The organism is Paenibacillus sp. J22P51 (genome assembly GCF_059692215.1).
This window is the reverse complement of the sequence record NZ_JCAUAZ010000004.1, coordinates 1-115,343: the sequence shown is the minus strand read 5'-3', so window position 1 is coordinate 115,343 and position 115,343 is coordinate 1. Positions and strand designations below refer to the sequence as shown.

The following is a 115,343-nucleotide window of genomic DNA, read 5'->3' as shown; positions in this document are numbered from 1 at the left end:
AATCACTGCGGACACTACTCCAATACTCAATAGAATCAATAAGCTTCGTTTCATAATATGGATCATTCTCCTCCTGAAAACACTCTCTCGAAATTATATACCATAATTCCGATGCGTTTACTACGTAATTAAAATAATAACCCTACAGGTAACTGGAGGGTCAAGCATTTTATTTCCTTTTATGCGACTATTAAAGAGAAACAGACACAATTTCATACGCTGCGTATACGGAGCGCACCTGCGAATCATTCGCCCAAGCTTTGGCCGGCTGAGTTTGATCCAACAAAAATGTGAAATTAATAAAAGCGATAAGACAACAATCATTGAAATTGTTGTCTTATCGCTTTTATTAGGTCCACGCAGCAACCCTTGGTAGATCGCGTTTTTTTGAGTACGAATACTACAGGAAATATTAACAAATCCTATAATAAACAGAAAAAGAAGGAGAACTAAATGAAAGAAGTTTTTCTCGCCTTTCTGGCAGGAGCGATAGTTGGTGTTATCTTCAAGTTGTTTCGCCTTCCGTTGCCAGCACCACCAGTATTTTCTGCTGTTATGGGTGTGATGGGTGTTTATGTAGGAGGTAAACTCATGGAATGGTTAATCCGGCATTATACATAGGGCAAACGAAATCAGGCGGCCATGGCCACAGACGTCACTGGTCAGTACGCCCCGCATACTTGGTGAGATATATCCTGACCTCTTAGCAAATGCCCTTTGAAGGGAGCTCCCATCATTAAAACGGCCGATTAACTATGCTGCCCATTAACTGAGCGAAGAAGGGCTACCAGCGGCAGCCCTTTCGGTGTTGAACTCTCGTTCTTCCGTTAGCTTAAAGCTTAAGTTTGATTTGCTCCATTTACTTTCTGCGCACTAAGTACAAAACTAATGATTGCTGTAACGCTACACACATATGGGATTAGAGAATACCCCCAATTAGATATAACATAACCTCCAATCATTGAACCAATGGTGATACCAATATAAAGTGCTGTATTATTCCAAGCCATAATAATTCCACGTTCTTTTGGATATTCCACTGCTAATCGTGCTTGGTATGATGTAAATCCTGCGTATCCAAAAAAAGCCCATAAAAACAGAAAGAAATAAATCCAGTCTCCAGATGAGAAGAATATCCCTATAGAAATGAGTATTAAAGTCAAGAAAACTAGCGTTATCTGCGAAATTTTTCTTTCTCCGAATTTATCTGTTAGTTGCCCACTTGTAAGACTTCCTAAAACAGCACCGACACCATAAAAAGTAATAGCTAATGCAATTTCAGATGATGAGAATTTATTTGCGGAATAAAGAGCGGCACCTAAATAAATATAAAGGGCATACATCGAAATCGCCCAAATGGTGGTAACACTAACGGAACTAAGTATTCTTAGTAGATTGCCTTGCAATAAAGAATTTCTCGTTGATTTGCATTTAGGAATAGATGTCAATGTTTTGAAATTCACTACCGACAATATTGCTCCAAGAAGAGCCATAACAATAAAAACGGAACGCCATCCAAGAAAATGCTCTAATAACGTTCCAAATGGAGCCCCTGCCCAAAGTGCCGTTAAGTGTCCTGAAACAACAATCGAAAGCCATGTTCCTCTTCGATTAGGTGGCGCAATATCTCCTATGATTGCGTATATCAATGGAGTAATTGAAGCAACAGATAATCCAGCTAAAATACGACTAACAATTAGCCAAATAAATGAAGGAGCAAAAGCGGTTACGGCGTTAGAAAAAGCGAATAGTAACAAGCCAAACGTAATAAAAGCTTTCCGTCCCTTTTTATCTGAAAGCCATCCAAAGAAAGGAGCCGAAGAAGCATATGTAACCGCAAAAACGGTTACCATCCATCCAGTCATCGCGGAACTAACCTTATATTCTTCCGAAATGAAAGGCAATAACGGCGAGACCACAAATAAGTCAGTTCCCATTAGAAATAATGTTACCCAACCAACACCTATAATTACGCTCGCTCGCATCGCCATTACCTCCCTTCTTGGAATTACTTTTATTAGTTTATTCTTCATGAAAAGGGTTAGTCATTAGCACGCTTTATAGGGATATTCATGTCGCAAAAAAAGCGACAAGAATATCCCTACAAATGCAAAAAAACCTTGCTTTATCAAGGTTTCGTTGTAGGTAATTTCATGTCGTCATCATAAACGTCACCACATTACTCGCGAACATGCTAATAAAACATTTGATTATCCAGATCCATATGATCTATGTCAAACTTGGTTTGATCATCCATCTGCATTCTTAAATCAATTCGCATAAAAGGAATTCCTTGTTTCCTGCATTCTTCCACAAATTCCTTCAACGCTACCAACATATATATCGGCGCATATGGATTCGCACCAAATGTCTGTCCACTATCGTGCAGTACGATAATGTCGTTGCTTTGCAGCCTCGCGAATAGCTTCTTCTTAAGTCTTTCATTGCCCCCGCTGCAACTCCAGTCGCCAACCATTAGGGACCATAATACGAGTCGAAATTGTTTCATGTGCAGAAAGTCAAACACATTAATAATTCCCCATGGCGGTCGATAATGGATGGGTGTCACGCCAATAATTTTCTCGATGACCGTTACGGTATCATATAATTGCTTTCTCACCTTCTTCGGGGTCAGTAGGGCATTTGTCCAATGCATATAATTATGAATGCCGATCAAATGTCCTTCTGTATGTATCCTTCTGATGAGTTCAGGGTATTTCTCTGCTTTAGAGCCAAGTACAAAAAAAGTCGCTTGAATGCCATGTATTTGTAAAATATCTAAGAGTTGCGGTGTGAATACTGGATCTGGACCATCATCAAACGTCAGCGCAATCCCCGTTGCTCTCTTCCCCTTACGGTAGGCGCCAAATCCACCTAGTCGAACAATGACTGTAGGTATGATTGTATAGATTAGAAGTCCAATAAGTATCGACCATACGATATGCGATCCATAATGGCTGTCGTGTAGATGTATCATCATCTGTGGCCCTCCCAATTTACTTCTAAATCGACAATGTGATCGATTCCCTAGCCAATCTATGCGTAATATCACTGACGATATAAGCAGCTGCTTGACTTCGTTGCATGTCTGCCATACGATTTCTTATCTCTTCATACAGACTTGGACGTTGAAATAAATAATCCATATTCGAGACTAATTCCTCTAGACTATTCGAAATTGAAGCCAGCCCCCGACATGAGAGGTATAAAGCATTCTCTTTTTCCTGCCCTGCATGCGGCTTATAAATGAAAAGTGGCAGCCGAAGGACAATTGCCTCCGTGATTGTTAATCCTCCCGCTTTCGTTATGATACAGACTGCCTTTGACATCCATTCGTGTACGTTGTCCACATATCCCAAAATGCAGATGCTAGGGTTCGTTGCAAACATTTCAAGAAGCCTCTGACGTAATTTCTCATTATGACCACAAATAACAATGATACGGAATTGAGCAAACATAGTTAAAGCACTAAGCATATCCTCCATATAGCTATTTACGCTGTTATCGGTTGCCATAATGAGAATGAGCCTTCCTTTGCGACCTCGAGCCATTAAGCTTTCCGTTGCAAATTCTTGACGAATTGGAATACCGCTTACCTCAACCCGCTCCTTGTTAACGCCATTAAATACGATTTGCTGTTTTAATTCCTCTGTTGCTACATAATATTTATCGACATTCGGATGCAGCCAACTCGCATGCAAAGCGTAATCCGTAAGTACGGTGAAGTTCTGAACCCCCATCGAGCTGCATACTTCCGGGGCCGCCCCAAAGGGGAACGTACTAACAACCACATCAGGTTGCTCCTGCTGAATGAGCTCTTTTAATTTCCTTTGACCTAAATAGGCCATCGATTTCTGAAAAAGCGCAGTCTGCTTCGTCTCACGAGTTAAATAATAACACCAGCCATAATAATCAAGACCAAAGCGTGAACCTCTCACACTAGTATTAATCAGTGTAGTCGTAATTAAATTAATGAACGGGTGTCCCTCTTTCATGAGGTTAACGATTCTCACATGATCTATTCCTTGCTCTAAGAATTGCTGATACAAGGCTTTGGAAGCCTGCAGATGACCATTCCCGTAGCTAGCCGTAAGAATTAATACACGAGGATTAGCGTTCATGTAAGTGGTAACCACCTTTCATCACCAACATCTCAGTAGAGCACTCCTTATTTCATCGCAGTTTCGCGTGAGTCTTTTCGACTCCACACTTTAGATTCTATCGCTTCATATAAGTGAATAATTGCTTCTAAACACTTCTTTGCCCATGTTGAGCGAATAAAAAGCTGATGAACAGCAGCCGCGGCAATCATGCCAATTCCGGCACCAGCTAGTACATCTAATGGATAATGAACACCGGTCCATACGCGTGAGAACGCGATACAGGCAGCTAAGAGCAGCCACACGGTTCCTTCTTTTCGGCGAAATAACCAAATAGATGTTGCAATCACAAATGCTCCAACGGCATGATCACTTGGAAATGAGGCATTAGCTGGGTGTGCAATCAATTGCAACACGGAATGAGTCACGAAGGGACGATCGCGGTAGAAATAATGCCCAATCAACCCACTGCAGCTTAATGCAATAGAAGCAGATAGGAGTGATTCTGCAACCATTTGCCGCTTGATCGCATGCCTTGTAAGCCAGTACACAAAAACGCCTACGTAAAACACATATTCGGCATAGGAAGCAAATATACGCATTATGGGATTAAGAACGGACAAGGTGTGCCCAAGCTCATTAATCTGTTGAAACCATTGATAATCCAAATCTAACATACGAACAATCATCCTCTTTCGTTACTGAATGTCTCTTACAAGCTTTACAGTAACTTTACTTGATGAAAATGAGAGGAAGATGAGAAACTAGGCATCCATTATAGGGTGTAGAGGGAAAGTCAGTTGTACACGGGTACCTTCACCTTCCACACTTGATATCGAAAGGCTTCCCTGGTAATTGAGAACGAGTTGCTTCGCTATCGCGAGACCAAGTCCCGTGCCTGCAATCTCACGATTTCTTGCTTTATCAACCCGGTAGAAACGATCAAATACGAAAGGTAAATCAGCTTCAGGAATCCCGATGCCATGATCTTGTACAATGATTTGCACCTCATTTTTCAGGCGGATCCCCTCAATGATGACCCGCTTCGTTAAACTTGAGTATTTCACTGCGTTATCCAAAATGATCATCAGCATTTGCTCCACATGCAACGGATTCATGAGCAGCATGACGTCACTAATGGTTTCCGTTTTCTCAATAAATTCGAATTCAGCATTCATGACTTCAAATCGTTTCAACGTCTCATGAATGAGCGGCTCCAATTGGATAGGTGTGATGCTATTACTTATAAAGTTGGCTTCTACTTTCGTTAAGCTTAATAACTCTTGAACCAGCTTTTTCAAACGCCTAACTTCTTGAAGTGAAGCTTCCAAGGACTCATCAAGAACAGCAGGGTCGGATTTCCCCCATCGATTTAATAATGACAAATGGCCTTCCACGATCGTAATCGGTGTCCTCAACTCATGTGAGGCATCTTCTACAAATTGTTTTTGCTGAAGAAAAGAAAATTCAAGTTGACTCATCAATTCATTAAATAGCTTGGCTAAGCTAGATAACTCATCTCCATTTTGAATATCGGTAACACGTTCGGAAAGTCCTTTCTCTTTCACGCTGCGAATCGTTGACGCCAGTGCGCGTATCGGCCGCATAAACTGCCTAGAAATGGCTAAACCACTGAGCACGCTTATAAAAACCGCTAAAATCCCACCGATCAACATCACCCATAACAAGGTCTCACTGAAATGATCGAAAGTTTCTAAGTTACTCGCTAGCTCTATGGTTCCAACGAAACTCCCTGCGACTAACGGACTCCGGTAAATGAGAATATGATCCTCTTTGTGCGTCGTCACATCGTAAAGCTCTGGAACAATCACTGACTTCGGCACCACCCAGTTCACCCCAAAATGGTTCGCAACGGTTACTAACGGCTTGCCCTCCTTGTCGAGAATACGCACCAATTGGTTTTTACTCGTCATTTTCTCGATATAGAGTTGGCTATCCGCAATTTGCAAGTCGTTGGTTGCAGCTAATTTATCCTGGAAATAGTCTTGGAACTGTACCATATTGACTTGCATTTTATCTTCCTCTTGTTTCATCATCCACTGCTTCAGTACTAAATATTGCGCAAAATTATAGGAGGCAAATAGCAGGAAGATCAGCAAAGCAGCTCCCAACATGAGCTTCCATTTGATAGGAAGAATTTGAATTGATCTCGTTAAACGTCCTCTCATCGCATCACGTATCCTATTCCCCGTACGGTTTGAATACAGCTATTCTCACCCGTATGATCTAATTTGTTTCGCAAGTATCTGACATAAACATCGACCACATTCGTTTCCACGAGTGAATCAAATCCCCAGACTTGATCCAACAGCATATCTCGTGTCAGGACAAGATGGTGATTTTTCATAAACATCACTAATAAATCGAACTCCCTTTTTGTCAGTTCCACGAGCTGTTTATCTTTGTAGACTAACCTAGCATCCAGATCCACCCTTATATGTTGAAAAGCAAGCTGTGCATGCTGTGCATTTCCTTCCAGCTCCAAACGTCGAAAAACAGCCCTAATACGCGCTAATAGCTCCTCAATGGCAAAAGGCTTCGGAATATAATCATCAGCCCCGCTATCTAATCCGGATACACGATCTTCCACGCTATCTCTTGCTGTAAGCATTAGAATTGGTGTCTTCTTGGCCGCGCGAATACGTCGACAGACTTCAATTCCGTTTATTTGGGGCAGCATAACATCCAGGAGGATCAGATCCCAATCTTCCTGAAGAGCTAGTTCTAGACCGCTTTTCCCGTCATAAGCTGCTTTCACTACAAACGCTTCGTGTTCGAGTTCCAATTGAATAAAACGGACAAGATTTTTTTCATCCTCTATAAGCAATATGCGCTTCATCGGCGGCATCTCCCCACATGTGCAAATTGAACTTGGAATGGCTATACTATATCAACTATACAGATTGTTCATGAGATTAGCATGAGAAAACCGAAACCAGCAACAGATAAAAAAGAAATCGAACCTACCACTTTCATCAAGCATAAGATGCATTGACTATAGGTTATTGATCTATGCAGAAAAGAGTTGGTAATCATGACAAGCAAAATACTCGTCATCGAAGATGAAGAGAAAATAGCAAGGCTTCTGCAATTAGAGCTCTTATATGCTGGATATTCTGTCGAGTTATCCTTAGATGGTTTAGACGGGTTAAAGAAAGCATTGAACGACGTGTGGGATCTCATTCTTCTTGATATTCTCTTACCTGGAATAAACGGTTTTGAATTCATAAATCGCTTCCGTAAAGTGAATAGAGAAACGCCAATTATTGTATTAACTGCTTGCAGCAACCATACTGATATTGTGAATGGACTTGACCTTGGTGGCCAGGACTATGTCACTAAACCTTTTCACATGGATGAGCTATTAGCTCGTATTCGCGCATGCATGCGTTACCATAATCGACCAAGAGAATCCAATAACCCTCATAACAAAAATGAGCCGCTCATCTATTCTCTGAAAGAAACTGTCGTGAATCTCAGAACGAGAGAGGTTCATAGTAACGGCGTTAAGGTTGATTTAACACCTAAGGAATTTCAACTACTCATTTATTTGATTGAGCATCCGAATGAAATTCTCAGTCGCGAGCAGATCATGAACGATGTATGGGGATATACGTTTCTGAGAAATTCTAATCTGGTAGATGTCTATATCCGATATGTTCGCAAAAAGCTAACTACCTCTTTTCCGACGATTCGAACAATCCGCGGCGTTGGTTACATTTTGGAGCTTTAGCTGCATGAAAATTAAAACGAAAGCCACTTTGTTGTCCTTCGTTTGGTTGATCTGTATTTTGTTGCCGCTCATCTTTATTATTTACTATTTTTATGCTCAATTCGAGAAAGATGAAGAGATGGAAATCCTGCAACATACGGCAGATGAAATAATCAAACACGTACCTCCCTTAGATTTGCTTCATGAGGATCTTACAAGCATTGTTTTAAGCAATTATCTTTCGACTCATACGATGATTCGCGCCATTGACAAGACATCAACAGTAAGAAACCAAGCTTCAAACCACTTTGAATTATTAGCTATCTCTCCGCAATACTCCGATACACAGGAATCTTATTTAGATACCTCTCATGAGGAAAAGGTAATGATTGTTCGAACACCTATTCGAAATGGTACAGAAATTATTGGAACCTTGGAGATCATAGCAGAGCCTATTGAGTTAGAACAAAGCTTATATCGCTTAATCATCATCATCTGTTACGTTGCTATTGGGGCTATACTTATTTCGATCTCGGGTAGTTTTTTATTGTCTAGACTACTATTCTTACCCCTTTCACGGATGATTAAAATTATGAAAGAAATTGAAACAAGTCTTGAGATTAGAAAACTGCCCCTAAATCGAAAATCAAAGGATGAGCTTTATCAGTTATCTGAGACATTTAATCATATGATGGAACGCATCGAGACTAGTATGCAGAAACAGCGACAGTTTACTTCTGATGCTTCGCATGAATTCAAGACCTCACTTACGATTATTGAAGGATATACATCACTCATTCGGAGATGGGGCTTCGAGAATTGTGACCTTCATAGGGAAGCTCTGGATGCCATTCATCAAGAGAGTTCTCGAATGAGGCAAGTTACGTATCAATTGCTCGAATTGGCTGCATTAGAACATGACACGAAGCTCACGATTAGCGACTTTGATCTCGTATCTCTTTGTGAAGAGACGATTCAGCTACTACAGCCACTCTCAACCAAAGAGATCTCCCTATTTCCTACGGGTAAAAATCTACCAATAGAAGCCGATCGAATACAAATCAAACAAGTGTTGTTAATTACCTTGGATAATGCATTGAAATATGCGAACCAGCGGATTGACATTCACCTTGAAAAACTGACCTCATATCTATCCATCAGAGTTGTTGATGATGGTATCGGGATTCCATCCGAAGAATTGCCTTTCATCTTCGAGCGATTCTATCGTGTTGACCGTTCTAGAAGCCGGCAAACAGGCGGTTCTGGACTAGGTTTAGCCATAGCGAAGTCGATCATCGATCTCCACCATGGAACCATCCAAATGAATAGCGATCCGGATGGGGGAACTGAAGTCATGATTTCCCTACCAATAAGGAAACCCTACAACTTATGAAGTTGAAGGGTTTCCTTTTTTGACCTAATCTTCTTTACTTCAAGATGATTGGGTTGATTCAATACATACTTTGCATATTTCATCGGTGTTTCATACGTCCTATAAATCGTTTCGTTCATCTTTGCCTTTTTGAATGAATAGCGCTGATCTCGTCCATTGATCTCTATTAATTTAATGGCGCCTTGACGATCGACGCCGATATCCAACCCGACGTCCGCCAATTGAGGCAATTTCCCACTCAAGTGAGTCATTATTTCCAATGAAGCATCGCGGATAGCTGCTTTCATGTCAACATGCTCAAATCCACTCGCCTGAAATAGCTCATCTACCTTTTTGACCCTGCCGCCTTTGGCTACATTCGTTACATGACGCCCGACTGCAGCAACCCTACCGATCATGCCAATAATTTGCCAACTACCTGTGCTCCCGCGTTGTACGGTTACACGCAAATCATAAGGTCTGCCGTTGTATGTTGCTACCGGAATGGCTTCTTGAATCATGTATTTTTGCTTACCCACATATCTCGTGATATAGGCAACCGCTTTTTTACTCGATACCAATCGGGGTCTGCCCTTTTTCCAATAAAACAACCAATTCCCGCTCTTATGCTTCTTCAGTTTCATGATGCCTTCGCCTACACTATTATTCGTTGGCTTGATATATAAGGAGGCATAATTCTGCATGGCATGTTGTAATTGCTCGTGAGAATATTTCATTGAAAATGGCAGATAGGCTCGTAGCCTTGGATTCTGAATCATTAATTTATAGATCACATACTTATCATATCGATTTTGTCGATTGAATAAGAAACTTGTTTGCGATAAACGATGGAGTTGTTCATTCTGTTTGGAAGCAAAAGTAATGACGCGGTTATGGGTTACTTTAGGAATCGGCCGCCGTTCTAATCTGTACTTCTTTTTACTGTAAGTAAAACCAACAGCTGATCTTTTCCCTATTTGATCTAATGACATATAAAAGAGCTTCAGACCAAGCTGCTTCGCCGCTCTATTATAGAGAGAAAGCCGCTCGTTGCCTGTTCTTCTGCTGGGGATTCCTTTAAATGTTTGTCGATCCAATAAGACACCGACGGTATTAAGCATAGGTACACCACCATTCAGATATTCACTTGGTACAGTATATTGCCAAATATCTGAGCCATCACGGTAACTACCTACATAGATAGATTAGAATGTTATCATAAACAGGATTCACCGGAGTTACCCGATCGTCCTTTGGCGTTTCTTTGTTGAGTCAATGATTTTATGCTCATGAAACTCTCATCGTTTTCTAATAAACCATTCTCAGGCCGTGTGAGCCCTGTATTTAAGAGCTAGTTAGTAATCCTTAGGAGGTTTCAGGTGTGTTAAGGTTATCTCAGGCCAAGTGAAAGCCTAATACACGATCCTTAAGGAGGATATCCAATCATGAATACTATGAAAACGAATCGCCTGAAAAAGTCGCTATTAGGAATTACACTTAGTGTTTCCTTATTTGCTTCTATGACTGTCATGACCGCTCCACAAGCGGCTCACGCTGCTACAACGAATACGCTGTCCGCGGCATCAACCTCTGCATCTACCAAAGCCGACAGCATCATTAGCTTGGGTAAAAGATATCTTGGTGTTCATTATAAGTTCGGCTCTCAGAAAGGAACTACACGCACATTTGACTGTTCTTCCTTTACGCAATATGTCTATGGCCAGTATGGGATTACGTTGCCACGTTCTTCTAAAGAGCAGTCACAAGTAGGTAGTTACGTACCTAGGAATCAACTAAAGCCAGGAGATCTAGTCTTCTTCTATTCACCTATTCATCATGTTGGTATTTATATCGGGAATGGCAAGGTTATGCATACGTACGGCAGCCCTGGTGTAACCATCACGGATATGAACTCCGGTTGGTGGAGCACGCATTACAAGACGGCCCGCCGTGTAATTAAATAAAGTTAGCCTTGATAGCAAGACCTCCTTCACTTCATAAGTGAGGGAGGTCTTTTTGTCATGCATCATAATAGATTCTTCGCTTCATGATCTCTACACTTTCCGGGAATGATAAGAATATGCTCTAAGATGAAGGCCTTTTCCATTTCAGTTAAATTCGAACCATGAATAAGTGCTGCTACTCTTTCTTCAAGATCGTGTATCGTATGCAGAAAAACATCCAGTTCATCCAATGGATCTCTCATCCCAACACATCCTTTCCCGTTCATTTTTATAATGGCTTCCTACACTAAACGCGAAAACGATAACCTGCTCCCCATACGGTTTCAATATATTGCGAGTTGGACGGCTCGATTTCAATCTTTTCTCTTATTTTACGAATATGCACCGTCACGGTTTGGGAATCTCCCACGGCATCCATGCCCCAGATACGTTCAAAAAGGTGATCTTTACTAAACACACGATCCGGATTCATCGCAAGGAAATGCAGCAAGTCGAATTCCTTGGTAGTTAGATTGATTTCTTGCTCGTGAACAAATACGCGGCGTGATCCATTATCAATGAGCAGTCCATGAATGCGGATCTCATCCTTATATTCCTTGGTCCCTATTAAGCGATCATATCTTGATAAGTGGGCTTTAACTCTGGCGACCAGCTCTACGGGCTTAAACGGCTTTGTAATATAGTCATCCGCACCAAGTCCAAGGCCACGGATCATATCGATATCCTCTTTCTTGGCGGTGACCATCAAGATCGGGATTTGATGCTTTTCACGGAGTTGCTTGCATACCTCGAACCCGTTGATCAATGGCAGCATCACGTCAAGTATGATCAGGTCATATTCCCCGCCTAGCCCCAGCTGCAAGCCTTTCTCCCCATCCATCGCGATATCGACCTTATAGCCGCTGACTTCTAAATAATCTTTCTCGAGCTGTGCAATAAGTTCCTCATCTTCAACAATTAGAATTTGTTTCAATCTGATCCACCATCTTTGAGCCTTCTAAGCGGCAATTTTATAGTAATACAAGTTCCTTCATCCTTCACACTGCGCGCCTCAATCGTTCCCCCATGCCCTTCAATCATTTGCTTCGAAATCGCGAGCCCAAGCCCGCTTCCACCTTGTTGACTGTTACGAGAGGGGTCTGCTCGATAAAACCGATCAAAGATATGAGGCAATGCTTCTGCATCAACGCCGATGCCGTTATCCGTTATTTCGATCCTGACGTGATCCCCTGCTAATTCCGCATGCAAAGTAATGAATTTCTCCGTTTTGTTCAAATATTTCAGTGAATTATCCAAAATATTTGCGAATACGCGTTTAATTTTATCCCGGTCTAGCGAGACCAGAACTTGTTCCTGTAGGGTAATTTCCGACATATAGTGAACGCCTTTTTTACCAAGCTCAAAATCTAATTCATCTGACCAGTCTAATAAAAAAGAGGCGAAATCTACGATTTCAAAGTTAAAAGGCACACGCTTCAAATCCAATTTAGAATATAAAAATAATTCATCAATTAAGTGATCCATCTCTTCCGCTTTGGCAGAAATGATTTCAATGTATTTCTGCTTCTTATCTGGTGTATCCGCAATCCCATCTCCTAATCCATCCACATAACCCCTAATGGCAGTAAGCGGCGTACGAATGTCATGCGAGATGTTAGAGATAAGCTCTTTGCGATTTTCTTCATATTGAATCTGGGTTTGGATAGATTCTTTCAATTGTTTCCGCATTTGTTCAAAAGCAATGCTTAATTGCCCAATTTCATCTTTATTCTTGATGTGGACTTGAAAATCAAGGTCCCCAGCCTGAATCCGTTTCATGGCATTCTTTAGTTTGCGAAGGGGATTAACGATACTTCTGGAGACATAAATCGTTAGAAGCGTATGGGTGAGAATCAGAATAATAAACAATGTTAGAAAAAGAATAGGAAAAAACTTTTGGGTAAAGTTAACTAGAGGACTAACCGTCGTGACAATGAACATACTGCTGGGCTGCTGCCCATTATCCAGAAAATCAAATGAATTCACTTCCAATAAGTCCTTGCCATAACGCTTAGCATCTTCATGCTCCGGACGACCAGGGTGCTTAAATTCGGGCAATTGTAAGAGAATATCCGAGTTATTTATAGACGGGGATACAAATATAAGCGTATTGCCCTTGCGAACGATCAAGTTTGCATGATTGGTTTGAAGATCTTGATCAAGCTCATCTAGATAGCTCAAATCTGTCAGGATATTCGGGTTTTTCTCAGAAGTTCGCTTCAATTCTTTAAATGTATGTTCCACGTTCTGATTTTCAAATAGCCCAACACCTGTCCGTAATTGATCACGTATGCCCTGGAAATCACCGCGAAAAACGAGAACAAGCAAGGCAGCCGTAATGATCATCATAACGAGTGGAACGAGCAGCATGGCCGCATAGGATAGCAATAATCTCAGCCGAATGGACATGTTTGGATTCCCCGCATTAGACTTCTTTTTTATCGAATTTATAGTAACCAATTGCCAAAAATAATAACCAACTCGACAGTAAGAACAGCAATGACGTCACTAATCGACCTGTTGGAACAGTCTGACTGAGCCATAACACGTGCCAATCCGTATAGGAAAATGGTGAGAAAGCAGATACAGAGCTTAATAGGAATGGTGCTATTTTCGCTGCCGCGTACAAGACGATGGAGAAGACCATAAAGCTGCTTGCGCTTTTAAAGAACTGGGCAACAAAGATAAACACGGCCGACAAGGCAAACATCGAGACAAACGCTGCTAGATAAGCAATGATGATGTGGAAGGTATCCGTGAAACTAGCTGATGTTCCTGTAAAAAGGTTGCAAATGAAGGTTACGATGCCAAGAATAATCAGAATGCCAGCTATACCTGATCCTAACGCAGCGATTTTCGTGCCATAGACTTGATAGCGTGAATTCGGTCGAAGTAAGGCAAGCTTTAATGTTTTGGCCGCTATTTCATTCGGGAATAAATCGCCTACCATGGTGAAAATAAACAGTGGAATCCACAAGCTTGTATAAATGGTCAGCATTTGTATCGGAAAGGTCTGGCTCACGGCAATAAGCCCTAGAATAGGCTGTAGGGCATGGAGCGAAAGGGCAAGCAAGATAGGCAGTAAAGCTGAAAGTACGACAAACAGCACAATTTTCTTTCGATAAAACATTAAGTAAAGTTCGTTTAAGTAACCAGCGCGCCAACTATGCACAATCAAGCCCCTCCTTTTCCTCCGATAGCTCCAGCTCATCAATGTAGAATTGCTCTAACGATTGATTGCTTTGCAATAGTTCGGATACGTATCCTTCTTTTTTCAATTGTCCTTCAACGACAATCCCTACGCGGTTGCACAACTGTTCCAACTCATGAATCATATGGCTCGAAATGATAAATGACGTACCCTTCTCTGAGGAAAGTTGTTTAATTAACTTTCGGAACATCACCGTGCCTTCAATATCCAAGCCATTGGTTGGTTCATCTAGGATGACCAGCTTCGGCTCTGGGAGAATCGCTGCAGCAAGTGCTAACTTCTGCTTCATGCCCGTTGAGAAGCCCTTAATTTTCTCTTTGCGAACCTTGAACAAGCCAACTCGTTCCAAAACTTCTTCCATGCGAGCGCGTGTGACTTTGGGGTAGAAGCGCGCAACAAGCTCTAAATACTGCCAGGCACTAAGGAATTCATGGAAATCAGCAGATTCAATCATACTGCCAACCTGCTGCATGCCTTGTGCGAAATTGTCTGCAAGGTTGCTATTAAACAGAGTAATCGTGCCCTGATCTGGGCGAATGAGTCCCGTGATTAGCTTAAGAAACGTGGTTTTACCAGCGCCATTGGGCCCGAGTAAACCATAAACATCCCCTTCATGTAACTGAAGATTCATATCTCGAATTCCCCGATCGTTCCGGTATACCTTACTCAAATGAGATGTCTCTAAAATCGTGTTCATTAAGTTTCCCCTTCCTATGGAGATAGGCAGATAGGTTAGCATACTAACCTATCTGCTTGATGATATGACTATTTCCGATTAATCATTAGCGTCATGTTCTTTTCCATGTCTATCATGTTTCACCGTTTGAACGGTTTTGCCAGTCAGATCAATCGTATCCGGTGTTGTGTTGTTATAATTGGATAGATCTGCTTGCAAATGAAGTGTAACTTGATGTGCAACACCGCTATCATCTTTACCAGAAACCGTTAGATCCGCTTCTTGATGGGAGATATAATTCGCAGCATTAACGGTTGCTTTAATGGATACACTTTCAAGTTTAATATCTTGAGTCAACTGGGGCGCAGCATTTTTCAAGAAATCTTCATTGAAAGGGAATTCGTTCGCGTCCGTGCCATTCGCTTCTTTTTCGCTATCGTGTTCATCCTTGGTTGCTTCTTTCAGAGCGATTGGTGCCAGCGCATTAACAACCGTAGGGATTTGAGCATTCGTCAATTGAACCGAGATATCCTTGGATCCATCAGCTTTCGTGTCAACAGCTACAAAGTCCTTCAAATTCCCAACGAGTGCATCAATCACCGTCTCAACTTGTTGAGGAATCTCCGATTCGTTCACAGATTTCTCCTCTTTGTGTCGCTTCTCCATTTCTTGGTTTACGAAGTACACATCACTTGCATCAGACTTAAGTACGGTTTGATTACTTTGCTTATAGAAGCTGAGCGACTGGTCTGTTCCATTGGCTGTCACTTTCGCAGTACCGCTTGCCGTTTCCGAATCCAAGCTAAGCTTGAAATTGCCGCTTGCATTTGCAAGCACTTTGCCATTGTCTTGCAAGGAAGCTGCCGCTTGAACCGCTACGTTTTGAATCGTTTTCGTATTCTTAAGTGCTGACTTATATGCGTCATAACCCGATGTACTTGCTAATGCACTAAATCCCGTTGTTACCATGACAATAGAGCTAATGCCAACAGCGCTACCTAACAAAATCCACTTCTTTTTCATGTTATCCTCCTAATAGTTGGTATGATGGGCTTACACCTAAAGGATAGACAAGAGAAATGAAGTGCTTATGAACCAATTCTTAAATCTTTCTTAACTCTGGGCGTTGCTAACGATTCAAAGAAATGCATGAATCAAAAATAGAATAGCAAAGATAAGTCCGAACCGCATATGCCATCTCCGATCAAGTCTTCGGTAACGAAACACCCCCGCGATAGGTACTGGTAATAAAGCAACACCAGCCACAAGACCGCTCATATGGGCAAAGTCTAACTTGAACTCATAAAGAAAAGCTCCAATGATATGCAGTACGATAAGTCCGATTGCAAGAATAGCGAGCGGAGAATGCCATTTCCTAGTGATTCCAGACAGGAAAATCGCACCTTCTTTTAAGCGTGAGCCATGCTTCATCCATCGTTTTTGGAGCAATGTTTTCAAAATATAATAAGCCAATACAACAAACAAAATGATTCTTGCTTGAGATCCATAATTTTTATATAGACCCTTGAATGCGCGATCGTGCCATTGTGTAGATGATAAATGAAACATGTTCCATAAGCCGTAAATAACAAAGACAAGTGTAATTGCGCAACTTAATAACACCCACTTTTTATCTTTTGTCCATAATGTCCTCAATATCTGTTCCGTCCCCTCTTTCAAATATTTCAGTGCCATGAGGAACAAACGCATCCTCATAATCTGTTATAAACATTACGTGATAAAGATGAGAAAAGAATGAGAAGCATAGACAACTAACACATAGGTCATCACGTTGAATTATTACAAAAAAATAATTTTGCTACTAGACGCCACTCCAAGTCACTCAACCTTATTTGAATATGATAACGGGTATGATCCAAGCCAATTCCCAAGTAAAGGTGCTGTGTTGACAATGAGTCGTACTAGAACAGTAGGAAGTAAATGGGTAAAAACGAAAGTTCTTTTACGCAATAAAGAACTTCGCAAATTTGTTCCGGAAACAAGGATCTACAGTCGGAACAACCTACTCCAGATGTTAATCAAATATAAGATGGTTTATGTGAAGCCCGACCATGGTACTGCCGGTAATGGCATTATCCGAGTGGTGAAAAGTGATAAATACCACTTTCAAGCCGGTAAAGTTGCTAATTCATTTGGAACGTTTCAAAGCTTATTCGCTGCTCTGAACAAAGCCAAGTTAAAACGATCTTATCTAGTTCAACAAGGCATTCATCTTCTAACCCATCACAAGCGAATATTCGATATACGTATTATGGTGCAAAAAAACCAGATGAAAACTTGGGAAACTACTGGTTATATCGGTCGTGTCGCGCATCCAAAAAAAATAGTGACGAACTTTCATAATAGCGGGAAGCCATTACCCTTAGAATTGCTGCTTAGTTCCTATGTAAATGGACAGAAGAAAAAGGATTATATCCATAACCTGCGAAAATTAGGGTATCGAATTGCTAAGCATTATCAGACGAGTTATCCGGGATTCAAAGAGATTGGTATCGACATTGGCATCGATAAAAAATTGAAACCATGGGTACTAGAAGTTAATACATCACCGGATCCCTTTATTTTCAACCAATTACATGATAAAAAGATGTTCTTCAAAGCTCTGCATTACGCGCGAGCAAACGGACGGTTCTTACGTCTGCGACGTAAGTAAACGAAAGAAACTCCAATCCATCTTAAACATGGAGTTGGAGTTTCTTTCGTTTACTTTAAATTAAGACGAATCTAAGAATTTGGCGAATGAAAAGAAATCTAAAAACGATAAAACCTCTCGCGTTCATGAATTTAATTCTTATTCTAGTTAACCCTCTTGCCACGACTCGTGCATTAAAAACGGTTGTTGTTCCATTGGCGTTTCTGTAAACAATCCCATAAAACTGGTTGACCAAAAGCATCATATATCAACTCCTTTCCAATGAGTTAATATATAGTATTCTTTTGATTCATAGATGCGAGGGCTAGTTTCATAGATTAATGAATTCTCATCAGCCTCTCATTTGAAGCGAGTACACTAAGCAAGTCAATGGGTATAACAAATCTTGAAAAAAGGGGATCACAAATGAAAACGATGCAATCGAATGAAATAAAACGTATGTTAAGTAAAGTCCCAGAGGTCACCATTTATTTTTGGATCATAAAAATCTTATGTACCACAGTCGGAGAAACTGCTGCTGATTTCCTCAACGTAAATCTCAATTTTGGATTAACGGGTACGTCCATTGTAACGGGTGTCTTATTGCTTGCTGCCATGTACTTTCAGTTTAAGTCTAAGAAATATATGCCAAGCATCTATTGGTTGACAGTATTCTTAATCAGCATCTTCGGTACACTTGTTACCGATAATTTGACAGACAACTTAGGGATTCCCCTTGAGGTGAGTACGATCGTTTTCAGTTCAGTCTTGATATTGACCTTTGTCTTATGGTACGCCAATGAGAAAACACTCTCTATCCACTCCATATTTACGAAGAGAAGGGAAGCCTTTTATTGGTTAACCATCCTGTTCACATTTGCACTGGGAACGGCAGCTGGAGACCTCATGGCAGAAAGCCTGGGACTTGGTTATGTTGTAACAGGCGCTATCGTTTGTGCGGTTATTGCCATCATGACTGTCGCGTGGCGACTCGGGCTTGATGCTGTGCTAGCCTTCTGGATTGCTTATATCATGACGCGTCCATTGGGTGCTTCCATAGGGGATTTCCTATCACAAACACAAGATAATGGTGGGTTAGGTTTAGGCGCTACGGTAACAAGCGCTATATTCATTGTTGCGATCCTGTTATTAGTCATTTACCTTTCTGTCACTAAGCGAGATTTGATACCGACATCAACAACGTCAGCAACATCAACAAAGAAAACAACTGAGCCCAAACGATCGACCGTTATGTGGCAAGTTGTCGTGGTGGTAGCTGTACTGGTGCTCGCGGCAGGAACAGGCTATTCTGTGCGGCATAGTAGTCTCCAAGATGCCTTACCGTCAGGGTCTTCGTCTAGCTCCGTCACGCAAGCTTTCCCACAAGATGACATTTCGAGTTTCCGTAAAATTACGGAAGATACATTAAGTCTTGTTCAGGCAGGAAATCCTTCCGCTGCAAAGACACGCGTTAGTGATCTGGAGACCGCTTGGGACAAAGCGGAGGCTCGGCTTAAACCAATAAACAAAACGAAGTGGAATAGCGTTGACACTGCCATAGATAAAGTTTTACGACAAGTACGTGCTGTACATCCAGATGCTATTGCATGTAAAGCGTCGCTGGAGGCGTTGATATCCGTACTTAACTAATTTACTGATGCCGACTTGAATGAAACATAAAAAGAAACGAAAGACTACTGTCTCTCGTTTCTTCTTTTTATGCTTATATACGATCTAACTTCAGGCCATGCTTGTCAAAAATCCTCTTCATGACCTCAATGGCTTCCTCTTCATCCGGTCCATGAATATCCAATTTATACGCTTGATTATTAAAGAGCGTAACGCTCAGACCCAGAATGCTTTTCACATCAATAAACCTCGTGCCCACCTGAATGACAATACTGGATTGAAACTGATTCGCCGCTTGATTGATTTCTACAATAGCTTTTGTTTCCAAACCACCCATACGAATCCCTCCACTTTAGTTCCATCGTTGGCATCCGTTTCGGTAGGACTATTCCGCCTGGCGAAACTCACGCGGTATCCGTCGCGCTGTCCCTGTTTGAATAGCCGCACGGATGACGGCTTCACGAATCCGTCTAACTACTTCTTGATTAAACACACTTGGAATGATATATAACTTGTTCAATTCCTGCGGCGTGACAACCGATGCAATCGCGGCGGAAGCGGCCAGCTTCATTTCTTCATTGATCGTGGTGGCTTGGCAGTCCAAGGCTGCACGGAATATACCCGGAAAGCAAAGCACATTGTTAATCTGATTCGGGAAATCCGAGCGCCCTGTAGCAACGACACCTACAATGTCCTCGATTTCATCGGGATGAATTTCCGGCGTTGGATTCGCCATCACGAATACCACAGGCTTAGCCGCCATCCGCTCAACATCAACACGCTTCAGCAAACCACCGGCGGACAGGCCGATGAACACATCTGCCCCTTCGATGACGTCATGCAGGGTACCTGAGCGCAGGTTAGGATTCGTCCGCTCCGCGTATTCCTTCCAATGCGGGTTTGCATAGTCGTTCGTGCGTACCAAAGCGCCTTCCCGATCAACCCCGATCAGTTCCTTCACGCCTGCAGCCAGCAAAATATTGGAGCAAGCCATTCCCGCTGCGCCAATCCCGCAGACAACAACTTTGGCCTCACTGATCTGTTTGCCGACTACTTTCAGCGCGTTGATGAGCCCCGCGTATAAGACCACTGCCGTACCATGTTGGTCGTCATGGAATACGGGGATGTCCAGCTCCTTGCGCAGCCTCTCTTCAATTTCAAAACATCGTGGGGAGGCGATGTCCTCCAGATTAATACCGCCGAACCCTGGTGCCATATGCTTGATAGTCGCGATGATTTCTTCGGTACTTTGCGTGCTTAAACAAATTGGAAAGGCATCGACATCTGCAAACTGCTTGAACAACATGGCCTTGCCTTCCATGACAGGCATCGCCGCATAGGGGCCGATGTTTCCAAGTCCGAGCACGGCACTGCCGTCGGAAACAACAGCGACCGTATTTCGCTTGATCGTCAGCTTGTAGGCGTTATCCTCATTTTCATGGATAGCCATACAGACCCTGGCAACATCCGGCGTGTATACACGGGACAGATCGTCCCTGTTCTGGATCGGTGATTTGGGCTTCATCTCAATTTTGCCGCCGAGATGAAGCAGGAATGTGCGATCAGACACATGAACGAGTCGCACGCCAGCGAGATCCTTCATCCTAGCGACAATACTGTCCAGCTGGGACTGTTCGGGAGCGGATACGGTAATGTCTCGTACCGTCCAGTTCGCACCGGTTTGAATAACGTCAATCGCGATAACATCCCCGCCACTTTCGGTAATTAACGTTATTAATTGACCGAAATGGATTTGCTCAGTCAGCAATTCCAGACGTAAAATAATACTTTTGCCACCCATCGTATTTTTCATATTCATTACCCTTCCTCATTCACAAGTACATTTTTACCTCTAAGTTTCATTATCAGCGGAATGGTAATCCAGATCAGACCGATGATGAGAAATACAAGCGAAACCGGCTTTTGCAGGAAGATCATGAAATCGCCATTAGATATGGTAAGTGCTCTACGCATGTTGTTTTCCATCATTGGCCCCAAAATAAGACCAAGCACGAGTGGTGCTAGCGGATAATCGTTCTTAGACAAGAAATATCCCACAAGACCACAGCCCATAATGAGCATTAAATCAAACGTCGAATACTGTACGGCATACACTCCGAAAACGGAAAAGACGATAATTAACGGAATTAAATACTTAGAAGGTGTTTCAATCACTTTGGCAAACACTTTAACCAGCGGCATATTAAGAATCAGCAGCATGAGATTACCGACGAACATACTTGCAATGACGCCCCATGCTAACTGTGGGTGATCTTGGAATAGCAAAGGACCTGGCTGGACATTGTACATAATGAAAGCACCCATCAGAATAGCTGTCGTTCCAGAAGATGGGATCCCCAATGTCAAAAGCGGAATCATCGCGCCACCCGATGCAGCGTTATTCGCAGCCTCCGGTGAAGCCACCCCTTCAATCGCTCCCTTACCGAATTTCTCCGGATTTTTGCTTATCTTCTTCTCTACGATATATGCGAAGAACGAAGCAAGAATAGCGCCCGCGCCAGGAAGTAAGCCGATGAAAAAACCAAGCACAGAACCGCGCGCAATAGGTGCCGCACTGTCCTTCATATCTTGTTTTGTCGGTAGAATGCGATTGATTTTGGCAATCTCGCCATCGTTTCCTTCGCGCTGAAGGATCGTTTTGAATACTTCGCCGACAGCAAATGTACCCACAGCCACAGTCAGGAATTCCAAGCCCTGATATAACTCAGGAATGCCAAAGGTGAATCGCTCCACGCCTGACACATTATCGATACCGATTGTCGCTAACAATAGACCAAAGGCCGTCATCATGAGCGCCTTCACCATTGATTTCCCAGCAAGTCCGCTAATCGCGAGCAAGCCGAGCACCATCAAGGAGAAATATTCAGCGGGTCCGAACTTGATTGCGACTGCCGACAAAGGACGAGCCAAGAAGATGAGACCGATCAGTGAAATAATGCCCGCAGCGAAGGAACCGATTGCTGAAATCGCAAGCGCAGCCCCTGCTCTACCCTGTTTGGCCATTTGATAGCCATCCAGTGTTGTGACGACAGAAGACGACTCGCCTGGCGTGTTCAACAGAATCGACGTGGTGGAGCCTCCGTACATCGCCCCATAATACACCCCTGCCAGTAAAATGATGGAGCTCGTAGCGGCTTCTTCTGGACCTAAGCCAGCTGTCATGGTTGCCGTGATCGGAATCAAGAGAGCTACACCGCTCATCGGACCAATTCCAGGAAGAACACCAACCACCGTACCAATCAATACGCCCAAAAATACAAAAATAACATTATGCCACTGCATTGCCGTGCCTAAACCGTGCATTACATAATCCAAAGTGCTCATCTTATGCCCCCCCTAACCATGTTGGAAATCCGGGAAGCGAACCATCCAGCAGATTCACATATAAGTAATACACGCCATAAGAGAAGCATGCTGCAATCAGCAAGGAAACCCATACTCTACCCTTTTGCATCGTTTGAAATCCAATCATTAGGAACAGGAACGTGGAGATCACGAACCCGATATCTTCAAGGAAATAGGCATATAACACAGCCGCGATGAAAATAATGAGAAATCGTTTGTAATCCAAATTTTCTTTGCCCTTCTCAGCACGCTGCTTACGGAACGTCTCATAAATAAGACGCAAACTCATCAGAGACAGGAACGAGCCCAAAATCATAGGAAAAATATTAGCACCTACATTACTACCGTACGCACTTGTTGAAATACCTAAAGAACCAATCACAAAGGCAAGGCCAATGGCGAAAAATGCGATGCCTGCATAACGATCAAACGTTGTATTCATTTCTCTGCCTCCTACCCTAAGGGCAAGGGAGAAGAGGTCATCTTCTCCCTTGTCTCGTTAGGTTTTATTTCTGCATACCAAGCGCTGTCAGCATGTCTTTCAATTGTGTTTCTTGCTGGCCCAAGAAAGTTTTGAAATCATCTGCTTTCTTATAATCCGACTCCCAGCTGTTCGCTTGCATTTCTTTTTTCCAAGCATCCGAATCTACCATTTTCTTAATCGTATCTTCCCAGTATTTTTTGGCGTCTGCTGACATGTCCTTCGGTCCGAAGAAACCGCGCCAAATCAGGAATTCTGCATCAACGCCTTGTTCCTTCATGGTCGGAACATCTTTCAGACTGCCACCTAGACGGGCAGGTGCTGCAACAGCAAGTATGCGGATTTTACCGGCTTTCACGTACTGATCTAAGGAAGAAGCATCTGTACCTAAGACATCAGCATTACCGCCAAGCAATGCAGTTACGGCTTCACCGCCACCGTCATAGGACACGTATTTCACTTTTTTCGGGTCAATACCATATTTAAATGCAGGTAGAATCGATACCAAGTGATCCATGGAACCAGGCGCCGAACCGCCCGCAACCGTTAGCTTCGTAGGATCTGCTTTCATATCATCGAGTAAAGATTTCAGATCTTTATATTTCGAATTGGCTGCTACGGCGACAGCACCGTAGTCTTTCGTCAATTGTGCTAGCGGCGTCGTATCATTGTATCCGTAAGGTGTGTTTCCTTCTTTTTTCAAGTGATTAATGAGAATTGGCGGTGAACTCACGAACAGCTTATAGTTATCTTTGATATCTTTAGTCGCGTATTCCGCCATAAATACAGTACCGCCGCCGCCTGGTTTGTTTTCAACTGAAACGGGCTTATCGACTGCTTTTGTTTCCGTTAATACTTTAGCGATGGTACGTGCAGTCATATCCCAGCCGCCGCCAGCACCAGATGGAGCGATAATGCTAAGTGCTTTTTCTGGATAATTGGATTTCGCAGCTGCTGGAGCTGATGACGATGATGACGATGATGGTTTCGCTGAATTGTTCCCGCAAGCGGCCAAACTAACTGCAAGCAAGCTAATAGCTGTTACTTTCCAAGACGCTGAAAAAAGTTGTTTTATCAAATGAAACCCCTCCATGTTTGGTTTTGATTTATCTTGTATCCGCTTTCTTTAAAGCGTTTTCAGAATAACACCCACTTGTGCCTATTGGGAAGTTTATGGCGATTAGTTGTAATAACGGCGTTTTGACCATTTTGTTCATATTGTTCACGGATCTGGAGACCCTATAATCATCAAAATGAGAACGCTTTATGTTACAATACCAAACACATACATTCTTCTAAATTAATCAAAAATGGGAGGCCTGCGTGGGAAATGAGGCTTCATACCAAGCTTATCCTCATTATTTGTTCGTTCCTTTCCATCGTCATCATCAGTTTGGGCAGTATATTTTATTACATGATGACCACAGCACTAGAGGATCAAATCGGGACTCGTGCCTTAAAGGTGGCTGAAACCGTTGCTAATATGTCTGATATTCGTATGGCTTTTCAAACTTCAGATCCGTCCAAGATCATCCAGCCTCTCGTCGAAAAGGTACGAGATCAAATCGATGCCGAGTATATCGTTGTGGGGAACCGCGAAGGCATTCGCTACTCACACCCGCTTCCTGAACGAATTGGGCAGGAAATGGTCGGCGGGGACAACGGTCCTGTTCTTGCAGGCCAATCGATCATCTCCAAAGCCATTGGCTCACTCGGCCCTTCACTTCGCGGTAAAGCGCCTCTTTTTGATGATCAAGGCAATGTCATCGGCATTGTGTCCGTCGGATTTCTTACGAAAGATATCAATTCGATTACCTACGCTTATCAATCGCGAATCGAGCTAATTTCCCTCATTGTCCTTGTCGTTGGCCTGATCGGTTCCGTCCTTATCGCACGTAACGTCCGAAGCTCCATACATGGACTTGAACCTAAGGAAATCGGTGAGCTGTATACCGAGAAACAAGCCATTTTGCAAACAATCCGTGAGGGAATTATCGCGGTAAACCGAGAAGGCATCATCACGATGGCAAATCGCTATGCTTTGCAGCTTATGCAGCTGCCTCTAAGTGCTAAAATCACGGGCAGACACATTGAAGATGTGATCCCAAACACGCGATTGCATGAAGTGGTACGTACGGGCGAAGCCGAGTTCGACCATGAAATGCTCATCGGCGATCATGATGTCATCGTCAATCGCGTACCGATTGTTAGCCGGAAACACGGTGTCACTGGCGCCGTTTCAAGCTTTCGAAGTAAATCCGAACTCTACCGATTGGCCGAGGAGCTATCTCAGGTGAAACGCTTCGCCGAAGCGCTGCGTGCACAGACGCATGAGTTCTCTAACAAGCTATATGTCATCTCTGGACTCATCCAGCTGGAATCGTATCAAGAAGCTGTCGATCTCATCTCCAAGGAATCGGATGTGCACCAGAACTGGGTGCAATTCATCATGACCGAAATCCCAGATCCCATGATCGGCGGGCTGTTGATTGGCAAATTCAATCATGCACAGGAGCTGAAGCTAACTTTTGAAATCGACCGCGAAAGCTCTTTTCGAGATATCCCTGCGGAAATCGATCGGAATTTACTTGTCACCATCATCGGCAACTTGATTGACAATGCCATGGAAGCGGTTCTGGCAGTTGAGGTACAGCAAACGCCGTATGTAAAATTATTTTTAACCGATCTTGGCGAGGATTTGATTATCGAATGCGAGGACTGCGGCGTCGGTATTCCTGACGAAGTAGGTAACGCCGTATTTGAGAAAGGATTCTCAACCAAAGCAGGAGAACATCGTGGCATCGGTTTAGCCTTAGTCCAGCACGCTGTACATAAGCTTAATGGGTATATCACTTTCCATAAAAATCCGGAATGCGGTACCCTTTTCACTGTTGCTATACCGAAACATTCCATATCCACAGAAAGGAGTTCAACCGCTGATGATGGAACACCAACAACCGACCATTGAAGTTTTAATCATCGAAGATGATGTGAAAATCGCCGAAATTAATCGAAGGTTTATTGAAAAAGTAGACGGCTTTCACGTTGTCGGTATTGCTACAGACGAAGTTCAAGCCAAGGAACAGCTAGACATTTTACGGCCAAATTTAGTTCTGCTGGATATTTATATTCCTGGCTCCAATGGATTGGACATGCTCTCTTATATTCGTCAACATTTTCGAGATACCGACGTCATTATGATCACGGCAGCCAAAGAAGTCGAAGCAATACGGGAGGCTGTCCGCAGCGGAGCGTTCGATTATATTATGAAACCGCTTATCTTCAATCGGTTGCAGGAAACGCTCCTGCGTTATCTGGATTTTCATCGTGAGCTGAATCGTCTAAACCTCAGTGGCTCTATTAATCAAAGCGATGTCGATCGCCTTATTTCGGTAACGGGGAAGAAGGATTCCCGCCCTGAGATTTCCTATCTCCCTAAGGGCATCGACAAATTAACGCTAGTCAAAATCGTACAAGCGATCTCTGCCGCTACAAACGGCATGTCTGCGGATCAAATCGCCAAAGAAATAGGCGTAAGTCGTTCGACTGGACGTCGTTATCTGGAGCATTTGGTCTCCTCTGGCGAAGTATTCGCCGATCTGACCTATGGCGTCGTTGGGCGCCCCGAGAGGGTTTATCGCAAACGGGAATCGTGATGCCTTCTCCTGAATCCGAAAAAAAACCTGCACAAGATGTGCAGGTCAAATCGTAAGATCATCTTCATAGGATATCGCCTTCCTTTTCTTCAATAGAATTCATGAAAAGCTGCCTCGATGATTACATCCCAGCAAAATCCGATATCCGGTCCAAAATAGTGATTACTTCCGCATAGGTCACATCCCTTTTTGGCGAGAAAATCCGGTCCTCTGTTCCCGTCATGAACCCAAAATAGCAGCTCCGCTCGACGTTAGTCAAATAAACATCGCCGATTTCCTTTCCGTCTTGAAACGTAGAGTCGTAAATCGTGGAAGCATTTTTGAACGATACGCCGCAGCTCATCATGGCAACAGAAGCGATTTCTTCCCTTGTGATCGTTTCATTTGGGCGGAAGCTGCCCTTATGAAGCGCCATCATGCCTTTTTCAATGACCGCCGCCACTACGTTGTAGTCTGGTTCCGAGTTATCCATATCTGCGATGACGAGCTTGTTTATAGGCGTTGTTAACTTCCACATTCTCGCCAACATTCGGGCAATTTCCATTCGCGTAATCAGTCCTTCTGGATCAATCGCGACATCCTGATTAATAAACCCTTTGGAAGCAATCCGGCTGACAGCTGATGCAATCGGACTTTTCTCCGGAAGCCAGACAGCGGAAACAGTTGCCAGCACTTTGTAAGGCATGCTTATTTTCACCGCTCCCTGTCCATCCGCAGCACTTACCTTGACAAACTTGCCGATCGCATCCTCTGGAACCATATACGTCGGTCCAACTGAAACGGGACTGTAGTTATCGTCTTTTACATCTGCCATCAACCAGGTATACGTCAGCTTGTCTGCATCACCACCGATCAGAAGAGCTGATGCGCTCACGGTAGCACCGGGAGCAGGAACACCCAGAATCCTCGCTTCCGTCGGTCGTGGATATGCTTCTTCATTGATGGTCACGTTCTCCAACACGACATCTTTACCCCAGTTCAACGCACGGATTGGGTTTATCACGTTCGTAATTTCAATATTTCTCAAGACAAGCCCGGTAATTGGCACCTCTTCAAATGCTTCGAGAAAAATTCCATACTGCCCGCCATTGCCTTTTACATTTTCCATCACTATATTTTTAAACGCAGGGAGGTGCTCCCCATCCCTTCCTTCCGCATAAAACATCGTACCATGGATCGTCGCCTGATTGACCGTTTCGATAACAGAGTTTCGCAAGTAAACATTCTCAATCTTACCGCCTCTTCTAGCGTTCGTTTTCAGACGGAGCGGATACGTAAGATTCTGGCTGTCAAAATGGTTACCATCGGCAAATACATTCTTGATCCCGCCACTCATCTCGCTTCCTAATGCGATACCGCCGTGACCATCGGCAAACGTGTTGTTTCGGATCAAGATATTTTGGCAGGGTGTATTTAGTGTTCTGCCATCCAGGTCTCGGCCGGATTTGAGCGAAATGCAGTCATCCCCGGAATCAAACACATTGTTTTCTATTAAGATATAGTTGCAGCTTTCTGGGTCGACACCGTCGTTGTTTGCGCCATGAGAGCGAAGTGTCATTCCACGAACGATCACATTCGTACACAGAACAGGATTCACTTGCCACATGGGGGAATTGATCAGCGTTACACCTTCAAGCAGTACATTTTCGCAATAGATGGGTTGAATAAAATTCGGGCGCAGGTAACAGCCATCCCCAAATACCCGCTTCTCTACTGGAACACCTGCATTGTTCATATCCCTTAACTGGTTGCTTGCTTTCTCCTGCAGGCTAACTTTGCTTTCCGACCAGGTATGCTCAATCTGATGCTTCCAGTTCCACCACACATCGGCGCTTGCTTGCCCGTCTAATGTCCCTTTACCAGTAAGTGCAATATGACTTGCACGGTAGGCATAAATAAGTGCGCGATAGTTATAGGCAGGGGAAGCTTCCCAATGGCCATAGGCGACTGGATAATGAAGTTCATTAATTTCAGTCGTGAACTTCAGTACAGTGTTTTCATCCTCCAAGTGAAGATTCACATTGCTTAAAAGCTCGATGGAACCGATCAGATACGTCCCCTTAGGTACGTTGACGGTTCCCCCGCCATGTTCATGCGTATGTCTTATCGCCTTTTCAAAGGCTGGCGTATCCAATGTAATCCCATCGGATTTTGCGCCAAAATCCATCACACTCACTTTATAATCAGAAAATACGGGATCGTGAATACGGCTCAAAATCTCTTCCGCCATATCCCATGTCATAACGGATGCGGATGCTCTCGCGCTGCTTTGATGTACTTCCATAACTAACCCTCCTGATTTTTAAAGCGCATTCATTAAAGTGAAGACGCACTTCTCCTTAGATCGTTTTTTGTGATACAGGCCTTCGTTGTACCGATTCGGGGGATTTACATAATAATTGCCCGAACAAGGAAGCGAGCAGTTGTTGAAAAAGCATACACATAATAACAGGCATTGCGACGGGTGGCGGAAAAAACGAAATGGCCAGCACTGCGCCAGCGCTATTATTTCTCATCCCGCTATTAAACACCATGGTAACCATGATATCTCGGTCCCACTTTAGCCATCTGGCGATCAGCCAACCAATGACATATCCAGATGAAGCCATGACGACAATCACACAAGCTGTCAGGGCCAACTTACTGTCAATTTTAGTAAAATAAGGTGCCACCGCAGCACTGTTAATAGCAATGGTGAAAGCCAACCCTATTTTGGAGAAAGGCGATAAGGGGCGTCCCCATTTCTCCTTCACCTTTCCTTGCGAAAGTTGATTTAGGAGCATCCCCAATAAGGATGGAAGGACGATCATAAAGAAAAGGCCTTTCATCATACCAAACACATCCATCTTCACTTGTACGCCGAGAAATGCCTCCATCGTAAAGGGCACGAGAAATGGCGATAATAGTGTATCAATCAAAATGACCGATAACGTTAGCGCAATATTCCCCTTATAAATGGAAACCCACATGAAACTTACGACACCAGTAGGAATGACTACCATTAGAATTAGCCCAGTTCTAAGATAAACATCATCATGAAAAAATAAATTGCCGATGATCCATGCAACAGCAGGCATCAGCACATGCAGAGCAAGCATCGAGACGAAGATTGGGAACGGCTGAATTAACACTCTTTTTAAATCTTTGAAGTTCATACTTAAGCTGCCTGTAAATGTCATAAAACCGAAAATCCATGGTACTACGTAAGTAAAGGACTTTAACCATACTGTCAAAATAATTCCTAGAATAACACTCGTAGGAGTAATCAGCGGAAGCCATTTCTCCAGGCTCTTGTTTAAATTATGCAGCATTGGTTTCTCCCCCAACAAGACTTTAAAGCTCTGATAGCTTAACCTCGCTATAGGCCATAAGCAGTGGCGCTACACCGTGTCCATTATTACTCACGATGATTTCGTTCTCCGTATAATACTTAAATGTCCCATCACGAACCTTGCCCGTATCAGGGTTAGTGCCAAGTCCTGCACTTCTGCAGATCCCACCAAGCAGCACTTCTCCATTCTCCTCACGGAGATATTGCCGGACAGTGCCATCAAATGCAGACTTCCCGCGCTCGGCGTATTCTTTGGCAAGATAGCCAAGTCGCGAACCTTTCAACAAGGCATAAGCAAGCATCAAAGTTCCGCTAGATTCTAAGTAATTTCCTGATCTATCTCCCATATCAACGATCTGATACCACATGCCCTCGCTATGCTGGTATGGCAGCATACCTTCTAGTGTTTCTTGCAATGTCACTTTTAGCGGTTCGCTGTCAGCAGGTTCATCTTCCAGAAGCTCAAGCACGTCCACCAAGGCCATCACAAACCAGCCCACAGCACGTCCCCAGACATTCGGAGACATACCAGTCGTTTTGTCGCACCAAAACATGGTTCTGCTCTCGTCGTACGCATGGTAGTATAAGCGATTCTCTTCATTAAAAATAAACCTTTTGACGTTTGAAAATTGATTTATTGTATCGGAATAGTCCTTCTTTTCCTCAAACTCCTTTATATAACGCACATAAAACGGTTGCCCCATGTAAAGGCCATCCAGCCAAATTTGATTCGGATAATTTTCTTTATGCCAGAAGCTTCCGGACTTTGTTCTTGGATAGGTCTTCAATTGCTCATAGATCAAATCAAGCACATTCTTATATCTGGGATCGTTCTCTCTTTTGTACAAGTCAAAAAGAATGGTCGCTGGTCTGATTTGATCAATACTATAATAGCTCACATCTATGGCAGGAATACGGCCACCCTCATCATAAAGACGATCAATGAAGCTTTTGACGAACTGGTAATACGCTTCTTTACCTGATTGTTTATAGCTGTCCATATACGATTTGAGAATACAGTTCTCAATATAATGCCATCGCAAGGAAAACCATTTTCCTTCACTTTCTAAATATTGGTCTCTTAGTTGATCCAGCATTTGATACTTCATACGATTCTCTCCCGAATGGTTAACATGGTTAACTTAGCTGTCACGATATTGACCAGGTGTCATCCCTGTAAGCTTTCGAAATGTCCGGATAAAGCCAGTGGAACTAGCATAGTTAAGTCGTTCCGCAATTTCCGAAATTTTCATATTCGTCTCTTTCAGCCATTTCTTCGCCATGTTAACCCGATAGTTAGTTAAATAATCAATAAAAGTAACACCTATCTCCTTCTTAAAAACACGGCTGACATAAACAGGATGATATTTGAGCTGCCCGGCACACGATTCAAGGGTTATATCCTGCTCGAATCCTTCGTGAATCATTTCAAGCATTTGATGCGCGAGGTTGATATATTGCGAATCTGCGCGTCCTTTGAAGAAGGCAAGTGCAGGCGGCAGCAAATCCATCTTAAACCAAGACGTAATCTCTTGTACCGTGTTCAGCTTCATGAAAGAATGGAGCACGGACTTCGTATCGATTAAGCCTTCCAACTTACCGCCTTGCTGCTGGACTAAGCCATGAATCTCCGTGATCAGTTCAATCATCACGAATTGAAAATCGTTAAATCTGATATCTCTTTCCATAATCGACACAACGTATTGATCAAAATGTTCAAAGGTAGAGGTTGCATCACCCGTTTTTAATGCGTTTACTAAATAATCTTCCAAGTAATTCAGGGATGCTGCCAGATGCTTGCTGTTTTCTTGAACCGATTCGATATCCTCATAGTGAATGATGATATCGTTCCCTAGTCGGATCCTTCTCTTCAGCGCTTGCAAAGCCTCCGCATGCGCATTCATAGCATCCGTATACCGAGAAAACACCCGACTGATCCCGATGCTGACTTTCAGCTGAAGGAGTTCGTGAACCTTTGATTTAATTTGCTCTGCTGCCAGATGAAAACTCTTTTGCAGTTCCTGAGGATCTTCGACATCACCCGTAAGTAGGGATACCTGTGACTGATCCAGCAATAATGAACCAAGCAAACGATTAGCTGGCAAAAGCTCACTGACGATGTTATGGATAGCAAATAGCAGCAATTCCTTATCGCTTTCCATGTATCTCGTATCCTGAAGGGAATCGATCTGCAGCGCAATCACACCCATGGGCTTCCCTTTTTCCGCGAAGCCGTAAGTATCACACTTGAAAGCAAATTCGCTCTCAGTAACTTGTCCCATGAACAGTTTCAATAGGAAAAACTCTTTCATCTGTCCCGTTTGACCTTGAAGCTGCTGTTGAAGCTGCTTCCGTGTTCGAAATAAAGCATTAAATCTATCCTCGATATAGGCAAATTCATCTTTCTTGCGAGACTCCGTGGTTTCACCACCGAACTGCTCCATCGTCTGAAACAACCGGCGGATCGGAGAATACATCCGTCTGCTCCCATAAAATGCGGCAGTTGCAATAACAAGGAAGACGATCAAGCAGACATTTATTGTAACGAGTGCAATCTTCTTGGATTCCATCGTCACTTGATCAATGGAAACGACGGAAGCATAGATCCAATTATTCGACGATACTCTGTAATTCACAGCCGTATTTTTTCCTTCATAATAACCGTTTGCATCTGCGACTGTTTTCAAAGGCTCCAGGACTGAATCTGAAAGGTAGTCTGCACTCGCATTACTTAAGAACGGGATGTGTTCGCGATTCAGTACGTAGATATCTCCCAACTGCTTCGTTTGCGCTAACCCTTTTTCCATTTCTTTCTTCGACATTTCTATGATTAATAAAGCCTTCGGGGCTGTCGAGGGAGCGATCATCGGGAGTTTTACCACCATCCGAATTCCCTTCTCGTCAGCTAGCCAGAATAAATTTTTAGCATTCTTTGAGTAATCGTTCAAAAGCTCTTTATCCGAATAATCCTCCGTACCGGTAAAGCCTAGATTGCTGATCATCCAATCCTTTTCCAGGTTAATGAGATGAGTGTCAGCCACTCCCGATAAAGAGTGCAAGTTATATAAACCTTTAGCAAGGTTTGTGATTGTTTGGAAATCATCCTGTGTCAAAGCATTATAGAGGTTGAGTTCTACAAGCGGTGAATTTAAATATTGCACAGCGCCCATTTCTACACTTTTCAATACTTGCTCAATTCTCATCTGATTCTGCAGCAAAATTTGGGCATTGCTTTCTTTAACCTTTTTCTCTATATCCTGGGAGGAAATGTGATAGGAAATCATTCCGATTGTCGTGACTGGAATGGCAACCAGCAACATAGCGAATAGGATCATGCGATATAAATAGGTGGGCAAATTAATTCCTCACTTCTGTTTACTTTCGTATCAATGACCCTAATTATATCAAAACCAGCCGTCCGGTGTTAATTGGCGGACGGCTGCTTGCATGATTACTTCTTGGTTTGCGAGGTGCGGTCCTGAAGTTGATGAACGGAAACGTTCCCCCAGCTTAAATCTTCCACGCGATATTTGTTGATCTGATCCCAGTCAAGCTCCATACCTAGACCAGGTAAGTCGCGGCCTGGAACAAGCAGATATCCGTTCTCGTATTGAACTGGATTTTTAACAATATCGCCAATATACAATTCAGGTCCTGTCGGATCTGACGTATAGTTCAAATTCACAAGTGAGCTTCCCAGATGTGCCATAGCAGCTGTACCTACAGACAGTTCCTGGGTTGTGCCTATCAAGCACGATTTCCCAGCGACTTCTGCCGCCGCCGCCGCTTTCCTAGCAGCGGTTATTCCACCGATAAAAATAGGAGATATGTTAAAAATATCGACAGAATCATGCTTAATCATTTCGGATTGCTGACGGAAGCTCCACACGTGCTCGCTTACTGGGTATTCCGTGTTCATTCGGTAATGATGAAGTCCCTCGAAATCATTCTGAACAGCTGGACTCTCCACCATTTGGAAATCGTATTGCGACAATCGCTTCGTGGCCTTCAACGCGGATTTCCAATCTAACAGATGACTGAAGTCCAGCGATTTAATCGTTACTTTCGATCCGAATTCCTTTTTCACGCCATCCAAAAATGCTTCATCGGCATCCAAGTTTTTTCCAACATAAAGTCGAAATGTATCAAAACCTTTACTAAGTCTCTCGCGAACAATTGCCAGATTTTCTTCTACCTCTTCCATGAAACGATGTCTGAAAATCGGGTAGCAGACTTTAATTTTCTCTTTGATTCTTCCGCCAATAAATTCAGCTACGGAGATTCCGAGCGATTTTGCGCAAAGATCGTGTAAAGCCGCATCAATCCCGTTACGGATAAAATTACCCTTTTCATAATAAAACATCGTTTCTGGGAAATTGCTGAGCAGCTCCTTATTTAGCAATGAGATATCAAATGGGCTCTGGCCTAGCAAGATGGACTTGAGCACCACAGCCATGTCCTGAATGTCTAATGAATAATGAGGAAGATGAGAGAAGTCCGACATTTCACCAATACCTGTTAATCCGTTATCAGCGTCAATCTCTACGATGACATGCTTGCAAACAAACCCTGTATTTCGTGGCATTGCGATAACCGTAAGTCTAAGATCTGAAATTTTCATGATGTTAGCAGCCCCCATGCTCTTAGTAAGTTCGTTACTTCCTTCTTATCCGATTCATTCAAAGGATCAACAGGTTCGCGAGTAACACCTGCACGTAGCCCCAACTGTTCCATCGCTTCCTTCACAGCGACCACATTGTTACCGGCATTATATTTGGCACGCAAGTTCTCGAAAGGCAGAACATCTTCCCACAGCTTCCATACGGTAGGCCAGTCTTGGTCCCGCAATGCTTGCAGCATCCCTTTCGAAATACTAGGATTCACATTGATTAAGCCTGATGTAAATCCCTTTGCGCCTGCATTGTAGAAGTAAGGCGCCCACTTTTCAGCCGTGCCGCAAATCCAGGCGATGTTGTACGCTGCGCTGATTTTGCGTACAGTTTCGGTAAAACGAGGCAGATCGTTGATGGCATACTTCACACCCACGCATTTATCCAGCGGTGCCAGACTATACAAAATATCGTCCGAAACATGAGCATCTTTCAAATAAAGAATGGACGGAATATCCAGGCTTTCAATCACATTACGGTAATAGGACACCGCACCTGGCGTCGTGATGTAGGGATGAATGGGCTGATGGATCATCACACAATCCGCACCAACCTGCCCGGCATGCTTACCAAGCTCTACCGCAGTTTCAACGGAATATCCGATGCCTGCCATGACAATAGCGCGATGATTTACGATCTCAACGACCCGTTTGGTCACTTCCTTTGCTTCTTCCAGCGTTAACGCATAGAATTCGCCAGTGTTTCCGCAAGGCACAATCACTTCGGTACCATTGTCCAGCAAGAACTCAATATTCGCTTCCAGTCCTTCCCAGTCAATCCGGCGCGTCTCTTCATCAAAAGGTGTAATATTGATAGCTGAAATCGTTTCCAGCCTTTTACTGAATGCAGCATAATCCATCTGGGTTCTCTTCCTTTCGTTTCACTCCAACTACTATGGTGTAACCACTACCGTTTTGACCTGTGTGAAAAACTCGATGGCCGCTCTTCCTTGTTCACGAGAATACGAACTGGAAAGCTTCATACCGCCAAAAGGAGCCTGCGGTTCAACACCGGCAGTTTCACCGTTTACCTTAATCAAGCCTGCCTCGATACGGTTTACAAAGTGATGAATATGCTTTTGATTTTGTGTGAAAACTGCAGCAGCCAATCCATAACGAACACTGTTAGCAAGATCAATCGCATGGTCGAGATGATCGGCCTCATTAATCACTAAGACTGGACCGAAAATTTCCTCTTGAGCCAGTGTAGATTGCGGGTCTACATTATCTAGAATCGTAGGCTCAATATAGTACCCTTTGGCAAATTCGCCTTCCGTCTTCGCTTTACCACCAGCAAGAACTTGGGCTCCTTCCCGGATACCGTTTTGGATAAAGTTAAGAATCGACTCATATTGACGCTTAGATACAACAGGTCCAAGATAACAATCGTTTTTCAGCGGATTAGACAACTTAATACGGTTCGCCCGCTCAATTAACAATGAGGTCAATTGTTCCTTCACCGACTTCTCAACAATCACGCGGCTAGTAGCCGTACACTTCTGACCCGCAGATCGCATAGCAGCGCTAATGATGACATCTGCCGCTCTTTCCAGATCGGCATCCGCAAGTACAATTGTCGCGTTTTTCCCGCCCATCTCCAATTGATATTTCGCATGACGGGACGACGCGGCTTGCGAAACTTGTTTGCCTACGCTATCCGAGCCCGTGAATGAAATTCCTGTCACATCAGGATGATCTAGAATTCGCTGTCCGACAACGGATCCTGAGCCGCTTACAAGCTGGACGACGCCTTTCGGCAAGCCGCTCTCTTCCAAAAGCTGCATGAGTTTGGAAGCCGTTATAGTGGAATGTTCTGCAGGCTTCCATACGACTGTATTTCCGAATATTAAAGCTGGCGCCATCTTCCATACAGGAATGGCAACAGGAAAATTCCATGGAGTAATAAGACCAACGACGCCAAGCGGTACACGCGTCGTGTATAAGTGGGATACCCCATCTGTGGATGGCAATACCTCGCCGATGCTACGAAGTCCTTCGCCTGCGTAATAGCGGAACAGCACGACAGCACGATTAACTTCACCTCTTGCTTCGCCAATCGGTTTACCCATCTCAGCAGTGAGAAGCTGTGCCAGCTCCTCAAGATGATCCTCAATCTTTTGCGCTGCTTTAAACAAATAATTTGCTCTTTGTGTTCCTGACAAACTAGACCAACTCGGAAGCGCTTGCTTTGCACTCACTACAGCTAGATCAACATCTTCCGCGCTCAATTGAATGCTGCGTCCTACTAACAACTCCGTATTTAGGGGACTGTAATGATCTTTAGAAGGGCGGCTGCCGGGTTCTACCCAGCAGCCATTGATGTAAGCCGTTTTTTCGATGACATTTACATTTGTAAGCATGTTCTCACTCCGTCTCTCAGTCTCTATATTGAATGAACTCTCTATTTCTTCAGCTTGTTGTATTCTGCCGTATATTCAGCAATAACCTTCTCGCCGCCAGCTTTCATCCATTTATCGAGTTCTGTCTGCCAGCCAGCATCATCGATTTTACCCATAATATATTTGGTTTGGGCGTCTCGAATCATATTATCAAGCTCTCCGCCTTTTTCAGCGTAGGTCTTCGAATTAAACGTCAGGGCCACATTCGGAACAACACTTTTCAAGTTTTCTTGAGCGATCTTCGAGCCTTTCGCTTGAAGATCGGTTTGCTTCAATGGAAGACCTTTTCCTGCTGTTTCAAATGACGGCAAGCTGTCACGGTATGGTTTCACTTCAAGGTTGAACGTTGTCAAATCCTTAATTTGACCTTTACCATCATCTGTCTTGGTAAAATGTTTGCCTTCAATACCTCTCGTCAGCAACGTTGACATCTCAGCATCTAACATCTTATCGAAGAAGCCTAATAGACGCTTCAGCTCCGCTTCTGTCTTAACGCTTGATTTAGGGAAAAGGAAGAAGCCGTTGTTCCCAGACTCAGCTGGCACTTTAAGTCCAGTTGGTCCTTCGAAAGGCACGACATCTACAACTGCAGTCGGCGTAGACTTCAGAACGTTGTCAGAAGAGAGCGCTGCCGCTGTTGCTACCGTGTTAACACGGATGCCGACTTTACCCGCATTCCATTTATTATCGGAATCAGCTGTTTGCACGATGGAGAAATCCTGATTAATTAATTTTTCCGAATACAATCTTTTCAACAACTTCAATGAATCCATATAAGGCTTCGTCATAAATTCAGCAACGATTTTCCCATTCTCCACACCCCATTTGTTAGGTGCGCCATTCGGAACAGAAAGACGAGTCATGAAGCTGCTGCTAAGAACTGGATCATTATAGTTTTTATCTAGGAAGAATCCGTAAGTATCCGCTTGACCGTTCTTATCTGGATCTTTTTCTGCTACGGTTTTCGCCATATTGTACCAATCATCAAGCGTAACTGGCGGCTTCAATCCGAGGGTACCAAAGAAGTCTTTACGGTAAATGATACCGGCACGTCCAATATCACGGTATAACGGCAGTCCATACAATTTGCCATCCACTTTAATGTTGTCGTAATACATCGGACTAAGCTCAGATAGATTCTTGTAATCCTTCAATAGCGGACCAATTTCCCAGAACAACCCAGACTGAATGGCATTAAGTGTCGAAGCGTTAGCTTTCACTTTAAAGGCTTTCGGCATTTCGTTAGAAGCAATCATGATGTTCTTTTTATCTTCAAAGGCAGCATCTGGAATCCATTGAATATCGATTTTGGCATTCGTGTATTTCTCTATGGCCTGCTCAATATCACTGCCTTTTTTAGGCGCTTCCCCAACCTGAGGCGTTGCGATGGTCACCTCTAGAGGCGTGTTATCCACCGCCGTTTTCTCCTCTTTCTTCGAGTCTGTCGCGTTTCCACATCCAGCAAGTGTACCTGTTGTCAATGCGATGGAGCAAAGTAGAGCCATATACCGTTTTTTCATCTTTCTTACCCCTCCATAATTATGAATAATATGGTACATATGCAAAGATAAACCTTAGTAGGTTATCCCTTTACCGAACCTAATAAAACGCCTTTTGCGAAATGCTTCTGTAAGAACGGATATACGAGAACAATTGGTATTGTCGCGACCACAATGGAAGCCATCCGAATCGTTTGGGGCAAATAATCCGTCGGATCGGACTGTGAGGTCGAATCTCCAATTTTATCTTGAGACATGAGAACAATTTGCCTAAGCACAACCTGTACCGGCCATTTCTCAGAATCGTTGATATAAATAACTGCATGGAAGAACGTATTCCAATGTCCCACCGCGTAAAACAGTCCAAAAGTCGCCATAGCTGGCATGGACAAAGGCAGCACGATTCTGAATAAAGTACCGATATCGTTACAGCCATCAATTCTCGCAGCATCTTCCAAACCATCTGGAATTTGCTGAAAAAAGTTTTTCAGAACGACTAAGTTAAACGCACTGATGGCTGTTGGTATCATAAGAGACCAATATGAATTGATCAGGCCGACCGATTTAACGACAAAGTAGGTCGGGATCATACCGCCACTGAAAAGCATCGTAATGAGAATCAGTAACATAAAGGTCTTACGCCCACGTAATGTGGCCCGAGCCAATGGATACGCTGTAAACGAAGTGAGTATAAGATTGATCAATGTTCCTAAAACGGTTACATAAATCGATACTCCGATACTTCTAATCATGGTGTCTGTTGAAAAAATATATTTATACGCGCTAAGCGTAAATTTGGTAGGTATCAAAAGCAATCCGCCCTTGACAACCTCCGAAGGAGCTGCAAACGATACCGAAACAATATAGACAAACGGTATAATAGTGATCAAGGAAATGAGGGTTAATAACGCATAGTTAACCCAATCGAATACTTTATTGCTTAATGTCTTGTCATTCGTTGGCATTGTTTATCTCCACCTCCTAGTAAACGCCTTCTTCGCCAAATTTCTTCGCTAGTCTGTTCGCGCCGAGGACAAGTACCAGCCCCACTAATGATTTGAACAAACCAACTGCTGCACTGTAACTATATTGAGCCTGTGTCAAACCCTTCAGATACACATAGGTATCGAACACTTCGCCCACTTCACGGTTCATAGAGTTCAGCATAAGGAAGATATGCTCAAAGCCTGTATCAAGGAAGCTGCCCAATCTTAGAATAAACAGAATCACAATCGTGCTGCGGATAGCAGGAATCGTAATATGCCAGAGTTGACGCCAGCGACCAGCCCCATCCATCCGAGCAGCCTCATACAATTGCAAATCGACGCCAGATAAAGCGGCTAAGAAGATAATCGTCCCCCAACCTGCCTCTTTCCAAATCGATTGCGCAATAATCATGGGTCTAAACCATTCTTCGCTTAGCATAAATGAAATTTTCTCAAACCCGAACTGCGCTAGCAATTCATTAACGATGCCACCCTCTGTTGTAAATAGCACATAAAATATACCCACCGCGACTACCCACGAAATGAAATGCGGCAAATAGAGCAGTGTTTGGACGATTCGTTTGAACATCTCTCTTCGCGCTTCATTTATCATGAGAGCTAATAGGATCGGAAGCGGAAAAAAGAAGACTAAATTATAGATGGCTAACAATAAAGTGTTTCGAAATAGTGACCAGAATTGAGGCTCCATAAAAAAACGTTCAAAATGTTTAAAGCCAACCCATGGACTGTTTATAAATCCGACAAAGGGCTTATAGTCCTGAAAAGCCATGACCAGACCAAGCATCGGCACATATTTGAATACGACGAAATACAAGATCCCGGGAAACAAAAGTAGATACATCCATCGATCTCTTATGAGATCTCGTACTAGCTGTGATCGTTTAAATGAGCTTAATCGAGCTCTTTGCATTTGTGCTTCTAAGGGTTGCGGCACTCGACTTCCTCCTGACTGATATGTTATTGGCTTCCCATGTATAATAAGTTATCAAATGAATAACAGGCTATCGTACTCATTTAACTTCTTTTATTCGAAGTATGAAAACCCTTACAGGACGGGGGTTTAGCGGATGCGAGATCTTCAAGTTATCATTCTTTGCTGTAATAGTAATAATTTAGCTGCTATCTTCATTCCGTTATATCGCACGAAAAAGCCCATAGTTATCATCCGAAAATTCTAGTTGATAACTGTGGGCTTTCTGTCTCAATTTAATACATCTTCCTGTAGCCGCGGCAACAAAAGAAAAAAACCTTGATTTAACAAGGTTTTTCAAAAATTACACTATGATGATACATTAACTAGGTATTATCTTACGTTTGGCGTGCTACCTGTAATGACCTGTTTTTGTTTAGACCAAGCGTCCGCGCGGTTGAAGTATGAATTTCGTGGACCAGCTCTGGGTTTTTCATTAGTGACACGCCGTAAGAAGGAATCATTTCTTTTATTTTCGGTTCCCACGCTTTGATATGTTGCGGGAAGCATTTTTTTACTAACTCAAGCATAACGGAAACGGCAGTAGAAGCACCTGGAGAAGCGCCGAGCAAAGCAGCTAATGAGCCATCAGCGGCACTAATAACTTCCGTACCAAATTGAAGCGTCCCTTTTCCGGCAGCGGTATCCTTGATAACTTGTACACGTTGACCCGCTACGACTAGATCCCAATCCTCGCTTTTGGCATTTGGTATAAACTCGCGTAACTCTTCCATGCGCTTTTCTTTCGATAACATGACTTGCTCGATCAGGTATTTGGTCAATGACATGTTTTTAGCACCTGCCGATAACATCGTCACGAGATTATTCGGTTTGACGGATGTGACCAAATCAAACATTGAACCGGTCTTTAGAAACTTTGGTGAGAAGCCGGCAAACGGTCCAAATAGCAACGATTTTTTGTTATCGATAAATCTTGTGTCAAGATGCGGAACTGACATTGGTGGAGCTCCAAGCTTAGCTTTACCGTATACTTTAGCATGATGCTGTGCGATAACATCCGGATTTTTACACACCATAAATATTCCGCTTACCGGGAATCCGCCAATATTTCTCCCTTCGGGAATGCCGGATTTTTGCAGTAAATGCAGACTTCCGCCTCCGCCTCCGATAAAGACGAATTTGGCAGTATGACGCTCGACCATACCTCTGTCGTTCCGTACCTTCAATTCCCAAGAGCCGTCGTAAGTACGTTTAATATTATCAACACTATGTCTGTATTTAATATCGACATTTTTACTCTTTAAGTGGTCAAACAAGATGCGCGTTAAAGCACCAAAGTTGACATCCGTGCCTGCGTCGATTTTGGTTGCCGCGATAGGTTCATTCGCTGGTCGGCCTTCTATAATAAGCGGAATCCATTCCATCAATTTGCGAGGGTCATCGGAAAATTCCATCCCTTGAAACAGAGAATTCGTTGACATCGCTTCATAACGTTTCTTTAAAAACGATACATTCTTCTCCCCCTGTACCATACTCATATGAGGCAACGGCATGATAAAGTCCTGTGGATTACGGATTAGCTTGCTGTCTACAAGATAAGACCAAAATTGCATGGAATCCTGGAACTGTTCATTGATTTGAATAGCTTTGCTAATATCTACAGATCCATCTGGTTTTTCGACAGTGTAGTTAAGCTCGCACAGTGCCGCATGTCCTGTTCCTGCATTATTCCACTCGTTAGAGCTTTCCTCTCCTGCAGTTTCGAGCTTCTCAAACACTGTAATTTCCCATTCCGGTACTAATTCTTTCAGAAGTGTCCCTAATGTCGCACTCATGATTCCTGCACCAATTAAGATGACGTCTGTTTTAGTTTCTCTGTTGCTCATTATTACCATCCTTATACCCTAAAATTTGCAGAAAGGATGTAGGCGCCACTCCTTAGGCGCTACAGCAAGCCAGGGCGCGACCTAGTCATACACCTTTCTGGATCCATGATAAAACACTCGATTAAAATATTTATTTACTATTATATGATAGTTATAAGCTATACGACAAGAAGTGCGTAGAAGAAGTCTTACCGGATAGTCCTTATGGCGTGGAAATCACTCGCGGGAATGAGATAATGTCCTTGTCAGAATATGTGGAGACTATTATGGCGAGGAGGACTGGAGACTACATGAGATGGCGGGAATGCACAATAAAGGAAACAAACACCTTACTTATTAGCAATAAAAGTATTCCCAAATTCATTAAAAATAATAGCTAGTTCATTCGCGAATGTGGCTATACTAACAAATGGGTATCCCGACCTATCCATTCACCCACCTATTTGATTACACCTAGAAATTGGAGCTATCTTGATAATGAATTCTAAATTAAAAGTCACCATTTTTCTTATTTTGAGCATACTCACATTAATTAGCTTTAGCGTGGTGGCCTCCATGTTAAAGGGGCAGTGGATCGCAGCTTTTGACAGTGGTATCATCTCATATATTCAAGGGCTGGAAACGCCATGGTTAACTTCCATGATGAGGTTGTTTACATACATTGGTTCGTCGCCAGTTGTCATTGTCATTTTCCTTGGCAGCTTGTTTATTCAAATTAAATTCCTGCATCACCGCAAAGAATTAATTCTGTTTGGAATTCTACTTATCGGCACCGTAGGTTTGAATCAGCTTCTTAAAATCATCTTTCAGAGAGAGCGCCCCTCCCTCCATAGGTTAATTCAAGAGACGGGATACAGCTTTCCAAGTGGTCATTCCATGGCAGCCTTTGCCTTATATGCTTCACTAGCGTTTCTACTTTGGAGACACCTTCCCTCAAAGTTTGGCAGGACCGTGGTCATTTTGAGCAGCATAAGTATGATTCTTCTCATTGGTATTAGCCGGATCTACCTCGGTGTCCATTATCCTAGTGATGTTGTAGGTGCCTATTTGGCAAGTGGATTTTGGTTCACGTTCATCGTTTGGCTATTTCAATGGTATATGGAGTATCGCTATAACAAAAATAAGGCAAGTAGTAGTTAAAATTCTTCACCTCCCCCTTTCTAATACAAGTATTTTATGTCATCATCCAGTAAGCCTCATAAACACGGATTAGTCACTTCTAACGTGACTAATCCGTGTTTTTTACCTATAAAGTAAAAAAATGGTTCGTCTTTACCTTTCTTTATTATATTCGACAAAAGACCGCATTTATCGCTATATACAGGTAATTTTTACCTGCTCTATAATAGTTAAATAGTAGTAGATGGAATGGGTACTGAAGTACAGATAAACATGAAAATCGAAAAGGGCAAATCATCGGAAACGATGAGACGCAAAGCCATGGCCTAACGCATGCCAATTCGGATGCTATGGTTGACAGGTTGCCGAATTTGAAGGGATGATCCTTTATTCGGGATGATCCTTTTTTTTATGCCGGGACAATAGTAGGAGGGATCTCTTATGCATAATTCGCTATCGGAAAGTTATAATTTCGTGCTTGTTCTGCTTTCGTTCGTTATTGCGCTGCTTGCCTCGTTTACGGCTTTGAATCTAGCTCGGAAAGTATCCACTTCGGAAGGATGGCACCAGAAGAGCTGGATTATATGTAGTTCCCTCGTGATGGGTGTAGGCATATGGTCCATGCATTTCATCGGGATGCTAGCTTTTCATTTGCCCAGTGGCGTGACCTATGATATTTCGATTGTCAGTATCTCCATTCTTGTAGCGGTTGGAGGTGCACTGGTCGGACTTGTGGTCGCCTTCCAAGCGAGCTCTATCCGTTCGAGGTTCCTTATTGGCGGTACATTCATGGGGTTAGCAATTAGCGGCATGCATTATATCGGTATGGCCTCGTTACTACAAGTGACTACTCACTATAAGCTCGTACCGTTCACGTTATCGATTGTGATCGCCATACTAGCATCCATCACGGCGCTTTACTTCTTTTTCAAACGGAACCATCACCGACTCTTCATTAGTAGTCTTATTATGGGTATAGCGATTACAGGTATGCACTATATGGGCATGTCATCCGCTGTGATGACGTTTCCTCCGGTAACACTTCCGCATAGTGCCAATGCTGTGAATATGGACTTCATTATCGTGGCTATGTATGTGGCATTTGGAACGCTGCTCATCTTTGCCATCAGTTTTATTAGCTCGCTCTCTGTGGATCGACGATTGGCGGAACAGATTGCGCTTAAAGCTTCTATATTAGAATCAGCCATCGATTGTATCTTCATGTTCAAATCTCAGGGCTGGATCATTGAATTCAATCCTGCAGCAGAAGCCATATTCGGCTACGCGCGCAAAGAAGCGCTGAAACGTACGTTATTCGATCTCCTCTTTCCTTTCGATCAAGACGGACAAGATGCTGCTTTGTTATATCAACTGTTAAGTCAGAAGGCCGATTCCGTCATTGGCAGACGCTTTGAAATTATCGCGTACCGATCAGACCGCAGCAAGTTTCCGGCCGAAATTATCATTACGGATATCATTTATGGGGGGAAAACGATTTATACGGCCTACCTCAGGGACTTAACGGAAAAAAGGAAATCAGAAGAACTCATTCATCAGTTAGCGTACTTCGATCATTTAACTGGATTGCCTAATCGCAATCAATTCAATGAGCTGTTCCAGCATACTTTAGCTCACGCCCAACAGCACCATGAGACCTTAGGCGTTATGTTTCTGGATATTTATCGGTTCAAATGGATTAATGATTCCTTCGGTCATCTGGTTGGGGATCACACCTTGCATAAATTTGCTGATTTACTCTCTAGTTGCTTACCCGAGAATGGGACCGTCTCTAGATTAAGCGGCGATGAATTTATCATCTTGCTTCCCCAAGGGAATCAACAAACGATTAGAGAGCAAGCCCAGAACATCATCGCTTTGTTGGAGATTCCTTTTAACATGGATATTGGGGATATTTATGTCTCTACGAATATTGGTATTTCGATGTATCCCTACGATGGCGATACACAAGAGCTTTTGCTCAAGCATGCAGACCAAGCCATGTATGCCGCCAAGGATCTGGGGCGAAACAATTACCAATTCTTTCAACAAGGTATGCACATGAAATTCCCCCAGAAAATTGTCTTGGAACAATATTTGCAAGGTTAACCTCCTCCGCTGATTATTCTCCCCCCTTTCAGGGCACGCTAAGCCGCATGGTAATGTAAGGGAATTGGGGGAATTCGCATGATCGAACAAATCCGTGCTGAGTTGAACAATCCAGCTGACCTATTCTATGACACCCTCGACAATGGCTATATGCAAATGGAAGTGAGCTACTTCCCTTCTCTCTGCGATCAGGCTTTAATTAAGAATGGATTGACCATTCCTTACTCTTATTGCTTTAACCCCGAAGAATTCGAACGTAATCTTCACGCGAATCCTGCCTTCGGTAAAGTGGATCAATCCGAGCATTGGACACCCTTGTTACTCAAAGGTACTGTTCTCTTTCAAATTGAAGATCAGGTCTACCGCTTCGACGTGCAGCGAAAGTTTCAGGACAAGCCCGACACCGTTCAGGTAGAAGTTGCGATTCAAGGGCCTCAAAGCGCCCTTACCGAAGATTTGGATTTAAACATAAGCCTCGTTCGTATGCGCTATAATGCGCCCTCCCTTTGCGTAGAAAAGCACATGATTGGACAAATTTCGAAAACGCGTATTACCGTTCTTTATGATAAGAATCTTGTCAATGAAGATGTACTTGGACTATTAAATGAGCGAATTTCCAACATACAAATCAAAATTCTCCAAGCCGCCGGCCAGCTCATGCAGGCGCTTTCGGGACGGAGGCATCGTTTCTTCCCTATCATCCTCCAAACAGAGCGGCCGGATCGTATCGCAGCTAATCTTGAACGAGGAAAAATCGCCCTGCTTCAAGATGGAAGCCGCTTCGGACTCGTGCTTCCTGTTCGGCTCTTCGATTTCCTGCATGCCATGGATGATGATTATGAATCGTATTGGATGAGCAAGTGCCTAGTCCTGCTCCGCTACATCGCCATGGTTTTAACGATTACGCTGCCTGCTCTTTATATTGCGATTATCTCCTATAATCCTGAAGTGCTGCGTGTCCAATTGACACTTTCGATCGCAGGAAGCCGTGTCGTCGTCCCCTATCCGTCGTTCATCGAAGTCTTCATCATGCTATTTATGATAGAAGCCTTGAACGAGGCTAGTCTCAGGCTGCCGCGATATGTTGGCTCCACCGCAACAACGGTTGGGGGCCTCATTCTGGGTCAAGCGATCCAACAAGCTGGATTAGTCAGCAGTATTATGATTATTGTGACCTCCGTGGTCGCGATTTCTAATTTCGTTATTCCAAATAACGGCTTTGGCTACTCCGTCCGATTCATTAAGTACTTTTTCGTAATTGCCTCGATTTTCTATGGGTTGCTTGGTGTCGTCGTTCTTGGCTTCATCTTAATTTCCTATTGGTGCAGCCTTAGAAGCTTTGGCCAACCTTATTTGGCCTTATATATCCCCAAACTTGAGGCGAAAGCACACCATAACAACCTTAGAAAGGGGTCAAAGTAAGTCATGTCGCGGTATACCTACTATCATGTGCTCTATGTCGGCATGATTAATATCATGATGTTTGTCCCCTCTTTGCTGATCCGAGATCGGTTCAATGGTGCCGTTTCGGGCATGCTTGTCGCGATGGTTATTGGCTCCATTCTCTCGCTTGGTACTATGTCTTGCTTTGAGCGGTTTCCTGGACTCGGCTTTCCAGAGATCTGTGATCGGTATACCCCCCGTTGGTTTACCCAAGCCAACATATTATTTGCTGCACTGTGTCTTTGGCTGCCAGCTGGAATTATCGTTATTTATGCTTACTCCGAGACGGTCCGTATGTTCTTTTACCCAGACGTCAATCCCTATCTGAATTTGTTTCTCATGACAACTGCGGCAGTTTGGGCATGCAGCCGATCCACACGCTCTGTCCAATTCATTCATGAAATCATGGTCATCCTCAGCTCTCCCTTGCTCATTTTGTTTATCATGAAAGCTACTTTCAATGAAAATATTAACTGGGATGCTATTCGTTATGTGGCTGGATATATCAGTAAGCCGCCGTCTTTCATGGTGGTTGCTGCTTCTACCTTTTTATTCTCTGGCTACCTCAGCCTCCTCATTTTCAATCGGCTATATACGGTAGGGTTTAAATTCCGTTTTCGCTGGATTGTCCCTGTATTCGGTGTTTCCTTTTTAATCATTACTTTCTTTGTACCCATCGGCTTTCATGGTACGGTAGGGGTTGAAGACTACGTTTACCTCTGGAGTATGACAGCGGATTCCATGCTGACGGAATATGGATTTATTAACCGTGTTTTGTTCGTCTTTCTACTCCTATTCACAGGGTTGTCTCTTCTGTTCGTCATGAATACATGGCACACGACGATCATGCTGATCCGATACTCCATCAATGGCTCGACCGAAGTTGAAGAAGACCCTGTCCCATGGATAAATGTATGGATCGGGTTAGGCATCGGCTCAGTTGCCTTCCTATTCATGCGCCTCGTCAATCTGGAGCGAAGTCAGTATTTTTCCGAATATTGGTTAGTGTTGCGATTTCTCCTGGAAATCTATTTCCTATTTCTGATGCTCTATTTCGTAAGGAAGCAAAAAAAGGAACATGTAAACTTATGAAATCATTTCTCACCTGCCTAACCGTTATCCTAATCAGTGCTTTTCTTAGCGGATGCAGCTTTAAGGACATTGACAAACGCTTCTTTGTCGTCGCCATGGGCATCGATTCGACCGGCAAAGCAGATAAGCCGTATCTCGTCACGCTGCGGCTTGCTATCCCCGCCTCCAAGTTGGGAGAAGGCTTGGCAGAAAGCCAGATCGAGTATCAGGAAGCCAAGAGCATCGCGGAAGCCGTTAGAAACCTCAAAGCACATGTGGATAAAGAGCTTGATTTCGGGCATTGCCGGATGTTCTTATTTGGGGATAGCTTAGCGAAGGAGTCCTTGGAAGAGCCTTTGAATTGGCTTTCGCGAAGACGCGACATTCAATTGATCGCTTATATGGCCATCGCAGAACCTAATGCACGTAAATTACTTGAGGCGAACCCAACAACAGAGAGACTCGCTGGAAACTCTTTTTTCCTCACCTTTGGCAAAGAAGGAACGGTATCTCCCTACACGGTAACCGAGCTTCTGTTTGACACCTTCCGGCGTTTCAAAGAAAAAGGGTTGGATCCCTATTTTCCAATCATTAGCTTTGACGGTGATTCATACGTCGTCGAGCAACTTGCTTTACTTAATAAAACCAAACAGCGTATCGTCCTCAACCCGCAGGAGACTCAACTCTATAATATGAGTGCGAATGAGTTCAGCAAGTCGGGGATCGCTACCACTTATAATGGGCAGCCGCTGGCCTTCTATGTTGCGCGAGTCTCCCGGCACATCTCCGTTACGAAAGAGGCTACCCCCGTCGTCAAGCTGATACTCAATCTCACAGGTTTGGTTGAGCAAGGCACCTTGGGATTGAACATTCATGAGGTACAGCCGTTGCTTGAACAGCAAGTAAACCAAACATTAGAGACCCTCCTATACAAAATCAGGGATGCCAAGGTGGACCCGTATGGATTCGGCCTTCACTATTTGGGACAGTATTTTGGGAAAGAAAAAGACTGGACGTTTTGGCAATCCGTTTATCCGGAGGTTAAATTCGAGGTGGAAACGCATGTTAAAATCGAAAGTACGGGATTGGTGCATTGAGAAAACCGAGATCCCCGTCGCCTGCAGGGCCTCTGCTTCTCTCGAGTTAGTCGATTTTTTCGACTAACTCCACCTGCAGGGCCTCTGCTTCTCTCGAGTTAGTCGATTTTTTCGACTAACTCCACCTGCAAGGCCCTGCTTCTCTCGAGTTAGTCGATTTTTTCGACTAACTCCACCTGCAAGGCCCTGCTTCTCTCGAGTTAGTCGATTTTTTCGACTAACTCCACCTGCAGGGCCTCTGCCTCTCTCGAATTAGTCGATTTTTTCGACTAACTCCACCTGCAGAGCCTCTGCTTCTCTCGAGTTAGTCGATTTTTTCGACTAACTTCACCTGCAGGGCCTCTGCTTCTCTCGAGTTAGTCGATTTTTTCGACTAACTTCACAAAAAAAGGCCTTCCCTCAGCTAATCGCGTTGTGGGAGGCCCCTCTGTGTATTCATATATATTTGATCAAAATACTTTCCACATGCTCCAAATGCTCGCGCATCGCCCCAGACGCCAGCACTGGATCTCCGCTGCATATCGCTTCGTAGATGACCTTATGCTCCTTCAAAAGCTGAACCGCCACTGCCTGATTCGCATACAGTTCCGCACGGCGGATATCGCGAATCATCATTTCCATCGCATTGCGGATAGAGTCGCACGTCTGCACCATAATTGCGTTATGTGTCGCTTGCACGAGCAGCTCATGGAAGGCAAGATCGGTTCTTTCCCCCTCCGCATCATTACCTACGGAGCTCTCCATGTCTTGCATGATGCGCTCCAACTGAGCTAAATCTTCGGGCGTTCGTTTCTTCGCTGCAATGGATGCGATCGAAATCTCCAAAGATTGCCTCACTTCCATGAGCTCCAAGAGTGTTGTCCGATTCATGCGAAGCGATGTCCACTCTGGCAGGGTAACCTCAGTAGGTGCTTGCCTTATGACACGACACGCGCCTCCTTGCCGAATCTCGATGAGGCCCATCGCCTTCAGAGCGCTGAGCGCTTCCCGTGTCGTGGAACGTCCGACACCGAAGCGCTCGGACAGCTCTTTGGTGGAAGGGAGCTTATCCCCCATCTTCAATTGTCCCTGTACGATCATATCTTTAATCTGCTGGGCGATCTCATCATAGTGATTCTGTTTCTGCAGCTTCGTAACTTCCATATGAGTACCTCTTCTATCCGATAAGTAGCACGTGTACAATCCCTGGACCATGAACACCAATCGTCAAATCGTTCTCAATGTCCGCCGAACGGCTAGGTCCCGAGATGAAGTGAATACCGGCTGGCAGGTCTTTCCTTGCTATCTGATCGAGTGGGGCGAGAATTTCGCCTAATCTCGTTTTCAATCGTTCAACAGGCAGCAAAACGATCAATGCCGTTGGGAGCAGGCTCACCGATCTGCCCTTTTCTTTCGATGATAACACAGTTAGCGAGCCCGTGTAAGCCGCAGCATGGTCAGCAATGACAATGCCTAGATCAGCATTTGCTGCGCTAGCCTTCCAGTTGGTGTCCTCATCCGTGTTCCAGATTGCGAGGTCGACTTCCGGGAGCGCTTCTTTCAGCTCAAGCGCATGAAGCTCAGCCTGATCCTGGTGGATAACACGCTTGATGCTTAGTGTGTTGACGAGTTCTTGGATGGTTGCTTTCGCTGCCTCCATCGAAGGGACCTTAACCACATGCCCGCCTGCGGCATGGAAGTTCGCCGTGAAGTTCTCGATGCGTTCTTCTGGGGACCAATTGAACGCTTTCCAGCTATCCGAAGCGCCTTGGAAAGGATGCGCAGGCTTCGAAGTTACTCGCGCACGCCCTAGCTTCTGGGCGATGCCTTGGATGAAACGTTCCTGCTCGGCTAGGGACTGCTGATCCAGCTCATTTAACTTCTCCTGCCATTCCGGCGTGATGTCTCGTTTACCCATGATGATGTCCTCCCTTTTTGCCCCGTGCTGCCAATGCCTCAGCCATTCTTGCTTGGATAGCCGGATCGGCCTCCGTAAGTCCATGGCGAATTTCTTGCTCGAGTGTTTTCCAACCGTCCCGGAAAGATGCCTTCGGAAGGCTCGGCGTTACGCGATAGGAGTTCCACCCTTTGAGCGGGCCGACCTTCAGACGGATGCCACCGTCGCGAACGACCAGCTTTTGGCCGATTCTGCCCAGCTTGAGGACGGCGTTGAAACGCTTCGCATTTCCCATCACCGCAGCAAAGCCCTTCATACCTGCGGCCTCGACTTTGTCGCCGTGGCCTGCCTCGACCTTACGCCTGCGCAGTGACACAAGCATGTCGTGCAGTGGAATCTTCACCGGGCACGCTTCATAGCAGGCCCCGCAAAGACTTGAAGCGTTGGCGATATCGTCCCATTCCGCGACGTTTTTCTTGAGCGCAGGTGTGAGCACTGCGCCGATCGGACCGCTGTACGTGCCTCCGTAGGCATGACCGCCGATATGGCGGTACACTGGGCACGCGTTCAAACATGCGCCGCAACGGATGCAGTTGAGCAGCTCCTGGAACTCAGGGTCGCCGAGCTGCTGCGAGCGCCCGTTGTCTACGATGATGATATGCATCTCTTCCGGCCCATCAGCGTCCACATCTCTTCTCGGGCCTGTGATGCCGGACATATACACGGTCAGTTTTTGCCCCGTTGCTGAACGAGGAAGCAGCGTTGCCATGACCTCGAGGTCAGCCCACGTAGGGATAATCCTCTCCATCCCCATGAGCGTGATTTGCGTCTTGGGCACCGTCGTTACCATGCGGGCGTTGCCTTCATTTTCGAACAAGACCATCGATCCGCTCTCTGCAATGGCAAAATTACAACCCGTCATCCCAATATCCGCTTCTAGGAATTTCTCTCTTAATTTCTTTCTAACATAGCCAGCAAGAATCGTCGTATCCGGGGCCAAAGTCTCTCCTGCATCTTTTGATAATAGCTCGGCGATTTGATATCTATTTTTATGAATAGCTGGAATAATAATATGGGACGGTGTTTCGTCCGCTAGTTGAATAATATATTCGCCCAGATCGGTCTCAATCGCTTCAACGCCAATGGAGGCCAACGCTTTGTTCAAATGCAGTTCCTCGGTCACCATCGACTTGGATTTGACAACCGATTTGGCCGCCTTCGCTTCTGCGATCTGAAGTGACAGCTGTACGGCTTCGATATCCGTTTCTGCAAAATGCACATGAACCCCGTTCGCTCTCGCATTGTTCGCAAACGTCGTTAAGTAATAGTCCAAATGTGCGATCGTATGCAGACGAATCTGTCTGCCGCGTTCACGCCAATCGTCCCAGTTCCCATGATCGGCCGCCGCCTTCATCTTGCCGCCGCGCAGCCGCTCCGTCGTAAACTTAACGGCTTTGCGCAGAAACTCGTCATTTAACGCGATATCTGCCCGTTCTTTAACCGTTGATGATTTCCCCGTCGTGTGACTCATGCCCGCTTCACCCCTTCATATAGCAGCTCAGCTAGATGCATAACTCTCACCGGCTCGTTTCGATAGCGCAAATTCCCCGCAATATTCATCAGGCAAGCCAAATCCAGTCCGACCAGCACCTCAGCCTCGGTTTCCTTCACATGATCGACTTTCTCCTGCACCATCGCACCGGAAATATCGGCCATTTTCACCGAAAACGTCCCCCCAAATCCACAGCAATCATCGGCAAATGGCAGCGGTACCAGCTCCAGATCTTTCACACTTTGCAAAAGGGCAAGCGGCTCCTCCTTCACGCCGAGCAGCCTGCTTCCATGGCAGGACGGGTGATATGTGACTTTATGTGGAAAAACAGCACCCAAGTCCGTGATATTGAGGACACTTACAAGGAACTGTGTAAATTCGTAAGTTTTGTTCTGAAGCTGCGTGGCTTTCTCCAACCACTCCGGCTCATCCTTAAACAAATTCGCGTAGTGATGAATCATATACGTGCAAGAGCCCGAAGGCGAAATCACAAAATCACTATCATCAAATGCGGTCAGCAGCGTCTTCGCTGTTGCTCTCGCCTCATCCCAGTAGCCGCTGTTATAAGCAGGCTGCCCGCAGCACGTTTGCACCGTCGGTAATTCTAATAGAACTCCGTAATGCCCGAGTAAGCGCGCAATCGCTTCGCCCACCTTGGGATATAATGCATCACTTAGACACGTAATAAATAAGGAAACCTTCATGAGAAGCCCCACTTTCTTTCATAAACTTATCAGGTTGTCAGACAAGTTGAGTTTAACATAAAAACCCACGTCTTGAGAAGGGGTAAATGGGGGGTATGTGAAATAAACTTTACTACGCTTGTCTAGCATAATCGCTCCTTGCTGAGACAATCCCTAATACGCCTGTCATTGAGCAGATGTTACAAGGTACCTTTAACGCATTGCCTGTATGTCCCCCATGATTAAGTTGTGAATTCCTGCGATTATGCAGGCTTTTAGTTGGAAATTTCTCGCATTAGTCGAAAAAGCCTGCGAAATCTCCCACATCAAGCTAGAGATACGGAACGTCGGTACGCTATTTCGCCTGAAAAGGGTGTTTTCACGCGCGATGCGGAACCTAGGGACGCTATTTCCGTGTTGGGCACTGTATTTTCGCTCGAAATAGTAAAATAGCGCCCTCTCGTTCCCTTAGCACACCAGAATGCTCCAAAATCACAAAATAGCGTCCTCTCGTTCCGCTTAACGATTCGTATGCGCAAAATCGCTCGACTTGATGATGAGTGCCGCAGGTTATTGCGGCACTTTTGTTTATTTACAACATTCATTTTCCGAACAGTGAAGCAACTGCCTGCGGCAAACTGCTCCTTTATCATTATCATTGAACTCTCGTTCTCCGTTATAAATTATTGAACTACAAACTCTTCAAAATATTATTAGTTTCTAAATCACCAATAAGTTTTCTTACCTCCAGCCAATTGTTTGCGCGATAAACCAAGTCTGTGTTAACGGATACATTATATGGCTGCTCAAATAAAATTACTGGCATATTTCTACGGGAGAACTCATTGGCATAATGAGGAGCATCATCAATCAGCACATCTACTCTGGACTTCATGCATTCATCAAGCTTATTCTCAGTAAATGTTATGGTATGGTATTTAACCCCATAATGCTCTAGCCAACCTATAGTAACATCTCGAAACAGTAGAGGGCGAGCAGTGATAATTGATATTTGATGATAATTTGACAGTTCACCTAGTGCTTCTATTGCCATTGGAAAAGGTATTGAATTCCAATGAATGTCATGACCATATGTATGGTAAATTTCTTCTCGTTCTGAATTGTCCCACCCGTAAAGTCGATAAAAATAAAAATCGTTGACATCTTTGGGGGTGAACGATAAACCAGAGGCTTGATTATAATAATGCAAATATGATGAAGTGGCATCAAGAATTGTATTGTCTAAATCTACTCCAATATGCAGAACAACCCCTGCCTTTCTTTAGTCTTTAATGGTTAATAATACCTATCAACCCTAATCCTCGTCGTATAGGTACACTAAAATAAAAAATCCCCAATTTATGGGGATCCCTAATTTTTAATGCAACGAAATTTACTACTCTCCCTGGGCATGTGAAAATTCCAGAAAAATCGTTAAGCTTTCTTTATTATGTAAAATCCATATTGTTCGATTTCATCAAGTGCCTTACGTCCAAAAGACTCTATTAGCTCATCTGCTCGGATTTTGGTTCCCCCTAGTTTGAGCCCGTCCCAGCGTACAATTCTACCGTCCGTAACCAAAAAATAATCATCCATACGATAACCTCCCAAATTGAAATTTTGGAAATCTCTGTGCGTTAGCATACGCAGAGTATGAATCTGCCTATCCGTATTTTAGCATACTCTCCAAGTGAAACAAAAAGAGCTTTCACTGGCCCTATACTCTTTTAGGAAATCAATTTCAATCCCTTAATGCAGGTAATGTTATGGTGAACGTAGTACCAATGCCAACCTTGCTATCCAGTTGGATAGTTCCATCATGACTTTCAATGATTTGAAAGCAAACCATCAGACCAATACCTGTCCCTTTTTCTTTCGTTGTATAAAAAGGTTCACCAATCTTGTTCATGATCTCGGTTGGAATACCACTTCCTTGATCAATAACCAGAACTTGAATAGTATCTCTAACTTCCTTGATTTCAATAACAATACTCCCACCATTTTTCATCGCGTCAATTGCGTTTTTTATCAAATTGATAAAGACTTGCTTAATCTTCGTGTCTTCACAGCTTATGTATAGCTCCTTGCTATTCGATTGTACAATTATTTCAATATTCTCCATGTTTGCTTGGGGAGTAAGTAATATTTTCACTTCACTGATGATTTGAATAAGGTTATGAGTTCTACGATTATCAGAGTGAGGCTTAGCTAAGGTTAATAGTTCGCTTGCTATTTGCTCGATTCGAGAAAGCTCTTCATCTATAATCCTATAGTACATTTCTTTTCGTTCATCCGTTTTCTTTAACATTGTAAAAAAGCCCTTAATTGCAGTAAGCGGATTTCGTAATTCATGGGCAATACCTGCGGCAAGCTCACCTGCAACATTCAACTTCTCCGAACGGATGATTAGATTTTCATTTTCTTTCTCATGAGTAATATCTACAAAGGAATGAAGAATTGCTGTCTCACCTTCAAATATCATATCAATCGATTGAACTAGGTAGTATATTTTCTTGCCATTATTAACACTACATTGATGTTGTTGGACCTTCCTGTTATCTGAAACAACCGCTTCCTTATCATACTTTTCAAAAAATTTATGCAGATGATTCTCTTCTACAATATTCCGATTGGCAATCGGGAATTGTTTCTGTGCTACACTGTTCAGGAAAAGAATACTGGCATTCCTCCTAATGATGACAGGAATGGGCATTTGATCAATAATGGTTCGAACCTTTTGCTCACTTTGTACAATCAATTTATTCTCAACGGTTAATTGATCGTTTCGATCTCTTAGTTCCTTATTTTGCTTTTCTAGCCTTCGTAATCTCTCCAACTCTTCGCCAGATGGAAATTTAAAATGTTCTCTATTATACAGAGGTGATAAACAATACTCACTGTCTGTCATAAAGTAATTATGCGTCTTCATTAACTCGTTCTGGATATAGGCAGGTGTGGTCAAGCCATTATAAACACAGACTGAAATCAAGCCAGTTAGAGCAATGAAATTATCACTATTGCATTCAAACGCTCGAAGATTTTCTAAAAGAAAATCATGCTCCAGCGAAGGAACTTGTCCCCAAGTACGTATTTTATATCTTTTTTCAAAATACGGTTGAAGCAGCTCTATTAACATCCCGGCCCTATCAGCATCAAATTGATCTCCCACAAGATATGATTGCGTACTATCCGCAAAGATTAGGTTCTGGAAGTCATTGTCCGTAAAACCTTTTGATTTCAATTCAACCTTAACTTTATCAATCAATTCTACAGTATCAACGAATAAGATAACTTCATTCTTTGCTAACCCCTCAATGATAAAGCTGACTGCATTACATATATATCTATCGATTTCATTAAAGACGTAGAGAATATGAGCACCAGTTCCTTGTATTAAATAATGATTTGTTAATTTAGTTATTGTATGTAAATCATGCATGCATGTTCCCCTCACTACCGTTTGACTGTATTTATCTTGGCAAGTGTCCAGCTCTCTGTTTAATAAAATCTGGTTATAATTCTAATAGCTCTAATTCAGTACCTTATTAAGATTAGGGTTTAATCCCATTAGTAAGCTATTCCAAAGTTATTCTATAGTCACTACATAAATCCTTCAATCCCCGCAATTCGGGGAATCAAGAAAAAGAGGCTGTCCTCAAAAAAGTAGATGAATCTACTTTTTAAGGACAGCCATATTTATTTCCCACGTCTCACCGAAATCTGTCCGCCCTCCGCCATCCCCTGCGAACAGAGGAAGGGAAAGGCAGGCGTTATTTAAGTGAAGCTATTTTGGCGAAATTGGATTGAATGCCGAAGAAACGGAACGTAGGTCCTCTATTCGACCTGAAATCGAGGGATTGCGCTTATTTGAGCCGAAATAAGGGCTCTGAGTTCCGCAACTCGGCGAAAAGGGGCATTTTCGCGGGAATAAGGGATCTCAGTTCCGTTCCAGACGGAACATTACGTTCCTGCGACAGCACCTTCTAGGTGCTGCACGCTCGCACGCTTACGCACTACCCCTTCCGCTGCCACACCGGGAAGCGAAGCATCATCTTCGTTCCTTGTCCCAGCACGCTAGCTGGTGTGATTTCACCGCCGTGCTTGCTCACGATCCACTTCGCGATCGCGAGGCCCAAGCCCGTGCCTCCGGTGCTGCGCGTCCGCGACTTGTCACCGTGATAGAAACGGTCGAAGATATGCGGCAGGTCCTCTGCCGAAATCCCGACTCCCGTGTCTTCCACCACCAGTTCAACATCGTGCCCCCTCTTACGAGCAATAACGCGAATCGTTCCATCCGCTGGGGTGAACTTCATGCTGTTGTCGAGCAGAATGACCAGCAGCTGGTGGATCCGTTCGACATCCCCCATAAGCTCAATCCCACTTTCTACATCGGATTCCAGCTTCTGTTGCTTCAGCTCAGCTAACGGTTCGAACTTCTGCACAACTTCGCGGATTACTTCAGTCAGCGGCAAAGGTTTCAGCATGATTTCCTCTTGATTGGAATCCGCTCTGGCCAGCGTTAGCAGCTGTTCCGTTAATCTTCCCATCCGTTTCGATTCCTCAAGCACCACAGATAACGGCTCGCTCATGTTCAGGATGGATTGATCTGGATGGCGAAAGGCGAGCTCCACATTCGCTCGAATGATGGATAACGGCATGCGCAGCTCATGGGAGGCATCCGCAACGAACTGCTGCTGTTTATCCCAGGATTGCTTGATCGGCCGCAGCGCTTGGTTGGCAAGATACATACCAGCCAACACCGTTATAGCGCCACCTACCACAATCCCGATTAAAATAAGCTCAAACAATTGCTTCAACATATTCTGCTCAGAGTCGATGAGGCTTATGGCTTGAATCGACACAATCTTCGTTGAAGCCTCGGTGAAAATCGAAGAGGGCGTGACGGTATCTATTCCCTTCGCCAGGGAAATATCATTCAACACCTTCAGATTCATCATTTTCGGCTGCTCATAATGAACGGCATAAATACGATAAGAATGATTAGCCATGTTAACTGTTTGAGGCATTTGGATGGATCTATAGGGCTTGAAGGCATCGACCTCTTTGTTCATCCCTGCCCCGGCTAGAATCGGATATGAGTTCCCTTGATCATCCCACAGTACCAAAAACACGCGAGGATCGATCCCTTGGATCTGAATTAATGTCTTCTTAGTCTTTCCATCTGCAGGCTCGTTAGGCAACAACATTTGAGATTTGGCATAGAAAAACTGTGTATCCTGCTGGGCTCTCTGCTGTAACGATTCATCAACTTTGGCATACAATTGATGCCGCAATTCGGTATAGACGATCATGCCCAGACAGACAATGATGACGAAGAAAACAACCGCGTTCAACGCCGTCAGACGAATTCGGGTCTTTTTGAACATGCGGCATTCTCCTTTAAAATATATCCAACATTCCGAATCGTATGGATCATGTGATCATAATCGAAAGGCTTCAATTTTTTGCGCAAATAGTAGACATAGACATCCACTACATTTGACCCTACGTCCGAATCAAGTCCCCAGACGCGAAGACAGATTTGTTCCCTAGTCAAAATTTGGCCCCGATTCCGCAGCAAATATTCGAGCAGCTCGAATTCCTTCAACGTAAGCTCCAAAGCATGCCCAGCAATCGCAGCTTCCTTCGTTCTCCCTTGCAGTACAAGCTGATCATAGGCAAGACGATCTTCCGTCTCGATCCCCCCGCGTCTGCGCAGCAGCGCACGGACTCTTGCTAGTAATTCCGGTACTCCGAATGGCTTCGTCATATAATCATCCGCACCTGAATCGAGTCCCTTTACCATATCCTCAACGCTATCTCTTGCCGTGAGGAACAAGATGGGCGTCAGAACTTGCTTAGCCCGCAAGCTATGCACAATTTTGACACCATCCATCCCAGGCAGCATCCGATCAAGCACGACCAAATCATAGATACCTTGCTCCGCCAAATAGCAGCCCTCTTCGCCGCAGTCTGTCGCATCCACTTGGTAGCCTTCTTCCTCCAGCAAGGTTCGTATCGTTTGCAGCAAAGGCAACTCGTCTTCCACAACGAGTACTTTCATCGACTTTCCTCCCCATTGTTGCACCGCAACCACTCTATTGGCTTCAGTATAAAGGGATGAGATGAACGCTAGCTTAAAAGAAGCTTAGGCTAGTCTGTAAATATGAACCAATCCAGCTCTTTGGTTGCGATTAATTTTTTCTGTCCATTTTGAAATTGGTGGTAGACGTTCAATTGATACGTTTTCATATCACCGATTTGATAAATTTTATCTTTATTCGTGTACGTAATCGTCGCGTCGTGGAAGCCCACTTGAAGTGATTTGTTCGGATCGGTCCCATCCAACTCATACGTTTGGCTCACGATAATTTCTTTCCCACTCTCACTCAATTCGTCTCTCAGCTCAACAATCAACGAATGATCCTTCATATTTGCTTCCACCAGTGTGTCTCTTTTCAAATCATAATCGAAATCAAGCATGACGGTTCCTTGTGCAAAATTAATCTGTGTCCCGATATGGCTTAACGTAATCGTGTAAGGGTAGACGTCCAGCTCAGCGAAGCCATTGAGCGGCTCTTCGATCTCAGTTGGCAATTGAAAAATAGCGGCGTTAACGTAACCCGCCTCGTCATCAGTGGTTCCTCCTTTATCCGATACTGCGCCTTGGAAGGTTACGGCATCGCCTAGAATAAGCTGCAGCGCTCCCGTTTTATACCCCTTCGGGATCGTTGCGTAGATATAGATGAGAGCTTTGCCCCCGGGAATCACCTTGTTGGTCATCTCGGTCATCTGGGCCGGGAAAACCGTACCGTCTTCCGCCTTAAATTGCGCAACCTGCTTCCGCAGATCCGTGAACCGTTTCTCCAGGTTTTCGACACTCAACTGAACCGTAAATAAATCGGCACCTTCTCCTTGGAACGTTTGGGTAGAACGCACAGAATAAGCAGCGCTTTGCCCAATATCAGCAAGCTTTCTTGTCTCATTGGCGGGAATCACCTTCATCCCCATAAGCTCTTTATTATGATGAAACGTGAGCAAATCACTCACCTGGTTGTCCGAAGCCTTTTCTTGTAAAACGAGATTCAAGTCCTTAAAATCGCTCGTATACGGTATTTTTCCCGCTAGCTGTAGATTGATCTCTTTGCCTGGCTGAAGGCTAATGACACGGTCTATCCGAATTAAGCTTGCCTCGACAGTAACAGCATCATCAAGTTCAAAAAAACCTTTCAGATCCGGAATAGGCAGCGCCTGACTCCCATTATTCGTTAACGTGATGTTCGCTGCCAAAATGTCTTGATCCTCCCAGGGCAATCGCTGCAAGGATTTCAAACGTGCGGTATAGGTACCTGACTTATTGGAGAATTCGTAGTCGTTTCCCAGCGAAACCTCAACTTCCATAGCTTCCGGCACTTCGAAAAAAGCGACCGGCAGCTGGATGCTGCTTTTACCATCACTTCCACTCGTCGTCTCTGTAATGACAAGCTGCCAACCCTCCGCTCCCGCTTCCCTAGGAATAGACCCGCTGAGGAGCCCTTCTTTTTCAGCCAAAGGTTGCAGCTCTGTACCTTTAACCAATTTAGTCGCTTGCAGCGGATACATGTGCCCTTGGGCGGTGCGAATGAAATAGCTCAGATCTGGCAGCTTGATGCTGCCTGTCCCCTTATTTTCAATTTCGAAATAAATCGACGGCAAATAGAAATCGTCATTTCTACTAATGGAAGTACGTTGGATGTTCGCGTAGAATGGCGTACCTTCGATACGAACCGAACGTTTCGCTCCCACTGGCGTCAACACACTATAATCCTCCGAAGGTGACATCTGACCCACCACTCGCTCAAAGCCAGACACCGAGAAATCCAGCTGAACGAGCTTAATGACGAGGTCCTGAAGCTCGGTTGCAGCGTTCACTTTTGCATAGAAGCTATACGTTTCGCTAGTACCTGGTGCGATCCGGTTCGTATCGCCGCTCTGCGCTAACTGGTTGACTGTAAAGGAACTGCCAGCCTGGGACTGCAGACGCACCCAATAATTCTTAAAAGACAGTTCGCTCACACCGCCGTTATGGACATTTACTGTGAAGGTGACCATCCCGTCCTGATCGCCAGGCAGCAGCATGAGGTCTTTTACTTCCATGTAGCTCGCCTCGCCAATTGAGGCCTTCCCTAGTGATGTAGAGCCTACTACACGCTCCTCTGCAGGCTCCCCGGAAGAAGACGAAGCAACCCCAGCATCGGCCGAGGCCGAAACGGGGGAAGCTGCGCTGCCTAGGAGGAAGAACAGAAGCAAATACAACATTTGATGGTGACGAATCGTCATGATGAGTACATCCTCCTTGGATGATGGGTACTAAATGAATTACTCCTGTAAATACGTGCTAACCTTGTTTTGAATGACCTTCGCGACTTCCTCAGCCGACTTCTGACCTTGGAAGAATGAGGCAGTCTCTTCTGCGACGATCGTCGTGATTTTCATATCACTTTCCGCGTAAACACTAACGTTGTTCAGCACCTTCTCCATAGCGGTGACATCCTGCTCTGTAGCTGGCTCCACAGCCATCGCCTTACCATTAATCATGAGCTTCATGCTTTTACCAGCGCCGCCTTTGCCGCCTGTACCCAATGCTTTCAAGAAGTCGATTTGCGCCTTAGCTCCGTTCTTGTTAACCGCAATCCCCGTCAACTCCCTAGCTGATTGCATCTCATCGGACAGCAAATACTTCACGAATTCCCAAGCTTCCTTCTTGTTGGCTGACTTGCTATTAATCGCGAGTGGCAACGACGATGTGAACTGCGTTCCTTTGGCTTCGTTCTCGGAAGGCAGATTATAGTACCCCCCCTTGCCATCGAAATTCATTTTCGGCATCGTATACATATCCAAGTACATCAGTACGTTCCTTTTAGGCTGGAAAACAACATTGTTAGGATCCGAGTTGTCCGTGAGAATCAACTTGTCGTCATACATGGATTTGGCCAGCTTCAGCATGTTAATGAAATCTGGTGAATCGAACTTCGCTTTCTTTGCGCCCACATCGGCAAATTTAGAGAAGCTGCTGTTCAGCATGGACGTAATCAACTGGTCAGGCTCAATTTTACCCAATGGATACGTGTCTGGTTTACCGTCATTATTTTTATCAGAGACCATAGCACTGGCTTTTTTCTTAAAATCTGCCCAAGTCCACTTGCTGTCATCGATCTGCTGATCACTTAGTAAGGCTTGATTGCCCATCCACATATTCAACCCCACTTTGATAGGCATGGTGTATAGAGCATCGTTATATTTCATGGCATCTAAAATACCTGCGTAATAGTCATCCTTTTTGAACGAAGCATCTTTACTCATCAGGTCACTGATATTCTCTAGCAGCTTCTTGTCCGCATATTTCTGATAGGGAAGTCCGCTCGTCACGATGATATCCGAAGCTTTGCCGCTCATGAGCTCTGCTCCCACCAAACTGGCGTATTTCTCCATGTTTTTCGGGTCCGGCTTCTGCATGATCATCATCTGCTGCCCTTGCCCTTGCCCTTGCCCTTTCACATCTGTCGCTGTTTGAGGTGCTGCCGCATACTCTTTGATGTTGATTTTGGTATCTGGATGCAGGGCCTCGTATTTCTGTTTGGCTAGCTCGAGAAAGCGGTCGGATGTCATAACAGACAGAGTGACCGTTTTGTTACCCGAAGCAGGTGTTGTCGTACTTACAGCGTCACCCGTCGTAGTCGTATTAGATGAACAAGCCGTAAGGGATAAGATAGAAACGAGCGAACAAGCAATGACCGATTGTTTAACTGTGATTTTGCGCATGAGTAAATTTCACTCCTTCAAATGGTTTAAATTGAATAATAGCAACGGTGCATAGCGCACCTTGTACCGCATAGTCAAGCGGCTCGATCTGGTAAGACAACCCCGCCCATTGGGCAATGGCGAAAACAATAACTGCTGCAATCGGCACGTAGATGAACACACGTTGCAGTTGGGCATACACGGGTTCTCGTCCCAACACCCATAACCGAATGCCAAGCAAGAACAGCGGCAAACCGAACAGCATGCCCACGATAAACAACCTGCCAGTAAGCCGAGAAGCGGCGTCCGTCAACAGCTCCTGTGGTGATGGAACGTATCCCATCTGTGACGCTTCTTGCTGCCATAGGCTTCGCAGCTTTTCCATATAAAATGAAACATCAATGATTTGCTCCGGCACCCATTCCAGCGGAATGTAGAGGTGAAACCGGATGCCCGTCCAGAGGGCAATGATACAGGCCGTCATACCGAGCACTGCCAGTGTACTAATCAGCAATGGAGTACGCTCGTGAACTAATGCATCGGTCCAATTATCTCTAGCCAATCTGCTTCTTAGAACAGCTTGTATAGCTGAGAATTGACGCATCATCAACCGCACTAGCAAGTAGATCGCGATCATGCCGCATACAAACAATTGAATCCAGCGCCATTGCGCCATTCGGGTATGTGCAAGCTCATGGTTTAACATGTGGAATTGCGAAGGATTCTGGCCAATTGCTCTAAGCGCTTCGTTCACTTGACTTTCTCCACCGGCAATTGCGCTAGGCTTACCTGCCATTTGAACAGTCCCAATGCTCGCATCTTTCTGGGCATCGAACAGGGTCGTGACGGGAATCAGCACATTCGGGCTGCCATCGTCGGACATCTGCCGAAGCAGAGAGCCTTCATCCTCAAACACACCAATGACTGTAAAAGTAATGCCGAACAAATCAATCGTTTTACCGATGACTTGATTGGCACGAAATAGCTGCTGAGCAACCGTAGCGCTCACTAAGGCTACTCTACTGTGTTCATTCACTGAGCTTTGCGCGAACGAAGTACCTGCCTTCAGCTTGAATTCATTAAAAGCCATATAGGTTTCGTTTACACCGAACACATCGGTATTCAGCTTCGCAGCGCCATATACCGCTCGAGTTTGCTCTCTCGCTGTATAGGCGACGGGCAGCGGTGCCCACTTTTTCGTCAACTGCTCAGCATCCTCCAAGGACAAGCCTGCTGGGCTTGCTCGCGCAGCCGATGGATCCACGTTCACCGTTAGCTGCTGCATCCCATAAGCGCCGTTTGTCTGCTCCCATTCGCTAACAACGGAAGCGACTAACCCGCTGCTTGCCAAAAGCAACACCACACCAGCAAATACCATCCACGCGGCCAATCGGGAACGCTGCATATCCTGCTCTCCTCTCATTTATTGATCCGCTCGGACTTGGTCGCCATCCCCAATCGATTTCGAGCTAGAGATGATCACTTTATCGAGTGGCGTAATGCCATTCTCGATGGATGTTTTCGTATCATCCGCGTCTCCGATCTGGACATTCGCCCGTTGTGCAACGTATTCCGTACCTAGCGGACCTTTCTTCTCTTTGAGAAGCAGCAGGTAAGTCCCTTGATCATCTTCCCGCACAGCATCGTTAGGCAGGAGTGAGCGGAACGAGACTGTTCTTTTAACAATATCGAATTCGCCGGCTTCCCCGCCTTTCAATCGATCGTCCTTCAGCGTGAAGGTAATTTCCTTCCCCTTTTGTCCAGACTGACCGGAAGCACTCACCGCATCCCGAATATCGGTGATTTGCGCTGGAATCCTGGCATTATTGAGCGTGGCAAAAATAAGCTCTGTTTTATCCCCCACCGCGACATAAGGCGCTTTGGCATCGTCAATGGTTGTCTTCATCTGCTGACCCTTGGACAAGTCCGCGATGCTCACTGCAGCTTTCCCGCTAGGAACAGGTGCCCCCTTCACGGCATTGACTGCCGTCACAATCCCACTGACAGGTGCAATCAACCGAGAGGATTCGGCAAGCTGACGCTTTTGATTGGCGATTTGCCGCTCCAAGATTTGCATATCCAACTGCATACTCTCGATATCGCGGGCCATGCTGCGCATTTGCTTCTCGTCATTGCTGCGGAAGGTTTCCTGATAGTTTTCCTGGAGCTTTTCCATGCTCAACTGCTTCTGGGCGTATCGCGCCTGATTGTCTTTCAGCGAATCTTCCGTATCTCTTGTTTTAAAAACCACCAACTCTTGGCCAGTCTCCACCTTATCCCCAACCTTCACTTCTACCTCGCTTGCGACCCAATTGGTCTCCACATAGACATCTGCGGTTTCTGCCGACTCCACGGTTCCAGAGCCTGTCACCTCATGTGACAAGGTCCCTGCCGATGCCTTCTCTACGGTCACCTCAGCAAGCGATATACCTAGCAGGGTATTAGAGAAAAACGTCAATGCCACCATGGCAAATATGAAAGCAAAGATGGCTTTTCTGATTCCTTTCTTCTTGGCGCGTTCGCCGTCGGCAGCGGCCATTAATGCATCCATACAAAGTTCCTCCTATGTGTGATCCCTCTAACCTTTAATACCAGACAACTGGATGCCTTCGACCAAATACTTCTCCGCATACAAAGCAACTAGGAGCGGTGGCAGCATATACACCACCGAAGCAGCGAAGGCAATGCCTCGCTCCTCTTCACCAATAACGGCTAAGTACACAGATAACGGCTGTTTGATCGCATCATTTAGGAAGATCAGCGGCTGCTCCACCATATTCCAATTATCAATGAAGACAAGGATCGATAGTGCCGCAACGCCTGTGCCGCACATCGGCAGAACAATTCTTGTCCATATGTAGAAGTGGCTCGCCCCATCCACACGCGCTGCTTCGATATAGCTGCTAGGCACGACCATCATGAACTGCCGCAGCAGGAAAACGCCAAAGGCGCTGAAGATGCCGGGGTAGATAATCGCCCCATACGAACCCAGCAGCCCAAGCTTTTCCGCGACAATAAAGTTTGGCACAAGCGTTACCTGAAAGGGCATTAGCATCGTGACAATGTATAGGAAGAAGAGCGGCTCGCGAAAGCGAAAACGCAAATGGGCGAAGGCATACGCAGCTAACGAAGCCACAACAAGTTGACCCGCGATGATCGGCACTGTCATTTTCACCGAGTTCCAGAACATGAATAGAAACTGCGGCCTTCCAACCAGTACTGCGTAGAATTGGGATAAGGTTACACGATCAGGTATCCATTTCATGGTGACGAATTGGCCATCATCCGTATCTCCCGAAAGAGCAGCGTAGTTGCTCGTAATCTCTGTTTCCGCCATGAACGAGTTCGCAATTGTCAGCGCCATCGGGAAAAGAAATCCCGCCATCAGCACGATGAGCACGGTTATGAGCACGAATCGCGATGTCTTGCGTCCCATACGAACGGCAAGCGGCTTTATGTGGCTTTCTTGCATGCATGGTTCTCCTTTCCAGCACCAATCCTCCGTTATCCGATTGATTTGCTGATACGCCTCTCCACCACGAATAGCGTCAAGACGAGTAGTACGATCACTAGAGCCATTAGAAAAGCAGATGAGGTTAACTTCTGATAATCCAGTGATTTGAACATGTTGTTCATATAATGCTGCAACATATAAATACTTTCAGCCGGGTAGTTTCCGGCAATTAAGTAAGTCTCTCGAAACATTTTGAAGGAATTAATAATCGACATGATGAAAACGAAGAAAGCCGTCGGCGTCAAATAAACAAGCGTAATAGATCGCCACTGCCGAAATTTGCCAGCTCCATCCATCGACGCCGCCTCATAATAATCGCTTGGGATATTCTGAAGGCCCGCTAGGAAGAGGATCATATTGTAGCCGATGTTTTTCCACAGGTAGACAATGATCAGCACATACAAGGAGGCTCCGCTTTCCATCCAGTCGTGTGGACGTATCCCCCAGCTCGCAAGCCATGCGTTAATCGTCCCGTGCAGATCGAATAGTGCATTCCAAACCAGCACCACGGAAGCCACCGGTACAACAAGAGGGCTCAAGAAAGAGATCCGGAACGTTTGGCGAAAAGGCAGCTTCCTATTAAGCAGCATAGCCAGCCCCAGCGCAACCAGCATATTCAGCGGCACACATATGGCCATAAAAAGACTTGTATTCACGGCTGCCCGCCGAAAAATGGGATTTCCCAGCAGCTCGCGATAATTCGCTATCCCCACAAAAGAGCCATTCACAGGGCTGTCCATGAGTGAATAATAAAACCCCATCCCAAAAGGTATCAAGAAAAACACTGCAAATCCTGCCAGGCTTGGCAATAGAAATAGAAGTGCTGTAAGACCTTCGTTGTTGCGTAACCATCTCAGCACAAATGCGTTCCTCCCTCCCACAGAACACATTCTCTCATTCCTAAATTAGAAATGGATTAGAACGTAAAAAAGCCCAAGACTTTTCGTCTTGGACTTCTTGCTCTCGATACATAGTTGCCCCGCTCTGGTTCGCTGTATTTCACGCCGCGTTAAGTTGCGGAACCTAGTTCCGCTATTTGCCGGAAAGAGCGCATAATCGCAAAGTTACGGAACGTGGTTCCGCTATTCGGACGATTCATGGCCTAAATCCCCTAATTTCGCGTAAATAGAGGAACTACGTTCCGTTAGCACGCCGAAATTCCCAAATATCGCGAAATAGCGGAACGTCGTTCCGTTTCTCTTTCTGGATCTGACCACCCTGGGTCTTCTACCCAAGGTGATCGTTATCACGATTAATCTTTAACCCCATTAACAACCCGCTCCTGCAACTGCAACTCCACTCCAGCAGACATCACGATGCCGACCCGCCATGGCGAATCGTAAAGTGCATCCGATCAGCTTCACCAGGCACAAATAAATAAACGAGCTCCAAATACCCCTCGCGCGTGGCGATGGACGGCTCCGGCGCTACTGCTTCTACAGCAAGCACAATGCCTGGTTGTTTCCACAAAGATGGTGTTAAACCTGCTGCATCCAGCCCAGACCCTCTGAACTCGAATACCAATTCAATCGGCTGCTCCGCCGTAAAATGCACATCAATTCGCAGTCCATCCTGATCTGCCTGAGCATTGTACCTGATTCCTCGCATATGCTTACTCCAGTGACCGCCCACCTCACGGCGCACAAGCCGTACCGAGTACACCTCGTCGTTTCCTCCATGCCAATGAATTGTAGCTGGATGAAGCTGACCACTCGTGTTCTCACTCCCCGACAGGCCGCCCATCATGTAGCTCTCATCAATCCAAGCTGTAGCCGTACAGAGAGGCGTATTCTCTCCAGGCTTATTTCGCTCACATAGCTCGCGGAATAGCTTCGTCACTTGTCTCGATTCACTATGCTTAACAAGCCTTGTTTGCACATGACTAGGCGCTCTTCCACCTAGATAAATCAACAGCGGATCAAGCTCCTCATCATCGCCATTTTCAACAAAATGTTCATACCCTTGCCCTAAAACTAGAAAAATATGTGCGCCTAACGAGCTGTGATGCAGCATTTCCATTTCATAAGCGCGTGTATATGGACCTGATAGATTTGCGAGATTCGGGTTATAAAATAGCGCAATATTCTCCCATAAACCTTGTAGTACTTGGTTGCCGACTTCATGAATAGCCGCCGATTTACCGAAGGCATGCCACAAGCCCAACGCCGTCAAATCCACCGCATAATAGGTCGCTGAATTAAACTCTGCAAAAGAGTTAAATTCACTAAAATGCGCCTGAAATTTGAGGATTTCCTTTTGCGCATGCTGGGTCCAATCTGAATGCCCAAAGCGATGCCCGAAGAAGTCTACGATGAAGATATGCATCAGCTCAATGTTCGTATTCATCGGAATCGCATCGGACGAGCGCCGAGCAATCGAAGCACTCACCGTTTTTTCCATCGCCTCATCCATCTGTGCTGCAAGCTCTGGAGACAGCTTCTCCTCGAACAGCTCCAGAATCGCCCCGAACGAACAACCAATGAACTCGCGCCAATTCGGATCATAACTTGCCCACACCCGAGGAAGCACGCGATCCACCGCACTCCGGTAATGTGTTTGAACGCCAGTCCCTTGCCCCATCGCCTTCTCCAGCTCAGCGCCAATTCGTGTCAACGTCTCCTCCAGGAAAAACGCGAAGCCCGGCGTATCCATCTGCTGCCAAGGATAATTCCCTTTCGGCGGATCCAGGTCCATGTCTGAGCGACGGAAGGTACCGTGATAAATCTCCTCTGGCGCATCCAATTGTAGGCGAATAACACTGCTAATGAGGTCACTTGCCCGCTCCACATCACCTGGTTGATCCCTCAGCAGAAGTCCGAATGCATAATGCGAACTTGCGCGAGTGTCATATCTTTGGGCTAGATTACGAAGCAATTTTGCTTCCCCATCATAGCGTGCGTCACACCCTTTTAAATAATGCCGCAATAAATAAGCCTGTTCCTCTCTCAATTGGATCGGTTCCATCCTTCTCCCAACTCCTCTACTATACCTTGCCGATTCAAGCTTCATTCCTGTATACTTTGGCTGTATCAAGCGCCTTGAATCCCACGTCTTGGAGAGGAAGTGACTCTGATGTCCTATGTTCAAAACATCGGCTTGAACGTTATCCCGCTCTATTTTGCCTATCAGCGAAAAACCATCGGAACCGAACAGTTTCAGGGTACGTTCCACGCCCATCAAGGCATTGAAATCTTGATCGTTCACGAGGGACATGGCACACTCATTGTTGATCAGAAGAGCTATGAAGTGACTTCCGGTATGCTATGTGTGTTTCAGCCTTATCAGCTGCACCATATTCAGATGGACCCCGAGACGCCATTCGTGCGCTCTATTGTTCATTTTGAGCCATCCCTATATGAAGCTTACTTCGAGCATTGGCCGAGATTATTGGCTTTTTTCAAGCATATGCATACAAGCAAGCTGCAAGCTCCATGTCTTTACGAGCTAGGTGAGACAGAGCAGTTTCACCCTCTTTTCCAAAACTTACAGATGAAGCTGCCTTCCTTAGGCAAGCAAGATGAGCTGGAAGAGTACTCCCTCTTTCTAGTCGCTTTCTTCCGTAGCTTCATGCCGCTATGGGAACAGCGCGAAGGTCAGATTCGCTCAGGCCCCACACGCAAATCCCATCAAGCCGAACGTATTCTCAGCTGGCTGGAGGAACATTACACTGAACCACTGCGCTTGGAGACGATGTCCGCTGAGCTGCATCTTTCTCCGTACCACTTGTCCCATCTGTTCACAGAGTGCACTGGCACCAGCATTTCCGACTATGTAACAGCTAGAAGATTGCAGCAAGCTGTGAAACTGCTGACGTCGACGGATCAGACTGTGGCTCGCATCGGTGAGGCGATTGGTGTGACGAATTGCTCGTACTTTTGCAAAATGTTCAAAAGCCAGATCGGCGTGACGCCGCACCAGTATCGCAAGCAATGGCAGAAGCGGCCTAACGCAGCCATTACCCGGCTGTCGTAATGATCATCGCATCGCGCTGTGCAATGAGGCATAGCTCTGCCGCTTTAAATGTATGCTCCTGTGTCATCGCTACTTCGGTACGGTTCAAGCAGTCCAAGATCAACTGACCGAAGTAAGGGTAACCGACTTGGCCACTGACGGCGAAATGCTGCTCCCCATCCTTGTTCACGAGGTACACATGATTACTCGTCTGCTCTCTGGCGATATCGACATATTTGCGAAGCTCAATGTACCCTTCGCTCCCCAGAATCGTCATTCGGCCGTCGCCCCATGTACTTAAGCCGTCCGGCGTCATCCAATCCACTCGGAAATAGCCGGTTGCGCCATTGTCACCAACCAAAGTAGCGTCCCCGAAATCCTCAAAACTCGGATACTGCGGGTAATTGTAGTTCGCTACTTTACTGTGCACAACCTTCGCGTCCTTTGCCCCCGTAAAATACAGGAACTGCTCGATCTGATGACTCCCGATATCGCACAGAATACCACCGAATTTCTCCTTCTCAAAAAACCAATCCGGTCTGCTCGACAAACTAATTCGATGTGGGCCTAATCCAATGACTTGATGGACGCGACCGATTGCACCTTGTTCGATTAATTGCCCCGCATAAATGGCGCTTTCCACGTGCAGACGCTCGCTGTAATAGACCGCATATTTCTGTCCTGTCTCGGCTACCTTCGCACGAGCTGCTTCTAACTGCTCAAGCGTTGTGAATGGGGCCTTATCTGTGAAATAATCTTTCCCGCTATCCATCACTCGTAGTCCGAGAGGACCACGATCGCAAGGGATCGCCGCAGCCGCAACAAGCTTCACTTCTGCATCCTTCAAAATCTCTTCCAACGAGCTTGCCACACGTACCCCAGGGTATTTGCTCACAAATTTGTCCACTTTGGCTGGATCCGGATCATACACCCATTTCAATTCCCCGCCAGCTTCCCGCAGCCCATTGCACATCCCATAAATGTGCCCATGATCCAATGCAGCCGCTGCGAAAATAAACTCCCCTGGTTGACATACCGTTTGAAAGTTCCCTTGTGGAGCGTAATTCATACCATCACTTTTTTGCGTCATCGTCAGTCTCCTCTATTGTTATTTAAATGAACTTCCCGTTGTAATCGTCTGTGGTGCGAAATTTTCGATGGATGTGTTCTTCTCATAAAAATGGGTCGCATTCGCCTGCACGCCGCTTCTCGTATAGAACGCATCTTCTGCGCCAAGTGGGAATTTCACAAGCTCGCCTGTGCTCGCTGATTTGTAAATCCCCGTGATGAGCTCCAAAGTTTGACGGCCGCTAATCCCATCGATCAGCACGGAAGCGCCAGTTTCAATCGCGGTTAACACATTGTCGATTTGACCGACATGTCCTTCATACTTCACTTCTGGCAACGCCGTATAAAAAGCTTCAAGCTCTTTCTCCAGCTCCTGGTTCGGCTCTGGGAAACCGTTGGACGTCGAGTTCGACGCCTTCACCTTCCATGGTGCAGATACACGTGCCTTCGCACCTTGGAAAATCAACTGCTGCTCCTCGCCATGATGGACGACCGAGCTCGTGATTTGCCCTAATGAGCCATTGGCGAAGCGAAGCATCCCGATAGAGAGATCCTCAACCTCTGCGTTATCATGCGACACATTGCTCATGAACGCTTGCACCTCCGTCGGGCTGCCCATCATCCAAAGCAGCGCATCGATATGATGCACCGCATGGTTCAGCGTCGGGCCTCCGCCTTCCTTCTCCCACGTACCGCGCCACCAGAGATCGTAGTAGCAATGGCCACGCCACCAGAAAGAATCGACTTGGACGTGGACGATTTTGCCCATGAGGCCGCTTTCCAGCACAGACTTCATTTTCATCATCGGCGTCTTGAAACGGTTCTGCGCCACAACAGACAGAAGTTTCCCCGTCCGCTGCGCAGCCGCATTCATCAAGTCGCATTCCTCGAGCGAAGATGCCATCGGCTTCTCCACCATGACATGCGCGCCTGCCTCGAGAAACTCCACCGTAAGAGAAGCATGCGTATACGGCGGCGTACAGATGGAAACAAGATCGATATCCTCTTGCAGCAGCTCTTTATAATCCTTCACAGCTCTCGCAGCATTCAGCTGAAAATGGTCAATTTGCTCCTGCGCTTTATCCTCATAAATATCACTAATCGCGACGATCGTACAACGCTCCGGGAATTGTAAATACGCTTCAATATGCGCCTTCGAGATTGCGCCAGCACCAATAATTGCTACCTTCAGCATCCATGTCATCTCCTTGCTATTTGTTCCTCCAAGCATACCAAGAATGCGGTTACAAATGTGACACTATTTTGTGAAAAAATACCGCTACTTTGCGGTTTGAGTTATTGAAGTAAAATCCACCACTCCTACCTCCACCTAAGCAAACACGAACACCACCATCGGCGCTCCCCAAGCTATTAAGCAAATTTAACTGGATTTCATGTAGCTAATTTTGCTGTTTATCCCTCAAAAGCCAGAATAACTGGATTTCCTACAGGTAATTGCCGCAAAAATCCTCCATATCGCTAATATGACTCATATTAACTGTACCTTTTCCATCTATTCACTCGATTCCCTCAAAAACGGCAAAATTAGCTGTAGCTTTTCCATTTAGTTAAAGGCCAGCTACTCAACTGAACGCGACTTCTACTATAGCTGCTCCTGATTCATCCCCTCTGTCCCTACTCTTACTCCCCCCACTCCTGCACCTAACTCCCGCTCCTTCTTCTTCGCTTCGGATATTCGTTATATCTACTTCCTAACATAAAAAACCCAGCTCAGGGGAGCTGGGTTTCCATTCTATTTGACAAACCCCTTACTCCGGTCTACTCTACGAGTCTATCAGTCCATACTTGACTTTAATCCGCTCCAGTTTCTCAATCATCGTACCCGAAATCACGAACAGAAAAAACACCGTCGCAATCGCATGCACGAGATCGAACCAGAAGCCAGAGATGTACACCGCAAGCAAAGCCCCCCAAGAAAAGCTAGGCGTGACCATCAGCAATGAGCCCAAATTAATGATGCCTCCGTAGATCAGCAGCGTCGCTAGTCCCCCAAAAACACACAAAGAAAGCTTCGTCTTCCTCAGCAGTCCTTTCTTGAACATGATGCCCGCCACGAAGCCTATCAGGCCAAAACAAAACATTTGCCACGGCGTCCACGGCCCTTGCCCAAAGAAGAAGTTGGACACGAATCCTGCCGTCGCTCCAACGAGAAAGCCTGCTTCTGCGCCAAAGCACACGCCAGCAATAATCACAATCGCAACGACTGGTTTGAACTGCGGCAGCATGAAGAAGGCTCCACGCCCGGCCACCGCAATCGCAGCCAAAACCGCAATCACGATAAGCTCCCTCGCCTGTGGCTTGCGATTTTCAAACACCATCGCAAATGGGATCATCGTATATAACACGATCAGTAAGCTAATAAAGTAATATTTGCGGTCATCGAGTACGAAAATCCCAAGCATCATTGTTGCAGGAATGACGATGAGGATTAGCAGTGCTGCGAAGACCGTTCGCCGACTCAAACGCCCACTAACTTTGTGCTTCTCTTGCATAGATCTACCACATCCTCTACCGTAACTGCCTCACGCCATATATGGCGCGCCATCCGATTCGCTGCCGTCGTGTAGAAGCTGTTCCCCGCGAAAAACATATGAGCAGGCTTCGACGTTATGATACTGCCATCAAAAAACATCGCACAGTCCTCGCCATACTTGGCGCAAAATTCAATATCATGCGAAACCATGACGATGGTTACGCCCTCGCTATGCAGCTTTCTAAGAAATACACCTAGCTTCTCTTTGAAAAAACCATCCAAACCCTTCGTTGGCTCATCGAGCAATAGGATTTTCGGCTCTAAGAGGAGCACCTTGGCAAGTGCTGCCCGCTGCTGTTCACCTCCGCTGAGGTCATAAGGATGCATCGCTAGGAGCGGCTCAAGCTCCGCGAATTGGACTACAGCGTCCACTTTGTGCCGCTTTTCTTCATGCGAGAACGGAGTATCTGTGAGCATTTCGTACAAATCCAGCTCCACCGTCTTCTTCACAAATAAAGTCGCTGGATTCTGCGGCAGAACACCTAATCGATTGACAAAAAGCTGCTTCGCCTTCATTTTGGCCGGGTTATGGCCATCAATCAGCACCTTCCCCCGATACGGCTGCAGGATGCCGTTGATAAGGGACAACGTGGTCGTTTTCCCAGTACCGTTCCCCCCGACTAGGCAGTAAAACTCTCCTTCCCGCACTTCTAAGGAAAGGTCCTTGATGATATCAGGCCCATTTCGTTCATGCCTGAACCACACATCCTTGAATTGAATCGCAAGATGACCTTGGCGGACAGGGATACTGGTTGGAAGATCCAATACAGACGCAGCCATCTTCTCTGTCATATAAGCACTAAGCCACTGTCGACCCTCCTTGACCGTAATTGGCTCCACCGGTCCCTCATCAACACCCGCATAGATTTGCATCGGTGAAGGCATTGCCGCAAACATCGGATGCTGCTGGGAACGAAGTACATCTCCTACCTTGGATGGCGTATCGTCAGCAAGGACTCTCCCTTGATCCAATACGATAAGCCGATCCGAGATCGGCAGAACATCCTCTAACCGATGCTCCGTCATGATTATCGTCGTCCCTAGCTCTCGATTAATTTTGCTGATCGTTTCCAGGAAATCCGCAGCAGCAATGGGATCAAGCTGGGAAGTGGGCTCATCCAGAATGAGCACCGAGGGATGCATCGCCATGATGGATGCTAAATTCAGCAGCTGCTTCTGTCCGCCAGAAAGCTCGCTTACGCTTTTGTGAAACCACGTCTGAATTCCGAAGAAGCTGGCCATTTCAGCTACTCGCAGTCGAATCGTCGACTGATCATACCCTAGGCTCTCCAGCCCAAAAGCCAGCTCATGCCACACCTTATCCGTTACGATTTGATTATCTGGACTTTGCAGCACGAATCCAATGTCCGCTGCCTGTGTGCGCTGGTCTACTTCTCTCAACACTTGCCTGCGAAAATAGATCTCCCCGCTTCGAGCGCCATGCGGTGTGAGCACCGACTTCAGCTGTCTGAGCAGCGTGCTCTTCCCACAGCCTGATTTACCGCAAATGGTCACGAACTCCCCGCTGCGAATCGTTAAATTGATCGTAGACAGGACATTCGCTTCTTGAAGCGGAAAGGCAAAGCTTAGATCCTTGATGTGATAAATCGCCATTTGAACCCCTCCACAATCTGAATGAACACAGGCAGTAAGCATAACGAGCCATAGGCTATATACATGGCTACACTAATAGGTGTTATGTCATGAACACGAATCGATGGGAAGTAGCGGATCGTATTCTCTCCCCTCCAAGCGCCTACACCTACAACGAAGATGAGTCCAACCATGATCAAACTGACCCACATATCTCGCTGATCCATTCTAAAAAGCGAGAAGCTCGTGCGGCCCGGCAAGCCATATCCCCTCGACTTCATAGAGTCGGCGGTTTCAATCGCATTTTCCAGCGCCCACGTCGTCATAATGGAAAGGATGCGAATCCCGTTGCGAGCCCTATTCACGATATTGCCTTGCGAAGCATCCCTGCCGATGCATTTCTGAGCATTGGAAATAATTCTTAACTGCGCTAAATATCTAGGAACAAAACGAAGCACCATAGAAAGAATCAGCGACAGGGCAGGCATGATCTTGCCGAATAAATAAATAAATTTATCCGAGGTCATCACCGCGTTGTAGCAGGAGAACCACACAATAACCGTCACGTACATACAAGCTGCAGCGATTCCATACAGCATGGATTCAAGCGTAAAGGGATTTCCATTGTGTAGATAGAACAGAATCGTCACACCCGCGTGATTGAAAACGGGATTCATCACAGCCATTAGCACGAGCAACGGAATCAGATATAGCGCATTAAATTTGGCGGCTTTCTTCCCTTTTAACGTCACGGAATAGAGTGCTGCACCGATGAGCGCAATCGCTTGAAATATCGGGTGCATGAACACCATGCTGCCTACGATCATCGCCATGAAATACACAAAATTAACAACGGGATGGAACGTCGAAAAAGCATCTCGCCTCATTTTTCCCCTCCTGCCCCAGCCGGACCTCCGCCCACATCGCGCCCTAAATCACAGGTATATACCCAATCGATGACATCGCCGTCTTTTAACAGAAACCGACTAGCCCCATAATTAGGAAACCAACCATTCACTTTGTACATCCAGCCACTTAGCTCTCCACAGTCAAACTCATATAAATTGTGAATACCCTCGATATAATTACTGTTATAAATCGGCGTCATTGCGAATTCCATATGGATTTTGTTCTTCTTCATCTCTCTGAGCAGGACATCGAACACCGATTCCCCCTCGAAAAAGGTCACCGTTTGCGCCTTATAAATAACGCCGCCCTCCGGCAGCACTTCCAGCTTATCCTTATTGAAACTGCTCATATGGTTCAAAATCGTCTTGCAAGTCACGGATAACGTAGCCGTTAACGTCTTTTTCTTATTGATCGTGACATCCTGCCACTCGACAGGCTTCGGTTTCCCCTCTGGTACAGGCTCGGTTAGGAATTTATCCTTCGTTGGTTCTGGTGTTTGGGAGGGAAGCGCTGTTGGCTTGGCAGTGTCAACGGATGGTTCAGGGCTAGTCTTTTCAACCGCTGGCTTCTTTGCGACTTCTGTTGGTTTAGGCTCAGCCGAATTAGGCTTCGTTCCTGCTTCTACATTTGGCTTGTCAGCCTCTGCAATGTCGACATCTGAATCCTTAACCGCTTCTTGAATCGGTTGAGTAGACGCTGTTTCCTGTGGAGCAACCGTTGGCATTGCCACTGGCGTTACTTGAGCTTCGGAGCTACTTAACTCGGGCACAATCGAGCTTTTCGGGTTATCCCCGCCCCAGAAGAACGCAATGGCCAACAGCCCAACAATCCCAACAGCAGCCAGCCATTTATTCATTAACATGCGATTATTCACATCCTTAACTAACAAAGCAAGGGCACTCACATGCCCCTGCTCGTCATTGCTTATTCTACGTTTACATCCGTCATATCGTATAATCGAGTTTTCCCTTTGATGAGTCGGTCGTACGCCACAAGTGCATACATCGCTTGATCAGTCGCCATAGGATCCACTTCGCCTGGTTTGCCTCCGCCATTATCGACTCCGCCGGATTTTACATGGTAGAAACCGCCGCTCCCGGAGGAGAAGCTTAACAAGGCATCTATCACCGAGCTGCCGTTTTTGATAAAGCGCGCATCCGTGTGAGGATTGATCCCAAGGCTGGTCAGCGCCACTACGACCTGAGCAATGCTTTCTACGTTCGCGGTTTCATAACTCGCGTAGCCGCCGTCTGCCTTTTGAGCTTTGGATAACCAAGTCAGTGCGCGATCTACAGCCGCCTGAACTTGCTGATTCGTTTTATAATAAGGAGCTAGACCTTGGATCGCCATCGCTGTAATGTCCGGATCGGACTCTGCCGCGTTCTCGCCTAGAGCCCATCCACCACCGGATAGTTCCCTTTTCAAAATAAAATCGATCAGCAGCTCTCTGGTTGTCTGTTTCTTAACGCCATTAACAATCGGGATGTCATAGGCTTTGCTATCCAGCGCAATGAGGGCGAAGATAGGACCATTGATTCCTTGCTTGATAAGCGTATCGTAATCGGCTAGCCATTCTCTTAGATTGTAGCCAGCTACTTGATCAACGCTGCGGCCAATCGAGGTTAATCCCAAGATGACTCGGTCATACTCCGTATACTTCACGGCGTGCAGTTTGCCCGACTTTTCCTTCAAAATCTTTTCCACATTCGCGTAATATTTCGCATAATAGGCATCAGGAACTGGAACGCCAGAGCGCGCCAGTCCTAATACCGTCCAATCTCCACCGATTGAAGCAATCACAGGATCCGTTATCGTTTGCTGCAGGAATGCAGCAGTTTGGTTCATTTGCTTCTCAACCACAGCTTTCTTGACTAGATCTGGCTGTTGCGTTTCCGGTTTGTTATCAAGCTTATACTGGTAAGCTCTCATCGCAACAACCGTTGCCATTTCCCTAGTTACTTGATCCGCCGGTTGGAACTGGTTATTCCAACCTGACATCAGTTCCTGGGAAATAACCGTTTGCACAGCCGCTTTCGCCCAAGCCGATACCTGCCCTAAATCTTCAATAGTTGGCGTCTGTGCCGCTGTTGGAAGGTTGAGTGCATGAACAATAATGACCGCCATTTGCTCACGTGTCAGCTTCTCGTTTGGACTAAACTGGTCATCGCTCGTTCCTGTAATGAAGCCAGCTTTATACGCAGCGTTCACGTAAGGGTAGAACCAGTCCCCTTGAGCAACGTCCTTAAAGTTAATGGTCTTATCCGTTTGCACATCTAGCCCAAGAACGCCTACCAGCATTTTGGTGAACTCAGCTCTTGTCACCGTCGTTTGAGGACTAAATTTACCATCGCTGCCCTCGACATAAGCTTTCTTTGTAGCCTCGCTGATTGCGTCAACAGCCCAAGGGGAGATCGTGCCCGCGTCTGTGTACAGCTTATTTAAATCAAATGCCACAGCTGTTTCTTCGATACTTGTATACGAAACGAAGCTCGTAAAATGATTTGTTTTAATGATCAAATCATTATCTTTCACAAACGCATACGTGATTTTTTCCTTACCCTTTGTAGCCTCAGTTCCTTCCGCCTCTGTCGCATAAATCTCGATCGGCGTAAACGTATTGCCTTCGATAAATCCAACTTGCTGCCCTTTCGCACCTGTAAGCACGATAGTTACTGGTCTATCGAATAGAACCGATTCGTTCGGGTTCCCCATTGCAAAAGCTTGATTTAGCTTGAGTTGCTTCGCAGTCTCTTCACTTAAACCACTCTTCACCAAATCCTGAAGTGTTGTATCCTTCGTATCCAGTGCAGTTAGTAGCTCGACACTGGCATTCCCCGATTTTAGAATCGTTCCCTTATCGATGGAAAGTGAAATGTCGCCTTTCACAGCGGAAATCATAGGAATGCTGTCTTTCACGTCTTCTAGATTAAGGATAACTTTGGAGGTCACCTTAGGAAGGTTAATGGTAATTAATTCTTTGTCTTTCATGTCTTTTGTAATGTTTACTGGGTAATTTTCTTTGATATCCGTTGGAACATCGATGATTGGCTTTTTATCGTTAGGATTGTTTGGACCAATTGGCAGTGCCCCTGTTGGTATCTTTTGTCCTAGATCTTCTCCATAATCTGTTGTATAACGCCATTGGATAGAGTCGCCATTCTTAGGGAAGTATGTATCAGCTCCATGGTCAGGATAGGTGCCATTTACGTTGTACATCCAGCCGCTTCCAACACCATATCCATCGGTATCTATCTCTTTATATCCTGCAATGGCTTGTACATAAACACTGCTCCATTTGGTACTCCACATGTATAAATAATTAATTCCATGATCATCAAGTACTCTCTTGAGTATACTCCATACCGTATCCCCACTTTGAAGCTCAACACTTAATTCCGGAACGATATATCCTTTATTTACGGTTAGTACATCTACAGATAATGTTACACGATTGGAAGTTGGAGGCGTAATACCACCACCTGGGGTTTGTACCACACTAGACGTGTAAGCAATAAAGTCCGTAAAATGCTTGGTTTTAACAATAAGATCATTACCACTATCGTAGGCATACTCATTTAACCCGCTAGCAATGCCTGCTAGATCATCGGAAAATCTCTGTATCGTACTTGGCGATCCATTCTGGATGTAGGCTGCTTCTTTCCCTTTCATGCCAGCAAAGGTTAACGTAATAAACTGATTAAACTCAATTCGATTACTGCCGCCAAGTGTGATTGCTTGGTTCACCATATCAAGCTTTTTACCGCTTTGAACAAGTGTATTCACTTTATCTTTTAAACCAGAATCATCTGGATTATTAGATGTAATTAGTTCAAGTGCCGATGGATCACCGCTAGTTACTTGTGCGCCCTTTGGAATAACAACAGAAATATTCCCTTTTCTCGTTTCAATTTTCGGAAGGTTAGTTCCGGAAGGCAAATTAACAAGAATCTTTGAATTGTTATCACTTGGAATGACAACAGTTATCTCTTTGTTTTCATCCGCATTGGTGATAGGAATGATGTAGTCCAAATTATCCGATGGGATATTAATATTAGGCTGATTCCCGCTTGGCAACTGGATTTCGGTCTCACCTGTTGCAGGTGTATCTCCAATTACATCCGTCATATCATAAAGTCGTTTACTACCATTCACGAATCGGTCGTAAGCCACAAGCGCGTAAGTGCCTTGATCGGTCGCAAGAGCATTTACGCCGCCCGTCCTAAGATGCTTAAATCCACCATTTGCTCCTGCAAAAGAAAGCAACCCATCTATGGCTGATTTGCCACTCTTGATAAATCGGGTATCGGTACTTGGATCGATGCCTAGTGCTGTTAAAGCCGTAACGACTTGTGCGACGCTTTCGCTGCTTGATCCAAAGCCGCCTTCATTGTCTTGTTTGCTAGATAACCAAGCAACTGCCCGATCACCAGCGCTTTTCACATCAGGTTGCGTCTGATAATAGGGAGCAAGAGCCTGAAGTGCCATCGAGGTTAGATCGTAATCGACAGTACTCCCGAACCCCCATCCCGCTGCGTTAACTGTACCCTTTTTTATTTCTTTGCTTAACAGATATTCAACCAGATTAGCTCTGGTTGCTTGTTTTTTCCCTGCCTCAACAGTAGGAATCTGATAATTCCTGGCATCAAAAGCTAATAGTGCAAAGATGGGACCATTTATCCCTTGTTTAATAACATAATCGTAATCGGAGAGCGCAGACGTCAGGTCATAGCTCCCCACTTTTGTTGGATCTTTGCCAATAGAAGCAAGTCCTAGCATCGCTCTGGAATGCTCTGTACCCTTTGTTTTATCCAGTACACCATTATTTAAAGTCATTAAGCGAGTAACTTCGGTGACTACGTTATTGTAATACGATTGGCAATACCCCTCGGGTACCGTGTAGTTACCTCTTGCCAAGGAAAGGACAGACCATTCTCCACCCAACGTGCCAAATGCAGGTTTGTCTACCGTTCGTAATAGATAAGCTAGGCTTTTATTCAGGTGATCTTTTGCTGCTTTTTTAATGTCGATTTTATAAGTAATGACAAATGTTTGCTCATTGGTATTGCCGGATGAGTCCGTTGCTTTCACAACAACCGTGTTGGCTCCCAAATTAAGCACAAGCGCATAGAGTCCGTCTGTTTTAGAAATGACTGTTCCGTTCAACTTCACTTCCGATGTAATACCCTCAGGGGTATTATCCGTCACAACTACACCAACACTTAAATTCGCCTCAGATACTTCTTGGTTATTCGATATACCTGATACCGTAAGGCTAGGCTTTTCCGCATCTTTTTCAAATGACTTATTCAGGCTGGCGAGCGCGCTGTCAACACTTGCTTGCGTACTCTCAAGATTTGAAAGCACGGTATACGCGTGATCATACGCTAATCGAACAGCTTTATCCGCCAAAATAGTTACTTTATTCGGATCGCTATTAATTCCTGCTACTCTAGCAAGCAGAGCATCTTTATTCGCTGGGTTTGGAAGATAGCGCCATTCGTTGGCTCCAAGATCAGCTCCCCACCCATAAAGGGAAAACTCAATTCGAAAGACATCTCCATCATGGGGGATATACTGAGACGCACCCACATCAGGCATTGTATTATTAACAACATACATCCAACCTGACATGGACGTATAGTCAAATTCACCGAGCCAGTGATCGTCCAGCTTTAAACCAATATGATCGCTATTTAAGTTGATTTGATCTTGAATAAACGTAGGTACCTGTATAGCCGTCGTATTATCCTTAACTTTAGATAAATAGAAGGAATCTTCAATACTGCCATAGGTTTGATAGTTACCTTCACCCAATACACGAGTGATTACAGCTGCGCCATTATCACCTTCGTATAAGGGAAAATTGATGGGTTCCTGATAAAAGCCCTGTCCTATCGTAAATTTCTCAACAGAAGCCGTTACATGGCCTATGGGGGTAGGCTCTGGCTTTGGTTCAGCTTCCACAATCAATGGCTGCGTACCTCTGACAACACCAGGGGCACCATCGGAACGATAATTGGTAACTTCCACGGTATAATTTCCAGCGGCTACACCTTGGTCAAACACAGCTACACCACTAGCATTTGTGAACTTTTCGGCAGCACCAACTTTTACCTTCAACCCCTCAGCTGCAGAGTCTATAAACCCTGTGTTGAGCCAGTCATAGGTTGTTTTCGTTACCGTTACGGAAAAGGGGGCGTTCGCACTAACGGGGGTTGACGAAATGGTGATCGACTTCAATAGTTGCGTATTGAGATCACCGTAATAGACAATTACCTGATCATTGCTCTCCAAGGCATACTGGTCTATACCTACATCAGGAATAATCCACTGACCTTGACGTTTAATGGCATAGTTCCATCCATCGTAACCACCGTATGATGCAGCTTGTATCCCATTAATTGCGGTCACATAGGAACCATAGGATGAACTCGAGACAATAGGGGTGATATCTGTCTGAGCCACTAAAGCCTCTAAGGCAGTTGAGCCCTCGGCTATTCCCTCTTTGATAAGACCCTGCGGCCCCTCCACTCGAAGTGAAACGGAAACTGGATTTTCACTCGCAGCGAAAACTTGATTAGCTGGTGCTATGGCAGTAAATAAAACAGATAATACCATTAGCGTAGCTAAAATAGACGACATCATTTTGCGTTGTAACTTCGTAAACATTCTCTCCACTTCTCTCCCTTACTTCCCTAAGATTTGTCGCACGCCAAAACAAAAAAAGACCAACCCTCAGGCGGGGTGGCCTTCTTAATTCATGAATAAACAAACATAGTAGCGCCATACTGGCTACAGAACGCTAACTGAATTCCCACCCCCCGGAGAATCAGAGCAACAACGAAATAAGGCAGGTATCCTGGCTCATGCATCATCGTAAACTTTTCGCCTTCCCATCCCCGACGGGGACAGTGGCCTGATAGAAAAGTAACTCCGCATTTACAGTGGCGGGACCGCGCAGGTTTTACACCTGACTTCCCTTTTAAGCACCTTCGACAGAAACATCAAGAAGTGCACCTTACACGCAATTTATGTAGTTATATGGCTTCATACTAGCGGGTAATCCTATATTTGTCTAGTAGTTTCATAGGATTGAACATTCACCAAACAAAAAAAGGCAACCCCTCCAGGACACGAAGTCCCGCGGGATTACCTTCCTCTTTTACCCGTGCAATTCGTAAATTAATACTTACAAATGCTACGCGTAATGATAACTAACAAAATGAAAAGTACAAGAATACTAGCGGCCGAATTGTTTTTCGGAGGACAAGCAACTGCTTGCGTGTGGACTGGTTTCGGGAAAACAAATTCGGTTTGTTGGTAGGACGCGTGCAGGTGGATCGGTTGTTGCATAATAGGCGCAGGAGCTGGAAGCGGAGTCGGCATTGGCATTGGCATTGGCATTGGCATTGGCATTGGTTGCATTGGGTAATTCGGAACTTTTATATGTTCCATGAGAGAGCACCTCCTTCATATTTTCCTTACATGGGCTTTCAAACTTGCGGTTTAACTTGGAAGTTATTGTTGAAGTTGGGTGAATAGCTTACAACATCAGTCTATGGGGAACCACCTACGTTGCACACGGTAAACACCCAGTTACTTAATAAATTGGGTGGGTGTCATGGGCGAACGAGCATATGCGCGAAACAACATACGTTTTAGGCATAGGCAGCTAGCTTAGGCAACTGCCGCCGATTTATTAATCGCACCACCTCAACAGTAACGGTGTTTTTCATCACTACAGAGCTAATTTTCACACCACACCCTGCTGTAACGATGTTTTTCATCACTACAGCACGAATAATCACGAATCCCCCTCGATTCCGCAACTGTAACGGTATTTTTCATCACTACAGAGCTAGTTTTCGCGCCTCACCTTGCTGTAACGGTGTTTTTCATCATTACAGCCCCGGCACAACACAAAAAAGGACCGCCTCCTCATCAGAGGAAGCAGTCCTACTAGCCTTACACGTATGGATTATTCTCACGTTCGAAACCGATCGTTGTTTTCGCGCCATGGCCCGAATAGACGATGACATCGTCATCCAGCAGAAACAGCTTATCCTGAATGGAATCCAGCAGGGTATTGTTGTCTCCACCGAGAAGATCGGTGCGACCGACCGATAATTTAAACAATACATCACCGCTGAAGAGGTGCTTATCATACAAGAAGCTCACACTGCCTGGCGAGTGGCCAGGAGTATGGAACACCTTGAGCTGGATACCCAGGAACTCAAGCGTTTGTCCTTCATCCAGCGCGAATTCCGCAGGATCAGTAACAATCGGAGCGCCAAGATCAGGCCAGCGTGCGGAGCCGTTTTTCTTCGGATTCGTCAGCCAATCGGCTTCCAGGTCGTGAATATACACGGGGCAGCCCTTGAGCTTACGAATCTCATCTACACCACCGATGTGATCGAAATGCCCGTGTGTCAGCAGAATCGCGACGATATCCATGTCGGCGATTTTTTTGATCAGCGACTTGGGATTCATTCCTGGATCGATTATAATACCTTGATTCGTCTCTGGATTCGACAGTAAGTACGCGTTCGTCTGAACCGGACCTAGAACGAAGGATTGAATGTTGATCATCGTGTTGCCACCCTCACCCTTAGAACGACTCGATCAATGAACGAAGTTCCTTCACAATAACAGCATGATATCCGTTACCTTCGCCATATTGACGGCCCATTTCTGCTCTAGCTACTTGAATTTTTTCGTTATAGTCTGCCGCATCGCGATCAGGATTTTCTTTCTTGAATTGCGTCATAACCGCTTGCACATTCTTAGGGCGAGGGCCCCAGTGTCCAAGCACGAAACCGCCTGTATCTGTGAAAATCACGATCGGAATAGCACGGCCGCCGCCTGTTAGGAATTGATCAATTACATCATAATTTTGCTCGATAATTAGAACTTCTGTCGGCACGCCGCTATTTTCCAAAGCCTTGAAAACAACAGGCACGTTGCGAACAACGTCTCCACACCAATCAGCAGCCACAATCAAGCAACGAAGATCATCGCGATTATTGAGGGATTCGAAATATTCCTTATCCTCTTCATTGTCCCATGCGAAACCTTCGTAATACGCTAGGAATTGCTCTTTATTTTTCTCCATACCATCGATAAACTGTTGCGGCTTCAAGCCTGTGCGCAGCTTACTAGCAAGATTAGTACTCATTGATTTCATCCTCCCAAGAAAAGTCCATATTCTCATTCATTGTAACAAAAGCAAACGAAACCGCCAAATCAACCTTGGTTAGACTTTCGCTTTTCTTTTGAGATAAAATTGATAGCCTGCATACAAAATCGTCAGTACGATCGCAGCGATAATCAAAGGTTTAATATATGGCCCTGCATACTCGCCAATCGTTTCCCAGTTATCCTTCAATTTCATGCCCAAATAAATATACAGAAACGAGTAGGGAACTAAGGCTAAAGCCGTGTACAGGGAGAATTTCCCCAAAGGCATCTTCGCCATACCACCTGGCAATGATATCGCATGACGTACAATTGGAATAAATCTCGCTGTAAAAATCATCCCCGTGCCGTACCGATTAAACCAGCTCTCCGCCACATCGATATGATGCTTGCTGATCAGCAGGTATTTCCCATACCTCTCCAGGAAAGGCCTGCCCCCATAACGCCCGATCCAATATAGTACGATTTGGGCCAAAGTCCCCCCAACGACCGCGCAAACCATGCCACCCACGAAGTTAATTTGACCTTTGGATACGAGATACCCTGCATAAGCTAAAAGCAATTCGTTCGGAATGACCTCTAGCATGAGTCCAAGGAAAATCCCCCAGTACCCCAAGCCTTCCAAATACATCAAAACACTGTGAATCAACTCACTCATCCGTAACCCTCTCTTCACTTTGCTTTCCATCATATTTGCTGTAAATATACCTGCTACCTAGTCAAAACTATTTTAATGATCTCATCCACATTCTATCATAGACAGGCTCTCAACCACTACTTGTAAGCAACTCATCGTTAAAATACGCCACAATATGCGATTTACAAGCCTCTACAGGTGCCTCAACAGGTGCGCTGAGCTCTTTATCGGCTCGGTGTATCAGCCCGTGTTCCAACGGGATCGGTTTCCACTCCCCCACGAGTGGTGGTAACTCGTAAATCCCGATTCATGCGCTGACAAGCCTCCGCATAAGATGTACAAGACCCTTGTACAGGAGGCGGACCCTATGTCCCGAGTATGGATTGTCAAACGAAAACATGTCTTTCAGCTAGCAGCCGCACTTCTACTCCTTCTCATTGGATGGCTGTATGTAAATCGAGAAAGCATCCTGCCAACCTTTGCCGAGCCCGCGGCAGAACGCACCATTCATATGGTTGTTGGCGAGTTCAAATCCACCACCGCTGATGGCAAAACCATCGAAGCCTATCGATGGGACCCCGGTTCCGTCAACGTGAGGAAAGGCGAACATATTAAACTCAGCATCTATGGCGTCAATGGCGAGAGTCATCCCTTTCTCATAGAGGGACTCAATATCAGCGGTGAAATCAAAAAAGGCAAAGAAACCATCGTACATTTTACAGCTAATCAAGCAGGTACGTATCGCCTAATCTGCATGACACATACGGATATGGCGCATAGCGGACCGATGATTGGCTATATTAATGTAAATTAGTTTCTTGTCCTAGCGAACCTTAAGTCATCCTTCTGTTACCTCGAATCGTCATCATCAGGCGACTCGATAGCAGAAGTGGCATTAAGGTTTTTTTTCGTTTACACTGATGCCAAGCTCAATTGATTCCCAACGAAGAAGGTGCTCCCCCTGTGAAAACACACATACTCGTCGCCGATGACGATGCCCATATTCGCGAACTGATGCGCTTCCTCTTTTCCAAAGAAGGTTATGCTGTCTTTGAAGCAAGTGACGGTGAACAAGCTTCGAGACTGCTGGAAACGGAACAAATCCATCTCGCCGTTGTCGATGTCATGATGCCGCTGCGAGACGGCTTGGAGCTATGCGCGGAAATCCGCGAACACTACGATATTCCTGTACTTCTTGTGACAGCCAAAGGAGAGATTGAAGATAAAGAACGAGGCTTTGCCTCAGGCACCGATGATTACGTGGTAAAGCCGTTCGAGCCGAAGGAATTACTCTTCCGAACGCGCGCGTTATTGCGGCGATACCAGCTGGTTTCCTCGGAGATGATTACACTTGGCCACACTGTCATCAATCGCAAAAGCTATGAAGTCACGATCGCAGGTGAAACGCTGCTGCTACCGCTCAAAGAATTTCAGCTGCTCGCACAATTGGCGAGTCATCCAGGGCGCATTTTCACACGTGAGCAACTAATTCAAATGCTGTGGGGCACAGATTATGAGGGTGACAGCCGAACCATCGATGTACATATCAAGCGACTGCGGGAGCGTTTTTATGAGAAAACGAATGATTTTATGATTACGACAGTGAGAGGACTTGGTTACAAGCTTGAGGTGACGGAAGGGTGAAAACATTATACTTTCGCATCGTTGTTACGTTTATTCTCATCGCAATGGTCAGCTCCGTGCTCGCACTCTTTCTTTCGAATTGGTATTATCTAACGAAATTAAGGGATCAGAACGAGGAACAAATTTGGAAAATAACGACGGAAATCCGATCTCTTTATGAAGAAATGCCGGCAGTGGAGCCTGCTGCATATTTCACCCATATTGCCAATATGGGGTTCCAGCTTTATGTCGTGAATGAGCAGATGGCGGGGACCTACTATGGAACGCCGTATAAACATACGCAGTTGGAGCCGGAGCAAATTCGTCGCGTTATAGCGGGAGAAACGTACCGAGGGATGCTGCAGGAGCGTCATGTTCTGATGGTGATCGGATATTTTGAAAATAGCCTGCGCAACAGTATCGGTGTTCCTGTTCAGGTGCAGGGAAAAACGTATGCTTTGTTTGTTCGGCCTAATTTGGAACAGCAAATTGGTGGCGTGCGCGTCCTGATGGCTTTTCTGCTCGGACTTACCTTCCTTTTCAGCATCGTCCTCATCATTATTTTCTCCCAATTCATCGTGAAGCCTGTAAAAAAATTGCGAGAAGCTACAAAACGGATCGTTGGCGGGAGCTACGAAATGACAATGGACGTTTCCCGTCAAGATGAAATTGGGGAGCTTGCACGAGATTTCACCTACATGGCGCAATCGCTCAAACAGGTTGAAGATATGCGGCAGGAATTCGTGGGCAATGTCTCCCATGAAATCCAGTCTCCGTTAACCTCGATTCAGGGCTTCGCCCAATCCATACTGGATCAGACGACCTCTGAGGAGGAGAAAGCGCACTATCTTCACATCATTTTAGACGAAAGCAAAAGATTGTCCTCTCTCAGTAAACAGCTCCTAATGCTAGCCTCATTAGATAAAGAGAGTCATGTAGTTAAGTGTTCCGTGTACCGTTTGGATGAACAAATCCGTCAAATTCTCATTCATACGGAGTGGCAATGGTCGGAGAAGGGGATCGACATCGAACTGGATCTACCGGAAACGAACATATCGGCCGACCACCAATTGATGCATCAGGTTTGGCTTAATCTCATTACGAATGCCATCAAATACGCTCGTCCTCATGACTCGTTACACTTTGCGATTCAGTCATCAGAGACGGAGGTCATCGTTGTGGTGCGCGACACAGGGATTGGCATGTCTGAGGCAGAGCTGCCTCATATTTTTACTCGCTTCTACAAAGCCGATCGGTCCCGAAACCGCGCCAGTGCTGGCACGGGACTTGGTTTATCGATTGTTCAGAAAATTATCGAGCTGCACGGTGGCAGTATTCAAGTGCAGAGTGAGCTCGGCAAAGGGACGACTTTCACTGTTCTACTGCCGCGATTGTAATCTGGCATTCATCATCCGTTCATATTTCTCTCCTACAATTCGAAGTAGATTTAGGAGAGGGGAATGAACCTGCCATGAAACATGCTTTTACACGTCTTGCCCAGTTCGTTAGCAGTGCCAAAGGTGTCAAAATCGTACTCATTAGCTGGCTAGCTGCCATCCTTTTATTAAGCGCCTTTGCGCCATCTTCCAAAGAGGTCGCCCAAAGCGGTGGTGAAGGCAGCCTAACTGGCCACACACTGTCTGAAGAAGCTAAACAGTTATTACAAGAGGCCTACCCTTCCCAAGACGGCTTAACCGCCATCCTTGTGTTCAATTCCGAACAACCCATCACGGATGCTGAACGCGGCGCCATAACTAGCATCAGTGCGTGGCTGGCTTCTGATCAGAAGCCGCCATACGTCACGCGTTCTCTACCCTTTCATCAAATGCCCGCCGCACAGCAAGAGCTCTTATTTTCCGCAGATCGTACAACGCTCTTGTTAACGCTCTCCCTCCAGAAGGATCTGGCATCTGGTCCTGTCTATGATACGCTTGAACAGATTCGTCATACGTCGGAGCAGATAGGCTTGGGGACGCTGAAGCTTGAAATCACAGGTCCCGCGGGCATCTCATCCGATACAATTATGCTCTTTAAAAAGGCCGATTTTGTGTTAATGCTCGCCACACTTGGTATCATTCTCATCATTTTAATCATCATCTATCGATCCCCCCTGTTGGCCTTGTTACCCTTGGTTATCGCAGGCATAGTGTATGTAGTCGTCGATAGAGTCATAGGTATGGCTGGCAAAATGGGCTGGATTTTCGTCGAGAAGCAATCCCTCTCCATCATGATGATCTTGCTTTTTGCTGTGTTGACGGATTACTGCTTATTTATCATTGCGCGCTATCGTTCCGCCCTGCGGACAACGGATTCCAAGTACGAGGCGATGTCGAAGGCCTTCTCCAACGTGGCTGAACCGATTTTCTTCAGCGGCGGCACCGTGCTAATCGCCATGCTCACCTTATTCACAGCTGTGTTCAAGCCCTATCATAACTTTGCGCCTGTTTTCTCCATCGCGATGTTGGTTATTTTGCTCGGTGGACTGACGTTAATTCCTGCTATGTTTGCCTTGATTGGGCGGAGAGCTTTTTGGCCTTTTATTCCACGTGCTGATGTGGTACTTGTGAATGAAGAGCCTCTCGGTTTCTGGGCTTGGGTAAGTGCTCGCGTTACCACAAAGCCTCGGATAACCGCTCTTGTACTCATTATCGTTCTGGTGGCACCTGCTCTATCTACACTAGGAACGCACTATTCGTTTAACCTCATGAAATCCTTCCCTAGCGATATTTCTTCCAGACAAGGCTTCGAAATTCTGGAAGCACAATTCCCACAGGGGGAATTAGCGCCAGTCACTCTTATTTTGGAGTCGGAGAAAGAAATCGTACAGGATACGGAATTCATCGCCAAAATGAGCACATTGACCAATCTTATCAAGCAGTATGAGGGGGTCAGCTCTCTTACGCCGGCGTTCGATCAAGCTCAGTTAGCTCCTGAGAATGCCAATTTACCGAAGCATACGATAAAGCTCCAACTGATCCTAAAGATGAATCCCTATGATCAAGCTGCGCTTGAAGTGATCTCCGGTTTACGCAAGGATAGCGAAGCCATGCTTGGGCAGAGCGGCTTCGAGCCTGCCCAGTTCACGCTGCATTACGCAGGCCAAACTGCGGAGCAGCTTGATGTCCGTACCATGAATAAGCGAGATACGTTGGTTATTTTCTCACTCATTACGCTATTTATTACCGTTATGCTGATCTGGCAGGCCCGCTCCATTCGATTGGCGCTCACCATGATGGCCACCATGCTGCTGTCCTACGCAGCAACAATGGGAGTCGTGTGGAGTGTGTTTCATTTCGGGTTTGGACACGATGCCTTCAGCTACCGTCTGCCTGTGTACACCTTTATCTTTCTCATCTCGTTAGGCGTGGACTATAACATCATTTTGGTCTCTAGGGTGCAAGAGGAAGCGCGGCGCCATCCCTGGCGAGCAGCCGTGCAGCGCGGCGCGGCGCTTACTGGCGGCGTCATCTCTTCAGCGGGCATCGTGCTGGCGGCGACCTTCTGTGTCTTAATGACGCAGCCTTTGCAGGAGTTGCTGCTGTTTGGGTTCGCGATGATGGCAGGTATTCTAATCGACACTTTTCTCGTTCGAGGCATGCTGCTCCCAGCACTCATGATCAATTTGGGACCGCGTGAGGCTAAAGCGAAGAATGCTCCACGAACTTGGGCGCAATAGGTTCTTGTCCCTAGTCGCTCTCCTCCCTCTCTTTGCATACACATAACAGAGAGAGGAGCGTCGATCCCTGTATGGTGTATCAGAAACAAAGTGAACGACATAAACAGCAACTCCCCAACGCTCGTGCCATTCGGAGAGCATGCAACAAGGAGCTATATCGGACCATTAAGCGGTTAAAAATATGGCTCACCCCCGAGCAAATCAAGTCTGCCGAGACCATTTACGTGAAAAAAGTGATGCTGAACCTCCCCTTCATCGTCGAGAATGGCAGCAATCGCCGGCTGCTAGCTGACTGGTTCGGCGAAAATGTTGCGCCCGAGGTCGCTCCTTTATGGAACGTGGAGCTGGAAAGCTTGAATGATGCGTTTCGCGACGCATTTGGCGGGTAGGGCGGCGCGGTTCCGCCGCTTGTACACAAACCTTTTGATAAAAGCGGTCTATCGCATCTATTTCTGCCAAAACCAGCTCGGTTGGCGTGATAGCTGCGGTTTGCCGCTTTTATTTGCTTTGCTCGCTCCACTTACCTTTCTCGCACGCGCCTCGAGCCCCACTTAAGCTCGTTTTCCGAGCCTATCCCGTTCAACCGACCCCTTTAAGCTCGTTTTCCGAGCTTATCTCACGCGCTTCCCACTCTCTCCCATCTCACCCACCAGCCAAACAAAAAAAGGCCGGGGGACAACCATCCCCGCAGCCTTTTTCTTAGTGATACTCAGGCAACCACTTGCCGTGCGCTTCAATCAACTCATCACACATCGCGATGATATCATCCATCGACAGCTCAGCCGAGGTGTGCGGATCAAGCATAGCCGCGTGATAAATATGCTCGCGCTTACGCGTAATCGCCGCTTCTATCGTCAACAGCTGCGTGTTAATGTTCGTGCGGTTCAGAGCCGCCAATTGTGGAGGCAGATCCCCTACAAACGTAGGTGTAACACCGTTGCGATCTACCAAGCAAGTCACTTCCACACACGCTTCGCGCGGCAAGTTCGTGATCAAGCCGGTATTCATGACGTTACCGCCGATTTTGAACGGAACATCGGTCTCGATCGCCTCGAAAATATACGAAGCATACTCATGCGAACGCACATGTGTCAGACTTGCATCGTTCACGAGATCCTCACGCATTTGCTTCCATCTACTAATTTGATCGATACAACGGCGCGGATACTCATCGAGCGGAATGTTGAAACGATCAACGAGCTCTGGGTAATTCCGCTTGATGAAGTACGGATGATACTCCGCATTATGCTCGGAGGACTCTGTAATATAGTGGCCGAACTTCAGCATCATTTCGTAACGAACCATGTCCTTATGCTTCTCTTTTTGCTTCTCAGCCGCCCGCTTCTTAATTTCCGGATAGAGATCGACACCATCCTTGGTCACTTCGAGCAGCCAGGCCATATGATTAATACCGGCGATTTTCGCTTTGACTCCCGTTTGATCCATCTCCAAGTGTTTAAACAACTCTGGCACGCAAGATTGCACACTGTGACATAATCCAACCGTGCGCACACCACCATACGTGTTCATCACATTGGTCAAAACTGCCATCGGATTCGTGTAGTTTAGGAACAAGGCATCCGGACATACCTCACGCACATCGGCAGCAAAATCCAGCATAACAGGGATCGTTCTCAAGTTTCTGAAAATACCGCCAATCCCAACCGTATCTGCAATCGTTTGACGCAATCCGTACTTCTTCGGAATTTCAAAATCCGTAATCGTACATGGATCATAGCCACCTACTTGGATCGCATTCACCACATATTTGGCACCACTCAGTGCCTCTTTACGGTTTGTATACGCTTTAATAATGGATGTACTTCCACTTGTTTTCTTGATGTTATTCAACATATTGGCTGAATCCTGTAACCGTTCATGATCAATATCAAAGAGAGCGATTTCAAAGCCTTGCAGCGCGGGAGTAAGCAAACAATCACCTAGTACATTTTTCGCGAAAACTGTGCTTCCTGCACCTAAAAAAGTAATTTTGGACATGTGAGAATCTCCTCCAATAGTTCATCTATTAACATATCCTTACTATAGCGCAAGCCCGCTTTGAAAAATATGGATTGAAACAACTCCAATATGGACATTTGTAGTTTAATAGGGTACGCTCAAAACAAAAAACATAACGAGGCTCCTATGAATCCGGATCACACCTACTTCACAGTAAGTATTAACCCGCTTCACAGTAATCTTGACTTATCTGTCCTTTTTAGTGGTGAAGGCAAACCCAGTCCCCTACATAAAACGGGTCCCGGTGTTCATGACTATTTTCTCGTTCATACTGTCCTCTCAGGGACAGGCACTTTTGAAACCGGAGGGCGAATCTACACCTGCACCGCAGGCGATACCTTTTTCATTTTTCCAGGTGAGCTTTTCACTTATACCGCAGATGCCGACAACCCTTGGCATTATATTTGGGTCGCTTTTACGGGGCGCAGCGCAAGCACAACGTTATCTCAAATTGGCGTCTCCCCTGGGCAAGCCGTGGTATCCGGCAGTAATCCGCGTACGATTCGGCACCACTATCGCCATATTCGTTCCTGCTTCCAACAGACTGACTTTCCTCAGCTCGAAGAGTTGGAATCCGAAGGCTGGCTAAAGCTGCTCCTACGTGAGTTTGGACGCACAAATGCACACCACATAACTACCAACCCAATCGCCGAAACCGATATCCAACGTCAAATCGGTCAAGCCATCCGCTACTTAGAGCTGCAGTACACCCAAGCGGTCTCGATCGAGCATCTTGCTCGCAGTCTGGGCTATCACCGTACCTATTTATGCAAAATGTTCAAACAATCCACCGGCCTCTCGCCGATGCAATACTTATTCAACATCCGCATGGAACGGGCCAAGCAGCTACTGATGACGACCGCCATGACCATCGATCAGGTTGCTTCCTCCGTCGGCTTCAATGATGCGCTTTACTTCTCCAAGCAGTTTCACAAATGGAGTGGTTCCGCTCCTTCGGTATATCGAAAGGAACTTCGAAGTATGCAACCGTAATCACCGATTTTCATGAAAAAAGAGCCTAACGCCAAACATCTTGGCGAAGGCTCTATTCATGTATTCACTATTTATTACTTCATGCCATAGAAACTTAGCGTACCTGATACCTCATCTGAACTAACAAATACGTTCTTACCGTTTACTTTATGGATACCTTCGGGTGACTCACCGCCAGATGGCAATAGACCCAAATAATTCGGTTTAGTGATATCTGTCACATCAAAGAACAAGATTGCATTAGCTCGTTCAGAGGCTACAGCTAGAAGCGGCTTACCATTGATAAGTCCGATTGTTAAGTTCTCCACTTCACTGCCTTTGTTAGCACTTCTGCTATCCGGATATAAGCCAGCTTGAGCTGTCTTTCTATCAATGAGATCCATGCTGTCGTAGACCACTTTCCCCTGCTGGTCCCACACCATAATATTACGTCCGCCCGCTTTAACGCCGTCTTTAAACTCATCCTTACCTAAATCACCTTCGTTGGCAGTAATCACATACTTCCCATCTAAGGACCAAACAATGCCATCCGCTTCAGGGCGTGCTGTCATATCTTCAGTGATTGATGTCACACTATTGCTCTTCAAATCGGCCTTATGCTTCGTTACCCCTAAACCGAATATCGTGACAATTTTCTTAGAAGGTAAATCTACAATAGCAATGGCATTATTCTCTTGAAGTGTAATCGCAGCCTGCAAGTTGTCCGGGCTAATGGCGACATATTCGGGTTGTGGATCATTAGGATAAGTAACCCCTCCACTAACTTGTGTTAAATCAATCTTCAACTCCGTATGTACGCCTTTCAGGACCTCTCCATTCGGGAATTCGATGATAGAAATGGAGCCAGGACGCTTGACTGTCTTCATATCAATTTCACCCGTTGCAGGGTTGAGCTCTTCATCCTCATTACAGACAACGGCATACTTACCGTCACTTGAGATCGTAACGGAATCTGGCCCCACGCCAATTTCATACGTTTTAACTGTCTCTTGCTTCGCAATGTCCACAACAGCTAGGTAACCTTTATTCGCTACATTTACAGTGTCGCCTGCTCGAACACCTACAAGCACATACTTGCCATCTGGTGTAACGACAACACTTGTCACCTCAGCTTCTTTCGAAAGATCCAAGAAGCTAATCACTTTCTTAACCGATATGGCAGCAAGGTTTTCAATCGATACCAGCGAGATGCTGCCCAAGTCTGCTTCTGTGACGATGAGTGTTTTACCATCAGGCGTCGATGATGAAATTTCTGCCTTTTTATTCGGCATCTGGTAGGTTGTGAGCGACTCTAACCCTGTTTTATTCTGATTTTTGATAACCTCATCCTGTATCGTCTTGAAAGCAGCTTTACTTAGTTGTGCATGACTATCGAGGAGATATGGCTTTTTATCCAATTGAATGGACTTCCCTTGAAAAGTAGCCTCTGTTGAGTCCAGTTTCACGAGTGCTTGTACACCGCCAACTTGAATTTCAATCGAATGATCCTTTTCATTCCAGATTACTTTGCCTTCCATACTTTCAATCGTCGCCCGTAATGGGAGATCTGTTGTTTCTGCTAACGCGTAAGCTGGAACTAATCCAGCTACGATCAATAAGCCTGCCATAGCCCCGCCAACTGCTGTTTTCATCATTTTTTTCAACACAAACACTCCTCTATTCGAAAGATGTTCTTTCAGCATAGAGGAGTATTGTTAATTCCATCCTTTTTTAATTTAAAGATTAGGTAAATATTAAATCTCGATATCCACGACCAAGCTATCCACACGGCCAACTTCACGAATATACGCTGCTACCGCTTGATGCTCGGGGTTAGGACCGTAAGCAGCTAACGCAGCACGATCTTCAAAACGCACGGATAGCACCACTTGAAAGCCTTGATTCTTCTCAGAGAAGTTAAGACCCGCTTGAATATCCACGATACCCGTCAGATGAGCACGCAGCGCTTTAAAACGATCAACAACCTCTTGAAGCTGCTCCTGCGTTGTTGTTTCACCAAATTTTACAAGGACGATATGATCAATCATGTTGTGAACCTCTTTCTATTTTATTTAGGATATTAATGATAAACGACACTAATCTTATCACTTACCAGCTATCGACGCAATCCGATCCGAGCTCAGCACCTGAACCCCTAATTTCCCCGACTTCGCCGCTCGAATTAAGCCCGTTGCAATTGTGCTCGCATGAATGGGGCGATACTTCCGTAGACGTCCTGTCATCAGCGGTGCTATGGCTCGTGACGCGATACTGCCCAGCCTCTCACCTAGTCGAAACTCCCCACGGTCACCTAGGATCAGAGAAGGCCGAAGCAGGTACAACGCGCGAAGCCGCATCCCTCGCAGTTTATCTTCAACCTCACCCTTTACCTGATTATAGAAAAAGGAGGAGGTGCGGTCTGCACCCATGGCAGTCACAATTGCGAATGCATCAGCCTGTGCCTTACTAGCCACTTCAGCAAGCAGCAGGGGATAGTCTCGATCAACTCTGCGGAATTGCTGTTTGGAGCCTGCTTTTTTAATCGTCGTTCCTAGGGTGCAGAACACGTGCGCATGTGCAATCTCAGAAGCCTTCAAACTCTCACCCAGCTTACCAAAATCGATTACCCGCTGCTCCAGCTTCCCATGCCCGCGAAGCTGCTCTACGTCTAACTTCTTACGAACTAACGCAATAATCCTGTCATAGTCTGGATCGTTCACTAGCTGTTTGAGCAGTTCCTGTCCAACTAAGCCAGTTCCTCCCGCAACAATCGCTGTTCTCCCTTTCATAGCACGCCTCCAACTTCAAGTTTAAACATGATCATCTTCATCATATGGCCATTTGGTATCCACTTCAACACGATTCCTTCCGCCAGACTTCGCCCGGTACAAGGCATGGTCTGCCCGAGAAACCATATCTTCCAGCACCATGGTTCCGTATTCCAATGTAGGGGAATATTCCGCAACACCGATGCTTGCCGTAATTTTGACCGAAAGGTTATCTCTTTTGTAAGGCTCCGCAATTAAAAGCTTTCTCAATTCCTCGGCTAATCTGGCACTCTCTTCAGCATCTTTCCACAGCAGCAATAGAATGAATTCTTCGCCGCCGTACCTCGCCACAATCGCATCCTCCCCCGCATACCGCTTCAAAAGACTTGCAACATGATGAAGCACGCCATCACCGACCAAGTGACCATGCGTATCATTAATTTTCTTAAAATGATCAATATCCATCATCAAGAGGGAGCAGGTCTGGCCGGATAAAATACACGTCTGCAATTGCTTATTTCCTGCTAGCATCATGTATCGTCGATTATGTATTTCTGTCAGTTGGTCCATCCATGCCGAATGCTCTAAAAGCGAAATATTCGATTTCAGCCGATCGGACATCAGATTAAACGTAGATACTAATTGACGCAGCTCCACGGGAGCTTTTCTTATTTTATCCGCATCAATCTGGTAATCGTAGTTCCCCTTCTGGATGATCTTCGTGGCACGCAGCAAATATCGAATCGGCCTCTCGATTTTGGAAGCGGTGATCACGGCAGCCGCAATACTGAGAAGCAGTGCGATCAATGAAATGAAAATAATCGTCATGCTTAATTCATTCAGTTTTTGGAAAACTTCTTTCTGTGTGATCTCGCCAACGACAAGCCAATTCTTCCCTTGGGACCACCTATATTGTCCATATACGCGTTCACCTCGGAATCCAATATACGCGCTCTGATCAGTACTACCCGCCTTGGCGCGTTGGAAAATTTCAGACGTAACTCGGTGTGTTACTGCACTACTCTCCGCATGCTTGGAGGCTGTTACAATATTCCCCTGTGCATCAAGCACATAGACTTCCCCCGTATCCCCGAAGCTAAGCTGCGCCATCAATTTATTCAGCATGTCGAGTGTGACAATACCGAGAACGATCCCTTTAAAATCATTATGATCGCCAATGACAGGAGCCGAGAACGTAATAACGGGCTCTCCATTTTCTTTCGACATCAAGACACCAGAGACGTAGCTTTTCTTTTCCTTGCCCCGGTTATAGTACACACGATCCCCCACATAAAACGTGTTCGTATCTGTGCGAATATAGCCATCCTCCTCAACAAAGGTAATGGAATAAAACTCCGAGTTCACCTTCGCATAATCTTGAAACTCTCGTTTCAAATCGCCAATCCGATGAAGCTTCGCATTATCTGAAAGCGCGAAGCGTTTAATTGCATCCAGCTTTTCTTGATTCCACCGTTCGATATATAAGCTCTGCAAGGCGATCACTTGCTTGAGTTGAACCCCTGCCTCTTCTAACCGATTTCCCTTCTCTATGAAGTAAAAAGGAACAATGATCGAAAAAGCCAGCAACACAATGATTGCGCATATCCAGAGTTGAAGTGTTTTAATGGTATGATTGGAAAAAAGAGAAAACATAGGCCCCATCGAGGTTTCCCCCCTTTTTATTTCTATATATCTCCAGTATACCTTATATTCAGACAAAAATAGACAGATTTCGCTGATTTCCAGCATAAACGTGTGAATATTTCGTAAAATCGTCCGTTTGAAAAGTAGGACCCTTTCGCTTATGCTATTTGGTAAGTAGAAAAGAGGTAGCTAACCCGATGAAAATTCTCGTATTAACCGAAAAGCCAAGCGTAGCCAAAGAAATTGCTCGCGTGCTTGGCTGTAACCAGAAGCAAAAACACCACTTCGAAGGTGCCAAATATGTCGTCACTTGGGCGCTCGGCCATCTCGTTACACTCGCTGAGCCCGATGATTACGATCCCAAGTACAAGACCTGGAACCTGGAAGATCTGCCCATTATCCCTAGCAAAATGAAGCTCAAGGTCATGAAAGAAACGTCGCAGCAGTTTCGGGCAATCGAGCATCTCAGTCGTCGTGGTGACCTATCCGAGCTGATCATCGCAACCGATGCGGGGCGCGAAGGCGAGCTCGTCGCGCGCTGGATTATGGAGCTGATCCGCTGGAAGAAGCCGTTCAAACGGCTTTGGATCTCGTCGCAGACGGATCAGGCGATTCGCGAAGGCTTTGCGCAGCTGAAGCCTGGCACTGACTACAACCGGCTGTATCAAGCAGCCGTCTGCCGTTCCGAGGCCGATTGGCTGATCGGCCTCAATGTGACCCGCGCGCTGACAAGCAAGTTCGGCGCGTCCCTTTCCGCTGGGCGTGTACAGACGCCCACGCTGGCCATGATGATCAACCGTGAGTCGGAAATCCGCGATTTCCGATCCGTCGACTACTGGTTGATCGAAGCCGAGCTCGGGTCCTTTCGCGCCCAGTGGCGGGACCCGAAGACTGGCGACTCGCGTATATTTGACCGCGAGCGCGCCGATGCCTTGACAACGAAGTTGCAAGGTCAGAGCGGCCGTATCGTGCAGGTGAATAAGACCGAGAAGCAGATTCCACACCCGCTGGCTTATGATTTGACCGAGCTGCAGCGCGATGCGAACCGTAAATTCGGCTTCTCCGCCAAACAGACGTCGAATGTCCTGCAACGGTTATATGAGCAATATAAGCTGGTCACCTACCCGCGAACCGATTCGCGTTATTTGACCTCAGATATGGTACCGACCCTGCTCGGCCGATTGAAAGGGGCTGCCATTGGCCCATATGCGGCGCTTGCCGCACCTTTTATCCGTAAGCCGCTGACCATCACGAAGCGCATCGTCGACGACACCAAGGTTAGTGATCATCATGCTATTATCCCAACAGGAGAAGCGATCTCACTCGCTACGTTAAGCGCAGACGAACGGCGGCTCTATGATCTGATCCTTCGCCGATTCCTAGCCTTATTCAGCGGTCCTTGCCGTTACGATGAAACGAAGTTAACGATCGAGATCGCTGGCGAAAAGCTCTATGCTTCCGGTAAAGTCGTGAAGCAAGCTGGCTGGAAAGAGGTGTATGGCGCCACCGATTTCACCGATCCGGATCGGGAAGACAACGATTCCGAAGAAGATGCCGGTCAACTGCTGCCACAAGCGTCTGAGAAAGACGCAGTAACCGCTCGTAATGTTCGGCAAGTAAGTCGACAAACGAAGCCACCTTCTCGCCATAATGAGGCTTCCTTGCTATCGCAGATGGAGAAATTTGGTCTTGGCACACCTGCGACTCGCGCAGATATTATCGAGAAGCTTGTATCCTCTGACACGATTGAGCGCCAGGGCTCCCTGCTCATCCCTACCGGCAAGGGCACTCAGCTCATCGAGCTAGCTTCCGAGGAGCTGCGTTCTCCTGAACTTACTGCTCGTTGGGAGCAAGAGCTCGAACGCATCTCCAAAGGCAAAGGGAGCATGGATGCCTTCCTTAGCGGTATTCGCAAGAAGGCAGCGGAGCTGGTTGATGAAGTGAAACGCAGCTCAGCCGCGTATAAACCGCATAATTTAACCGGCAGTAAATGCCCTGATTGCGGTGAATTCCTTCAAGAAGTCAAAGGCAAACGAGGACGCTATCTGGTATGTTCAAGCCGTGAGTGCTCCTATAAACGTGAAGCTGATGGGCAATTAACGAACCATCGGTGCCCACAGTGCCACAAGAAGATGGAAATTCACACGGGTAAAGCAGGCAAATACTTTCAATGTCGTCCCTGCAATGTCGTTGAGAAAATCGACGGCGAATCTACGGGTGGAGGACGCAAGGCTACTGCCAAAGCGAACCGTCAGCTGATCGAGAAGTTCTCGGATCAATCCGGGGTTGGCAACTCGCTGGCCGACAAGCTGCTCGCAGCCCTTCAGCAGAAGAAGGAAGACTAATACCAAGAATAAAGCCCAAGCGACTTGCTTCATCGCTTGGGCTTTTACACTATGAGAAAATACCTGCATCGGCATGTTTATAGCTTGCTTTTAACTGACAACTTGTTGCGTTTTCGTCAATATCCTTCCTTTAACCGCTAATTCGAGCTCTTCCAAACTTGTGATACCCAGACTAACCAGCGCATCTCCAGCTTCCATATAAACGTTAGCTAAAATATGCATACTTGTTTGTGGCACAAGTGATTTACGAAACTCGTGAAAAAGCACCGCATTATACGCTTTGAGTACCGTCATAAACTCGACGGTTGGCGGGATACATCCGCGAATTTCAGAGGATCGCCAGAAAAATTCCCTCACATGCATAATATCGGAACCCGTGCGGTTCAACTTTCGAATCATCGCAAAAAACTCGTCAACAAGTAATTGTCGATCCGCTTTCATGTGACCATCCCTCCACTCTCGTATTCCTACATGAAGGATACCACAAATAGTTCTTTAGATCTATACAAGCTCCTCTAGATTTAAGGGCTTCTATACCTATGAAAATTTGAGGATTTCTCTTTTCTTCTTTCCTTTACCTCTTTGTGTAAAAAGCATGTCCAAAAGGTAAAGCACGACACCAAAATTAATCGCAATATCAGCAAAATTCATGACACCATTTCCTGAATGAATGACGATGAAATCCGTGACCTTCCCGAATAGAAGCCGCTCTATTCCATTACCTATGGCCCCACCGACCAGGAGCGCAGCTGCGCTTTGTTTTAGAGTACCTGGAAGACCTCCTTGTCTACGGTACCACCAAATTCCAGCAACAATGAGAACAGCCAGTATGCCTAATACGGGAGCCCATCCCTGCAACGAACTGCCTGCTGCCCCGCTATTTTGATAATAAGTAAACGAAATGACATCTTTATAAAAAGGCATGGATTCGCCAACCTCCATTACCGATCGTATCCATATCTTGGACAGCTGATCGACAGCCGCAATCACTAGGATAATTGAATAAAATAGCATGTTACCTCTCCCCTCGTTTGGCTTCAACCCTCACCTCTTTATATTACTTGAAAAGAAAGGTGAACAGCTAATTCTGCGCAGCATGAAAAGCCCCCCCAGTCCTATGACTCTGAGGCGGCTCCTGTATCCTTTTTGAACATCAACTTAAGCTCATTAACGTTCGATACAGCTCTCCAGGCGTGTTTGCGATGTGGTCCGGATTTCCACTGAGCAGCAGTTGGGGAGAGTCGTACCCCCATGTCACAGCCACGATCGGCACGCCTAATTTCTTACAGGATTCAATATCCCGCAATTCATCACCAACATAAATCATGCGCGTGGGCGTGGTTCCCCATTGCTTCATCACTTTGCGAATGGAGTGGTGCTTGCCGAAAATATGCTTCGCTGAAATGATCTCCTTAAACGCACCCTCCAGCTTGTTTTTTCGCAGGAATAGACGGATATTCGCTTCGGAATTGGAAGAAAGGATCGAGCTTTTGACTCCTTGTGTGGAGAGCCTCGCAATGACCTCCTTCATACCAGGCACGATTTGCAGTGATCGAATATTCTCGTGATACAGCTGTCGCCCTGCCACCATGAGCTTCGGTATTTGGAGCACAGGCACCCCTAACCGATCTACGCGCTCAGAAATGGACATCGAACGTAAGGGGGCCAAGTCCTGCTCACGAATGGGGCGGAAACGATATTGGATGGCCATTTCATTATAGAGCTTAACCAGAAGCGCCCTAGAATCGACAAGTGTCCCGTCAAAATCAAACAGTACGTGCTTTACCATCTGGGTGTATATACAAAAAAGGCCGGACCCTCGGGCGGCACTTGGCGAATTTGATTATCTTTAAACTCCTGTGCTGGATCTAAGACCACATGCGGATTACCTATGATTCGCATATCCTCCCACACACAGGAAACGCCTCGTTCGTAGCCCACTGCACTACCAGCGAACATTTTACAGCCTTTGCAAAACTGATCTTTTTGCTGCGCGTCCAGTTTCACAACTTTATTACGAAGACAACAGTAAATTTCATTAACTTCGTTACATACATTAACATGAGTGATCAGAGCCATTTACCGTCAACTCCTTGCGGCACTTTGAGTGTGTAATAGTAAGTTTATCGAACTACTATTAAGTGTATGACACAATTTTGTAAACGGAATAACATTTCACACGATAGACCGTCCAAATTTGCTACAATTAGGATGTATAATGACAGGTTTGGAGGTGCTTCCCCTTGCAGGACACATTACACTATGTGATTCCCTTTCTGATCTTTGGTTTTTTTATTTATCGACGGGCGAAGCGCACCATTGGTTTTCAAAAACTTTCGCGAGGCAGACTCACCTTTCGTCTGTCGCTGTTCAGCCTATTCGGGATGATCATTTTCCTCCTTGGTTTCGTGCATCCCATCCATTTCATCGGCTATCTAATCGGTCTTGCAGGCGGTGCCTTGCTCGGTCGAACTGCGATTCGCCATACCCGCTTCGAGCATCGGAGTGATGGCTGGTACTATCGCACACATCTGTGGATTGAAGTCACAGTCCTAGTTCTATTCCTTGGCCGCATTGCGTATCGCTACGCTGCTATCGCGATTTCCACGGGATCAACAACTAACATTTCTCCTGCAGATTTCTCTCAGTTTACAAAAGATCCCGTCACCGCCGGTGTCTTCTTCATCATCGTGTCGTACTATGTCTTGTTTTTCGGTTACTTACTGCGTGAAGGTGCCAAATTGGATCCAGCCGCCTTGGCCGAAAGCGATGACAGCGAGATTGCCAGCAATGGCAGCTCCAGCGTGGGAGCGGCCAGCCCTCAGGCGAGCGTTCGGGTGGAGTAATTGAGTAACGGAACGTGAGGACGCTATTTGTCGGATTCCGGCTTTAGCGGTGAAGATGCGGAACGTAGGGGCGCTATTTCATTGGATAAATACACTATATTCTCCTAATCGAAGCTGAAAATAAGCAGTTCATTGGATTTATCCTGTGGGCTAACCGAATAATAGCCTAAAAAGAACCTATTTCTCTGATTTGAGTGGAATTATCCAGTCAAATCAATTATTTGGCTACTTTTTAGAGCAACCCATTGGATTAAACCAATGGGCGGGGTAGTTATGTCGGTGTACCTCGGTTGGTGGTGTATAGCAACTTCTCTCCCTCTACTCCTACACACACTTGATCATTTAAACAAATTAGGTACTTAACAAGAAAGGGATATCCCCTCGGTCAATTGACCTGGGGGAATATCCCTTTTTATCGCCAGTAGGCGATTAATCTGCCTGTGACGCCAATTCGGTGGGCGATTCTCGCTTTTAGCGCCATTTAGGGGCGCTATTTGGTGCGCCGAGGGCATCCTGCTCTGCATTAAGGCCCTTTTCGGGCCTTAATGCCGCGGAAAGAGCAAGCCCGCCTACTTCGCAGCCTCCTCGGCAGCTTTCGCGAACTGCGTGCTGTACAGCCGCGCGTACAGCCCTTCCAGTGCAAGCAGCTCGCTATGCGTGCCCCGCTCCACGACGCTGCCCGCCTCGATCACCAGAATGTGATCGGCGGCCAGCACCGTGGAGAGGCGGTGCGCGATCACGAGCGTCGTGCGCCCTTGCATCAGTTCCTCGAGCGCCGCCTGCACATAGGACTCGGATTCCGAGTCCAAGTGCGACGTCGCCTCATCGAGGATGAGGATGCGCGGGCGCTTCAGGATCGCGCGAGCTATCGCGATCCGCTGGCGCTCGCCACCGGAGAGCCGGTGGCCGCGCTCTCCAACCATCGTGTCGTACCCTTCGGGGAGCGACACAATGAAATCGTGGATGTAGGCCTGCCGACAAGCGGCCTCCATCTCCTCACGCGTAGCGTCCTCCCGCGCGAAGCGCAGGTTATCGCCAATCGTCGCGTGGAACAGAAAAGACTCCTGCGTCACATATGCGATCTGTGCACGCAGTGACGCTAACCCCACGTCGCGGACGTTCACGCCGTCGACCTCAACAACGCCGGCCGTCGGGTCGTACAGCCGCGCAATCATCCCGATCAGCGTCGACTTCCCTGCGCCGCTAGGTCCAACGAGCGCGACCATTTCACCAGGCTGCGCCTCGAAGGTGACGTCGCGCAGCGCATACTGCACCTCTCTGCCATTCCGCCCTGCTTCACCTAGATCCACCAGCTTCTCCTTTGTTTCGCCGATCTCCACCGCTCTGCCCTTCTGCTCTGCTCCGCCTGGCTCCACCGGTCTGCCCATCTGCCCTGCTTCACCTAGTTCCACCAGCTTCTCCCTTGCACCGCCTAGGTCCCCTAACTTCCCTTCACGCCCAGCTTTGCTTCGATCCTCCGGTTTCCCTTTCGTCCTTCCTTGGCCTTGATCCACTGCCTTGCCTTTCTGCCCCGATCCCCCTACTTCCCCTGACTTATAAGCAAAAGACACCTGCTTATAGCTCACACGCCCCGCCACCTGCCCTAGCTGGCGCGCGCCCTCAGCATCCATGACATCAGGCACCATGTCCTGATACTCAAAAATCCGCTGGAATACCCCCAGCGCCGTCGCAACCTCTACTTGTAGGTTCAATAGTGTCCCTACAGGCATATACAACCGCCCCAAATACGCCGTGAACGCAACGATAGAGCCTAAAGTCATATCCCCATTAATAACGGAGTAGCCGCCATAAATATAAATAATCGCCGTGCCTAACGGCCCTAGCGTGCTCGTTGCCATCCCGAACCAACGGCCAACTAGATTGAGCCGCAGCTCGAGATCCATCACCTTTTGATTCATCTTCGTGAATTCCTGCTCTTGCTGCTTCTCTCTCCCAAAAATCCGCGTTAACAACGCACCCGAAATACCGAAGTTCTCATTCAGCTGCGAGGTGATGTCTGAGCGCACTTTTTGCGTTTCGAGCCGCAGTGCCTTCCGCAGCTTCGACACCTTTTTCACAGGCAGTACGAAAAGCGGAAGGATGAGCACCGAAATGATCGCCAGCTTCCAATCAAGCGCAAACAAAATGCCAATCGTCGTGAAGACAATCACGATCTGCGTGATCGAGGATACAACGATGGAGGTCACTACACTCTGCACGGATTGCACATCACCTGTGATCCGCTGAACAATTTCCCCAGAGCGCGCGTCCGTGAAGAAAGACATCGATTGCCGCTGCAAATTGTGAAACAACGACTGTCCTAAATCCCGAATAACCCCTTGAGTTACTTTGGTATTGAGGTGGTTTTGCCACACGCCAAGCACACCGCTCAGCACAGGCAGCAGAATTAACAGCAGCGCCATCACAGACAATAGCTGGACACGCCCCTGTGGAATTGCCGTATCAATAATTTCCTTCATAACTAAGGGAGGGACCAACCCGATCACTGCCGCAAGCAGCGCCAAACCGATAATCACCAAGAGCTGTCCCCAATACCTTTTGAACAAAAACAAAATCCTGCGTATCGATACATCCTTCAACTTCGCCTTCGGGCGATTCCGGTCGGAAAGCCGCCCCATTCCCCCTGGTCCACCTGGTCCTATCACTCACTTATCACTCCGATCTTTCTCCTCTTGCTGCCCTCCGCTACAATGGAATTGCATACGTTATGGCACTTGTCACTTCATCCGCCATTCTGAGCACATGATATAACGAAGTTGTTTGCAGCACATTGTACTGCCTAGGTCCATCCACATTCACGATCGCCGCAATCGTGTAATCACCAATAGGAGGCAGTACCTTTCCCACTGATTTTCCGGGAGCCAATGGCTGGTTCGACAGTTGATACAGGCCCACACTCAATTTTTGCCCCAAACAAGCATCTATCGCAATTACCACGACATTCGGTGGAATTTCCTGCAAACGCAACGCCAAGTTACTGGCATCACAAGGTGCCGCTAGCGTTCCAATGACATGTGGATAACCAAGCTCTGCAAGTTTACTCCCAACAAGCGGACCCAGAGAGTCTCCTGTCGAGCGATCCGTCCCTATACATACAAAAGCCAACCTCCGAGGATCCAGCTTGTTGCTCAAGGCAATCTTTTGCAGAAACTGGCCCAACTGCTTACCATTCACCTTTTTCCAAAACTGCTCCTGCAGCTCCATGGGTTCTTTCTCCATCTTTGCCTCCCTTTCAGGCATGTACACATCTCGCTTCACCTGATGCATGATAATTCTATTCTTTCATATGGAGGTGGCACATGTCCACTTCAGCACCCTCATTTGCGCACACCAAATAAGCGTTACTCAACGGAGCAAAGCCTATTCATGCTGCTTGATTGTTCTGATCAGTCACCAATTAATGTACACGGTTCATCCGTACGACTCGATAATAGAGCTGACCGCTTACCTCTTGTTCCACTTCCAGATAGCCTTCCGTATGGACATAATCACCCAACATATAGGTGGAAGCGTCTGCGGAATCGGCATGTGTCAGAAAGAGAAGCGCCACTTTATCATCCCCTACCACAAATCCAACCTGTTCCTTCACCTGAAACTTCTCAAGAATTTTGCCATGGTGTGATCTCACGATATGATGAAACCGCCAAGCCCCATCCTCATTCACGATAAAATAAAGCACACGATTTCGATGCGCATTGCTAAACTCCCGCGTTACGCCGATCATGCACACCTTCTCACCAATGCGTAAATACTCATCGATGATGTACGATTTCAATCGCAATCGATGTGTATTTTTGCTATGAATATACGATTCCATCTCATCTATGGAGCGCTGATCCTTTGGATCTTGCTTGGTCGCGTAGAATACTTCTCTAATAAACGTATCCGTTTGGAATTGCCTTGCCCCTTTGAAATGGTTATAAGTTTGAAAAAATTGCCCAATCACTTCCCGGATATCTTCCGGTATGGCAGGACCCGTTTCTACGCTATACATGCGATCTGTTCGACCCGACAATTTAATTTTATGAAACCAGCTTTTCCAGACACTGACTTGCATGTCGCACGCGTCACCTACTTTCTTCCAACCATTTCTCCATTATAGGCTATAATTCTCAAAAATTCGATAAAAATCGCAGATATTCGCACAAAAAAAGAGCATCTGCCCGCCAGGCTTTCCATTGTGAAAGCCCTAGCGAACATACGCTCTTAAACAACTTGCTTCTACTTGTGTTAGTCCTTAGCTTAAAGCACGCGTTTTGCCCCTACATATCTGGAGCTCCAATAGGTGCTAGCGAGACTATCGACCTTTACACCACCGGACGTCGTCGCGGAAATGAATTGATTATTTCCCAAATAGATGCCCACATGATTGACGATGTTTGAAGCAAAGAATACGAGATCTCCTTCTTTCAAATCCGTCACTCTTGCACCTGCTTGATCATACATTTGGACAGAGGTACGCGGCAGCTCGATGCCTTTGGCCTCGAACAAGTAGCGAACGAATCCAGAACAATCAAAACCTTTGGGTGTTGTTCCTCCCCATTGATAAGGCGTTCCTTTAAAAGTCGTTGCAGCTTGAATAATTTGAGCTGAAACGGATGGCTGAACGACCTTTAGTGCTGGGGCGGCTGCTGGTGGCGGTGCAATCCATGCTGGCTTATGGGACTTACCGTCCTCTTCAACGATGGCGATTTTATTCGCATCATTCCACGCAATCGGAGATCCAAACGTCTCTGTTATGAAACGCAAAGGAACGAAGGTATTTCCCTTAAGCAGTGTCGGACTGCTCTCTAATTCAACTAACTTACTGTTGACTACCGCTTGCTCTTCGTCCGTTGTTAGTTGAATCGCCTGCTCATTGTTCTTTAGGGTGACGACAACTTCATCACCTTGCTTCGCCCAGTCCACTTGATAACCTAGCTTCTCCGACAGCACACGCAGTGGCACCTGAAGCTTACCCTCTGTGTCAATAAACGGCTGTACTTCAGGGAATTGCACCAGTTCGTCATTCACTTGAACCTTCACCGAAGAGGTGTCTGTCGCAGCTTGAGCTGATGGAGCGTTGAACATGGAGATGGCTGCGCCCAAAAGAACGCATGAGCAAATAACACTTTTTGTAAAAAGTTTCAAAACATTGTCCTCCTTGAAGCCTCCGAGGTTAGTTGACGGGTTCGGGAAGAGGTTTTCCCTAGTGCGCTCCATTAGTCTAAGACTAACTAAGCATCCATTCACCCCAAGTAAAGAAGTCCCCCGTACCGGAGCTTTTGATGCTCCGAGATTCGGCATTTTTTGTCTATGTTAGACTAGCACAGTTCGTTTTCGCCTGACAACCTTTTCGCGGTGGTAAGTGTTTCCTTTTCGGGTTGTGCCACATGAACAAAAGCACCTCCAGAGATTATTATCCTGAGGTGCCCTTACCATTACTGCCTATATACCTCTGCGTAGAGAGTGTTCTTGTAGGGCCCAAACTCTTTTTCCGTCAACGGATGAGGATAACTCATGATTTGGAGAGGTAATGACAGTTGCCCTTCTCTGAGAGGAGGCTGCTCATAGGGAAATAGGTTCAAATGAAAGCCGCACCGCTCATAAAATTCAATTCTCCGCTTGGCATCCGACGTATTTGGCGGCTCGACTTCAAGTACGATAGGCGTTGCAGCGCTGCTCATATATGTCGTCAGCATTCGTTTGCCTATCCCTCCGCCCCGAATCGCGGTATGGACTGCAATATGCTCCACAAATCGGAACGTACCGAAATTCCAACTTGCCACAAAGCCAAGCAGTTGCCCATGAGCCTCCCTCTCGACATCAATTCTGTAATTAGGATGCGAAAGCAGCGCTCGCTGCCCTTCATAGGTCCTTATCTCCGTATCAGGAAAAGCGGATTCCATCAGTTCGAATACATCATTAAATGAATCAACTAACTCCATCGTTGGCATCTCCTTTCAGATTAGGGTATCCAACAAAGCCTTCTGATCATGCAACACCTTACCACTTTGATAAAAAGCATGTGCCGCAGTAGGAAAGCCCGCTGGCAACGCATGACCCATGAATGGGTGAACCTCTATGGGAATACTCCAAATGCTTATTATAACGCTTCCTACGGAAGCAACTGGTGGTATATTTGGACGCTCGTCCTACATAGCCTATTCTCAGAAGTGTGCACGGACGGTCGAACCCTCTATGGGCTCTCTTCACAGCCTAGCATAAATAAAAAAGACCACCCGAAGGTGATCTTTTTTATTTAAGCGGGCGGCGGGAATCGAACCCGCGCGATCAGCTTGGAAGGCTGAAGTTCTACCATTAAACTACGCCCGCATATAAAAATTCTAAAGTGGTCGGGACGACACGATTTGAACATGCGACCCCCTGCTCCCAAAGCAGGTGCTCTACCAAGCTGAGCTACGTCCCGTAGTGAAGATAAAGTGTAAATGGCGCGCCCTGAGAGATTCGAACTCCCGACCTTTTGATTCGTAGTCAAATACTCTATCCAGCTGAGCTAAGGGCGCAAATATTGGAGCGGAAGACGGGGATCGAACCCGCGACCCTCGCCTTGGCAAGGCGATGCTCTACCGCTGAGCCACTTCCGCATACGGTTATTTCTCACTCGCTCAGTAAGAGTTTCTCTGAGGCGACAAGGAATAATATATCAGGTATTCGGGACAAATGCAACTTTTTTTTCAATCTTTTTATTATTTGATGAAAACTCCACCAAAAGGCAGCACTTCCCGAGCTATACGTCGCAGCAAGCTATCCGATTTCATATGCTCGTCCAACTTGGGATCAGGCTTACAAGGCTGCATAAGCACATGTCCATGGCCAGTGATCTCCCAGTGATAGTTCATATGCTGACTAGCCAGTGTATTACCGTATACACAAAGTCGCAGCTTGGCCTGCCGCGGATAAGCAACAAGACAGCTGACATCGATATATAAAGGTTGCTTTGGATCTAAAGCCATCTGATGCAAAGGACCCGCTGTTAATAAGCCTAGCGTACCGGGGCCATGAAATTGCATTTTAACAAGATCTTGCGTGATCAAGGAATTCTTGACGCTCTGCAAATGCGTTGTGAAAGTCACACCTTCCGTATAGAACAAGACATGACGAAACTCAAACAAAAGGTCATCTTCGGCTTCTAAAGGCAGTACAGCCAAGCTATAAGCTTCTGGCAGCCCCATCAGCAATTGTCCTGGCCCTCTTACACGTGATTGGATCAACCTCTTTTTCCTATACATACCGGGAAGCTTCATTAAGGCATCTTCTCTAAGCTCTGGCATCCCTTGGAACGCTACAATTTGGTTGGGATGCAGCACATGCACAGACTCGCCTTGCTCAAGCTGAAGCGTTGCCATCCTTGCTTGTAAGCTTGCATTTTCAAAGATGACCTCCATACGCATCCCCTCCTCATCCCTGCCTGCTAACGCATCCCGCGCTTCTTCCTACGCCACACGATAATACGAAACACGCGCCCGAGCAAAAAATAGCCTACAACAAGCGCAGCTGCGGTAATCACCATGTAGGTTATTTTTCGGTTTCGTTTCTCTTTATCCAGCGCAAGTTGTTCCATTACTTTCAATCGCTCTTGCAATTGCTCGTTATCCTTCTTAAGTGCCTCGTTCTGGCTCAAGAGACGATCTTCGATCTCTTGGGACTGCCGAACGGCTTCCGATAGCTTGTCCTTCTGTTCTTCTAATTGCTGCTTCGTAGCCTCATAATCCTTCTGGATCTGCTCGACATTGCTTGGTAGTTGATAGATTTCTTTTGCCCGATCTAACCATGAGGCATGGGCAGCGGGAGCTGGATACATGAACCCAATCCAGATAATAAAGATAACCACGAGTCCAATCGAAGTCATGATACGTTTTTGCATCCGCAATCCCTCCCATGCTTCACATCTCGACATTATGTTCTATTTTACAGCAAAAATCACCCCTTCACCACTTCTATCGCTTGAACCGGATACCGCAAAATCGTTTTCAATTTCACAGGCTCAATCTTCCTCGGATCGGATAAATAAATCTCATGATGAAGTCCACAATAGCTGAGCTGATTTTGTTCCATAAAATGCTCCATCTGAGCCAATGTTTCTGGCTCGGTCGCATACGGACCCACGTGCAGCATCTGGACACAGCGTCCCTCATGCAAAGTTTCATACTCAACATTGGAGATTATCTTAAGCTCTTTTTTCTTGTCAGCGGCAGCTCTACGTGCTACTTCTACGTCCTCAGCGGTGACATACGCTGGCATACGAATCAACAGCTTCCAATGCCATTCTTCCCTCGGCACCTCTAGCGCAGATCTAGGATCGCCATCCACCCACCACTGCCCTTCTAGCTTCGCTACAGTGAAGTCTTGCTCCAGTTTCTTGTAATAGGCCTTAACACCGTATGCGACCGTGTATAGCGCTTCTGTGGCGTTAGCAAAGGCTGTACCATTGGGATCTCCCTTCCCCACAATAGCAACATAGGAGATAGGTTCAAATTCAACTAACTGTGGCTTAGCTGGCGCTGTATAATAGGCTTTATCCTTTTTGGCTAAATCTAATTTATCCATGGATGCACTTCCTTCTTTTTTTCTTCTACTTTACAAAATAAACCCTGACAACCCTATGTCAACAAACAGAAAAAAACTTACTGTCGCAAATATGCGAAACAAGTAAGTTTTTGTCTCATAAAAGGATATGTAATTATTCCGCAGCCGGTGGGGTAAACGAGCGTTGTGCAAATTCAGCATCCAACATATAGAAAGCATTGCTGTCTTTATCAATGCGCTTCAATTTATTAATAATACTGTCGAACATCGCTTCTTCCTCTACCTGCTCATCAATGAACCATTTCAAGAACTGCATCGTCGCATGCTCACGATCATTCAGCGCTAAGTCGGATAAGTGGTAAATGCGTTTGGTCACTTCTTGCTCATGCAGATAAGCATGCTCAAAAGCATCCAAAATCGACTCATATTGATTCACTGGTGTATTCATCCCTGCAAAATTAACCTTTTTCCCACGGTCATTAATAAACTTGAAAATTTTCATTGCATGAAACTTCTCTTCTTCGGCTTGTACTTTAAAAAAGTTCGAAAACCCGTCCAAGCTTTCCGCAGCGCAATAACCAGCAATAGCCAAGTAGACGTGCGCGGAGTAAAACTCATAATTCATCTGCTCATTGAGCGCTTCGGTTAGTGTATCGTTTAACATCTGTGCACACACCCTTCTGTATGGTTATCTCTTGCGTATTCCCCATACATACAAGATTACCAGAATTGTGCATAGAAATACAAACGGAAGAAACAATTTTAGTAGATCCAGGTTCATGCCATCACGCTTTTAGCCTTAGACGCCGTGATTATTTCTTTAATCTGGGCATATAAATGGTCAGGTGACTCCGCGCATAACAACTTCTTCTTCCCAATCATCGCAATACATTCTTTCTTACAATGCCGGCAATTACCTAAGCAATCCTTCTTCTTCTGTTTCAGGTCCGGGTATTCGTGCTTCAACGATTTATATATTTGTTTGGATCCGAATTTCTCATTTCTGCAGCAGTATTTAATCGTTTTCAATTGCGATCTCCTCCCGCCATTTCACGTACAATCACTACTCTTGATATTAGTGATAATAATAATCAATGTCAACCAGAAATTAAATGAGCATGTACGCAAAAAGAGCTTTCTTTGATCCCCGTTAAAGGATGAAAGAAAGCTCTTTCTGTTTGTTTGGATGCGCGTAGAGGGACTTGAACCCCCACGGTCGCCCGCTAGATCCTAAGTCTAGTGCGTCTGCCAATTCCGCCATACGCGCATGCTGTAAATAAGGCAAATGGTGAGTCATGTAGGATTCGAACCTACGACACCCTGATTAAAAGTCAGGTGCTCTACCAACTGAGCTAATGACTCATGTTTTGTAATAAAAATGGCGGAGCTGACGGGATTCGAACCCGCGGTCTCCTGCGTGACAGGCAGGCATGTTGGGCCACTACACCACAGCTCCACACTATGTAAATCTCCTCTTAGTAAGAGGTTGGTTGCGGGGGCAGGATTTGAACCTGCGGCCTTCGGGTTATGAGCCCGACGAGCTACCGGGCTGCTCCACCCCGCGACAATACTAGCATGATATTTTATTATTCCCATAGAAATCTGAGCCATCCAAATTTCTTCTGAAAAGGTAAAATGGTGGAGGCTGACGGGATCGAACCGCCGACCCTCTGCTTGTAAGGCAGATGCTCTCCCAGCTGAGCTAAGCCTCCATGCGATAAAGAAAAAGTGGTGACCCGTAGGGGACTCGAACCCCTGTTACCTCCGTGAAAGGGAGGTGTCTTAACCACTTGACCAACGGGCCTCGTAAACAGGCTTTTCTTATGTAAAAGTTCTTATGGCGGAGAGAGAGGGATTCGAACCCTCGAGACGCTTGTGACGCCTACACGATTTCCAATCGTGCTCCTTCGGCCAGCTCGGACACCTCTCCATGAAAAGGCCTGATATGTGAAAAATAAATGGCTCCCCGAACAGGACTCGAACCTGTGACAACTCGATTAACAGTCGAGTGCTCTACCAACTGAGCTATCAGGGAACAATGCTTGGCAACGTTCTACTCTCCCAGAACCCTGCGGTTCAAGTACCATCGACGCTGGAGGGCTTAACGGTCGTGTTCGAGATGGGAACGCGTGGGTCCCCTCCGCCATCAT

100 protein-coding genes, 12 tRNA genes, 1 rRNA gene and 3 riboswitches (1 of these 116 running past the window's edge) are annotated in these 115,343 nt (G+C 45.8%); of the genes, 22 read left to right on the top strand and 91 right to left on the bottom strand.

What is annotated here, in order from left to right:
- Positions 1 to 54, bottom strand: partial view of an ABC transporter substrate-binding protein gene (locus AC58QC_RS11445; RefSeq protein WP_497415269.1) — the 5' portion only. The gene continues 957 nt to the left of window position 1, outside the view; 54 of the gene's 1,011 nt are visible here — the first part of the coding sequence; the start codon lies at positions 52 to 54; its stop codon lies off the left edge, out of view.
- 399 nt (positions 55 to 453) lie between these two features.
- Between AC58QC_RS11445 and AC58QC_RS11440 the strand changes: the two genes are divergently transcribed.
- Positions 454 to 621 (top strand): XapX domain-containing protein, encoded by a 168-nt coding sequence (locus AC58QC_RS11440; RefSeq protein ID WP_497415268.1) that lies wholly within the window; start codon positions 454 to 456, stop codon positions 619 to 621.
- Between the two features lie 218 nt (positions 622 to 839).
- Here the strand turns inward: AC58QC_RS11440 and AC58QC_RS11435 are convergent, their stop codons facing one another.
- From AC58QC_RS11435 to AC58QC_RS11410, 6 genes are all read right to left on the bottom strand, one after another.
- Complete coding sequence (locus AC58QC_RS11435) at positions 840 to 1,985, bottom strand: MFS transporter (protein WP_497415267.1); 1,146 nt, start codon at positions 1,983 to 1,985, stop codon at positions 840 to 842.
- Between the two features lie 209 nt (positions 1,986 to 2,194).
- Positions 2,195 to 2,980, bottom strand: a complete 786-nt coding sequence (locus tag AC58QC_RS11430) for a polysaccharide deacetylase family protein (protein WP_497415266.1) — start codon at positions 2,978 to 2,980, stop codon at positions 2,195 to 2,197.
- A gap of 22 nt (positions 2,981 to 3,002) precedes the next feature.
- On the bottom strand, positions 3,003 to 4,121 hold the full coding sequence (locus tag AC58QC_RS11425; protein WP_497415265.1) for an MGDG synthase family glycosyltransferase: 1,119 nt from the start codon (positions 4,119 to 4,121) through the stop codon (positions 3,003 to 3,005).
- 47 nt (positions 4,122 to 4,168) lie between these two features.
- On the bottom strand, positions 4,169 to 4,777 hold the full coding sequence (locus AC58QC_RS11420) for an undecaprenyl-diphosphatase (protein ID WP_497415264.1): 609 nt from the start codon (positions 4,775 to 4,777) through the stop codon (positions 4,169 to 4,171).
- 87 nt (positions 4,778 to 4,864) lie between these two features.
- Positions 4,865 to 6,289, bottom strand: a complete 1,425-nt coding sequence (locus tag AC58QC_RS11415; protein ID WP_497415263.1) for a HAMP domain-containing sensor histidine kinase — start codon at positions 6,287 to 6,289, stop codon at positions 4,865 to 4,867.
- Positions 6,286 to 6,960: a response regulator transcription factor gene (locus AC58QC_RS11410; protein WP_497415262.1), complete on the bottom strand. Its 675-nt coding sequence runs from the start codon at positions 6,958 to 6,960 to the stop codon at positions 6,286 to 6,288. Before AC58QC_RS11410 ends, AC58QC_RS11415 begins: the two co-directional genes overlap by 4 nt.
- A gap of 195 nt (positions 6,961 to 7,155) precedes the next feature.
- Here AC58QC_RS11410 and AC58QC_RS11405 point away from each other — a divergent pair, with 195 nt between their 5' ends.
- Positions 7,156 to 7,854: a response regulator transcription factor gene (locus AC58QC_RS11405; protein WP_497415261.1), complete on the top strand. Its 699-nt coding sequence runs from the start codon at positions 7,156 to 7,158 to the stop codon at positions 7,852 to 7,854.
- 4 nt (positions 7,855 to 7,858) lie between these two features.
- Entirely contained in the window at positions 7,859 to 9,226 is a 1,368-nt protein-coding gene (locus tag AC58QC_RS11400) for a sensor histidine kinase (protein ID WP_497415260.1), read from the top strand.
- Here AC58QC_RS11400 and AC58QC_RS11395 read toward each other — a convergent pair.
- A complete protein-coding gene (locus AC58QC_RS11395) occupies positions 9,214 to 10,326 on the bottom strand; it encodes a YheC/YheD family protein (protein WP_497415259.1) in 1,113 nt (370 codons plus the stop codon). The two genes, AC58QC_RS11400 and AC58QC_RS11395, sit on opposite strands and share 13 nt — an antisense overlap.
- 324 nt (positions 10,327 to 10,650) lie before the next feature.
- On the opposite strand from AC58QC_RS11395, the gene AC58QC_RS11390 reads away from it, so the two are divergent.
- Entirely contained in the window at positions 10,651 to 11,169 is a 519-nt protein-coding gene (locus AC58QC_RS11390; RefSeq protein WP_497415258.1) for a C40 family peptidase, read from the top strand.
- 62 nt (positions 11,170 to 11,231) lie between these two features.
- On the opposite strand, the gene AC58QC_RS11385 is transcribed toward AC58QC_RS11390, so the two are convergent.
- The 7 genes from AC58QC_RS11385 to AC58QC_RS11355 form a co-directional block, all read right to left on the bottom strand.
- Positions 11,232 to 11,411 carry a hypothetical protein gene (locus AC58QC_RS11385; RefSeq protein WP_497415257.1) on the bottom strand — a complete coding sequence of 60 codons (180 nt, stop codon included), beginning with the start codon at positions 11,409 to 11,411 and terminating at the stop codon, positions 11,232 to 11,234.
- A gap of 44 nt (positions 11,412 to 11,455) precedes the next feature.
- Positions 11,456 to 12,142: a response regulator transcription factor gene (locus tag AC58QC_RS11380; protein WP_497415256.1), complete on the bottom strand. Its 687-nt coding sequence runs from the start codon at positions 12,140 to 12,142 to the stop codon at positions 11,456 to 11,458.
- Positions 12,139 to 13,617, bottom strand: coding sequence for a sensor histidine kinase (locus AC58QC_RS11375; protein WP_497415255.1), 1,479 nt, complete (start codon positions 13,615 to 13,617; stop codon positions 12,139 to 12,141). The genes AC58QC_RS11380 and AC58QC_RS11375 overlap by 4 nt, the downstream gene beginning before the upstream one ends.
- 16 nt (positions 13,618 to 13,633) lie before the next feature.
- Positions 13,634 to 14,380 (bottom strand): ABC transporter permease, encoded by a 747-nt coding sequence (locus AC58QC_RS11370; RefSeq protein WP_497415254.1) that lies wholly within the window; start codon positions 14,378 to 14,380, stop codon positions 13,634 to 13,636.
- The gene (locus AC58QC_RS11365; protein WP_497415253.1) at positions 14,373 to 15,116 is read right to left on the bottom strand and encodes an ABC transporter ATP-binding protein; all 744 of its coding nucleotides are present in this window, start codon (positions 15,114 to 15,116) and stop codon (positions 14,373 to 14,375) included. Before AC58QC_RS11365 ends, AC58QC_RS11370 begins: the two co-directional genes overlap by 8 nt.
- A 78-nt stretch (positions 15,117 to 15,194) precedes the next feature.
- On the bottom strand, positions 15,195 to 16,118 hold the full coding sequence (locus AC58QC_RS11360) for a hypothetical protein (RefSeq protein WP_497415252.1): 924 nt from the start codon (positions 16,116 to 16,118) through the stop codon (positions 15,195 to 15,197).
- A gap of 114 nt (positions 16,119 to 16,232) precedes the next feature.
- Entirely contained in the window at positions 16,233 to 16,790 is a 558-nt protein-coding gene (locus tag AC58QC_RS11355; protein WP_497415251.1) for a hypothetical protein, read from the bottom strand.
- 217 nt (positions 16,791 to 17,007) lie between these two features.
- Here AC58QC_RS11355 and AC58QC_RS11350 point away from each other — a divergent pair, with 217 nt between their 5' ends.
- Positions 17,008 to 17,769, top strand: a complete 762-nt coding sequence (locus tag AC58QC_RS11350; protein ID WP_497415250.1) for a YheC/YheD family protein — start codon at positions 17,008 to 17,010, stop codon at positions 17,767 to 17,769.
- 405 nt (positions 17,770 to 18,174) lie between these two features.
- The gene (locus tag AC58QC_RS11345; RefSeq protein ID WP_497415249.1) at positions 18,175 to 19,398 is read left to right on the top strand and encodes a COG4705 family protein; all 1,224 of its coding nucleotides are present in this window, start codon (positions 18,175 to 18,177) and stop codon (positions 19,396 to 19,398) included.
- A gap of 73 nt (positions 19,399 to 19,471) precedes the next feature.
- On the opposite strand, the gene AC58QC_RS11340 is transcribed toward AC58QC_RS11345, so the two are convergent.
- The 5 genes from AC58QC_RS11340 to AC58QC_RS11320 all read right to left on the bottom strand — a co-directional run bounded on the left by AC58QC_RS11340 (position 19,472) and on the right by AC58QC_RS11320 (position 24,317).
- Entirely contained in the window at positions 19,472 to 19,714 is a 243-nt protein-coding gene (locus AC58QC_RS11340; protein ID WP_497415248.1) for an HPr family phosphocarrier protein, read from the bottom strand.
- A gap of 48 nt (positions 19,715 to 19,762) precedes the next feature.
- Positions 19,763 to 21,190 (bottom strand): NAD-dependent malic enzyme, encoded by a 1,428-nt coding sequence (locus tag AC58QC_RS11335; RefSeq protein WP_497415547.1) that lies wholly within the window; start codon positions 21,188 to 21,190, stop codon positions 19,763 to 19,765.
- Positions 21,191 to 21,195: 5 nt separating this feature from the next.
- On the bottom strand, positions 21,196 to 22,722 hold the full coding sequence (locus AC58QC_RS11330) for a tripartite tricarboxylate transporter permease (protein ID WP_497415247.1): 1,527 nt from the start codon (positions 22,720 to 22,722) through the stop codon (positions 21,196 to 21,198).
- 1 nt (position 22,723) lies between these two features.
- Positions 22,724 to 23,185: a tripartite tricarboxylate transporter TctB family protein gene (locus AC58QC_RS11325; RefSeq protein WP_497415246.1), complete on the bottom strand. Its 462-nt coding sequence runs from the start codon at positions 23,183 to 23,185 to the stop codon at positions 22,724 to 22,726.
- 64 nt (positions 23,186 to 23,249) lie between these two features.
- The gene (locus AC58QC_RS11320; protein ID WP_497415245.1) at positions 23,250 to 24,317 is read right to left on the bottom strand and encodes a tripartite tricarboxylate transporter substrate binding protein; all 1,068 of its coding nucleotides are present in this window, start codon (positions 24,315 to 24,317) and stop codon (positions 23,250 to 23,252) included.
- A gap of 237 nt (positions 24,318 to 24,554) precedes the next feature.
- Between AC58QC_RS11320 and AC58QC_RS11315 the strand changes: the two genes are divergently transcribed.
- Both AC58QC_RS11315 and AC58QC_RS11310 read left to right on the top strand, forming a co-directional pair.
- Positions 24,555 to 26,192 (top strand): ATP-binding protein, encoded by a 1,638-nt coding sequence (locus AC58QC_RS11315; protein WP_497415244.1) that lies wholly within the window; start codon positions 24,555 to 24,557, stop codon positions 26,190 to 26,192.
- Positions 26,164 to 26,880, top strand: a complete 717-nt coding sequence (locus AC58QC_RS11310; protein WP_497415243.1) for a response regulator — start codon at positions 26,164 to 26,166, stop codon at positions 26,878 to 26,880. The genes AC58QC_RS11315 and AC58QC_RS11310 overlap by 29 nt, the downstream gene beginning before the upstream one ends.
- A gap of 121 nt (positions 26,881 to 27,001) precedes the next feature.
- Here the strand turns inward: AC58QC_RS11310 and AC58QC_RS11305 are convergent, their stop codons facing one another.
- From AC58QC_RS11305 to AC58QC_RS11255, 11 genes are all read right to left on the bottom strand, one after another.
- Entirely contained in the window at positions 27,002 to 29,164 is a 2,163-nt protein-coding gene (locus AC58QC_RS11305) for a glycosyl hydrolase family 28 protein (protein ID WP_497415242.1), read from the bottom strand.
- A gap of 55 nt (positions 29,165 to 29,219) precedes the next feature.
- On the bottom strand, positions 29,220 to 30,191 hold the full coding sequence (locus AC58QC_RS11300) for a bile acid:sodium symporter family protein (RefSeq protein ID WP_497415241.1): 972 nt from the start codon (positions 30,189 to 30,191) through the stop codon (positions 29,220 to 29,222).
- A gap of 22 nt (positions 30,192 to 30,213) precedes the next feature.
- Entirely contained in the window at positions 30,214 to 31,320 is a 1,107-nt protein-coding gene (locus tag AC58QC_RS11295) for a glycoside hydrolase family 88/105 protein (RefSeq protein WP_497415240.1), read from the bottom strand.
- Between the two features lie 33 nt (positions 31,321 to 31,353).
- A complete protein-coding gene (locus AC58QC_RS11290; protein WP_497415239.1) occupies positions 31,354 to 33,567 on the bottom strand; it encodes a helix-turn-helix domain-containing protein in 2,214 nt (737 codons plus the stop codon).
- A gap of 95 nt (positions 33,568 to 33,662) precedes the next feature.
- Positions 33,663 to 34,832 carry a mandelate racemase/muconate lactonizing enzyme family protein gene (locus AC58QC_RS11285; protein WP_497415238.1) on the bottom strand — a complete coding sequence of 390 codons (1,170 nt, stop codon included), beginning with the start codon at positions 34,830 to 34,832 and terminating at the stop codon, positions 33,663 to 33,665.
- Positions 34,829 to 35,740, bottom strand: a complete 912-nt coding sequence (locus AC58QC_RS11280; RefSeq protein WP_497415237.1) for a dihydrodipicolinate synthase family protein — start codon at positions 35,738 to 35,740, stop codon at positions 34,829 to 34,831. Before AC58QC_RS11280 ends, AC58QC_RS11285 begins: the two co-directional genes overlap by 4 nt.
- A gap of 33 nt (positions 35,741 to 35,773) precedes the next feature.
- Positions 35,774 to 37,240 carry an aldehyde dehydrogenase family protein gene (locus AC58QC_RS11275; RefSeq protein WP_497415236.1) on the bottom strand — a complete coding sequence of 489 codons (1,467 nt, stop codon included), beginning with the start codon at positions 37,238 to 37,240 and terminating at the stop codon, positions 35,774 to 35,776.
- A 41-nt stretch (positions 37,241 to 37,281) separates the two neighbouring features.
- Entirely contained in the window at positions 37,282 to 38,799 is a 1,518-nt protein-coding gene (locus AC58QC_RS11270) for an extracellular solute-binding protein (protein WP_497415235.1), read from the bottom strand.
- A gap of 62 nt (positions 38,800 to 38,861) precedes the next feature.
- Entirely contained in the window at positions 38,862 to 39,743 is an 882-nt protein-coding gene (locus tag AC58QC_RS11265; protein WP_497415234.1) for a carbohydrate ABC transporter permease, read from the bottom strand.
- A 16-nt stretch (positions 39,744 to 39,759) separates the two neighbouring features.
- Positions 39,760 to 40,695, bottom strand: coding sequence for an ABC transporter permease (locus AC58QC_RS11260; RefSeq protein WP_497415546.1), 936 nt, complete (start codon positions 40,693 to 40,695; stop codon positions 39,760 to 39,762).
- 398 nt (positions 40,696 to 41,093) lie between these two features.
- On the bottom strand, positions 41,094 to 42,602 hold the full coding sequence (locus tag AC58QC_RS11255) for a malate:quinone oxidoreductase (protein WP_497415233.1): 1,509 nt from the start codon (positions 42,600 to 42,602) through the stop codon (positions 41,094 to 41,096).
- Between the two features lie 477 nt (positions 42,603 to 43,079).
- On the opposite strand from AC58QC_RS11255, the gene AC58QC_RS11250 reads away from it, so the two are divergent.
- The 5 genes from AC58QC_RS11250 to AC58QC_RS11230 all read left to right on the top strand — a co-directional run bounded on the left by AC58QC_RS11250 (position 43,080) and on the right by AC58QC_RS11230 (position 49,438).
- The gene (locus AC58QC_RS11250; protein ID WP_497415232.1) at positions 43,080 to 43,742 is read left to right on the top strand and encodes a phosphatase PAP2 family protein; all 663 of its coding nucleotides are present in this window, start codon (positions 43,080 to 43,082) and stop codon (positions 43,740 to 43,742) included.
- A 257-nt stretch (positions 43,743 to 43,999) separates the two neighbouring features.
- Positions 44,000 to 44,091: riboswitch (cyclic di-GMP riboswitch) on the top strand.
- A 71-nt stretch (positions 44,092 to 44,162) separates the two neighbouring features.
- Positions 44,163 to 45,827: a diguanylate cyclase domain-containing protein gene (locus AC58QC_RS11245; RefSeq protein ID WP_497415231.1), complete on the top strand. Its 1,665-nt coding sequence runs from the start codon at positions 44,163 to 44,165 to the stop codon at positions 45,825 to 45,827.
- 78 nt (positions 45,828 to 45,905) lie between these two features.
- Positions 45,906 to 47,249 (top strand): spore germination protein, encoded by a 1,344-nt coding sequence (locus AC58QC_RS11240; protein ID WP_497415230.1) that lies wholly within the window; start codon positions 45,906 to 45,908, stop codon positions 47,247 to 47,249.
- 3 nt (positions 47,250 to 47,252) lie between these two features.
- Positions 47,253 to 48,362 carry a hypothetical protein gene (locus tag AC58QC_RS11235; RefSeq protein WP_497415229.1) on the top strand — a complete coding sequence of 370 codons (1,110 nt, stop codon included), beginning with the start codon at positions 47,253 to 47,255 and terminating at the stop codon, positions 48,360 to 48,362.
- The gene (locus AC58QC_RS11230) at positions 48,359 to 49,438 is read left to right on the top strand and encodes a Ger(x)C family spore germination protein (protein ID WP_497415228.1); all 1,080 of its coding nucleotides are present in this window, start codon (positions 48,359 to 48,361) and stop codon (positions 49,436 to 49,438) included. The genes AC58QC_RS11235 and AC58QC_RS11230 overlap by 4 nt, the downstream gene beginning before the upstream one ends.
- Before the next feature lie 435 nt (positions 49,439 to 49,873).
- Here AC58QC_RS11230 and AC58QC_RS11225 read toward each other — a convergent pair whose 3' ends face one another.
- The 16 genes from AC58QC_RS11225 to AC58QC_RS11150 all read right to left on the bottom strand — a co-directional run bounded on the left by AC58QC_RS11225 (position 49,874) and on the right by AC58QC_RS11150 (position 69,807).
- A complete protein-coding gene (locus AC58QC_RS11225; protein WP_497415227.1) occupies positions 49,874 to 50,581 on the bottom strand; it encodes a FadR/GntR family transcriptional regulator in 708 nt (235 codons plus the stop codon).
- Positions 50,582 to 50,594: 13 nt separating this feature from the next.
- Positions 50,595 to 51,335, bottom strand: a complete 741-nt coding sequence (locus AC58QC_RS11220; protein ID WP_497415226.1) for a LutC/YkgG family protein — start codon at positions 51,333 to 51,335, stop codon at positions 50,595 to 50,597.
- Positions 51,328 to 52,845, bottom strand: a complete 1,518-nt coding sequence (locus AC58QC_RS11215) for a LutB/LldF family L-lactate oxidation iron-sulfur protein (protein ID WP_497415225.1) — start codon at positions 52,843 to 52,845, stop codon at positions 51,328 to 51,330. Before AC58QC_RS11215 ends, AC58QC_RS11220 begins: the two co-directional genes overlap by 8 nt.
- On the bottom strand, positions 52,842 to 53,570 hold the full coding sequence (locus AC58QC_RS11210; RefSeq protein ID WP_497415224.1) for a (Fe-S)-binding protein: 729 nt from the start codon (positions 53,568 to 53,570) through the stop codon (positions 52,842 to 52,844). Before AC58QC_RS11210 ends, AC58QC_RS11215 begins: the two co-directional genes overlap by 4 nt.
- Positions 53,571 to 54,240: 670 nt before the next feature.
- The gene (locus AC58QC_RS11205) at positions 54,241 to 54,807 is read right to left on the bottom strand and encodes a 5' nucleotidase, NT5C type (RefSeq protein WP_497415545.1); all 567 of its coding nucleotides are present in this window, start codon (positions 54,805 to 54,807) and stop codon (positions 54,241 to 54,243) included.
- 176 nt (positions 54,808 to 54,983) lie between these two features.
- Positions 54,984 to 55,145, bottom strand: coding sequence for a hypothetical protein (locus AC58QC_RS11200; protein ID WP_497415223.1), 162 nt, complete (start codon positions 55,143 to 55,145; stop codon positions 54,984 to 54,986).
- A 145-nt stretch (positions 55,146 to 55,290) separates the two neighbouring features.
- Positions 55,291 to 56,988, bottom strand: coding sequence for an ATP-binding protein (locus tag AC58QC_RS11195; protein WP_497415222.1), 1,698 nt, complete (start codon positions 56,986 to 56,988; stop codon positions 55,291 to 55,293).
- A 574-nt stretch (positions 56,989 to 57,562) separates the two neighbouring features.
- Entirely contained in the window at positions 57,563 to 58,936 is a 1,374-nt protein-coding gene (locus AC58QC_RS11190; protein WP_497415221.1) for a sensor histidine kinase, read from the bottom strand.
- Positions 58,909 to 59,613, bottom strand: a complete 705-nt coding sequence (locus tag AC58QC_RS11185; RefSeq protein WP_497415220.1) for a response regulator transcription factor — start codon at positions 59,611 to 59,613, stop codon at positions 58,909 to 58,911. The genes AC58QC_RS11190 and AC58QC_RS11185 overlap by 28 nt, the downstream gene beginning before the upstream one ends.
- Positions 59,614 to 59,702: 89 nt before the next feature.
- Positions 59,703 to 61,868, bottom strand: a complete 2,166-nt coding sequence (locus AC58QC_RS11180; protein WP_497415219.1) for a hypothetical protein — start codon at positions 61,866 to 61,868, stop codon at positions 59,703 to 59,705.
- 39 nt (positions 61,869 to 61,907) lie between these two features.
- Positions 61,908 to 63,350, bottom strand: a complete 1,443-nt coding sequence (locus tag AC58QC_RS11175; protein ID WP_497415218.1) for an ABC transporter substrate-binding protein — start codon at positions 63,348 to 63,350, stop codon at positions 61,908 to 61,910.
- Positions 63,331 to 64,734: an ABC transporter permease gene (locus tag AC58QC_RS11170; protein ID WP_497415217.1), complete on the bottom strand. Its 1,404-nt coding sequence runs from the start codon at positions 64,732 to 64,734 to the stop codon at positions 63,331 to 63,333. Before AC58QC_RS11170 ends, AC58QC_RS11175 begins: the two co-directional genes overlap by 20 nt.
- An 18-nt stretch (positions 64,735 to 64,752) precedes the next feature.
- Positions 64,753 to 65,880, bottom strand: coding sequence for an efflux RND transporter periplasmic adaptor subunit (locus AC58QC_RS11165; RefSeq protein WP_497415216.1), 1,128 nt, complete (start codon positions 65,878 to 65,880; stop codon positions 64,753 to 64,755).
- 27 nt (positions 65,881 to 65,907) lie between these two features.
- Positions 65,908 to 66,801 (bottom strand): carbohydrate ABC transporter permease, encoded by an 894-nt coding sequence (locus tag AC58QC_RS11160; protein WP_497415215.1) that lies wholly within the window; start codon positions 66,799 to 66,801, stop codon positions 65,908 to 65,910.
- A 32-nt stretch (positions 66,802 to 66,833) separates the two neighbouring features.
- A complete protein-coding gene (locus tag AC58QC_RS11155) occupies positions 66,834 to 67,703 on the bottom strand; it encodes a carbohydrate ABC transporter permease (RefSeq protein WP_497415214.1) in 870 nt (289 codons plus the stop codon).
- Between the two features lie 451 nt (positions 67,704 to 68,154).
- Positions 68,155 to 69,807 (bottom strand): DUF8769 domain-containing protein, encoded by a 1,653-nt coding sequence (locus AC58QC_RS11150; RefSeq protein ID WP_497415213.1) that lies wholly within the window; start codon positions 69,805 to 69,807, stop codon positions 68,155 to 68,157.
- A gap of 108 nt (positions 69,808 to 69,915) precedes the next feature.
- Here AC58QC_RS11150 and AC58QC_RS11145 point away from each other — a divergent pair, with 108 nt between their 5' ends.
- On the top strand, positions 69,916 to 70,815 hold the full coding sequence (locus AC58QC_RS11145; protein ID WP_497415212.1) for an AraC family transcriptional regulator: 900 nt from the start codon (positions 69,916 to 69,918) through the stop codon (positions 70,813 to 70,815).
- Here AC58QC_RS11145 and AC58QC_RS11140 read toward each other — a convergent pair.
- From AC58QC_RS11140 to uptA, 12 genes are all read right to left on the bottom strand, one after another.
- Positions 70,799 to 71,884, bottom strand: a complete 1,086-nt coding sequence (locus AC58QC_RS11140) for a Gfo/Idh/MocA family protein (protein ID WP_497415211.1) — start codon at positions 71,882 to 71,884, stop codon at positions 70,799 to 70,801. The genes AC58QC_RS11145 and AC58QC_RS11140 overlap by 17 nt on opposite strands.
- A gap of 18 nt (positions 71,885 to 71,902) precedes the next feature.
- Positions 71,903 to 73,057 (bottom strand): Gfo/Idh/MocA family protein, encoded by a 1,155-nt coding sequence (locus tag AC58QC_RS11135; RefSeq protein WP_497415210.1) that lies wholly within the window; start codon positions 73,055 to 73,057, stop codon positions 71,903 to 71,905.
- A gap of 589 nt (positions 73,058 to 73,646) precedes the next feature.
- Positions 73,647 to 74,375 carry an ECF transporter S component gene (locus AC58QC_RS11130; protein WP_497415209.1) on the bottom strand — a complete coding sequence of 243 codons (729 nt, stop codon included), beginning with the start codon at positions 74,373 to 74,375 and terminating at the stop codon, positions 73,647 to 73,649.
- Positions 74,342 to 76,030: an ABC transporter ATP-binding protein gene (locus AC58QC_RS11125; protein WP_497415208.1), complete on the bottom strand. Its 1,689-nt coding sequence runs from the start codon at positions 76,028 to 76,030 to the stop codon at positions 74,342 to 74,344. The genes AC58QC_RS11130 and AC58QC_RS11125 overlap by 34 nt, the downstream gene beginning before the upstream one ends.
- Positions 76,003 to 76,896 carry an energy-coupling factor transporter transmembrane component T gene (locus tag AC58QC_RS11120; RefSeq protein WP_497415207.1) on the bottom strand — a complete coding sequence of 298 codons (894 nt, stop codon included), beginning with the start codon at positions 76,894 to 76,896 and terminating at the stop codon, positions 76,003 to 76,005. The genes AC58QC_RS11125 and AC58QC_RS11120 overlap by 28 nt, the downstream gene beginning before the upstream one ends.
- On the bottom strand, positions 76,893 to 77,780 hold the full coding sequence (locus AC58QC_RS11115; protein ID WP_497415206.1) for a DUF4430 domain-containing protein: 888 nt from the start codon (positions 77,778 to 77,780) through the stop codon (positions 76,893 to 76,895). Before AC58QC_RS11115 ends, AC58QC_RS11120 begins: the two co-directional genes overlap by 4 nt.
- A gap of 62 nt (positions 77,781 to 77,842) precedes the next feature.
- Complete coding sequence (locus AC58QC_RS11110) at positions 77,843 to 83,587, bottom strand: S-layer homology domain-containing protein (protein ID WP_497415205.1); 5,745 nt, start codon at positions 83,585 to 83,587, stop codon at positions 77,843 to 77,845.
- Positions 83,588 to 83,750: 163 nt separating this feature from the next.
- Positions 83,751 to 83,954, bottom strand: a riboswitch (cobalamin riboswitch).
- A 146-nt stretch (positions 83,955 to 84,100) separates the two neighbouring features.
- Complete coding sequence (locus tag AC58QC_RS11105; RefSeq protein WP_497415204.1) at positions 84,101 to 84,373, bottom strand: hypothetical protein; 273 nt, start codon at positions 84,371 to 84,373, stop codon at positions 84,101 to 84,103.
- A gap of 203 nt (positions 84,374 to 84,576) precedes the next feature.
- Positions 84,577 to 84,726 (bottom strand): hypothetical protein, encoded by a 150-nt coding sequence (locus tag AC58QC_RS11100; protein WP_497415203.1) that lies wholly within the window; start codon positions 84,724 to 84,726, stop codon positions 84,577 to 84,579.
- 157 nt (positions 84,727 to 84,883) lie between these two features.
- Positions 84,884 to 85,507 (bottom strand): MBL fold metallo-hydrolase, encoded by a 624-nt coding sequence (locus tag AC58QC_RS11095; RefSeq protein WP_497415202.1) that lies wholly within the window; start codon positions 85,505 to 85,507, stop codon positions 84,884 to 84,886.
- A 19-nt stretch (positions 85,508 to 85,526) separates the two neighbouring features.
- Positions 85,527 to 86,093 (bottom strand): thioredoxin family protein, encoded by a 567-nt coding sequence (locus tag AC58QC_RS11090; RefSeq protein WP_497415201.1) that lies wholly within the window; start codon positions 86,091 to 86,093, stop codon positions 85,527 to 85,529.
- A 78-nt stretch (positions 86,094 to 86,171) separates the two neighbouring features.
- On the bottom strand, positions 86,172 to 86,771 hold the full coding sequence (gene uptA / locus AC58QC_RS11085; protein WP_497415200.1) for an undecaprenyl phosphate transporter UptA: 600 nt from the start codon (positions 86,769 to 86,771) through the stop codon (positions 86,172 to 86,174).
- Positions 86,772 to 87,117: 346 nt separating this feature from the next.
- Here uptA and AC58QC_RS11080 point away from each other — a divergent pair, with 346 nt between their 5' ends.
- The 5 genes from AC58QC_RS11080 to AC58QC_RS11060 all read left to right on the top strand — a co-directional run bounded on the left by AC58QC_RS11080 (position 87,118) and on the right by AC58QC_RS11060 (position 92,438).
- Positions 87,118 to 87,564: a cupredoxin domain-containing protein gene (locus tag AC58QC_RS11080; RefSeq protein WP_497415199.1), complete on the top strand. Its 447-nt coding sequence runs from the start codon at positions 87,118 to 87,120 to the stop codon at positions 87,562 to 87,564.
- A 149-nt stretch (positions 87,565 to 87,713) separates the two neighbouring features.
- Positions 87,714 to 88,394: a response regulator transcription factor gene (locus AC58QC_RS11075; protein ID WP_497245619.1), complete on the top strand. Its 681-nt coding sequence runs from the start codon at positions 87,714 to 87,716 to the stop codon at positions 88,392 to 88,394.
- Complete coding sequence (locus tag AC58QC_RS11070) at positions 88,391 to 89,770, top strand: sensor histidine kinase (RefSeq protein ID WP_497415198.1); 1,380 nt, start codon at positions 88,391 to 88,393, stop codon at positions 89,768 to 89,770. Before AC58QC_RS11075 ends, AC58QC_RS11070 begins: the two co-directional genes overlap by 4 nt.
- 74 nt (positions 89,771 to 89,844) lie before the next feature.
- Positions 89,845 to 92,049, top strand: a complete 2,205-nt coding sequence (locus AC58QC_RS11065; protein WP_497415197.1) for an MMPL family transporter — start codon at positions 89,845 to 89,847, stop codon at positions 92,047 to 92,049.
- A 71-nt stretch (positions 92,050 to 92,120) separates the two neighbouring features.
- Entirely contained in the window at positions 92,121 to 92,438 is a 318-nt protein-coding gene (locus AC58QC_RS11060; RefSeq protein WP_497415196.1) for a dehydrogenase, read from the top strand.
- Between the two features lie 310 nt (positions 92,439 to 92,748).
- Here the strand turns inward: AC58QC_RS11060 and AC58QC_RS11055 are convergent, their stop codons facing one another.
- The gene (locus tag AC58QC_RS11055) at positions 92,749 to 94,047 is read right to left on the bottom strand and encodes an alpha-glucosidase/alpha-galactosidase (protein ID WP_497415195.1); all 1,299 of its coding nucleotides are present in this window, start codon (positions 94,045 to 94,047) and stop codon (positions 92,749 to 92,751) included.
- 147 nt (positions 94,048 to 94,194) lie between these two features.
- Here AC58QC_RS11055 and AC58QC_RS11050 point away from each other — a divergent pair, with 147 nt between their 5' ends.
- Positions 94,195 to 95,061 carry an AraC family transcriptional regulator gene (locus tag AC58QC_RS11050; RefSeq protein ID WP_497415194.1) on the top strand — a complete coding sequence of 289 codons (867 nt, stop codon included), beginning with the start codon at positions 94,195 to 94,197 and terminating at the stop codon, positions 95,059 to 95,061.
- A 74-nt stretch (positions 95,062 to 95,135) separates the two neighbouring features.
- Here the strand turns inward: AC58QC_RS11050 and AC58QC_RS11045 are convergent, their stop codons facing one another.
- The 4 genes from AC58QC_RS11045 to AC58QC_RS11030 form a co-directional block, all read right to left on the bottom strand.
- Positions 95,136 to 96,695 (bottom strand): choice-of-anchor I domain-containing protein, encoded by a 1,560-nt coding sequence (locus AC58QC_RS11045; protein ID WP_497415544.1) that lies wholly within the window; start codon positions 96,693 to 96,695, stop codon positions 95,136 to 95,138.
- Positions 96,696 to 96,794: 99 nt separating this feature from the next.
- Positions 96,795 to 97,088 (bottom strand): Dabb family protein, encoded by a 294-nt coding sequence (locus AC58QC_RS11040; protein ID WP_497415193.1) that lies wholly within the window; start codon positions 97,086 to 97,088, stop codon positions 96,795 to 96,797.
- Positions 97,089 to 97,145: 57 nt separating this feature from the next.
- Positions 97,146 to 97,829 (bottom strand): NAD(P)H-binding protein, encoded by a 684-nt coding sequence (locus AC58QC_RS11035; RefSeq protein WP_497415192.1) that lies wholly within the window; start codon positions 97,827 to 97,829, stop codon positions 97,146 to 97,148.
- 21 nt (positions 97,830 to 97,850) lie between these two features.
- Positions 97,851 to 99,470: a sensor domain-containing diguanylate cyclase gene (locus tag AC58QC_RS11030; protein ID WP_497415191.1), complete on the bottom strand. Its 1,620-nt coding sequence runs from the start codon at positions 99,468 to 99,470 to the stop codon at positions 97,851 to 97,853.
- A 179-nt stretch (positions 99,471 to 99,649) separates the two neighbouring features.
- On the opposite strand from AC58QC_RS11030, the gene AC58QC_RS11025 reads away from it, so the two are divergent.
- Positions 99,650 to 101,797, top strand: coding sequence for a DNA topoisomerase III (locus AC58QC_RS11025; protein WP_497415190.1), 2,148 nt, complete (start codon positions 99,650 to 99,652; stop codon positions 101,795 to 101,797).
- A gap of 90 nt (positions 101,798 to 101,887) precedes the next feature.
- Here the strand turns inward: AC58QC_RS11025 and AC58QC_RS11020 are convergent, their stop codons facing one another.
- The 4 genes from AC58QC_RS11020 to AC58QC_RS11005 all read right to left on the bottom strand — a co-directional run bounded on the left by AC58QC_RS11020 (position 101,888) and on the right by AC58QC_RS11005 (position 103,876).
- Positions 101,888 to 102,238, bottom strand: coding sequence for a hypothetical protein (locus tag AC58QC_RS11020; RefSeq protein WP_497415189.1), 351 nt, complete (start codon positions 102,236 to 102,238; stop codon positions 101,888 to 101,890).
- 96 nt (positions 102,239 to 102,334) lie between these two features.
- Complete coding sequence (lspA, locus tag AC58QC_RS11015; RefSeq protein WP_497415188.1) at positions 102,335 to 102,811, bottom strand: signal peptidase II; 477 nt, start codon at positions 102,809 to 102,811, stop codon at positions 102,335 to 102,337.
- A gap of 139 nt (positions 102,812 to 102,950) precedes the next feature.
- The gene (locus tag AC58QC_RS11010; RefSeq protein ID WP_497415187.1) at positions 102,951 to 103,586 is read right to left on the bottom strand and encodes an HAD-IA family hydrolase; all 636 of its coding nucleotides are present in this window, start codon (positions 103,584 to 103,586) and stop codon (positions 102,951 to 102,953) included.
- Positions 103,580 to 103,876, bottom strand: coding sequence for a hypothetical protein (locus AC58QC_RS11005; protein WP_497415186.1), 297 nt, complete (start codon positions 103,874 to 103,876; stop codon positions 103,580 to 103,582). Before AC58QC_RS11005 ends, AC58QC_RS11010 begins: the two co-directional genes overlap by 7 nt.
- 164 nt (positions 103,877 to 104,040) lie before the next feature.
- On the opposite strand from AC58QC_RS11005, the gene AC58QC_RS11000 reads away from it, so the two are divergent.
- A complete protein-coding gene (locus AC58QC_RS11000) occupies positions 104,041 to 104,643 on the top strand; it encodes a CcdC protein domain-containing protein (protein ID WP_497415185.1) in 603 nt (200 codons plus the stop codon).
- Between the two features lie 569 nt (positions 104,644 to 105,212).
- Here the strand turns inward: AC58QC_RS11000 and AC58QC_RS10995 are convergent.
- The 23 genes from AC58QC_RS10995 to rrf form a co-directional block, all read right to left on the bottom strand.
- Entirely contained in the window at positions 105,213 to 107,282 is a 2,070-nt protein-coding gene (locus AC58QC_RS10995) for an ABC transporter ATP-binding protein (RefSeq protein ID WP_497415184.1), read from the bottom strand.
- Positions 107,283 to 107,349: 67 nt separating this feature from the next.
- A complete protein-coding gene (gene yyaC / locus AC58QC_RS10990) occupies positions 107,350 to 107,883 on the bottom strand; it encodes a spore protease YyaC (RefSeq protein ID WP_497415183.1) in 534 nt (177 codons plus the stop codon).
- Positions 107,884 to 108,061: 178 nt separating this feature from the next.
- Positions 108,062 to 108,721, bottom strand: coding sequence for a hypothetical protein (locus AC58QC_RS10985; RefSeq protein WP_497415182.1), 660 nt, complete (start codon positions 108,719 to 108,721; stop codon positions 108,062 to 108,064).
- 185 nt (positions 108,722 to 108,906) lie between these two features.
- Positions 108,907 to 109,794, bottom strand: a complete 888-nt coding sequence (locus tag AC58QC_RS10980) for a C40 family peptidase (RefSeq protein ID WP_497415181.1) — start codon at positions 109,792 to 109,794, stop codon at positions 108,907 to 108,909.
- Between the two features lie 2 nt (positions 109,795 to 109,796).
- A riboswitch (cyclic di-AMP (ydaO/yuaA leader) is annotated at positions 109,797 to 109,959 on the bottom strand.
- Positions 109,960 to 110,084: 125 nt separating this feature from the next.
- Positions 110,085 to 110,591, bottom strand: coding sequence for a GNAT family N-acetyltransferase (locus AC58QC_RS10975; RefSeq protein ID WP_497415180.1), 507 nt, complete (start codon positions 110,589 to 110,591; stop codon positions 110,085 to 110,087).
- 317 nt (positions 110,592 to 110,908) lie between these two features.
- Positions 110,909 to 110,979, bottom strand: a tRNA-Gly gene (locus AC58QC_RS10970).
- Between the two features lie 17 nt (positions 110,980 to 110,996).
- Positions 110,997 to 111,073 (bottom strand) — tRNA-Pro (locus tag AC58QC_RS10965).
- 20 nt (positions 111,074 to 111,093) lie between these two features.
- Positions 111,094 to 111,170, bottom strand: a tRNA-Arg gene (locus AC58QC_RS10960).
- 6 nt (positions 111,171 to 111,176) lie between these two features.
- A tRNA-Gly gene (locus AC58QC_RS10955) sits at positions 111,177 to 111,251 on the bottom strand.
- A 102-nt stretch (positions 111,252 to 111,353) separates the two neighbouring features.
- Entirely contained in the window at positions 111,354 to 112,052 is a 699-nt protein-coding gene (locus AC58QC_RS10950) for an AIM24 family protein (RefSeq protein ID WP_497415179.1), read from the bottom strand.
- A gap of 26 nt (positions 112,053 to 112,078) precedes the next feature.
- Complete coding sequence (locus AC58QC_RS10945) at positions 112,079 to 112,531, bottom strand: SH3 domain-containing protein (protein ID WP_497415178.1); 453 nt, start codon at positions 112,529 to 112,531, stop codon at positions 112,079 to 112,081.
- 56 nt (positions 112,532 to 112,587) lie between these two features.
- Positions 112,588 to 113,214, bottom strand: coding sequence for a GyrI-like domain-containing protein (locus AC58QC_RS10940; RefSeq protein ID WP_497415177.1), 627 nt, complete (start codon positions 113,212 to 113,214; stop codon positions 112,588 to 112,590).
- Positions 113,215 to 113,347: 133 nt separating this feature from the next.
- Complete coding sequence (locus AC58QC_RS10935; protein ID WP_497260156.1) at positions 113,348 to 113,857, bottom strand: ferritin; 510 nt, start codon at positions 113,855 to 113,857, stop codon at positions 113,348 to 113,350.
- A 113-nt stretch (positions 113,858 to 113,970) separates the two neighbouring features.
- Positions 113,971 to 114,222, bottom strand: a complete 252-nt coding sequence (locus AC58QC_RS10930) for a DUF1450 domain-containing protein (protein ID WP_497415176.1) — start codon at positions 114,220 to 114,222, stop codon at positions 113,971 to 113,973.
- A gap of 158 nt (positions 114,223 to 114,380) precedes the next feature.
- A tRNA-Leu gene (locus AC58QC_RS10925) sits at positions 114,381 to 114,460 on the bottom strand.
- A gap of 19 nt (positions 114,461 to 114,479) precedes the next feature.
- Positions 114,480 to 114,555, bottom strand: a tRNA-Lys gene (locus AC58QC_RS10920).
- A 17-nt stretch (positions 114,556 to 114,572) separates the two neighbouring features.
- Positions 114,573 to 114,649 (bottom strand) — tRNA-Asp (locus AC58QC_RS10915).
- Between the two features lie 31 nt (positions 114,650 to 114,680).
- A tRNA-Met gene (locus tag AC58QC_RS10910) sits at positions 114,681 to 114,757 on the bottom strand.
- A 72-nt stretch (positions 114,758 to 114,829) separates the two neighbouring features.
- Positions 114,830 to 114,905 (bottom strand) — tRNA-Val (locus AC58QC_RS10905).
- Between the two features lie 17 nt (positions 114,906 to 114,922).
- Positions 114,923 to 114,997 (bottom strand) — tRNA-Glu (locus AC58QC_RS10900).
- A 34-nt stretch (positions 114,998 to 115,031) separates the two neighbouring features.
- Positions 115,032 to 115,123 (bottom strand) — tRNA-Ser (locus AC58QC_RS10895).
- A gap of 29 nt (positions 115,124 to 115,152) precedes the next feature.
- Positions 115,153 to 115,228: transfer RNA gene (locus AC58QC_RS10890), tRNA-Asn, on the bottom strand.
- 5 nt (positions 115,229 to 115,233) lie between these two features.
- A 5S ribosomal RNA gene (rrf, locus tag AC58QC_RS10885) occupies positions 115,234 to 115,343 on the bottom strand; the annotation flags it as partial.

What these genes read in the sequence shown, in the direction of transcription:
- AC58QC_RS11020 (WP_497415189.1), bottom strand. Translation starts at nt 102,238, where the DNA reads ATGAAAGCGGATCGACAATTACTTGTTGACGAGTTTTTTGCGATGATT.
- AC58QC_RS11220 (WP_497415226.1), bottom strand. Translation starts at nt 51,335, where the DNA reads ATGGGTAAACGAGACATCACGCCGGAATGGCAGGAGAAGTTAAATGAG.
- AC58QC_RS11375 (WP_497415255.1), bottom strand. Translation starts at nt 13,617, where the DNA reads ATGTCCATTCGGCTGAGATTATTGCTATCCTATGCGGCCATGCTGCTC.
- AC58QC_RS11110 (WP_497415205.1), bottom strand. Translation starts at nt 83,587, where the DNA reads ATGTTTACGAAGTTACAACGCAAAATGATGTCGTCTATTTTAGCTACG.
- AC58QC_RS11055 (WP_497415195.1), bottom strand. Translation starts at nt 94,047, where the DNA reads ATGTCCAAAATTACTTTTTTAGGTGCAGGAAGCACAGTTTTCGCGAAA.
- AC58QC_RS11120 (WP_497415207.1), bottom strand. Translation starts at nt 76,896, where the DNA reads ATGAGGCGAGATGCTTTTTCGACGTTCCATCCCGTTGTTAATTTTGTG.
- AC58QC_RS11050 (WP_497415194.1), top strand. Translation starts at nt 94,195, where the DNA reads ATGAATCCGGATCACACCTACTTCACAGTAAGTATTAACCCGCTTCAC.
- AC58QC_RS11125 (WP_497415208.1), bottom strand. Translation starts at nt 76,030, where the DNA reads ATGGCGATTTATCACATCAAGGATCTAAGCTTTGCCTTTCCGCTTCAA.
- AC58QC_RS11405 (WP_497415261.1), top strand. Translation starts at nt 7,156, where the DNA reads ATGACAAGCAAAATACTCGTCATCGAAGATGAAGAGAAAATAGCAAGG.
- AC58QC_RS11200 (WP_497415223.1), bottom strand. Translation starts at nt 55,145, where the DNA reads ATGGATGATTATTTTTTGGTTACGGACGGTAGAATTGTACGCTGGGAC.
- AC58QC_RS11115 (WP_497415206.1), bottom strand. Translation starts at nt 77,780, where the DNA reads ATGTTAATGAATAAATGGCTGGCTGCTGTTGGGATTGTTGGGCTGTTG.
- AC58QC_RS11095 (WP_497415202.1), bottom strand. Translation starts at nt 85,507, where the DNA reads ATGATCAACATTCAATCCTTCGTTCTAGGTCCGGTTCAGACGAACGCG.
- AC58QC_RS11215 (WP_497415225.1), bottom strand. Translation starts at nt 52,845, where the DNA reads ATGAGTCACACGACGGGGAAATCATCAACGGTTAAAGAACGGGCAGAT.
- AC58QC_RS11230 (WP_497415228.1), top strand. Translation starts at nt 48,359, where the DNA reads ATGAAATCATTTCTCACCTGCCTAACCGTTATCCTAATCAGTGCTTTT.
- AC58QC_RS11305 (WP_497415242.1), bottom strand. Translation starts at nt 29,164, where the DNA reads ATGGAAGTACATCAAAGCAGCGCGAGAGCATCCGCATCCGTTATGACA.
- AC58QC_RS10945 (WP_497415178.1), bottom strand. Translation starts at nt 112,531, where the DNA reads ATGCAAAAACGTATCATGACTTCGATTGGACTCGTGGTTATCTTTATT.
- AC58QC_RS11140 (WP_497415211.1), bottom strand. Translation starts at nt 71,884, where the DNA reads ATGACGCAAAAAAGTGATGGTATGAATTACGCTCCACAAGGGAACTTT.
- AC58QC_RS11170 (WP_497415217.1), bottom strand. Translation starts at nt 64,734, where the DNA reads ATGCAGCGTTCCCGATTGGCCGCGTGGATGGTATTTGCTGGTGTGGTG.
- AC58QC_RS10935 (WP_497260156.1), bottom strand. Translation starts at nt 113,857, where the DNA reads ATGTTAAACGATACACTAACCGAAGCGCTCAATGAGCAGATGAATTAT.
- AC58QC_RS11135 (WP_497415210.1), bottom strand. Translation starts at nt 73,057, where the DNA reads ATGCTGAAGGTAGCAATTATTGGTGCTGGCGCAATCTCGAAGGCGCAT.
- AC58QC_RS11365 (WP_497415253.1), bottom strand. Translation starts at nt 15,116, where the DNA reads ATGAACACGATTTTAGAGACATCTCATTTGAGTAAGGTATACCGGAAC.
- AC58QC_RS11335 (WP_497415547.1), bottom strand. Translation starts at nt 21,190, where the DNA reads ATGAAAAATACGATGGGTGGCAAAAGTATTATTTTACGTCTGGAATTG.
- AC58QC_RS11105 (WP_497415204.1), bottom strand. Translation starts at nt 84,373, where the DNA reads ATGGAACATATAAAAGTTCCGAATTACCCAATGCAACCAATGCCAATG.
- AC58QC_RS11425 (WP_497415265.1), bottom strand. Translation starts at nt 4,121, where the DNA reads ATGAACGCTAATCCTCGTGTATTAATTCTTACGGCTAGCTACGGGAAT.
- AC58QC_RS11175 (WP_497415218.1), bottom strand. Translation starts at nt 63,350, where the DNA reads ATGCGCAAAATCACAGTTAAACAATCGGTCATTGCTTGTTCGCTCGTT.
- AC58QC_RS11185 (WP_497415220.1), bottom strand. Translation starts at nt 59,613, where the DNA reads ATGAAAGTACTCGTTGTGGAAGACGAGTTGCCTTTGCTGCAAACGATA.
- AC58QC_RS11235 (WP_497415229.1), top strand. Translation starts at nt 47,253, where the DNA reads ATGTCGCGGTATACCTACTATCATGTGCTCTATGTCGGCATGATTAAT.
- AC58QC_RS11030 (WP_497415191.1), bottom strand. Translation starts at nt 99,470, where the DNA reads ATGGGGCCTATGTTTTCTCTTTTTTCCAATCATACCATTAAAACACTT.
- AC58QC_RS11180 (WP_497415219.1), bottom strand. Translation starts at nt 61,868, where the DNA reads ATGACGATTCGTCACCATCAAATGTTGTATTTGCTTCTGTTCTTCCTC.
- AC58QC_RS11280 (WP_497415237.1), bottom strand. Translation starts at nt 35,740, where the DNA reads ATGGATTATGCTGCATTCAGTAAAAGGCTGGAAACGATTTCAGCTATC.
- AC58QC_RS11285 (WP_497415238.1), bottom strand. Translation starts at nt 34,832, where the DNA reads ATGAAAATTTCAGATCTTAGACTTACGGTTATCGCAATGCCACGAAAT.
- AC58QC_RS11355 (WP_497415251.1), bottom strand. Translation starts at nt 16,790, where the DNA reads ATGGCACTGAAATATTTGAAAGAGGGGACGGAACAGATATTGAGGACA.
- AC58QC_RS11430 (WP_497415266.1), bottom strand. Translation starts at nt 2,980, where the DNA reads ATGATGATACATCTACACGACAGCCATTATGGATCGCATATCGTATGG.
- AC58QC_RS11210 (WP_497415224.1), bottom strand. Translation starts at nt 53,570, where the DNA reads ATGAAGGTTTCCTTATTTATTACGTGTCTAAGTGATGCATTATATCCC.
- AC58QC_RS11130 (WP_497415209.1), bottom strand. Translation starts at nt 74,375, where the DNA reads ATGCAAGAGAAGCACAAAGTTAGTGGGCGTTTGAGTCGGCGAACGGTC.
- AC58QC_RS11415 (WP_497415263.1), bottom strand. Translation starts at nt 6,289, where the DNA reads ATGAGAGGACGTTTAACGAGATCAATTCAAATTCTTCCTATCAAATGG.
- AC58QC_RS11165 (WP_497415216.1), bottom strand. Translation starts at nt 65,880, where the DNA reads ATGGATGCATTAATGGCCGCTGCCGACGGCGAACGCGCCAAGAAGAAA.
- AC58QC_RS11275 (WP_497415236.1), bottom strand. Translation starts at nt 37,240, where the DNA reads ATGCTTACAAATGTAAATGTCATCGAAAAAACGGCTTACATCAATGGC.
- AC58QC_RS11350 (WP_497415250.1), top strand. Translation starts at nt 17,008, where the DNA reads ATGAGTCGTACTAGAACAGTAGGAAGTAAATGGGTAAAAACGAAAGTT.
- AC58QC_RS11160 (WP_497415215.1), bottom strand. Translation starts at nt 66,801, where the DNA reads ATGCAAGAAAGCCACATAAAGCCGCTTGCCGTTCGTATGGGACGCAAG.
- AC58QC_RS10995 (WP_497415184.1), bottom strand. Translation starts at nt 107,282, where the DNA reads ATGGGGCGGCTTTCCGACCGGAATCGCCCGAAGGCGAAGTTGAAGGAT.
- AC58QC_RS11010 (WP_497415187.1), bottom strand. Translation starts at nt 103,586, where the DNA reads ATGGTAAAGCACGTACTGTTTGATTTTGACGGGACACTTGTCGATTCT.
- AC58QC_RS10975 (WP_497415180.1), bottom strand. Translation starts at nt 110,591, where the DNA reads ATGGAGTTAGTTGATTCATTTAATGATGTATTCGAACTGATGGAATCC.
- AC58QC_RS10940 (WP_497415177.1), bottom strand. Translation starts at nt 113,214, where the DNA reads ATGGATAAATTAGATTTAGCCAAAAAGGATAAAGCCTATTATACAGCG.
- AC58QC_RS11005 (WP_497415186.1), bottom strand. Translation starts at nt 103,876, where the DNA reads ATGGCTCTGATCACTCATGTTAATGTATGTAACGAAGTTAATGAAATT.
- AC58QC_RS11330 (WP_497415247.1), bottom strand. Translation starts at nt 22,722, where the DNA reads ATGAGCACTTTGGATTATGTAATGCACGGTTTAGGCACGGCAATGCAG.
- AC58QC_RS11145 (WP_497415212.1), top strand. Translation starts at nt 69,916, where the DNA reads ATGTCCTATGTTCAAAACATCGGCTTGAACGTTATCCCGCTCTATTTT.
- AC58QC_RS11435 (WP_497415267.1), bottom strand. Translation starts at nt 1,985, where the DNA reads ATGCGAGCGAGCGTAATTATAGGTGTTGGTTGGGTAACATTATTTCTA.
- AC58QC_RS11250 (WP_497415232.1), top strand. Translation starts at nt 43,080, where the DNA reads ATGAATTCTAAATTAAAAGTCACCATTTTTCTTATTTTGAGCATACTC.
- AC58QC_RS11040 (WP_497415193.1), bottom strand. Translation starts at nt 97,088, where the DNA reads ATGATTGATCATATCGTCCTTGTAAAATTTGGTGAAACAACAACGCAG.
- AC58QC_RS11295 (WP_497415240.1), bottom strand. Translation starts at nt 31,320, where the DNA reads ATGAAGTATCAAATGCTGGATCAACTAAGAGACCAATATTTAGAAAGT.
- AC58QC_RS11255 (WP_497415233.1), bottom strand. Translation starts at nt 42,602, where the DNA reads ATGAGCAACAGAGAAACTAAAACAGACGTCATCTTAATTGGTGCAGGA.
- AC58QC_RS11315 (WP_497415244.1), top strand. Translation starts at nt 24,555, where the DNA reads ATGAGGCTTCATACCAAGCTTATCCTCATTATTTGTTCGTTCCTTTCC.
- AC58QC_RS11390 (WP_497415258.1), top strand. Translation starts at nt 10,651, where the DNA reads ATGAATACTATGAAAACGAATCGCCTGAAAAAGTCGCTATTAGGAATT.
- AC58QC_RS11340 (WP_497415248.1), bottom strand. Translation starts at nt 19,714, where the DNA reads ATGGGTGGTTTGGAAACAAAAGCTATTGTAGAAATCAATCAAGCGGCG.
- AC58QC_RS11325 (WP_497415246.1), bottom strand. Translation starts at nt 23,185, where the DNA reads ATGAATACAACGTTTGATCGTTATGCAGGCATCGCATTTTTCGCCATT.
- AC58QC_RS11345 (WP_497415249.1), top strand. Translation starts at nt 18,175, where the DNA reads ATGAAAACGATGCAATCGAATGAAATAAAACGTATGTTAAGTAAAGTC.
- AC58QC_RS11265 (WP_497415234.1), bottom strand. Translation starts at nt 39,743, where the DNA reads ATGCCAACGAATGACAAGACATTAAGCAATAAAGTATTCGATTGGGTT.
- AC58QC_RS11080 (WP_497415199.1), top strand. Translation starts at nt 87,118, where the DNA reads ATGTCCCGAGTATGGATTGTCAAACGAAAACATGTCTTTCAGCTAGCA.
- AC58QC_RS11270 (WP_497415235.1), bottom strand. Translation starts at nt 38,799, where the DNA reads ATGAAAAAACGGTATATGGCTCTACTTTGCTCCATCGCATTGACAACA.
- AC58QC_RS10985 (WP_497415182.1), bottom strand. Translation starts at nt 108,721, where the DNA reads ATGCAAGTCAGTGTCTGGAAAAGCTGGTTTCATAAAATTAAATTGTCG.
- AC58QC_RS11060 (WP_497415196.1), top strand. Translation starts at nt 92,121, where the DNA reads ATGGTGTATCAGAAACAAAGTGAACGACATAAACAGCAACTCCCCAAC.
- AC58QC_RS11440 (WP_497415268.1), top strand. Translation starts at nt 454, where the DNA reads ATGAAAGAAGTTTTTCTCGCCTTTCTGGCAGGAGCGATAGTTGGTGTT.
- AC58QC_RS11400 (WP_497415260.1), top strand. Translation starts at nt 7,859, where the DNA reads ATGAAAATTAAAACGAAAGCCACTTTGTTGTCCTTCGTTTGGTTGATC.
- AC58QC_RS11025 (WP_497415190.1), top strand. Translation starts at nt 99,650, where the DNA reads ATGAAAATTCTCGTATTAACCGAAAAGCCAAGCGTAGCCAAAGAAATT.
- AC58QC_RS11395 (WP_497415259.1), bottom strand. Translation starts at nt 10,326, where the DNA reads ATGCTTAATACCGTCGGTGTCTTATTGGATCGACAAACATTTAAAGGA.
- AC58QC_RS11245 (WP_497415231.1), top strand. Translation starts at nt 44,163, where the DNA reads ATGCATAATTCGCTATCGGAAAGTTATAATTTCGTGCTTGTTCTGCTT.
- AC58QC_RS11385 (WP_497415257.1), bottom strand. Translation starts at nt 11,411, where the DNA reads ATGAGAGATCCATTGGATGAACTGGATGTTTTTCTGCATACGATACAC.
- AC58QC_RS11150 (WP_497415213.1), bottom strand. Translation starts at nt 69,807, where the DNA reads ATGGAACCGATCCAATTGAGAGAGGAACAGGCTTATTTATTGCGGCAT.
- uptA (WP_497415200.1), bottom strand. Translation starts at nt 86,771, where the DNA reads ATGAGTGAGTTGATTCACAGTGTTTTGATGTATTTGGAAGGCTTGGGG.
- AC58QC_RS11310 (WP_497415243.1), top strand. Translation starts at nt 26,164, where the DNA reads ATGATGGAACACCAACAACCGACCATTGAAGTTTTAATCATCGAAGAT.
- lspA (WP_497415188.1), bottom strand. Translation starts at nt 102,811, where the DNA reads ATGCTATTTTATTCAATTATCCTAGTGATTGCGGCTGTCGATCAGCTG.
- AC58QC_RS11225 (WP_497415227.1), bottom strand. Translation starts at nt 50,581, where the DNA reads ATGGAAGTTACGAAGCTGCAGAAACAGAATCACTATGATGAGATCGCC.
- AC58QC_RS11300 (WP_497415241.1), bottom strand. Translation starts at nt 30,191, where the DNA reads ATGCTGCATAATTTAAACAAGAGCCTGGAGAAATGGCTTCCGCTGATT.
- AC58QC_RS11035 (WP_497415192.1), bottom strand. Translation starts at nt 97,829, where the DNA reads ATGAAAGGGAGAACAGCGATTGTTGCGGGAGGAACTGGCTTAGTTGGA.
- AC58QC_RS11410 (WP_497415262.1), bottom strand. Translation starts at nt 6,960, where the DNA reads ATGAAGCGCATATTGCTTATAGAGGATGAAAAAAATCTTGTCCGTTTT.
- AC58QC_RS11420 (WP_497415264.1), bottom strand. Translation starts at nt 4,777, where the DNA reads ATGTTAGATTTGGATTATCAATGGTTTCAACAGATTAATGAGCTTGGG.
- AC58QC_RS11360 (WP_497415252.1), bottom strand. Translation starts at nt 16,118, where the DNA reads ATGAAAAAGAAGTGGATTTTGTTAGGTAGCGCTGTTGGCATTAGCTCT.
- yyaC (WP_497415183.1), bottom strand. Translation starts at nt 107,883, where the DNA reads ATGGAGAAAGAACCCATGGAGCTGCAGGAGCAGTTTTGGAAAAAGGTG.
- AC58QC_RS11065 (WP_497415197.1), top strand. Translation starts at nt 89,845, where the DNA reads ATGAAACATGCTTTTACACGTCTTGCCCAGTTCGTTAGCAGTGCCAAA.
- AC58QC_RS11045 (WP_497415544.1), bottom strand. Translation starts at nt 96,695, where the DNA reads ATGATGAAAACAGCAGTTGGCGGGGCTATGGCAGGCTTATTGATCGTA.
- AC58QC_RS10950 (WP_497415179.1), bottom strand. Translation starts at nt 112,052, where the DNA reads ATGGAGGTCATCTTTGAAAATGCAAGCTTACAAGCAAGGATGGCAACG.
- AC58QC_RS11195 (WP_497415222.1), bottom strand. Translation starts at nt 56,988, where the DNA reads ATGCATGATTTACATACAATAACTAAATTAACAAATCATTATTTAATA.
- AC58QC_RS11260 (WP_497415546.1), bottom strand. Translation starts at nt 40,695, where the DNA reads ATGCAAAGAGCTCGATTAAGCTCATTTAAACGATCACAGCTAGTACGA.
- AC58QC_RS11090 (WP_497415201.1), bottom strand. Translation starts at nt 86,093, where the DNA reads ATGAGTACTAATCTTGCTAGTAAGCTGCGCACAGGCTTGAAGCCGCAA.
- AC58QC_RS11240 (WP_497415230.1), top strand. Translation starts at nt 45,906, where the DNA reads ATGATCGAACAAATCCGTGCTGAGTTGAACAATCCAGCTGACCTATTC.
- AC58QC_RS11190 (WP_497415221.1), bottom strand. Translation starts at nt 58,936, where the DNA reads ATGTTCAAAAAGACCCGAATTCGTCTGACGGCGTTGAACGCGGTTGTT.
- AC58QC_RS11320 (WP_497415245.1), bottom strand. Translation starts at nt 24,317, where the DNA reads ATGGAGGGGTTTCATTTGATAAAACAACTTTTTTCAGCGTCTTGGAAA.